Below are 108,739 nucleotides of genomic sequence, written 5' to 3'. Positions count from 1 at the left end.
CGTCGCCGACAGTTGCAGGGCCATGCTGATCATGTCGAAATCGAATTCGGTCTGGCGCACCGCATACTGCGCCGGGTCGACCTGGCGGATCGAGGCGTCGATCCCGACGGCGCGCAAATTCTCGACGAACGGCGAATCGATGCGCACGAAGACGTCGTCGTTGACCAGGATCTCCAGCGCCAGGCTGTCGCCGGCGGCGTTGCGGACGAGCGAGCCCTGGCGCTTCCAGCCGGCATCCGCCAGCAGCCGCGAAGCCTCGCCGAGCAGCTTGCGGTCCCGCCCCGAGGCATTGGAAACCGGCTGCATCGGCGCTTCCCCGAGCGCCGTCCCGGGAATGTCGGCGCGCAGCGGCTCGAGCAGCGCAAGTTCATCAGGTGATGGCATGCCCTCGGCGACGAACTCCGACTGCTGGAAGCAGGACTGAGACCGCTCGTAGAGGCCGTAGAAAAGGCTCCGGTTGGTCCATTCGAAGTCGAAGCAGAGCGCGACCGCGCGCCGAACCCGTTCGTCGCTGAATTGCGGGCGGCGCTGGTTGATGGCCCATCCCTGCAGCTTCGGCCGGCGTTCCTCCGAAAATTCGCGCTTGATCACCTTGCCGTCCTTCAGCGCCGGAAAGTCGTATCCGGTCGCCCAGACGCGCGAGGTGAATTCCTGGCGATAGGTCACGTCGCCCTTCTTGAACGCCTCGAAGCCCGCCTGCCGCTCGCGATACACGTCGATGCGGATGGCGTCGAAATTGTTCTGGCCGCGGTTCACCGGCAGGTCGCGGCCCCAATAGTCTTCGACACGTTCGTAGACGATCGTCTGTCCGGCCGAGACCCGGCCGACCCGGTAGGGACCCGAGCCGAGCGGCGCGACGAGCTGCGAACTGTCGAAGGGATGCTCCGCAAACCAGGCTTTCGAGAGGATCGGATAGGTGATTGCCGTGAGGATCGTGCTGGCCGACTGCTTGCCCGAGAAGACGAGCCGCACCGTGCCCTGGTCGATCGCCTCGGCCGCCGCCAGCTCAAGCAGCGGCAGCGACAGCTGCGGGTGCCCCTTGTCCTTCAGCGTCAGGTAGCTGAAGGCGACGTCCTCGGCGGTGACCGGCGTGCCGTCGTGCCAGCGCGCCTGCGGCCGCAGGCGGAAGGTGAAGCTGTTGCGGTCGGCCGATATCGTCACCGATTCCGCGAGCAGGCCGTAGTTGGCGTCGGGCTCGTCGAGCGCCGGCGCCATCAGCGCGTCGTGGCAGAGTTCGAGCCGGGGCGGCGCGTCCCCGGTCAGCACGAAGCTGTTCAGCGTGTTGAAGGTGGTGACGTTCTGGTTGTAGAGCCAGTTGGGCGGCGAGAAGTTGATCGTGCCGCCCTTCGGCGCGTCCGGGTTGAGATAGCCGAAATGCGTGAAATCCGGCGGGTATTTGAGTTCGCCGAACGCCGAGAGCCCGTGCAGCGGCGTCTCGGTGGGGCTGGCCGCGAAGGACGCGGCCGGCAGCAGCGTTGCGGTCGCCGCCGCTGCCCCGAGGGCCAGGAACTCGCGCCGGTCGATGTCGCCCGCCCGCATCAATCGCGATGTCCGTACTTCGCCGCAAGGGCGGCTTCCTTTTCGGGATCGATCCACCAGGAATCGAGGTCGGGCCCGACGTAGTCCGGCTGCTTTTCGGGAATGCCGAACTTGTTCCAGTAGGCGTAGAAGTCGACGTCGCGAGTCAGCTGCGGAACGGTGTAGTAGTTCCAGAGCAGGACGCGGTCGAGCGCATGGGTCGCCGCCAGCAGGTCCTCGCGGTCGGTGGCGAACACGACGCGCTCGACGAGCTTGTCGACGACCGGGTTCTTGATGCCCGAATAGTTGCGCGAGCCAGGCGTGTCAGCTGCCTTCGACGACCAGAACTCGCGCTGTTCGTTGCCAGGCGATTCCGACTGCGCCAGCGAAGCCAGGATCACGTCGTAGTCGTAGTCGTTGACGCGGTTGGTATATTGCGACGGGTCGACGATCCGCAGCCGCGCCGTGATGCCGATCTTGCGCAGGGTGTCGGCAAAGAACGCAAAAGCCGGCTGGATCGATTCGTTGTTTGTCAGCAGTTCGAAGTCGAAGGGTTCGCCACTGGCGTTGACGAGTTTGCCGCCTTTCGAGGTCCAGCCTGCTTCGGTGAGGAGCCGGATCGCCTCGCGCAGGTGGGTCCGTTCGTCCTGTGGGGTCTTGTAGACCGGCAGCGTGAATTCCCGCGTGAACAGTTCGGGCGGCAGTTCGCTGCGGAACGGCTCGAGGATTTCGAGTTCCTTGCCTTCAGGCAGGCCGGACGACGCCAGGTCGCTTCCGATGAAGTAGCTGTTGACCCTTCTGTTGAGGCCGAAGGACAGCAGGCGGTTCGGCGTCTCGAAGTCATAGGCCAGCGTCAGCGCCTGGCGCACCCTGCGATCGGCGAACTGCGGCCGCCTGGTATTCAGGACGAAACCCTGGAAGTTGGCGCCGCTCGTCGCCTTGAACTCGCGCTGGATGACGTCGCCGGACTTGAGGGCCGGGAAATCGTATTTGGTCTTCCAGTCGCGCGCGCTGGGCTCGCGGTGGAGATCTTCGAGGCCGCCCTTCGTGAACGCCTGCCAGGCCGCATTTGCATCGAGGATGTAGGTGTATTTGCGCTTGTCGAAGTTCTCGCGACCGATCTTGACCGGCAGCTTGGCGCCCCAGTAGTCGGGAACGCGCGTCCAGACGATCTCCTGGCCCGGCTTCACGCTCTCGATCCTGTAGGCGGCCGAGCCGAGCGGCGGCTCCAGCGTCGGCTGGGTGATGTCGCGCTTCTTGCCCTTGGCGTCCGTGCCTTCCCACCAGTGCCTGGGCAGCACGGCCATGTCACCGAGAATCTTCGGCAGTTCGCGGTTGCCCTTCTGGTCGAAGTGGAACTCGACCTCGCGCTCGCCGACCGCCACGGCTTCCGTGACGTTCTCGTAGTAGCGCCGGTACCAGGGGCTGTTCTCCTTCAGCACCTTGAACGACCAGATCACGTCGTCGACGGTGATCGGCTCGCCGTCGTGCCACCGGGCGCGCGCGTCGAGGCGATAGGTCGCCGAGGAATAGTCCTCCGGATATTTGTAGGCTTCCGCGACGAGCGGGTGGCTGACGCTGGGCTCGTCGATCGATTGCTCCATCAGCGTGTCGTAGAGCAGCCCGCCGCCGAACGGCGCCAGCCCTGCCGGCGGCGTCCCGCGCACGATATAGGGGTTCAGGCTGTCGAAGGAGCCTTCGGCAACGGAATTGAGGGTGCCGCCCTTCGGCGCCTCGGGGTTCACGTAGTCGTAGCGCTGAAAATCCTGACCGTATTTCGATTCGCCCATCAGCGAGGAGGTCGTCTGCCATTCCTCGGCGCTGGCGTTCTGTCCCTGCGAGAGGAGCGCTGCGGCGACGATCCCGGCGAGAAGGGCGGTTGATGGTCTCATGCGATCCTCTTGAGCCACGGACGGATTTGCCTGGCGAACCCGGCGGGACGCCTGTTCTCGAACGCACCCCTTGTAACAAAAAAGCCGGGCTGAACCCGGCTTTTTCGTGGTTTCGAGCATTACAATTTCGTCATTGGGCCGGAGCGGCCTCGGCGGGCTGCGCCTCAGTGGGCGCGGCTTCGGCCGGAGCAGGTTCTGCCGGCGCGGCCTCGGGGGCGGGAGCGGCCTCGGCGGGCGCAGCTTCAGCGGGTGCTGCCGGTGCGGTTTCGGCGGCAGGCTCCGCCGCAGGCGTTTCGGCGGCAGGCGCGGCAGCCGGTTCGGCGGCGGCCGCCGGCGCTTCCGGCAGCGGTGCCGGCGTGTCGGCCAGCGTGCGCAGATAGGCGATCAGGTTGGCGCGCTCCGTCGGGTTCTTGATGCCGGCGAAGCCCATCGCGGTTCCCTTCACCAGGCCCTTCGGCGAAGCCAGGAAGTGGTCGAGGTGATCGTAGTCCCAGACGACGCTGCCGCCCTGCGCGAATTCCTTCATCGCGCCGGAATAGGAGAAGCCCTCATGCGAGGCGACCGGGCGGTTGACGATGGACCAGAGGTTGGGGCCGACCTTGTTGGCGCCGCCATTGTCGATCGTGTGGCACGCCGAGCACTTCTTCTCGGCGGTCTGGCCGGCGGCCACGTCGGCGGAAGCAAGCCTGACGGCGATAGGCTCCACAGCGGGCGCTGCTTCGGCGGCACCACCGCTTTCGGCCTCGGCGGCCTCGATGATGAAGCCTTCCTTCTCGGGATGGTGCGCGGCGAAGATCGAATCGGAAATGATGCTGACCGAAAAGACAACAAACACGGCCCCCAGGAAGGCGCCGATCCACTTGTTGAATTCGAAAGAGTCCATTCGCCCCTGGCTCCTTTGTCCCCTGGCCGGCTGCAGTTCGTGCGGCCAGGCGGCATGCTGCTTTGATCGACCGGGCCGGCCAATTTGGGCGGAAACTAGGTCTTTTGCTTGGTCGTTGCAACACCTATAAGAGCGGCGTCCCTGAGACGTTTTGCCACTTTTCCGACAACCTGCCCCGACCTGCCGGATTGAGATGTCGACCATCGTTCTGATCCCCGCCCGCATGGCCTCGACGCGCCTGCCCGACAAGCCGCTCGCCGATATCGCGGGACGGCCGATGATCGTCCATGTCGCCGAGCGGGCGCGGGCGGCCGACCTCGGCCGCGTCGTGGTGGCGACGGACACCGAGGAGGTCGCCGCGGCGGTGCGCGGCCACGGCTTCGAGGCGGCGATGACGCGGGCCGACCACCCGTCGGGCTCGGACCGCATCCACGAGGCGCTACAGGCGCTCGATCCTGATGGCGCGGTCGATGTCGTCGTCAACGTCCAGGGCGACCTGCCGACCATCGAGCCGGCGACGATTCGCGCCGTCTTCGCGCCGCTGGCCGACAGCGCGGTCGACATCGCCACCCTCGGCGTCGAGATCGTGCGCGAGGAGGAGAAGACGAACCCGAACGTCGTGAAGATCGTCGGCTCCCCGCTTTCCGAGACCCGGCTGAAGGCACTCTATTTCACGCGCGCGACGGCGCCTTGGGGGGACGGGCCGCTCTATCATCATATCGGCCTTTACGCCTATCGCCGCGCCGCGCTCGAACGGTTCGTCGCGCTTCCGTCGTCCGCGCTGGAGCGCCGCGAGAGGCTGGAACAGCTGCGCGCGCTCGAAGCCGGCATGCGAATCGACGCCGAGATCGTCCGCTCCGTGCCGCTCGGCGTCGACACGCCCGAAGACCTCGAACGGGCGCGCCGCGTGCTCGAACAACGATAAAGGCCCGTCATGCCATCCGAAAAGACCAACCGCATTTCGTTCCAGGGCGAGCCCGGCGCCAATTCCGACACGGCGTGCCGCAACATGTTCCCCGACATGGAGCCGCTGCCCTGTCCGACCTTCGAGGACGCCTTCAACGCGGTCGAGACCGGCAAGGCCGACCTTGCCATGATCCCGATCGAGAACACCATCGCCGGGCGCGTCGCCGACATTCATCATCTGCTGCCGGAATCGAAGCTGCACATCATCGGCGAATATTTCCTGCCGATCCATTTCCAGCTGATGGTCCTGCCCGGCGTCGACCGCTCGGAGATCAAGAGCGTCCACAGCCATATCCATGCGCTCGGCCAGTGCCGCAAATACATCCGCCGCAACGGCTGGAAGCCGATGGTGGCCGGCGACACCGCCGGCGCCGCCAAGCTGGTCGCCGACCGGCAGGACCGCACGATGGCGGCGCTTGCGCCGAGGCTCGCGGCCAGTCTCTACGGGCTCGACATCCTGGAGGAGAACGTCGAGGACACCGACACCAACGTCACCCGCTTCGTCGTCCTGACCCGCTCCAAGCAGTGGGCGGAGCGCCCGCAGCCCGACGCCGGCATGATGACCACCTTCATCTTCCGCGTGCGCAACGTGCCGGCGGCGCTCTACAAGGCGATGGGCGGCTTCGCCACCAACGGCGTCAACATGACCAAGCTGGAGAGCTACCAGCTCGGCGCCTTCACGGCGACGCTGTTCTACGCCGACATCGAAGGCCACCCCGAGGACGCGAACGTCAAGCTCGCCCTGGACGAGCTGCGCTTCTTCTCGCGCGAGGTGCGCATCCTCGGCGTCTATCCGCGCAGCCCGTCGCGCGAGGAGTGGAAGGTCGCCGACTAGGCTTTGGCCTTAGTCCAGCAGCACGTAGTCGATTTCGAGAAAATCCTCGACCTCGGGTACCCAGCGGTCGCGCACATATGCGACGTGGACGGGATGGTCGTTGTAGCTCTGGTACGCAGTTTGGTCGGCGAACTCCATCGAGTAGCCGAAGTGGAAGGCGTTCTTCGGACTCACCTGGCTGAGTTGCTCGAAACGCTCGACTCCGGGAATGTCGGCCAGCGCCTTGCCCGCCGCGAGGAATGAATTTTCCTCGGCCGAGCCGCGCGGGTGTCTCAGCCTGAAAGCGACGGTATGGCGGATCATTTCGGATGTCCTTTGTACTGGCTATCTTATGGCATCGAGCAGATTGGCCGCCTTGGGGGACCGCTTGAGACTGCGCTTTAGGCGTTCTTCCCATTTCGACCCGCGAGACAACGCGTCTTCATAAGCTTCAAGAAGATCGGTGGGCCTGTCTTCAGCCAATACGGCCAAAAGAAGTTCCGCCTGCACCAGGTCTTTGCGAGCTTTGATGCTGTCTGGTCCGTCAATGCGCCTGTCCGCCACTATGAGCTTGTGGATGGCGAATTTTTCCGGCCTTGGGATGTGGACCAGAATGCCGTCGCGATAGACGCCGGCTGCAGCGATGGGTTCGGCGATAAGATAGTTTAGGAAGTGCAGGGATTGCGCACTCACGCCGAACGCCACCAACTCACGCAGCTCTTCGTCTTCGCTGAACGACGGCGTAAGGAATTCAACGAGGGTTTGACTTTTCGATTGCCTCCAGCGCCAAACTTTTCCTTTGTTCGGGCTCGCGACGGGCGAGAATTCAAAATCACCGAATACTTCTTCCATCGATGGCAACACGGTCTCGCCAAGCGCCAACGACAGCTTTTCGAAACTGGCTATGTCGACGTCGTTTGTCATTGCAGTCTGGTCGAGACCCAGCCGTATGCCAAGCTCACCTTCATACATCCGGAAAGCATTTGTCCCCACGAGAACCCCGCCGAGGCGGAATACGCCGGCCTTGGCGAGCGCTCCGACCAAGCTGCCCGTTGCATTGTCCATGCCTAGAAATCGTTCGCCGCGTAAAAGCCTGACCAGCCTTGCGCGCTCCCGCCGGCGATCATCACGTTCTCCTTTCAAAGCTTCGTATCGATCTATCCTTGTGCGCAGCGCCGGGGTGTCTTCGCCCAGGTATCTTTCTGGACATCGTCGCCGATCCGGTACCGGTCGTACCAGTATCTCCGCTCACCGCGCTTGCGAGCGGTCGGTGTGCCCTTTATCCCCGCCATCATGTCGTCCAGGAGAAGCGAAACGAGATCGGCGTACGCCGCGTGGGCTGTAGTGGAATGGCGTCTGATCTGCAGATTCATATGTGTTGCCACACAACCGTTTTCTTGTGTGGTAATAGCTCGGTCACCTCTGTTCGGCCCATGCGCGGATGAGGTGATGGGCGATCGCCCCGGGCGGCGGGGTGAACAGCGTCTCGTGCGTCCGCTCCAGCATCGCCAGCACCTCGGCGCGCTCGAACCAGCGGCAGTCCTCCAGTTCGGCGAGGTCGGGGTCGATGTCGTCGTTCAGCGCTTCACCGAAGCAGCCGATCATCAGCGAATAGGGGAACGGCCAGGGCTGGCTTGCATGATAGACGACCCGGCCGAGCCGGATGCCCGATTCCTCGAGCGTCTCGCGCCGCACCGCGTTCTCGATCGTCTCGCCAGGCTCGATGAAGCCGGCCAGCGCCGAATACATGCCCGGCGCGAAATGCCGGCCGCGACCGAGAATGCAGCGGTCCCTGGTGACCGCCAGCATGATGGCGACCGGGTCGGTGCGCGGGAAATGTTCTGCGCCGCAGGCCGTGCAGGCGCGCTTGTAGCCGCCCGCCCGCATCTCCGTCGCCTTGCCGCAGCGGCCGCAGAACAGGTGGTTGGCGTGCCAGGCCAGCAGACTGGCGCCCTGTGCGAGTTCGCCGAGGTCGGCCGGGTCGATCAGCCCCTGCATGTAGACGGAGCGGTAGTCCACCGCCTTGATGGCCTCGGGCAGGGCATCGCTCTCGGTCGCCACCGGCGCCGCGACGACAGGGCCGTCCGGGCCGGTGCCGAGCAGCACCGCGCCGGCGATGTCGGCGCCGAGCGCCGATGCGTCGTCCAGGCTGAACTTGCCGCCGGCCGCCCCGTTTCCGTTGAACCGCAGCAGGATGCGCCCGTTGCCGACCAGCAGCAGCCGGGTCGTCGGGTCGGCGAGCGCCTGCGCGGTGGAGTCGTCGCTGCGCTTCTCGGCCTGCCGGTCGATGATGTTCCCGGCAAAGCCGACGAACTGGCTGGCTTCCGCTTGCGGGGCGTCGAAGAGGCGAAAGGTCATGAGGAAGGGTCTCTGGGTGGACGGGGAGACGGTCGGTCGGAAGCAGGCGGCTATAGCGCCGCCTTCAGCTTTTCCGCAAACCCGTGGGCTTCGGCGGGTGCGTAGGGCTGGCGCACGCCGTGGCCCCAGACGGGGCCCGGCCAGCCGGGGTCGTCCTCGTTGCGCGCGATGACGTGGACATGCAGCTGGCGCACGATGTTGCCGAGTGCGCCGGTGTTGATCTTGGTGCAGCCTGTGACCGCCTTCAGCGCCTGCGACACCATGTTGGTTTCGAAGGTCAGCATCGCCTGGTCGAGCGGCGTGAGGTCGTGGATTTCGACGATGTCGGGTCTCTGCGGGATCAGGATCAGCCAGGGCCACCGGCTGTCGTTCATCAGCCGCAGTTCGCAAAGGCCGAGCCACATCACCGGGTCGCTGTCGGACTCCAGCCTTGCATTCAGCGAAAATCCGGCCTTGAGCCCGCGCAGCATGGGCATTTCCCTCATGTCGCATGGAAGGCTAGAGCGGCGGCCGGCGCCCTGCAAGCAAATCATGCGTCTGGATTGCGAAAAGAGCGCCCTTGCAAACGCCGGCCGAATTGCCGATATGGGGGTTGGGAGGTTGGTGGTGGACGAGCCACTCGCCAACCGGGTCAGGTCCGGAAGGAAGCAGCCCTAACGAGCACGGAACGGGTCATTGTTCCAGCCTCCCGCCTTCCCGCCGACCGTCAGCCACGCGCCGCGTCATTGACGCCGCGATGCCGCGCGGGCGAAACTCGGCGGGCGGAATCGGCCTGGCTGCGTCAGGCCCAGGGGAGTATCGAACGGGCGGATGAGCGAAGCCGGCACCGACATTCAGGACAAGGCCGCCGGCGGCTACCGGGTTCTCGCGCGCAAGTACCGGCCGGCCGACTTCTCCGCTTTGATTGGCCAGGAGCCGATGGTGCGCACCCTCACCAACGCCTTCTCAACGGGCCGCATCGCCCAGGCCTGGATGCTGACCGGCGTGCGCGGGGTCGGCAAGACAACCACGGCGCGCATTCTCGCCCGTGCGCTCAACTACAAGACAGCCGAAATCGACCGTCCGTCCGTCGATCTCAGCGTCCCCGGCGAGCACTGCAAGGCGATCATGGAGGGACGCCATGTCGACGTGGTCGAGATGGACGCCGCTTCGCACACCGGCATCGACGATATCAGGGAGATCATCGAGCAGGTCCGCTATGCGCCGGTCTCCGCGCGCTACAAGGTCTACATCATCGACGAAGTGCACATGCTCTCCACGCAGGCCTTCAACGGCCTGCTGAAGACGCTGGAGGAGCCGCCTCCGCATGTGAAGTTCATCTTCGCGACCACCGAGATCCGCAAGGTGCCGATCACCGTCCTGTCGCGCTGCCAGCGCTTCGACCTGAGGCGCGTCGACGCCGGCATGCTGACGGACCATCTGAACGGGATCGCCGCGCTCGAGGGCATCACCGTCGATGGCGAGGCGGTCGCCATGGTCGCGCGCGCCGCCGAGGGTTCGGTGCGCGACGCGCTGTCGATCTTCGACCAGGCCATCGCGCATGGCGCCGGCACGGTGACCGCCGAGCAGGTGCGATCGATGCTCGGGCTGGCCGACCGGGGTCGCGTCGTCGACCTGTTCGAGCACCTGATGAAGGGTGACGCCGGCGCGGCGCTGACCGAGTTCCGTGCGCAGTACGACGTCGGCGCCGACCCGGCCGCCGTCCTCACCGATCTTGCCGAGTTCAACCATCTGGTGACGCGCCTGCGCTTCGTGCCGTCGGCCGCCGACGATGTTTCCCTCTCCGAGGTCGAGCGCCAGCGCGGCGCTGCGTTCGCCCAGCAGCTTTCGGTGCGCGTCCTGTCACGCACCTGGCAGATGCTGATCAAGGGCATTCCTGAGGTGCAGTCGGCCAACCGGCCGGCGAGCGCCGCCGAAATGGTGCTGATCCGCATCGCCCACGCCGCCGACCTGCCGACGCTCGACGAGGCGCTGAAGTCGCTCGCCGACGCGCCGCAGGCGTCGGGCGCCCCGGCGACCCGCCCGGCTGCGCCATCGACATCGCCGGGCAATAGCGGCGCGAGCGCCGTCGGGTCCATGCGCATGCCGGTGTCGACCGGCGGCGGCCAGACCATGCGGCTGGTGGAGACGGCGCCGGCCGAGATGGTTGTGGCGCCGCCGCCTGCGGCGGAAGCGCCGCCCGCGGTGCCCGTCAAGTCGCTGGAGGACATGGCTGCCCTTGCCGACGCCAACCGCGATATGCTGTTCAAGACGCAGCTCAAGGCCTGCGTCCGGCTGGTGAAGATTGATCCGGGCCGGCTGGAGATCAGCCTCACGGAGAACGCGCCGCGGAGCCTCGCCACCGACATCAGCGCCCGCCTCGAGAAATGGACGGGGCGGCGCTGGATGGTGTCGGTGTCGCGCGACGCGGGCGGGCCGACGCTCGCCGAGGCCGAGGCCGCCAGACGCAACGACGCGATCCTCGATGCGAAGAACGACCCCGCCGTGGCGGCGATCCTGTCGCGCTTCCCGGGCGCGAAGATCATCGACGTGCGCATACCGAACGCGCCGGAAGGCGAGGCGGTCGATGCAGACCTGCCGGTCGAGCCGGCGGACGACGACGAAACCGATTTTTGACGGAGGCAAGGATGAAGGACCTTCTCGGCCTGATGGGCAAGGCGAAGGAAATGCAGGCCAGGATGCAGGCCATGCAGGAGGATCTGGCCGGGCTCGAGGCCACCGGGCAATCGGGCGGCGGGCTGGTCAGCGTGACGCTGTCGGGCAAGTTCGAGATGAAGGCGCTGAAGATCGATCCGTCGCTGTTCAAGGAAGACGAGGTCGAGATTCTCGAAGACCTCCTGCTTGCCGCCCACAACGACGCAAAGGCCAAGGTCGAGGCGATCATGCAGGAAAAGACCCGCGAACTGACGGCCGGGCTGCCCATTCCGCCGGGCATGAAGCTGCCGTTCTGACGGCGACGGGGCATGGCGCACAGCGCGCGCTCGCGCCGGCAGGAATTCTTCCCTGCGCCGCCCGCCCTTCGCTATATCTAGCCCATGTCCACCAAGCGAATCGCCGGCCCCGAGATCGAGCGCCTTATCCAGCTTCTGGCCAAGGTGCCGGGGCTCGGGCCGCGTTCGGCGCGCCGCGCCGCGCTGCATCTCATCAAGAAGAAGGACCAGTTGCTGGCGCCGCTCGCCGGCGCCATGGGCGACGCGCTCGACAAGGTGCGCATCTGCTCGGTCTGCGGCAATGTCGACACCACCGACCCCTGCATGATCTGCACGGATGCGCGGCGCGATCCCGCCACCCTCATCGTGGTGGAGGACGTGTCGGACCTCTGGGCGCTGGAGCGCGCCGGCTCGATGAACGCGCGCTTCCACGTACTCGGCGGCACGCTGTCGCCGCTCGACGGCATCGGCCCCGACCAGCTCAACATCCGCACCCTCATCGAGCGGGTTGCCGGCGGCGAGGTCACGGAGATCATCCTCGCGGTGAACGCCACCGTCGAGGGCCAGACCACGGCGCACTACCTTACCGACCAGCTCGCCGGCTTCGGCGTCAAGGTGACCAGGCTGGCGCATGGCGTGCCGGTCGGCGGCGAACTCGACTATCTCGACGAGGGCACGCTTGCCGCGGCGCTGAAGTCGCGGACGGTTTTTTGACATGTTGGAAGGGAGGGTGGCGTGATGAAGATAGCTTCCGCCGTTGCGGCCTTGATCGCCCCCCTCCGGCCTGCCGGCCATCTCCCCCTCAAGGGGGGAGATCGATCCGCATCACGACTTTCGCCAATCTTCAACCTTGGCGATGAGGCAGCAACGTCGAAAGGCCGCTGGAAGTGTGCAGCGCTTGTGATGCTCCTCCTCTCCTTCCTCTCCTCTCCAGCCTCCGCCCAGTCGATCGACGCCCAGTTCCGTGCCTGGCTGGAGCAGGACCTCTGGCCCGAGGCGAAGGCCAACGGCGTGTCGAAGAAGACCTTCGACGCCGCCTTTTCCGGCGTGACGCCCAACCTCAAGCTGCCCGACCTCGTGCTGCCCGGCCAGAAGGCTGAGACGCCGAAGAAGCAGCATCAGGCCGAATTCGGATCGCCCGGCAGCTATTTCGCCGAGAAGACCATCGGCGCGGTTACCTCGGGCGGCCGTGCCCGCGCCGGCAGGTACGGCAAGACGCTCGCGGCCATCGAGAAGCAGTATGGCGTGCCCGGCGGCGTGGTGCTGGCGATCTGGGGGCGCGAGTCCGGCTTCGGCGCGGCGAAGATCCCCTACGACGCCTTCGAGGTGCTCGGCACCAAGGCCTTCCTCGCCACCCGCAAGGAGATGTTCCGCACCGAGGTCATCGGCGCGCTGGTCATGCTTGAAAAGGGGCTCGCGCGCAAAGCTGCGATGAAATCCTCCTGGGCCGGCGCGCTCGGCCAGCCGCAGTTCCTGCCGACCTCGTTCCTGAAGCACGCCGTCGATTTCGACGGCGACGGCGTCGCCGATATCTGGAGCTCGACGCCGGACACGCTGGCCTCGATCGCCAACTACCTTGCCGACTACGGCTGGGTGAAGGGGCGCGACTGGGGGTTCGAGGTAAAGGTTCCGGCAAGCGTGTCCTGCGCGCTGGAGGGGCCGGACCGGGGCAGGGCGATTTCCGAATGGGCGTCGCTTGGCGTCGAGCGCGTCAGCGGCAAGCCTTTTCCCCGGCACGAGCTGAAGGCCGAGGGTTTTCTGCTGATGCCGGCCGGCCGCAACGGCCCGGCCTTCATCGTCACGCCGAACTTCTACGTGCTCAAGGAATACAATGAGAGCGACCTTTATGCGCTGTTCATTGGCCACGGCGCCGACCGCATCGCCGGCGGCGACCGCCAGTTTTCCGGGCGCTGGGGCAAGGTCGGGGGGCTCTACCGGTCCGACGTCGCCGCCATGCAGCGCGGGTTGGAAAAACTCGGCTACGATGTCGGCGGCGCCGACGGCCTGCCGGGCTTCAAGACGCGCCGCTCGATCGGCGACTGGCAGGCCAGGAACGGCGAGGCCCCGACCTGCTTTCCCGATGCCGGCATCGTGAAGGCACTCCGGTAGCGGCATCCGATGAGCGAACAGGCGTTCCGGCTTCGAAAGGATCTCGATCAACCCGTTCTGCCGCCGGAATGGCCGCCGGGCTTTTCCTGTCGCACCCTCCGGGCGGAGGACGCCCGCGCGGTCCATGCGGTGATGAGCGAGGCCTATGGGGAGGGGCGCGGCGTGCCGGGCTTCCATGTCTGGTGGCCGGAATTTTCCGGCGATTCAGAATTCGACGCCTCGCTCTGCTTCCTGGTGTACCGCGGCGAAAAGCTGGTCGCCGTGGCGCTCTGCTGGACGAGCGCCTTCCTGAAGGACCTCGCGGTTCGGCCCGATGCCAGGCGCGTCGGCCTCGGCGGCAACCTGCTGAGACAGGTGTTCCGCACCTTCCAGGCGCGGCATGCCAGGACTGTCGACCTCAAGGTGGAGGCCGGCAACAAGGCGGCCATCGCGCTCTACGAGCGGGCGGGCATGTACCGCGTGCCCTGGGAGGGTTGACCGACGCCAGACGTCGCTTTGCTTCGCCCGGGGATGACGAGCGAGAGGGTGGGCACCTTGTGCGTGGGCGCAGGCCTACGCCGCCACAGACATTTCCCGGTGCGCCTCGGCCAGGATCTCGAACGACCGCAGGCGCGCCGCATGGTCGAAGGCTTGCGTCGTGACCATCAGTTCGTCGGCGCCGGTGCGCCGCAGGAATTCGTCGAGCCCGCTGCGCACCGTCGCGGCCGAGCCGACGATCGAGCAGGAAAGCGCGCCGGCCAGCATGCCCCGGGCGACCGGGTCCAGCGTCGCCTCGAAATTCTCGACCGGCGGCGGCAGCTTGCCCGGGCGGCCGGTGCGCAGGTTCACGAAGGCCTGCTGCAGCGAACTGAACATCAGGCGCGCGTCCGCCTCGCTGTCGGCGGCGAAGACGTTGAGCCCCAGCATCAGGCGCGGCTTTGCGAGCCGTTCGGAGGGGTGGAAGCGTGAGCGGTAGATGTCGATTGCGTGCTCCATCTCGGCCGGCGCGAAATGCGAGGCGAAGGCGTAGGGCAGCCCGAGCAGGGCGGCCAGCTGCGCCCCGTAGGTGGACGAGCCGAGCACCCAGACTTCCACCTCCTCGCCCTCGCCGGGCACGGCGCGCACGCGCTGGCCGGGCTCGGCCGGGGCGAAATAGTTGATCAGCTCCACCACGTCCTGCGGGAAATTGTCGACGCCGGCGTCCATGTTGCGGCGCAGCGCCCTGGCCGTCAGCATGTCGGTGCCGGGTGCGCGCCCGAGGCCGAGATCGATGCGGCCCGGGTGGAGCGCGGCCAGCGTGCCGAACTGCTCGGCAATCACCAGCGGCGCGTGATTGGGCAGCATGATGCCGCCGGCGCCGACGCGGATGGTCGAGGTGCCGGCCGCGACATGGCCGATGACGACTGCGGTGGCGGCGCTCGCGATGCCCTGCATGTTGTGGTGTTCGGCGAGCCAGTAGCGCCTGTACCCCAGCCGTTCCGCATGGCGCGCCAGGTCGAGCGTGTTGTTCAGCGATTGAGCGGCGGTGCCGCCTTCGGGCACTGGCGACAGGTCAAGGACGGAAAGCTCGGCCATGGCGATCTCCGGTGGCGGCGAAACGGGCAAGGCCACGATATAGGAACGCCGCCTTGCGGTCGCAATGAACCGGTCCGCTGCGGCTTACGCAGTAGTTCCTGCCCGGGAGGCCTCCGTCTCGGCGTCGATTTCGGCCTGTTCCTGGCCCTGGTGGGCCGACAGGAAGTTGCCGACATTCGACCAGCTATCGAAATGGTCGCAGAACACCTTGACGATGACCAGCAGCGGCACCGCGATCAGCGCGCCGACGAAGCCCCAGAGCCACGACCAGAAGGCGACCGCGATGAAGATCGCGACTGCGTTGATCTCCAGCCGCCGCCCGACGACCAGCGGCGTCACCAGCTGTCCCTCGATGATGTTGCACATCACGACGAAGGCAGGCGCCAGCAGGGCATAGGACAGGGTGTCGAACGAGATCAGCGACATGGCGGCGACGAGCAGCACCGTTGCGAGCGCCCCGACATAGGGCAGGAAGTTGAGCGCGGCCGCCGCCACGCCCCACACCGCCGGATTGGGCATGCCGAGCGCCCACAGGCCGAGCGCGATGACGACGCCGAGGCCTGCATTGATGATGGCGACCGTCAGCAGGTAGCGCGAAATCTCACGCTCCACGTCGTAGACGATGCGCAGCGCCCGCTTCTTCTCGCTGAGCCGGGTGAAGGACTGCACGATCTTCTCGTAGAACAGCGTGCCCGAGGCGAGCAGGAACAGCGAAAGCACGAAGGTGATCGCCGCCGTCGTCGCGCCGGACAGGAGATTTCCCGCCGCCTGCGAGATGATGCCCGGTTGCGCCAGCACGACCCGCTGGACGCCGGGCTCCTGCGCCGTCTCGGTCACCTTTTCGACCTGGTGCGACGCTTCCACGAACTTTTCGAACGGGTGGCGCAACTCGGACAACCGCGCCGTGATGCGCCGGCCGATGGCGGGGGCGTCGTTCGCCAGTTGGACGACCGGCCCGGACAGGAAATATCCGGCGCTGCCGATGGCGCCGACCGACAGAAGGACCAGCAGGGTCGCCGACAGCGCCTCGGGCATGCCGCGCTTCTTCAGGAAACGCACGATGGGCGTCAGCATGAGCGCCAGCAGGAAGGCGAGAACCACCGGCATCACGAAGTCGCGTGCGAAGTAGAGCGCGTAGATCCCCGTCAGGATGAAGATGCCGGCCAGCAGCATGCGGATCAGCTTGGTCTCGTCGCGCGGCGGCTGCGGTGCGACCGTGCCGGCGTCGCCGTTGGGCGGCGTCGCGGAGCCCTCGGAATCGGTGATCATGCCGTTGCCCCCCAACCGTCCGATCCGTTTGCCGGACCCGCATCAATGCGCCAGCGGCCGACTTGTTCCCTCGTTTGCCCGCGATCCGGCCTGTTCCCAGCATTTTTCATGGCAGCGATGCGGCAAACCGGGTTGAACTCTCGGCCCGGATGCGTATGTAAGCGTCGCTACACGACTGTTAGGGACCAAAATTGGCGATATTTCGAGAAAAGGACATCTTCGAGCGCCGTAATGCGGCGAACGAAGCGAAGAAGGCTTTGCTTGAGCGCTACAAGTCCAGGCCCGGCCCGGACGATCCTTCCGTGCGCGAGCGCATGGCCCAGCGGCAGGCGATCCTCGAGGCGCGCGAGAAGCGCGCCGTCGAAAAGGAAAAGCTGAAGCAGGAGCGGCTGGCCCGCGAGGCTGCCGAACGCGCGGCGCGCGAGGCGGCCGAGGCCGAGGCGCGGCGCGAGGCAGAAGAGCGCGCACGCGTCGAGGCGACCGCCCGCGAGGCCGAGGAGAACGCGCGCATCGCGCGGCTGCTCGCCGAAGAGGCGGAGCGGAAGGCCAAGCGCGACGCCCGCTATGCGGCGCGCAAGGCGCGCGCCGGCAGGCACTAAGACAGCATCCGAAGGGATGAGCGAAGTGACCGGCAGGCTGCCGGTCACTTTTCCCGTTGCCGCGTCGCCATCACGGGCGCGGCCTTGAGCGTCGGCGCGGCGGCCGGCTTCTTCGCATCCTTCTTCGGCTTGCGGACTTCCTTCTTGGCCTTCATCTGACCCTTGGCCATGTGTCGCTCCCTTGTTGGCGTTTGCCGGAGTGAAACAACTCTCTTCGTCTTCGGCAAGAGTGTCGTGCGGGAACCGCACCGGCGGCATTGCACGCCACGCCTTCTGCGCTAGATTGCTGTGGAACACGGGAGGACACCGGCCATGAAGATCGACGGCGGCTGCCACTGCGGCGCGATTGCCTACGAGGCGGACATCGATCCCGAGATGGTGAGCATCTGCCACTGCACGGATTGCCAGACGTTGTCCGGCACGTCATTTCGGGTCGTCGTCTTTGCGCCCGAAGAAAAATTCCGTCTGACGCGCGGCGCGCCGAAGGCCTACGTCAAGACCGCCGAGAGCGGGAACAGGCGCATTCAAGCCTTCTGCGCCGAATGCGGCTCGCCCATCTATGCCACCTCGGCGGACGACGGCCCGCCGAAGGCCTATAGCATCCGTCTCGGCACCGCGCGCCAGCGCGACCAGTTGCCGCCAAGACGGCAGATCTGGCACCGCTCGGCTGTGACGTGGCTCCCCGAAATGGAAGGGCTGGCGACCAGGGAAACGACCTGAACGGTCGGCGGCGTTTCTGCCGGGCTCAACCTTCGTCGACGACGCGCAGCCGCAACTGGCCGCTCTTCGAACCGACCGACGCGCTTTCGTTCGCGGCGGGCAGGGCGCGCTGCCGGTCGGCCTCGTCGGGCCCGTCGCCCAGTTCCAGCGCCTCGATCTTCTGGCCGCGCTTCACCACCTTCGACGACGACACCAGGATGTCGTCGATGTCCCGCGTGGCCTGGCCGAAATGCCCCTGCAGCTTGCGCACGCGCTCGTCCAGCCGCGACACGTCCTCCATCAGCCTGACGACCTCGCCCTGGATCAGGTGCGCCTGTTCGCGCATGCGCGCGTCCTTGAGGATCGCCTGCACCACCTGGATCGACAGCATGAGCAGCGACGGCGACACGATCACCACCCGCGCCCGGTGTGCCTTCTGGATGATCGCCTCGAAATTCTCGTGGATCTCCGCGAAGATCGATTCGGAGGGGACGAACATGAAGGCCGTCTCCTGCGTCTCGCCCGTGATCAGGTATTTCTGGGCGATGTCGCGGATATGGACCTCGACGTCCCGGCGGAAGAGTTGCGCGGCGCGCGTCGTGTCGGCCTCGTTGTCGGCGGCGCGGATGGCGTTCCATGCTTCCAGCGGAAACTTTGCGTCGATGACGATCGACGGCGTGCCGTTCGGCATCCTGACCAGGCAGTCGGGCCGGCTGCCGTTGGAAAGCGTCGCCTGGAACTCGTAGCCGCCATGCGGCAGGCCGTCGGCGACGATCGCCTCCATGCGCGACTGGCCGAAGGCGCCGCGCGTCTGCTTGTTGGACAGGATCGCCTGCAACTGGACCACCTGGCCGGCCAGCGACTGGATGTTGTTCTGCGCGCTGTCGATGACCGCGAGCCGCTCCTGCAGCCTGGCCAGCGATTCATGCGTCGACTTGGTCTGTTCCGTCATGGTTTGGCCGATGCGGCCGGTCATCGCGTCGAGCCGCTGGCCGAGCGACTGCGTCAGTTCCGCCTGCCTGGCGCCGAACACCTCGGCCACTGCGCCGAGGCGCCCCTGCATCTCGGCCTGCGCCTGGGCGATCGCGGCCATGCGGGCCTCGGCTTCGCGGGCCCGCTCTGCGGCGTCGGCCGCCGCTGCGGTGCGCGCCCTCGACGAGCGCCAGAGCGCGACCGCGAGAAGGACGAGGAGGATGGCGAAGCACGCGGCGGCCGCGGCCAGCGCATGGCCGAGCGTGATTGCGGTCGCGCCGAGGCGGGCGACGGGTTCGGCGAGGAGGGAGGCAAGCTGGTCCATTGTGCCAGCATAGCCGATTCGTCGCGCGATCACAGATCAAAACGGGAACAGGTGACGGCAGTTGACGCCTTGCCGGCGAGGTCTTAGGTGAGGCCCATGCCGATCAAGCCGCTTATCATCCTTCCCGATCCCGTACTGCGCCTGGTTTCCAAGCCTGTCGAGCGCGTCGACGCGCCGCTGCTGAAGCTCGCCGACGACATGTTCGCCACCATGTATGACGCGCCGGGCATAGGCCTCGCGGCGATCCAGGTCGGCGAGCCGCTGCGCATGCTGGTCATCGACCTCGCCAAGGAAGGCGAAGACCCGGCGCCGCAGCTCTTCATCAATCCCGAGATTGTCGAATCGAGCGACGAGCGTTCCGTCTACGAAGAGGGCTGCCTGTCGATCCCGGACTATTACGCCGAGGTCGAGCGGCCGGCCCGCGTGCGCGTGCGCCATCTCGACCGTGATGGCAAGGAACGGGAAGTCGAGGCCGACGGCCTGCTCGCCACCTGCCTGCAGCACGAGATCGACCACCTGAACGGCGTGCTGTTCATCGACCACATCTCGAAGCTCAAGCGCGACATGGTGGTCAAGAAGTTCAAGAAGCTCGCCAAGGACCGCCCGCCCGCCAGGATGGTGGGTTGACCGGATCGGCCGCCAGGCTTGACCTTGGCCGTCGTTGGCGGTTGAAACCGAGCCCCGAAAGGCCTGGATAGCGCACCACACATGCCGCTTCGTATCGTCTTCATGGGCACGCCGGAATTTTCCGTGCCGACGCTCCGCGCCATCGCCGAGGCCGGGCACGAGGTCGTCGCCGTCTACACCCAGCCGCCGCGTCCCGCCGGCCGTCGCGGGCTCGAGCTGACCCCCTCTCCGGTCCAGCGCGAGGCCGAGCGGCTCGGCGTCGAGGTCCGCTCCCCGGTCTCGCTGAAGGGCCAGGCCGAACAGGCGGCGTTCGCCGCGCTGAAGGCCGACGCGGCGGTCGTCGTCGCCTACGGACTGCTGCTGCCGCAGGCGATCCTCGAGGGAACCCGGCTCGGCGCCTGGAACGGCCACGCCTCGCTGCTGCCGCGCTGGCGCGGCGCGGCGCCCATCCAGCGCGCGATCATGGCCGGCGATGGCGAGACCGGCATGATGGTCATGAAGATGGACGCGGGGCTGGACACCGGCCCTGTCGCGCTCTCCCGCCGCGTCGGGATAGGGCCCAACGAAACCGCCGGCGAACTGCACGACCGGTTGATGCAGGTCGGCGCGCCGCTCATGGTCGAGGCGCTCGCCGCGCTCGAGGCCGGCACGCTGGCGCTCGAGCCGCAGTCGGACGAGGGGGTGATTTACGCCCGAAAGATCGATAAGGCGGAGACGCGCGTCGACTGGCGCCTGCCGGCCGGCGAACTGCACAACCGCATCCGCGGGCTTTCGCCGTTTCCCGGCGCCTGGTGCGAGATGACGCTCGGCGGCAGGGCCGAACGGCTGAAGATCCTCCGCTCGGCGCTGTCGGAGGGAACGGGCGGGCCCGGCCAGGTGATCGACGGAAACCTGACGGTCGCCTGCGGCAGCGGCGCGGTGCGCATCACGGAATTGCAGCGGGCCGGAGGCCGGCCCGCGACGGCGCAGGAGTTCCTCCGCGGCGCGAAGATGGAAGAAGGAACGATACTCACATGAGCATGATGTCGATCAGGTCGGCCACGGCCAAGGACCGCGAGGCGATCCGCCTCGTCGAGGAGCATGCGTTCGGCCAGAAGGCGGAAGCCGGGCTGGTGGACGCGCTGGTGGAAAGCGGCAACACCGTCCTCGAACTGGTGGCCGAGGAAGACGGCCACGTCGTCGGCCACATTCTCTTCTCGCGCCTCTATGTGGAGGACGCGGGCAGGCAGTTTCCGGCGGTGGCGCTGGCGCCGCTGGCGGTGGAACCCTCGTTCCACGGCACCGGCATCGGCGGCGCGCTCGTCCGCGAGGCGCATCTCAGGCTGAAGCAGGCCGGCGAGACGCTGTCGATCGTGCTCGGCGAACCCGGCTACTACGGCCGTTTCGGCTACACGCATGCGCGCGCCGCCGGCTTCGAAAGCGACTACCAGTGCGATGCGCTGCAGGCGCTCGCCTGGGGCGACGCGCCCGCCGCCGGCAAGCTGGTCTACGCGCCCGCGTTCGGCGCGGAACTCGCGGCCTAGCAAGCGCCGTGCCGCGCTACCGCCTCGACATCGAGTATGACGGAACGCCCTATGCCGGCTGGCAGCGGCAGGCCGGCCAGCACTCGGTGCAGGCGGCGCTGGAGCAGGCGATCCTCGGCTTTTCCAGCGAGACGGTGACGCTGCGCGGGGCGGGCCGCACCGATTCCGGCGTCCACGCCACAGGCCAGGTGGCGCATGTGGACCTCGCCAGGGACTGGCCGGACGACACGGTGCGCGACGCCGTCAACGCGCATCTGAAGCTGGCCTCGGAAACCGTGGCCGTCCTCGCTGCGGCGAAGGTCACCGACGCCTTCGACGCGCGGTTCTCGGCGACCGGACGCCACTATCTCTATCGCATCCTCAACCGGCGCGCGCCGCCGGCGCTGGAAAAGGGTCGCGTCTGGTGGACGCCGGGCAGGCTCGACGCCGGCGCCATGCACGAGGCGGCGCAGCAGTTGCTCGGCCGCCACGATTTCACGACCTTCCGTTCCGCGCAGTGCCAGGCGACGAGCCCGCTCAGGACCCTCGAGCGTCTCGACGTCGCCCGCAGCGGCGACCTGATCGAGGTCAGGACGTCGGCGCGTTCCTTCCTGCACAACCAGGTGCGCTCGATGGTCGGCACGCTGAAGCGCGTCGGCGAGGGCGCCTGGACCGCCGCCGACGTCAAGGCCGCGCTCGACGCCAGGGATCGCGCCGCCTGCGGGCCGATGGCGCCGCCGGACGGGCTCTATCTGGTCAAGGTCGACTACTGAGCGGCGGGCGCCGCGAAGCCGAAGGCCGTCTGCAGCGCCAGCAGAACGGCGACCGCCACGATGAACATGCCGGCGAACACCGCCGACGCCATGGCCGGACCCTTGTCCAGCGCCACGTTCGTCATGCGCCAGGAGAGCACCAGCGTCAGCACGAACAGGGCGAACGACAACAGTACGCTGACCCCGGCCGCCGAGGGCGCGAACAGGTCGAGCAGCGCCGGCGGCAGCATGATCCAGGCGATCAGCGCCGACGACCAGTTGCCCGCCACCACGAGGTGCACGAAGCGGTCGGCAATGCCCGCACGCGAGGCCACCGCGGCGAGCGCCAGCAGCGGCACGATCCAGATGGCGAGGTCGATCGTCGCGACCATGAGGACGGTGGAGAGCCTGCCCCCAAAACCGGCTGACCCGGCAAGTTCGTTGGCGAAGCCAACCCAGCCGACGATCAGCGGCGGCGCCGCCACGACCAGCGCGAAGAACGAGTTCCAGAAGCCGTCGGCGCTGAGGTCGAGCATCTTCAACCCGTCCGCCCTGCCCAGCATCATGCGCCAGGCTCCGGTCAGGTATTGCTGGATTTCCTCGGCGGACGGCATGCGGCCCTGGCCCTACGCGAACCAGTCGTCGAGGAAGCGGCTGTAGATGTCGGTCAACGTCTCCAGGTCGGCCAGCGCGACGCGCTCGTCCACCATGTGCATGGTCTTGCCGACCAGTCCGAACTCGACCACCGGGCAGTGATCCTTGATGAAGCGGGCGTCCGAGGTGCCGCCGGAGGTCGACAGGCCGGGCGTGCGGCCGGTCACTGCCCGGATCGATTCGCTGAGTGCTTCGATCAGCTTGTCGTCGCGCGTCAGGAACACCTCGCTCGGGCGGTCGCGCCAGGTCAGGTCGAAGCCGATCGGTTCCTGCCGGTCGGGCCGGAACTTGCCGCGCTTGCTGGCGCGGTCCAGCCGGTTGTGGATCTCGGCCTGCAGCGTCTCGGGCGTCCAGGTGTCGTTGAAGCGGATGTTGAAGGCGGCCGTTGCCCGGGCCGGGATGACGTTGGTCGCCGGATTGCCGATGTCGATCGAGGTGATCTCGAGATTGCTCGGCTGGAAGTCGCGCGTTCCGGCGTCGAGCGCCGGCGACAGCAGCGCCTCGGCGAGCGTGATCAGCCCGCGCGCCGGATTGTCGGCCAGGTCGGGATAGGCGACATGTCCCTGCCGACCGTGCACGGTGATCACCCCGGAGATCGAGCCGCGCCGGCCGATCTTGATCATGTCGCCGAGCTGTTGCGGGTTTGTCGGCTCGCCGACGATTGCCGCATCCCAGCGCTCGCCCTTGGCCGTGGCCCATTCGAGCAGCTTGCCGGTGCCGTTGATCGAGGGACCTTCCTCGTCGCCGGTGATGAGCAGTGAGACGGATCCCCGGATCGGGCGTCCGTCAGCGACGCGCCGCGCCACGGCCGCCACGAAGCAGGCGATGCCGCCTTTCATGTCGACGGCCCCGCGCCCGTACATCTCGCCCTTGTGGACGGCGGCGGAAAACGGCGGATGGCTCCAGGACCCCTCGTCGCCCACCGGAACCACGTCGGTGTGGCCGGCGAACATCAGATGCGGGCCATTGCCGGAACGGCGCGCATAGAGGTTTTCGACGTCGGGCGTTCCCGCCTCCGAAAACACCGGCCGCTCGACCGCGAAGCCGAGCGGCGCGAGCATCGCTTCGAGTGCCGACAGCGCTCCGCCCTCCGCCGGCGTGACCGAAGGGCAGCGTATCAGCGTGGCGAGGTTTGCGGCGGGATCGATGGGCAGCGTCATGCCAGCGGGATAGAACAAAGCGCGGTTGCTGTCACGATCAAGCGGCGGCAGCCGCATGGACCAGCCGCGTCTATCGCGGATGCGCAGCGCTGCTCTCGATCATGGTGATCTTCTGCCAGATCTTGCGCGACAGGTTGGAGCCGAGCTCCTCGATGTCGTTGACCGCGCCTGCCACCACCTCGTCGTTGACCGACTGGGCGAACAGCGCGGCCAGCTTGCCGGTGATCGACAGCATCTCGGAACAGTAGTCGAGGTAGCGGGCAAGGTCCTGCCGGTTTGTGATTCGGGCCGGCGAATGCGCCGTCGGCGTGAAGGCGTCCGACAGCGCGGCAGGGTCCTTGGTGAGCTGGTGCATGTCGATGACGTGGATCAGCGAGCGCAGCGCATGCAGTTCGGCGAACACCCGCCGCCGCTTGATGCGCTCCTCGCTGCGTGCCAGCGCCAGGAAGCCGAGCCCGGCCAGCAGCAGCGTGTTGATCGATGCCTCGATGCCCTGCACGAAGTCGAACGCGCCGGTCGAGATGCGGTCGAAGGACAGGATGGTGCCGACGAACAGGAAGACCGCGGCGCCGCCGAGTATCGCCAGGCCGATCAGGATGCGAACCCACCAGATCGGCGCCTCCAGCGCCTTGGCCGAGTCCGCCAGGTCGTTCGACAGCGTGACCAGTTCCTGCGCCACGCGGCGCAGTCCGCTATCGGGGAAACGGTCGGCGATGCGCTGTTCGAGCGCGGCTGCGGTCTCGATGATCAGCCGCGGATCGAGCTGGCGGTAGCGTCGCTGCTTGACCTGGCTGCCGGCCATCTCAGCCGCCGGCCGGCGCGTTCGGATGCGGTCCGTACCGGTTCGGCCCGCGTTCTCCGGGGATCAGGCAGAGTGCGATGAAGGCAAGGATCGAGATGATCGGGATGAACAGGGCGATCGCGATGTGGCCGGGCTTGCCGATGTCGTGCAGCCGCTTCACGCTGAGCGCGACATTGGCCCAGATGGCGACCACCATGACGATCCAGAAGGCGGCCGCCAAGGTCTGGCCGGCCGCGCTGTCTTCGGCCACCAGCGTGAAGCGGTAGAGCAGGAACGCCTGCACGATGGCGAGCAGCAGTCCCGCGAGAAAATAGGCCGCGCGGCTCACGCGGCCGGTGAAACGGAAGAAGAGCCAGATGAGCTTGTCTTTTTCAGGCAAGAAAGTCGGATCCGGTTGCGATCAATCTCTGAGCAGTTCGTTGATCGAGGTCTTCGAGCGGGTCTGGGCGTCGACGCGCTTGACGATCACGGCGCAATAGAGGCTCGGACCGGGCTCGCCGTTCGGCAGCGGCTTGCCGGGCATGGTGCCGGCGACGACCACCGAATGGGCCGGCACCTCGCCGTAGAAGACCTCGCCGGTGGCGCGGTCGACGATCTTGGTCGACTTGCCGATGAAGACGCCCATGCCGAGCACCGCGCCCTCGCGCACGATGCAGCCTTCGACGACTTCCGAGCGCGCGCCGATGAAGCAGTTGTCCTCGATGATGGTCGGCCCGGCCTGCAGCGGCTCGAGCACGCCGCCGATGCCGACGCCGCCCGACAGGTGCACGTTCTTGCCGATCTGCGCGCAGGAGCCGACGGTCGCCCAGGTATCGACCATCGTTCCCGAATCGACGTAGGCGCCGAGATTGACGAAGGACGGCATCAGCACCACGCCCGGCGCCACATAGGCCGAGCGGCGCACGACCGCCGAGGGAACCGAGCGGAAGCCGGCCTTCTCGTAGTCCGCGGCGTCCCAGCCGTCGAACTTGGACGGCACCTTGTCCCACCAGACCGCGTTGCCGGGGCCGCCCTTGATGATCTCCATCGGGTTGAGGCGGAACGACAGGAGCACCGCCTTCTTCAGCCACTGGTTGACGGTCCAGCTTCCGTCGGGCTGGCGCTGGGCGACGCGGGCCTCGCCCTTGTCGAGCAGGTGGAGCGCGGTCTCGATCGCCTCGCGCACCTCGCCGCCGGTCGATGTCGAGATGGAGTCGCGGGCATCGAATGCCTTCTCGATGACGCTTTCGAGCTGCGACAGGTCGACAACGGTCATGAATTCCCCCAATACAACGTGGTGTTAAGTCGAAGGCCGGTAAGCTCGGCCGAAATCGCGCGGACCCTATTTCAAGCCTTGGAGAGGGTCAATCGCGCCTGCGCCAAGGGGCAGGGCCGGCAGGTGAAAGAATGAATCCGAACGAGAAGACGGGCTGGACGCCGCTGCCGCATTCCGACGAGGACCTCGAGCGCGTCAGGAGCGTTCCGGACACCGCGCAGACCACGGCGCCGACCTACCGGCTTGCCTGGAACGACGAAGAGTTCATGACGCGCCGCGAACTCAGGCCGGTGCGCCTGCAGCTCGAGCTTCTGAAGCCGGAGATGACGCTTGCCGAGCGCGGCATCCGCTCGACGGTGATCCTGTTCGGCGGCGCGCGCCTGCCCGAGCCCGGCGGCCCGGCCTGGGCGGCCAAGAACGAGACGCAGAAGAAGAACCTCGAGGCCAACAGCCGCTACTACGAGGAGGCGCGCGCCTTCGCCCGCGTCTGCTCGGAGCATTCTGCGGCATCCTACTACCGCGAATTCGTCGTGGTCACCGGCGGCGGGCCGGGCGTGATGGAGGCCGGCAACCGGGGCGCGGCCGACGTCGGCGCGCCGTCGATCGGCCTGAACATCGTGCTGCCGCACGAGCAGGCGCCGAACCCCTACATCACGCCGGAACTCTGCTTCAACTTCCATTACTTCGCCATCCGCAAGATGCACTTCGTCATGCGCGCCAAGGCGGTGGCGGTGTTCCCAGGCGGCTTCGGCACGATGGACGAGTTGTTCGAGACGCTGACGCTGATCCAGACCGGGCGCATGGAGCGCGTGCCGATCATCCTCTTCGGCGGGGAATTCTGGCGCCGCGCCATCGACCTCGACTATCTCGCCGAGCAGGGCACCATTTCTCCCGGCGACCAGGACATCATCGACTTCGTCGATTCGGCCGACGACGCATGGGACATCATCCGGCGTTTCTACAAGCTCTGACGGCGCGTCCGGCATCGTCCGCCTGCGCGTCGTGGAGCGGGTGGGGTCGGTGCACCAGCGTGACGAGCACGAAGGAAATGTTCATCAGCAGGTACCAGGCGCCGAGCTTCTGCAGGGAGACCGGCGTCCAGCCCTCGGCCTGTCCCGGATAGAGCCAGGCGCGTGACCACGTCCCGATGTTTTCGGCGAACCAGATGAACAGCGCCACCAGCAGGAAGCCGACCAGCAGCGGCATGCGGTGGCGGAACCGGAAGACGCGGTAGTGCACGGTGGTGCGCCAGAACAGCAGGCCCGCCGCCGCGAACAGCGCGTAGCGGATGTCGACCACGAAGTGGTGCGCGAAGAAGTTGACGTAGATCGCCGCAGCCAGGACGATCGTCGTCCAGGCTGGCGGATAGCCCGTATAGCGCATGTCGAAGATGCGCGAGATGCGGGCGATGTAGGAGCCGACCGCGGCGTACATGAAGCCCGAGAAAAGCGGCACGCCGCCGATGCGGAAGAAGCTGTCCTCCGGATAGATCCACGATCCGGCCGACGTCTTGAAGATCTCCATCGCCGTGCCGACGATATGGAAGATGAGGATGACCGCCGCCTCGCTCGGGGTCTCGAGCCTGAACGCCAGCATCGAAAGCTGGATCGCCAGCGCGGCGAGGAACAGGAAGTCGTAGCGCGCGATGCCGAGCCCGTCGGGCGGCAGGTATTTCGTGGCGATGATGAGGAAGAGGATCGCGCCGCCGAACAGGCAGGCCCAGCCCTGCTTCAGCCCGAACACCAGGAACTCGACAAGCGCCCCGGAGAGGCCGCGCGCCGGAAGCCGGTCGAGGATGCCGTGCGCGGCGTGGTCGATCCGCGCCTCGAGCGAGGTGAAGCGCTTCAATCGGCGGTCCCGACGATGCGGCTGAGGAAGCTGCCGAGGTCGTCGGTCACGAAATCGACGTCGTCCTCGTAGTCGGCGTCCCTTTCCCAGATTTCGGAGAAGGTCGGCTCGAAATTCCTGGGCACGACGAGCACCGTCGTCATGCCGAGCGATTTCGGCACCGCGAGGTTGCGCGCCAGGTCCTCGAACATCACCGCCTTGGGGCCGGTCACGGCGTGCAGCGCGGCGAAGCGCTCATAGGTCTGGCGCGCCGGCTTCGGCGTCAGGTCGGCGGCGACGATGTCGAAGATGTCGTCGAAATGGTCGAGGATGCCGAGCTGGCGGGCGGCGCGCTCGGCGTGGCTGCGGTTGCCGTTGGTGAAGATGAACTTGCGCCCGGGCAGCTGGCGGATCGCCGTGCCCAGCGACGGGTCCGGCACCAGCCAGCTGTAGTCGATGTCGTGCACCTTCTGCAGGAAGTCGTCGGGGTCGATGCGGTGGCGCTCCATAAGTCCGGCGAGCGTGGTGCCGTATTCGCGGTAGAGCTCCTTCTGCAGCGTGCGGGCGTCCTCGCGCGACAGGCTCAGCAGTTCGCTGACATAGGAGGTCATCCGCACGTCGATCTGCGAGAAGAGATTGGTGTGGTGCGGATAGAGCGTGTTGTCGAGATCGAACACCCAGTCGGTGACATGGGAGAAGCGGTGCGGATCGGGAAGCTCTGTCATGGGTCCCTTCTAGCGCAGTTGGGCGGCGTGCGGATATCTCGGCTGCAACAAATTTGGGGACGATCCCGGCGAAACCACGGCTTGGCTAAAACTTTATCTTTCGCGGAAGGCCCTCCTTCATGCACAGGCTGCCAATGACCTGCACACACAGGGGCTTGTGCATGTATCGACTGTTGTCCAAATCCGCGGCCGTTGCGTTCGCATCGGTGGCCGCGTCCATCCTTCTTGCGTTGATCGTCGTTCCGGCGCTCGGCGGGGTCGTCGACGGCACGGCCTGGGTCATGCTGGTGATGTGCCCGCTGGCGATCGCCTGGCCGGCCAGCGCCTACATGTTCTGGCAGGGCGACAAGCTGAAGCGCGCGCATGACGAGCTGGCGCGCGCCCATGCCGAGCTTGCCGCCGCGCACAGCCGGCTGGAGGAGAAGTCGAAGCGCGACCCGATGACCGGCATGCTGAACCGCGAGACCTTCTTCCAGGCGCTCGACCGCACGCGCCGCAGGTCCGACCGCGGCGCGCTCCTCATCATCGACGCCGATCACTTCAAGAAGATCAACGACAGCTTCGGCCACCTGACCGGCGACGACGCGCTGCTTGAGATCGCCGCAGCGATCAGGCGCGCGGTGCGCGCCGGCGACGTGCTCGGCCGCATCGGCGGCGAGGAGTTCGGGGCGCTGCTCGTCGGCGCCACCGACGACGAGGCCGCGCGGGTGGCGGAGCGCATCCGGCACGAGGTGGAACTGATCCGCTTCCGCCCGGTCGATGAACGCACCGTGCCGCTGACCGTGTCGATCGGCGGCACGGTCTGTGGCCATGACACCACCGTGTCCGACCTGATGCGGGCCGCCGACAGGCGCCTCTACGAAGCCAAGAGCCGCGGCCGCAACCTGGCGATCGTCGAGCCCGTCGCGGCGGCTGCCTGACGCCGGTCAGGCCGCCCGGTCGCGGATCTGGTAGTCCTTGATGGATGCGAAGCGGATCGCGCTCCAGCGCTCGACTTCGTAGTTCAGCCCGAACTCGTGCGGCGCCAGGAACACCGGGTCGCCGTCGAGGTCGCGGGCGATGTCGCCGCGATGCGCGTCGATGAACCGCTCCACCTCGAGCTTGTCGTCGGCGGAAATCCAGCGGCACACCGAAAAGCGCGACATCTCGAAGTCGACCGGCAGCGTGTATTCGACGCTGAGGCGCTCCTTGAGAACGTCGATCTGCAGCGCGCCGACAACGCCGACGATGGCCGGTGAGCCGTCTTCGGGCTGGAACAGCTGCACCACCCCCTCCTCGGCCATCTGCTGCAGCGCCTCCTTCAGCTTCTTCGCCTTCATCGCGTCGCCGAGCCTGACGCGGCGCAGGATTTCCGGCGCGAAGTTGGGCACGCCTCGGAACACGATGTCCTCGCCCTCGGTCAGCGTGTCGCCGATCCTCAGCGTCCCGTGGTTGGGGATGCCGACCACGTCGCCGGCATAGGCCTCGTCGGCGGTGATGCGCGAGCGGGCGAAGAAGAACTGCGGCGCCGAAAGGCTCATCGGCTTGCCGGTGCGCACCAGCTTGGCCTTCATGCCGCGCTCCAGCGTGCCCGAGCACACCCGCACGAAGGCGATGCGGTCGCGGTGGTTTGGGTCCATGTTCGCCTGGATCTTGAAGACGAAGCTGGTCATCTTGGGTTCGGTGGCGTGGACGACGCGGCTGTCGGCCTCCTGGTCGCGCGGCGCGGGCGCATAGTCGCCGAGCCCCTCGATCAGGTCGCGCACGCCGAAATTCCGGAGCGCCGACCCGAAATAGACGGGCGTCAGGTGGCCCTCGCGGAACGCCTTCAGGTCGAATGGCCGGCATGCCTCGCGCGCCAGGTCCAGTTCCTCGATGAAGGCCGGGCGGTCATTGTCGGGCAGCAGGCCCGCGGCGCGGTTGGAATCGGGGCCGTTGACCGGCGTCCGCTCCTTCTCCGCATCGCCGCGGCGCACCGCGTTCTCAGTGAGATGGTAGGTGCCGGCAAAGGTCTTGCCCTGGCCGATCGGCCAGGTGATGGGCGCGGTGTCGAGCGCCAGCTTCTGCTCGATTTCGTCCAAAATTTCGAAGGTGTCGCGCGCGTCGCGGTCCATCTTGTTGACGAAGGTAACGATCGGGATGTCGCGCAGCCGGCACACCTCGAACAGCTTCAGCGTGCGCGGCTCGATGCCCTTGGCCGCGTCGATCACCATCACCGCGCTGTCGACCGCAGACAGCGTGCGATAGGTGTCGTCGGCGAAATCCTCGTGGCCGGGCGTGTCGAGCAGGTTGAAGACGTTGTCGCCATACTCGAAGGTCATCACCGAGGTGACGACCGAGATGCCGCGCTCGCGCTCGATCTTCATCCAGTCCGAGCGGGTCTGGATCCTGTCCTTCTTGGCCTTGACCTCGCCGGCCAGCTGGATCGCGCCCCCGAACAGCAGCAGCTTCTCGGTCAGCGTCGTCTTGCCGGCGTCCGGGTGCGCGATGATCGCGAATGTGCGGCGGCGGGCGACCGCCTCTCTGATGGTTTCGGTCATGTCGAAATGAGGTTCCGTTCGGGTGCCGGCTATATAGCCACGCCGGCCTTTTCTGTCGAACGGAATTGGGCGGGGCTGGGGCTCAGGCCGCGAGCCCCTCCTTTTTCAGCGTGGCGGCGACGGCGGGACGCGCCTCCATTCTGCGGGCATGGGCAAGCAGCGGCTCCGGGAGGGTGAACTCCGAGCCCCGGGCCCAGCGCACCATCACATAGAGAAGCGCGTCGGCTGTGCTGAACCGGTCGCCGAACAGGTAGTCGCCGCCGAGGCTGTCGGCCACCATGCCCAGCCGCTGGCCGATCGCTTCGCGCGCGGCCTGCTTCTCGGCGTCGGCCGGCGAGAACATCGAGCGCATGAACGGCCGATGCACCTCGGTCGTCAGGAAGGCCAGCATCTCCATGTTGCGATGTCGTCCGAGCGGGCCGTCGGGAACGAGGTCCGGGGCCTGCTCGGCCACCCAGTCCATGATCGCCACGTTCTCCGTCAGCACCTCGCCGCTGTCCAGCACCAGCGCCGGCACGTAGCCCTTCGGGTTGATGGCCGCGAAATCGTCGCCATCTTCCGTCCGCCGCGTCGCCAGGTCGACCGTTACAGTGTCCACATCGATGCCGGCTTCCGCCAGGGCGATATGGTCGGCGAGGCTGCAGGCCCCGGGGGTCATGTAGAGCTTCATGTCGCAAGGTGCCTTTCGAGTTGGTCGAGCGTTTCGTTCCATCCTTCCATGTGGCCGTCCCGCGACGACACGGTCGCAAAGAAGGCCTGGTGCAGGGTCAGGAGCGTGCCGCCGCCGTCACTGTCGGCCAGTCTGACCGTAACCGTGGTTTCAGGGCCCGCCTGGCCGGATGCGTCCTGCCAGGCGTGGCTGAACACGATCTTCAGGTCCTGGAGGATCTCGATGTAGGTGCCGCCGAGCCAGTGGTCCTCGCCCAGGGGCGATCGCATGCAGGTGCGGAACCTCCCGCCGGGCCGGATGTCGCCCTCCGAGAAGGGGATCGTGAAACCGGTCGGGCAACACCAGCGACGCAGGTGTTCGCCATCGGTCCATGCCCTGAATACAAGGGCCCGCGGGGCGGCGAAGCGGCGGCGGATGGTCAACTCGGCCGGGGTGTCGCTCTTCGGTTCTGCCTTCATCTGGGATCTCCCTCCTGCATGTCCTTCAGGTAGGCGCCGAGGCGGTCGAGGCTGTCGTCCCAGAAGTGACGATAGGTCTCCAGCCAGCCGGCGAGGTCGCGCAGCCTGTCGGGTCGAAGACGGCGCGGCCGAAACTGGGCCTCGCGCCCCTGCTCGATCAGGCCGGCCTGTTCGAGCACGCGCAGATGCTTGGAGATCGCGGGCATGCTCATCGTGAACGGCTCGGCCAGCTCGGAGACCGTCGCTTCTCCCGAGGCCAGCCGCGCGATGATCGCCCTGCGGGTTGGGTCGGCGAGAGCCGAAAGCGTCATGCTGAGCGGGTCCGTCGGCATTTAATAACCTATCGGTTAATTAACCTGATGGTTCAGTAAACCGGTGCCGAGGGAGTGTCAATACCCGGGGGGATCACAGCAGGTTCCGGTGCGTGCGGCGCGGGTAATGCCGCTAGAGGATCAGCTCGAAACCGCTCTCCGCGACGACGTCGCCGTTGGCCATCAACTCGACGCGGTGGATGCCGGCATTGTGCTTGCGGGTGGTGAAGTCCTTCACGGTCTGGCTGATGGAAAGCTGGCATTCCCCGCCGGGGAGCAGCTCGACCTCCTTCAGCTTGAACACCTTTTTCGAGACGCGGTTCTTCTTCGGATAGTGGATCGCGTAGTCGATGACGAGCCGCTGGGCGGCCGTCGCGGTCGATGTCAGTTTCGCCGTGGTCGCGATGCGTTCGCCGAGCCTTATGCTCGCCGGCTCCACCGCAAAATGCTCCACCCTGATCTCGGCCCTCCCGGTCGTGCCGATCAGGGCCAGCGCCCGTGCGTCGCCCTTCTTGATCAGCGTCCGCAGGGCATGGCGTGCGATCCACGCGGTATGCCGGTCGGAAAGGTCCCAGCCCGAGAGCCGCCCGACCAGCAGGTCCGGATGGTCCTTGCCGATGTCGTTCAGGTGGTTGGCGACGGATTTCCGGACGTAGAGGCTGGGATCGCCCTTCAGCGCCTCGAGGATCGGCGCGGTCGGCGAAGGGTCCGCGATCAGGTTCCTCAACTGGAACGACCACGGCAGGCGCGGCCGCGACCCTTCGCTGGCAAGGCGGCGCACATGCTCGTTCTCGTCGTCGGCCCATGCGCGCATCACGGCGATCGTCCGCGCGAAGTCGGCGACGAGGAAATGGCGGATCGCGAATTCGGAAGAACCGAAACGGGTCAGTACCCGCAGCGCGTCGAGCGACAGGTCGGCGTGCTCCTGGCCGTAGAGGGCCACGAATTCCGACAGCGTGATCGCCGCGAAGCCGTGCCCGATGCGGGGCGCAAGGTCGAGGAGGATCGGCAGCGCCGTGCGGAAATCCTCAGGCAGCGTCTCGCGGAAGCTGACGGCGGTCTGGCGCATGCGCTGCATGATGCCGAGCTCGTCCAGCCCCGTCGTTGCCAGCGCCAGGAAGCGCGTCTGGTCGAAGCCGGGCCAGACGGCTGCGGTCTCCAGCGCGAAATGCCGAAGGCGCTCGCGGTTGAAAATCTCCTTCAGCGCCGGCGCGGCCGCCGACTTGTCCGCCGTCGAATCGGTCATCGATGCCTCGTCCTTTTCGACGAGGCTACACGGCCCCGCTGACAAAATCTGTCAGGAGACGGGGGAAATCCGTAGCTTGCTTGACGCGATCGACGCTTTGGCAGATTCTCAGCAAATGGAGACGCTTGAACGCATCACGATCGACCCGGCGCGCAGATCGGGAAAACCGTGCATCCGAGATACGCGCATTGCCGTTTACGATGTTCTTGACTACCTGGCGTCTGGTATGAGCGAAGAGGAAATCCTGAACGATTTCCCGGAACTCGACGCCGAAGACATCCGCGCAAGCCTTGCTTTTGCCGCCGCTCGCGAACGCCGCCTCTTTGGCGCGGCATAGGTGAGGCTGCTTCTCGATCAGAACATTTCGCGACGCGTCGCCTTGGCCCTTGGCGCACACGGCATTGAGATTCAGCATGTTTCGTCATGCGGGCTGGGGTCAGCTTCCGATGCGCGGATCTGGAACTTCGCAAAGGACAATGGCTATGCCATCCTGTCAAAGGATGCCGATTTTCACCACATGAGCTTCACTTTTGGGGCTCCGCCAAAGACCATATGGCTTAGGCTCGGAAACTGCAGCACAAGGGAAATTGCGGCAAGCATAAGCCGCAACCTCCCCGCTATTGCCATCTTTCTCGATGACGCCGACAGCGCTCTGATGGTTATCACGCGGGACCGGATCGAAACCACTGGCCCAGGGCCTTCTTAGGCGGCTGCCTCCTCCGCGACACCGGCGGAGTGCGCCTTGCGGTTGCTCGTCCGCTCGTAGAGTTCGCGCACGATCCGGCTTGCGGTCGTCTCGAACAGGAAGGGCAGGACGGCATGGACGAGCGCGGCGCCGCCGGCCATGAAAAGGCGCGACGCGAACCAGGCGGCGAACGCCATGTGGCCGAAATAGCTTTCGTCGACCGAGGCCGGATGTTCCGTGAAGAGTTTGGCGATGCTCATGGCGGCGTTCCCCGTTTCTGTTGCGCGGATGTTGCCGCTGCCTCAGCGGGAAAAGGTCCCAATTTGTCATTGATTTTGCAAACTTCTTGGGACATTCATCCCGAATGGGTCAGGAAATCGATACGATTGACCGAAAAATCCTCGCCGAGCTGCAGCGCGACGGGACTCTGTCGGTCGATCAGCTGTCCGAGCGGGTGAGCCTGTCGCGCAACGCGTGCTGGCGGCGGATGCGGCGTCTGGAGGACGACGGCTACATCACGGGACGCGTCGCGCTGGTCGACGCGGAGAAGGTCGGGCTCGGCCTGTCCGTGTTCATCCTCGTGCGCACCTCGCATCACGAGACGGACTGGCTGGCGAAGTTCCGCGCCGCGGTCGTGTCGATCCCTGAAATAACCGGTGTCTATCGCATGTCGGGCGACCTCGACTACGTTCTGCGCGCGCGGGTGTCCGACGTGAAGGCGTATGACCGGCTCTACCAGCGGCTGATCGCGAAGGTGCCGCTGTCCGACGTGTCGGCGTCCTTCGTGATGGAGGAGATCAAGGAAACCACGATCGTCCCCGTCGAGCTGCGCTGAAGAAAGTCGTTGAAAGCTGCAAGCGCTCGATTGACCTTGCCGGCATGACGCCGGATGAGGGGGTTCACCCGCACAGGACGACCGGTCCATGACCTTCACACCCGACGCATCGCCCGTCTTGGGCATTGTTCGCCTGCCGCACGCCGGCGGCCTGCCGCTTCCGGCCTACGAGACCGAGGGCGCCGCCGGCATGGACCTGCGCGCCGCCGTTCCAGAAGACCGGCCGCTGGTGATCGTGCCCGGCCGTCGCGCGCTGGTGCCGACCGGCCTGGTGTTCGAGATACCGCCCGGCTTCGAGGTGCAGGTGCGGCCGCGCTCGGGCCTGGCGCTGAAGCACGGCGTCACCTGCCTCAACACGCCCGGCACGATCGACAGCGACTATCGCGGCGAGGTCAAGGTGTTGCTGGTCAACCTCGGCGACGAAGACTTCGAAGTCGCGCGCGGCATGCGCATCGCGCAGGCCGTGTTCGCCGCCGTCGCGCAGGCGAGCATCGAGGAGCGTAGCCTCGCCGGCGAGACCGGCCGCGGCTCCGGCGGGTTCGGCTCCACCGGCACCGCCTGACCCATACTGCCATTCGGCGATTTACAGTGGCGGCGCGGAGCCGTTAGAGTTGCCGCCGGCCGCATGCGCGGCGCCGAACAGCTCCGTTGGTGTGCCGAAATGGACAAGGGAAAGATCTTCCGCGATCTCCACTATGGCGACGCGCCCCTCATCATGCCGAATCCCTGGGACGTAGGGACGACGAAGCTGCTGGCGTCCTGCGGATTCAAGGCGCTCGCCACGACCAGTGCCGGCTACGCATTCTCCCGCGGCTTGCCGGATGGCGGCGTCAAGTTCGACGTCATGATCCAGCATTGCCGCGAGATCGCCGCCGCGACCGATCTTCCGGTGTCGGCCGACCTCGAGCGGGGCAAGGGCGACAATCCCGAAAGCGCGGCCGAGACGATCTTCGCGGCCGAGGCCGCGGGCCTCGCCGGCTGCTCCATCGAGGACCATACCGGCGATCCGGCCAAGCCGATCTACGAGTTCAAGCTTGCGGTCGAGCGGGTCACCGCGGCGGTTGACGCGGCGCGGGCCCTGAAACGCGACTTCGTCTTCACGGCGCGCGCCGAGAATTTTCTTTGGGGGCGGCCCGACGTCGACGACACGATCAGGCGCCTGCAGGCCTTCGAGGTGGCCGGCGCCGACGTGCTCTACGCCCCCGGCATCACCGACGTCGAGACGGTCAGGACGATCTGTGCTTCGCTTTCGAAGCCGGTCAACGTGCTGGCCGTGCCGACGCTGACGGTCAAGTCGATCGCCGAGGCCGGCGCGCGCCGCATCTCCCTCGGCTCGAAGCTGACGACCTTCGCCTACGGCATGATCGAAAACGCCTCGCGCGAGATGCTGAGGGACGGCACCTTCGGCTTCGCCCGCGCCGGCATGGCGTTCGCGCGGGCGCAGGCGCTGTTCACGAAGAAGGACGACGGCTAGGCGCTTTCCTCTCGGCCGCTTCGATCGCCTTGTGCAGGTGGACCATCATGGCGGCGGCGAAGAGCGGCGTCAGCAGGTTGAGCAGCGGCACCGCGAGGAAGGCCGCGATCACAAGCCCTGCCAGGAACACGGTGCCCGCGTGCCGCGCCCGCATCGCCTTGGCGTCCGCCTCCGGCCGGAAGCGCATCGCCGCGAACTCGAAGAACTCGCGACCGAGCAGGTAGCCGTTGACCAGGAAGAACGCGCCGACATTGATGCCCGGGACGAGCAGCAGCAAAAGCGCCACCAGGTTGCCGGCGACCACGACGGCGAAGAATTTGAGCGCAAGCACGATGGACTGCAGCGGCGGCACCGGCCTGCCCGGCGGGTCGGACGGATAGTCGGCGCGCTCGACCGCTTCGGCAATGTCGTCGAGGAAGAGACCGGCGACGATCGCGGTCACCGGCGCGATCAGCAGGGCGACGCCGATCGCCAGTCCGATGCCGGCGACCAGGGCCGCGATGAAGCTCAACCATCCGGCCCATGCCGGAAAGCCCGGCAGCAGCGCGTCGATCCACGGCAGCGCCAGCCAGTCGAAGAGTTCCTTGAGCCCCAGCCAGAAGGCCGCCAGCGCAAGCAGCGTCAGGCCGAGCGTCTTGAAGAAGACCGATCGGAACTCGGGCGAGAAGAGCTGGCGGGCGGCGTCGCGGGCGGCGTCGAGGATCATCGTTCGGGTTCCGGTTCAGCCCGCAGATAGGCGATGCGGTCGGCTGCGACAAGAATCGCGCCGCCCGGCTTGCAAATCGGGCGTCAGCGGCTAGACCGGCGCGCGGCGCGCATGCGACAACGGCGCGCCGCCCGCGGGCCGCGGGCGACTTCGGGTGTGGAAGCCGGACGGGACGCGACAGCGGCGTGGCACGGAGACCTTGATGAGCCAGTACGACGTTCTTTGCATCGGCAACGCCATTGTCGACATCATCGCGCAGTGCGACGACGCCTTCCTTGCCGAGAACGGCATCATCAAGGGCGCGATGAACCTGATCGACGCCGAGCGCGCCAGCCTGCTCTACAGCCGCATGGGGCCGGCGACCGAGGCGTCGGGCGGCTGCGCCGGCAACACGGCCGCCGGCATCGCCAGCCTGGGCGGGCGCGCCGCCTTCTTCGGCAAGGTCGCCAACGACGAGCTCGGCCGCATCTACGCCCATGACATCCACGCGCAGGGCGTCGCCTTCGACACCAGGCCGCTCGAGGGCCAGCCGCCGACCGCGCGCTCGATGATCTTCGTCACGCCGGACGGCGAGCGCTCGATGAACACCTATCTCGGCGCCTGCGTGGAGCTCGGGCCGGAGGACGTCGAGGCCGACAAGGCCACGGGCGCCAGGGTCACCTATTTCGAGGGCTACCTCTGGGACCCGCCGCGCGCCAAGGAGGCGATCCGCCTGGCCGCCGACCATGCCCACCGGGCCGGCCGCGAAGTGTCGATGACGCTGTCCGACAGCTTTTGCGTGGACCGCTACCGCGACGAGTTCCTCGAGCTGATGCGCTCGGGCACCGTCGACATCGTCTTCGCCAACGACCACGAGATCAAGTCGCTCTACCAGACCTCGTCCTTCGAGGCGGCGCTGGAGGCGACCCGCAGGGACTGCCGGATCGCCGCCGTGACCCGCTCGGAGAAGGGCTCGGTCATTGTACGGGGCGACGAGACGGTGTGGATCGAAGCGATGCCGATCAACGAACTGGTCGACACCACCGGCGCCGGCGACCTCTACGCCGCCGGCTTCCTCTACGGCTACACCGCCGGCCTCGACCTCAAGCGCTGCGGCGACCTCGGCTCGCTGGCCGCCGGCCTGGTGATCCAGCAGATCGGCCCGCGCCCGCGCCAGAACCTGCGCCAGGAAGCCCAGGCGGCCGGCCTCTTGTAGCCGCGCCCGACGCCCGGCGGCCGGCCCGGCCGGTCACTTCTCCCGCGAAGGGAACGGGCGCGGTCGCGCGCGCTCATGTCGCGATCCTCGGCCGGCCGGACGCGGTGGCGACGAGCCGCGCCTCGATGAACATGCGGCGGTCCTCGACGACGCTCGCCCGCACGTCGCGCGACACCTCCGTCTCGGCGTCGGCGGCGCCGGCCTCGAGCGCGCGCGCGGCGACGATGGCGCGGATGCGCGCCTCGGCCTCGGCCAGCGCCTGCTCCTCGCCGGAAAAATCGCGCGGCGCGTCGTCGCCGGCCGACACCCGGAAAATGCCCTCGGCCGGCTGGCTGACGGTCGCCTCGGCCGACACCCGGACCTGGCCGACGACGGCGCCCAGCGCATTCGCCACGTCGGCGTCGGCGGGCACCACGCAATCGTTGCCGACCAGGGCCGGCAGCCCGGCGTAGTGCAGGCCGGCCGACGCGCCGAGCCCGATCACCGGGCGGTCGAGCGCGACGGTGAGCCGGGCGATGCCGTGATGGCCGTCGACGGCGCGCTGGACGAGCGCATGCGCCACCGTGCCGGCGCCGTCGAGCCCGTCCTCGGCAAAGGCGGTCTCCAGGATGACCTCGGCCGACTGCCGCGCTAGCGCCGCGAGCACGCGTTCCGACAGCGCCTCAGGCGAGGCCGCCAGCGGCTGGCCGCGCCCGTCGCGCCGGCGCGCGAACAGCGCCGCGCCGAGCTTTGCGGCGGCGGCGTCCCAGTTGGACTGCCGGCCGAGCACATGCGCCGCGTCCGACGGCGTGAAGCCGGCGACATGGACGAGGCCGCGCGACACCAGCCGGTTCAGCGTGGCGAGCTGCGCCGTGGTGGAGAGCAGCGCGTCGAGCGGCAGCGGCGCATCGCCGACCGCCGCGTAGAGTTTCGCCTCGGGGCCGCTGAGGCCGGCGGCCAGCCGCTCGGGCACGCCGGTGCGCACCGCGAAGCGGCCGTCGAGCCGGCCCGGATTGGGCGCGCGCAGCTGCCGCTCCATCTCGGCCGCGACGACATCGCCATGCGCCATGGCCGCCAGCGACAGCGGCAGCAGCCGGCGCGGCCCGAGCAGGATCTTCGGGTCGAGCGCGCCGGCCTCGGTCGCCACTTCGGAATCGCCGCCGAGGCCGAAGGTGCGCATGGCGACCGCCTCCACCATGGTGCGCCAGCCGCCGACGCTGGCGCCCTCGGGGTCGAGGCGCGGGCGGCCCCGGTCGAGCACGGCGACGTCGGTCGTGGTGCCGCCGATGTCGGAGACCACGGCGTCGTCGAGCCCGGTCAGGTGGCGCGCGCCGACCAGGCTGGCGGCGGGGCCGGAAAGGATCGTCTCGATCGGCCGCTGGCGGGCAAACGCCGCCGACACCAGCGCGCCGTCGCCGCGCACCACCATCAGCGGGCAGGCGATGCCGCGCGCGGCGAAAAAGCCCTCGGTGGCGGCGACCAGGCGGTCGATCATCGAGATCAGCCGCGCGTTGAGCAGCGTGGTGAGCGCGCGGCGCGGGCCGCCGAGTTTTGACGACAGCTCGTGGCTGGCGGTGACGGGCAGGCCGGTCACCTGGCGGATCATGGCGCGCGCCGCGATCTCGTGCTCGGGGTTGCGCGTCGCGAAATAGGCGCAGACCGCGAAGCCGGAGACGGAGGCCGCGAGTTCCGGCAGGGCTGCCTCCAGCGCCGAGAGGTCGAGCTCGTGGGCGCGGCCGTGCACGTCGTGGCCGCCCGGGCAGAACAGCACGGGGTCGGAGCCGAGCGCCGCCTTCAGCCCGTCGCGGGCGAGGTCGGCCTCGGAAAAGCCGATCATCACCAGCGCGGCGCGCCCGCCCTGGCCCTCGACCAGCGCGTTGGTGGCGAGCGTGGTCGACATCGAGGCGAGCTTGATCGCGGATGGATCGACCTTCGCCTCGGCCAGCACCCGGTCCACCGCGCCGGAAATGCCGACGGCGAGGTCGTGGCGGGTGGTCAGCGCCTTGGCCTTGGCGACGACGGCGCCGCCCGTCTGGCCGGGCGCGGCGGCGGAACCCTCGGCCCACAGCACCGCGTCGGTGTAGGTGCCGCCGGTGTCGATACCCAGGAACAGGGGGCCGAGGAAGAGGGGGCCGGGAAAGGGGGCGGAGGCGGGGGGCTGGGTCATCGGGCGCGGTCGGTTGGTCGCTGAGGGCATAGAGGATTGCGGGGGGCGGGGGAAGGGCGGGCGGGGGCGGAGCATGGGGCCACGCCGGCCGGCAGGGCGCGCCAGGGCGCGCGCGGCCGGCGAGCGGCCGCGCTTTCAGGGTCGCCGGCTGCGCTGCGAAAGCGTCTCATGACGTGTCGGGCCGCTCCAGCGCGTCGAAGGCGAGGCCGTGCAGGTCGCTCAGGATGTCGTGGACGGCATGGCCGCGCAGCCGTTTCGGGCGCTGGCCGGGCGGCCGGCCCGGACGCAGCGGCCAGGCCCGGCGGGCCTTTTTGGCCGGCGCGGCGTCTTTTTCCTGCGTGCGAAACGCGCGCCAGCGGGCGAAGCGCCGGGCCTGCGCGGGCAGGTCGTCGAGCGCTGCGGCGACCGCCTGGAGGCGGAGCGCCAGGCGGGTGGCGTCCAGCAGGTCTCCGGGCGCCGGCGGGGTGCGGGGCGCGAGCGGGAACGGCTGGGTGACGCCCGGCAGCGAGATGCGGGGAACGGCGGTGGCGGCCGGGCGAAGCGGGCGGAAGGATCGCTTGAGCGGATCGAGCAGCGGCAGGGTGCCCCCACCCCTTACCCCTCCACACAGGGGGGAGGGGGACGCGGGGGCGCGTGGCGGGATGGCGGTGTGCGCCGGGCCGGGTCTTGTCCCGCGCGGCGGCGCAAGCGTCACGACGAGCCCGCGCGCGAGAACGATGATGAGCCGGCGCACGGCGGATTCGGCGGGCCTGAGCAGCCGCAGGATGGCGCGGTGGAGATGGCGCGGCAGGACGAGCGGCGGGGGAATACACCCCTCACCAGGTTCGGCCGACTGCTCGGCTTCGCCTCGCCGGGCCGAACCATCCTCTCCCGCAAGGGGAGAGGAAAGACCGTCGAGCCCCGCCATGGCGCAGAGCATGGCGGCGACGCGCTTCAGCGCCGTGGTGTTCCGCTCGATCGCCAGGTTCCAGTCCATCGCCGCCTCCTTTCACGCGGCGGGATTCTCGCTCGGGTTTTGGGGGGGTGGATAAGATGGGGGCGATTTTTTTTTGGGGCGCACCCTCTTTCGTCATCCCAGGGCGGAGCAGAGCGCAGCGAAGGCGCAGACCCTGGGATCCATTCCGTGACATCGAACATGTTTGAGACGGTGCAGAAAGAGCCCCTTTTCTGCGCCGCTGGGTGCGGGAGTCCTGTAGGTTGGAAAATCTACCGCTCTACGCAGGTTGCCAACCGAGTTCCGAACAGATAGAACATAACTGGAACAAAAAGATCTATGAGCCAACCATACGACGGACGCGCGATTGCCAACTACGTGCTGGATTTCTGTCATAGCAGAGGTCGGCCTGTAACCAATCTTGCTCTACAGAAGATAGTTTACTTTTGCCATGTTTGGTCACTCATTGAGCTAAGGCGGCCGCTCATTAGGCACAAATTCGAAGCTTGGGAGTACGGTCCCGTGCTTCCGTATTTATACCGAGAATTCAAAAACTACGATCGACTGCCAATTGTGGGTAGAGCTACTCAGATTGATCCTATGGATGGCAATCAACGCATAGTTGCGTATAATTTTGATTCTGAAACCGACTCGCTACTAAGGGAGATCGTTAATTTTTATAGCCGGTTGCGTGCCGGGGACCTTGTCGATTTGAGCCACGCGGAGGGAGGCCCGTGGTATCGAGTCTGGAATCACGGGGGGGCAGTGAACCCAGGCATGAAAATCGATGATGCGAAGATCGTCGAGTTCTACTCAAGAGCACTGCGTCCATTTTCACTCCAATAGTGGTCCGCCCCCCATGACTGAACTGCGAGTGCCTTCCCTTCAGCATCTAGCGCGCAACTGGCGCTACGATCCTGCGGTCATTGCCAAAGTTCTCGTGAAGTTAGCGATAGACCCGCCGAGATTTTCATACAATCCGCTCTACCTAGCTATCCGCGATTTGCTGGTTTTGGGGGTGCCTTACGATCAAGTAGTCGAAGGTATTAAGCGCATAAAACGGGAGAAAGTCCGCAACAATCTCCTGAGCGTTCTTCCGCTGATCCGTGATCATTTCGCAGGTATCACGCCTGACTTTTTTCAGATCGTAGGGAGGCGGTACTATCCTGTAGGTCGCGGACTGATGATCCCGTTTGAAGCACCAATGATTTATGGGGTCGGCGGTCAGCTCTATTTTCCTTGGTTTAGCTTTTGGCGTAGAAATCCGATCGCGAAGGAAAGACTTTCGCTTTTCGTGACGCTTGTCGAAGATGTGTTGCTACAGGACCCTGACTTGGAAAGCGCACGCTTTGAAATTTTGGATTTCAGTTGTTCGTCTAGCAAGGGCGCGCGGACGCTAAAGATCGTTGATGCCCGGGATGTTCCACGCCTTGACGACATTGCCAAGCGGGCCATGCTTGAAATTTTTGCCGAGGGCTATTTCCTAGCGCAGGCGGAACTAGCAAAGCAGCCGAAATCCAGTGGCGAAGATGAGAGGGATAGCTCTGATCCAAGCCAACCGTCATTCTGGTAAATTCAATCTTGGTTGAGTGACGCCACAGCGCGAGCCATATAGACGCGCAACGGACGTTTCGGCCGTCATGGTCCAAAACTGCGATGTGGCTCACTGGCCGAGAGAGCCGTCGATAGCCCTGTATCAGTATTAATTCGATGTTTCTATTTGCTGAGAGGCAATAATGCCTATAGAAATTCTAGACTTTGCTGAGGCGATCGCAAAAGCCAAAAATTACGGCAAGAAGCACCTTCTGCTAGGCAACGGTTTCAGCATCGCCTGTAGGCCAGATATTTTCGCTTACGGCTCTCTTTTTGAAGAGGCGAAAAGGACGATGTCTGTAGAATTGGCGGGAATATTTACCGCCATGGGTACACAAGATTTTGAAGAGGTTATTCGCGCGCTTCAGAAAGCCGCCGCGATCGTTGGAGTGTATCGGCCGAAGCTCCTTGCGACAAAGAATCTACTTCTGGCCGATGCCGAAAAGCTCAAGACGGATCTCATTCAAGCGGTTGCAGGACGTCATCCAGCGCGGCCGAATGAGATTGCGGATGAGCGATATATTTCGTGTCGCATATTTCTTTCCAAATTTGTTGGAGAAAACGAAAATGGAAAAATCTATACGATGAACTACGATCTTCTACTTTATTGGGCGTTGATGCATGAGGAAGAAGACGAGTTGGCACGAATTGCGCTGATTCATGATGACGGTTTCCGTAAGGATCAAGAGGACTATGACGCGCCTTATGTCGAATGGCAGGGTGAAAGAGCCGCGCATGGCCAGAACATCCACTATTTGCACGGTGCACTTCATCTTTTTGATGCCGGTCATCAGCTTCAAAAATACACTTGGGTAAACACAGGGAAAGCTTTAGTAGATCAAGCGAATGAAGCGCTTAAGAAAAACCTGTTCCCCGTTTTCGTGGCAGAGGGTGACAGCAAGAGCAAGCTAACGAAAATCCAGCACAGTGCGTATCTGCACCACAATTTTAAGAGCTTTGCGGGTGTGTGCCAGACAAACTCAAAGGATGGCACCGCGCTCTTTGTCTACGGTCATTCATTCGCGAAGAATGACGCTCATGTCCTTAACCTGATTGGACAGGGGAAGATCGTTCATCTGTTTGTCAGTCTTTATGGCGATCCTGACAGCAACGCGAACCAGTTAATCCGCAACAATGTTGATAAAATCGTCGGGTTGCGACCGAAAGGTCCCGCATTGAAAGTAGATTATTTTGACGCGGCTTCTGCGGAGGTCTGGGGATAGTCGGACACTTTGTGGTGCCAGTGAGGTGGTCCCCGCTGCCTCCGGCAGCTCCCACCCTTTCGAAGCCTTGCGTCATGACGAATTCGCCTGTGTCACGGCATGGATCCTAGGGTCGCGCTGCGCTTGCCCTAGGATGACGAGCCAAGAGGCCAGCCTCAATCCCCCATCTTCAGCGCCTGGATGAACGCTTCCTGCGGGATGTCCACCTTGCCGAACTGGCGCATGCGCTTCTTGCCTTCCTTCTGCTTTTCCAGAAGCTTGCGCTTGCGCGTGACGTCGCCGCCGTAGCATTTCGCCGTGACGTCCTTCCTCAGCGCCGAGATGGTTTCGCGCGCGATGATCTTGCCGCCGATCGCCGCCTGGATCGGGATCTTGAACATATGCTGCGGGATCAGCTCCTTCAGCTTCTCGACCATGACGCGGCCGCGCTTCTCGGCGGCCTGGCGGTGCACCAGCATGGAGAGTGCGTCGACCGGCTCGTCGTTGACCAGGATCGACATCTTCACCAGGTCGCCCTCGCGGTAGCCGGTGATGTGGTAGTCGAAGGAGGCGTAGCCCTTGGAGATCGACTTCAGCCGGTCGTAGAAGTCGAACACGACCTCGTTGAGCGGCAGGTCGTAGACCAGCATGGCGCGCTTGCCCACATAGGAGAGGTCGGCCTGGATGCCGCGCCGGTCCTGGCAGAGCTTCAGGATGCCGCCGAGATAGTCGTCGGGCGTCAGGATGGTGGCGCGGATCCACGGTTCCTCGATCGAGGCGATCTTCATCACCTCGGGCATGTCGGCCGGGTTGTGCAGCTCCTTCTGCGTGCCGTCGATGAGGTTCATGCGGTAGACGACCGAGGGCGCGGTGGCGATGAGGTCGAGGTCGAACTCGCGCTCGAGACGCTCCTGGATGATTTCGAGGTGCAGCAGGCCGAGGAAGCCGCAGCGGTAGCCGAAGCCGAGTGCTGCCGACGTCTCCATCTCGTAGGAGAAGCTGGCGTCGTTGAGGCGCAGCTTGCCGACCGCGGCGCGCAGGTCCTCGAAGTCGGCGGCGTCGACCGGGAAGATGCCGCAGAAGACGACCGGCTGGGCCGGCTTGAAGCCGGGCAGCGCCTGCGCGGTCGGGCGGCGGTCCTCGGTGATGGTGTCGCCGACGCGGGTGTCGGCGACTTCCTTGATGGACGCCGTGATGAAGCCGAACTCGCCGGGGCCGATCTCCTCGGCCTGCACCATCTTGGGCGTGAAGAAGCCGGTGCGCTCGACCGGGTATTTCGCGCCGGTGCCCATCATGCGGATGGTCTGGCCCTTCCGGAGCACGCCGTCGATGACGCGCACCAGGACGATGACGCCGAGATAGGCGTCGTACCACGAATCGACCAGCATCGCCTTCAGCGGCTGGGCCGCGTCGCCCTCGCGCGGCGGCGGCAGCTGCTTGACGATGGCCTCCAGCACGTCGGGCACGCCGAGGCCCGTCTTGGCCGAGATCATCACCGCCTGGCTGGCGTCGATGCCGATCACCTCCTCGACCTGCTCCTTGATGCGCTCGGGCTCGGCCGCCGGCAGGTCGACCTTGTTGAGGACGACGACGATCTCGTGGTTGTTGTCGATCGCCTGGTAGACGTTGGCCAGCGTCTGCGCCTCGACGCCCTGCGAGGCGTCGACGACCAGCAGCGAGCCCTCGCAGGCCGACAGCGAGCGCGACACCTCGTAGGCGAAGTCGACATGGCCGGGCGTGTCGATCAGGTTCAGCACGTAATCCTGGCCGTCGGCGGCGTGGTAGTTCAGGCGCACGGTCTGCGCCTTGATGGTGATGCCGCGCTCGCGCTCGATGTCCATGTTGTCGAGCACCTGCTCCTTGCCCGCCATCTCGCGCGCGTCGAGCCCGCCGGTGAGCTGGATCAGCCGGTCGGCGAGCGTCGACTTGCCATGGTCGATATGGGCGACGATCGAGAAGTTGCGGATGCGGGAAATGGGCGTGGTCATGGGCCGGCGCTTTAGCAGGGCGGCGGGAAAGCGGCAAGACAAGCCGCGCAAGGCCGGGCGGCGGGAGGCGCGAGGGGGCGGCAGGTGGAATAGCAATCAAGGATTGCATCTCCTAAAGATACAATCATAAGTTGACAATCGCCAAGCGCCGTACCACCATCGCGCGACCGCCAGACAAGGACGATGCGGCGGCGCTCGGGGGGATGTCATGCGGAGGATCGCGGGACTGGCCGCGCTGCTTGTCGCGCTGGCGATGCCGGCGGGGGGCTGCGCCTACGTGACGGCGCAGCCGGTCAGGCCCGGCGAGCAGACGGGCGGCATACGTATCTACGACGTCAAGCCGCTCCTGGTGGTGAGCGGGGAGAACGTCACAGTCCAGATGGTGCCGAACTACAACCGCGCCTACGCGCTGCGATTCGGCGCCTTCCTGGCGAAGAACCACTTCCAGGCGGCGATGACCAACGGCGTCCTGACCAGCGTCAACGCCAACATGGATAGCACCGCCTTCATCGACTTGCTCAAGGTGCTGGCCGAGAAGGTTCCCGAGGGCTTCTCCGGGCGCGGCCAGGCGGCGACGCCCGGCGGCATCAAGGACCGCTTCCAAGTCTACGATATCGTCTTCGACGACGCCGGCAACCTGGTCGGCCTGAGGCCGCTACTGATCGAGCCGCATTTGCTGCGGGTCCGCACCGCGAACGCGCAGGGTTTCGGCGACACGACGACCGCGCCGCAGCCGGGCGTGCAGGGCGGCGTGAAGCCGGGGCCGGTGCAGGGCTAGGCCGTGGTCGCGCCGCCTTCCAAGTTGATCAGGCATCCCGACTATGCGACGGTGGAGCGCACCGTGCGCGAGCGCAACGACGAGCTGCGTGAGCGCCACGGGGCGCACCACATCGGTGTTTCAAAGAAGTACCGCCGCGGCAAGCGGCTGCCTGAAACCTGCGTCACCTTCTACGTGAAGCGCAAGGGCAAGGACGTCAAAGCCGAGCCCGTCCCGAAACATCTCGAACTGTCCTACGAGAGCGGCGTGCGCGGACGGCAGGCAGCGACCGACGTCTGCGCGATCGGCTGGCGCGAGCCGGCCGGTTTCGAGATGCGCGGCGGCGACCTCGTCATTGCCGGCGACGGCGAGACGGGGACGGTCGGGCTGGTATTCAGGCAGGGCGCGTCCGACTTCTTCCTGACCAACGCCCATGTCGCGACCGACCCGGGCGCGCCGCCGGGCAGGATCAGGGTGCGCGCGAGGAGCGGCAGGACCGTCCATGGCGTGGTGCAGAGGATGGACGACCTGACAGCGCCGCTTGTCATGAGCGACGCCGCGCTGGTGAGGGTGCCGGCCAACAGCGTGACGCCGAAGCGGTTCCACGGCACCGAACTGGCGCTCGACAGCTGCGGCGAGGTCGCCAACAACGACCCGCGAAAATTCTACTACGTTGCCGAAGACTTCGTGCATGTGCTTCGCTGGCGCGCGTCGATCCCGGCGGCGACGCCGATCCGGATCGACGGGCACCTGCTGCGCTACGCCGGTTTCCATGCATTCGACGTGACGTTCGGCCGTTGCCGCCCCGGCCATTCGGGCGCGGTGGTCTTCTGCGCATCGCAGCGCGGCCTGACGGCGGTCGGCCTGCTGTTCGGCGGCATCCAGGCGACGAACGAGGTCTGGGTATTCCCGGTCCGGCTGGCGCTGGCGCAGATGGGCGTCGACCCCGACAGCCTGGCCGGCCAGGCAGAAACGTAGGCCGCGCCGTGCGGCCGGCCGCCGCGCCGTTCCCCTGTCGCCTCCGCCGGCAAAGTGCGATAAGCGGGGGGATGGGCCGGCGCCGCCCGGCCCGCGTCCTATCGTCAAGCGGAGCGGACTTTCATATGACCACAAAGACCCTGATCGCGCCTTCCGTGCTGTCGGCGGATTTCTCGAGGCTCGGCGACGAGGTCGAGGCGATCGACAGGGCCGGCGCCGACTGGATTCATCTCGACGTGATGGATGGCCATTTCGTGCCCAACATCACCTTCGGCCCGCCGGTCATCAAGGCGATCCGCAACCGCACGAAGAAGCTGTTCGACTGCCACCTGATGATCGCGCCGGTCGATGCCTACCTGGCCGCCTTCGCCGACGCCGGCTGCGACAGCATCACCGTGCATGCCGAGGCCGGCCCGCATCTCGACCGCTCGCTTCAGGCCATCAAGGCGCTCGGCAAGCAGGCCGGCGTCTCGCTCAACCCCTCGACGCCCGAAAACGTCATCGAATACGTGCTCGACCGGCTCGACCTGGTGCTGCTGATGACGGTCAATCCCGGCTTCGGCGGACAGGCGTTCATCCCGGCGATGGTCGACAAGGTGAAGCGCGTGAAGGCGATGATCGGGGAACGGCCGATCCGCATCGAGATCGACGGCGGCGTGTCGCCCGAGACGGCGCCGCTGGTGGCGGCGGCCGGCGCCGACGTGCTGATCGCCGGCGCGGCGATCTTCAGGGGCGGCGGCGAGGACGCCTACCGCGACAACATCGAGGCGATCCGGTCGGCCGCCGACGCCGCGCGCCGAACCTGAACCGCACGGAAGCCGGAGCCTTTTCGCATCTCAGCGTATCCTCGGCACAAGCCCGAGGACGGCGGACAGGCGCTGCAACGAAACCCTGAACGGCTCTAGCGCGCCGCGCCGGCGCGGACGGCGCCGGCATAGCGGCTTGGCGGACCGCCGACCCGGGCGGCGAAGGCGGTGCTGAAGGCGCTGGCGGAGCGGTAGCCGACGGCCTCGGCGATCTCCTCCATCGAGCCGTCGCCGCGAAGCAGGGCGTCCTTGGCGAGCGCCATGCGCCAGTCGAGCAGATATTCGACCGGCGCGACGCCGACGGCCTCGGCAAAGCGCCGCGCGAAGACCGACCGGGACATGCCGGCGCGACCGGCGAGCTCCGCGACCGTCCAACCCCGGCCGACATCGCCATGGATGAGCGCCAGCGCCTTCGCCAGGCGCGGATCGGCGAGACCGGCGAGCACGCCGACATGCGGCGACAGCGAGGCCGCCTCGCGCCGCAGCAGCTCGATCAGAAGGATCTCGATCAGGCGGGACAAAACGGCCTCGCGACCGGCGCGCGCGGCGCCTGTTTCCTCGCCGATCGTGCAGACGAGCCAGCGAAGACGTTCGCCGACATCGTCCTCGCCGCGGACCTGGATGAGGCGCGGAAGCAGCCCAACAAGCAGGTCCGCGTTGGCGGGATCGCAGACGATCAGTCCGCCGACGATCCTGCAGGCCGGCGGCGCGGTCGCGTCGCCGATGCGAAACTCGCCATCGACCCTGTGGCGCTCCTTGAAGGCGTCGTCGGACAGCACGACGGGCACGTCCGGGTCGCTGCGGAACGTGTCCCGTTCCGGCCTTGCCGAGAGCACGCAGTCGCCGCGCCGCAATTCGAACGGCCGGTCGTCGCCGATGCCGCACCAGCAACATCCCTCCATCACGAAATAAAAGGTCGGGCCGGGCTGCGGCGGGACGCGGACGCCCCAGCGGCCCGACGCGGACATGCTGCCGGTGAGGACGGTTTGTGGCCGAAGCAGGCCGATGATGTCGGTCAGGGCATCCATGATCGGGACGAAGCATAAAGAAAGCGGGAGTATTCATTATGGAAAGGGCGAGTGCAAGGGTCTAGGGAACCGCCGGACAACGAATGGAGAAATGCCATGACCAAGACCGTCCTCATCACCGGCTGCTCGACCGGCCTCGGCAGGCTGGCGGCGCGCCATTTCGCGGCGCGCGGCTGGAACGTCGTCGCGACGATGCGCCGGCCCGAGACCACGCTCGCGGACGAATTTCCCGACAGGGTCGCCGTGACGGCGCTCGACGTCGCCGACCCCGACAGCATCCGATCCGCCATCGAGGCGGGCACGGACCGCTTCGGCGGGATCGACACCGTCGTCAACAATGCCGGCGTCACCATGCTGTCGATCTTCGAGGCGACGCCGGAACACGCGGCGAGGCGGATTTTCGAGACCAACCTGTTCGGCGCGATGAACGTGATCCGCGCCGCACTGCCGGCCCTGCGCACACGGGGCGGCGGAACCATCGTCAATGTGAGCTCGGGCGTGGGCTATGCCGCGGTGCCGCTGCTGTCGCTCTACGTCGCCTCCAAGCACGCGCTGGAGGGCCTGTCGGAATCGCTTTCCTACGAACTGGAATCGCAAAACGTGAGGATCAAGCTGGTCGAGCCGGGCGCCATGCGCGACACCGCCTTCACCGCAAGCGGCATGGCCGCCTCGCAGGAGGCCCCCGTGCCGGACGGCTACAGGGCCTATTTCGACCACGCGCTGACGGCGATGCTGGACTATCCCTTCGCGTCGACCGAGGAGAGCGCCGTCGCCGACACGATCTGGCGCGCGGCGAACGACGCCTCGCGGCGCCTGCGCTATCCAGTGGGACCCGACGTGGAGGAATATGCGCGGCTGCGCTGGACGACGTCGGAAGACGACTATCTCGCGGCCATGAGCCGCCTGACCGGACAGGACGCCTGGCGCAACGCGACCGGCGCCCGATAGCTGGTGGCGGGAGCGGCGGGCCGGCTGTAAGGTGCCCCCGCCGGATGGGCCGGCGGGAGAAAGCCGATGGGCACGGTGCCGCCGGTCTGCGATTTCGGATGGAAGGCCGTGGACGCGACGCTGCCCGGCGTCGACGGCGAGGCGCACCGCATCTTCGACCATGCCGGACCCAACGGCCTGGTCGTCGCCTTCATCTGCAACCACTGCCCCTATGTGAAGGCCGTGGTGAAGCGGATCGTGCGGGACGCAGAGGATCTCAAGGCGCACGGCGTCGGCTTCGTGGCGATCAATTCGAACGACGCCGGCAGCCACCCGGAAGATTCCTTTCCGCGCATGCAGGAGTTCGCCGCAGCGCACCGCTTTTCCTTCCCCTATCTCCACGACGAGGACCAGTCGGTGGCGCGCGCCTATGGCGCCGCCTGCACGCCGGACTTCTTCGGCTTCAACGGCAGGCTGGAACTGCAGTATCGCGGGCGGCTGGACGCCTCGCGCAAGGAGGCCGACCAGCCTGGCCTGCGCCGCGACCTCTACGAGGCGATGACGCTGGTGGCGCGCACCGGCGAGGGGCCGCGCGAGCAGGTGGCGTCGATCGGCTGTTCCATCAAGTGGAAGTGAGAAGCCGCGCCGCGCAAGGGCCCGCCGCCGGCGGTGATGACATTGTCATGCATCGGCACTAGGGTGACGCAAGGGCATCCGCTCTTGATCGGATGGGCCGCCTTGCGGTCCTGCCCGGCCGGGCCGGACGTTGTCGCGGCCCGACCTTTTGCTGCACCACGTCCTTGCCGCCCGCGCATGGTGGGCGGCCACCCAGGCAAACCATCAGGGAGACTCGAGATGATCCGGCTTACGGCGTTCCTAGGTTCTATGCTGCTTGTCGCGCAGACGGCTTCGGCCCAGGCGCCGATCCCCGAATCCCTCGTGACGCCCGACAAGGTGGACACACGCGTCGGAACGCTCGAGTTCAAGGACGGGGTTCCCAGCGCCGACAGCGCGGCGAAGCTCTACGACAACCTCGACTTCACCTATGCCTACCGCGCCTTCATGGACAACCTGCGCGGCGTCAGCATCCACTCGCTGAAGAAGGGCATGCAGGACATCGGCATGAAGGAGAACGAGGTGCTCGTCTTCTCCGACCTGATGGACGCCAAGTCGCTGTTCCTGACGGCCAACGCCGACACCATCTATGTCATGGGTTATCTCGACGTCTCCAAGGGGCCGGTGGTGCTGGAGACCCCGCCGAAGTTCCTCGGCGCGGTGCAGGACGCCTGGTTCCGCTGGGTGATCGACGTCGGCGCGCCCGGCCCCGACCGCGGCGAGGGCGGCAAGTACCTGATCGTGGGGCCCGACTATGACGGGCCGCTGCCGGCGGGCGGCTTCTACGTCGCCAGGGCGCGGACCAACACCATCCTGTGGTTCGGCCGGTCGTTCCTGGAGAACGGCAGCGACCCCAAGCCGGTGGTGGAAACGATCAAGGGCGCCACCAAGGTCTATGCCTACGAGCCCGGCGGCGTCGGCACCCCGATCGCCGACTTCCTGGCCGGCAAGGCCAAGCTCGGCCGCATCGAACCGCCGCCGGCCACGGTGTTCCACGAAGGCACGGGCAAGGTGATGAACACCGTCCCGCCCAACGACTGGACGTTCTACGAAGCGCTGAACGAGATCGTGCAGAGCGAGCCGGCGACCGCGCTCGACCCCGAACTGATGGGACCGGTGGCGGCGATCGGCATCGTCAAGGGCAAGCCGTTCGCGCCGGACGATCGAATGAAGGCGATCATGACCGACGCGCTGGCGCTGGCCAACGCCACCTCGCGCGCGCTGTTCACCAGTCCGCGCGATCCGGCCTGGTACTACTACCCGGATTCGTCCTGGTTCAACTTCCTGTTCCAGACCGGCTACGAGTTCGAGACGCCGATCCCGGAGATCACCGCCGAGGGCGTGAAGCCCTATCCGCCGACCGGCTACCGGACGATGGACGCGCGCACCAACTTCTTCTACGGCGTGACCGGCATCACCCCCGGCATGGCGATGCGGCTGACCGGCATCGGCTCGCAATATCTGCTCGCCGTGGCGGACGCCGCCAAGAACCATTTCGACGGCGCCAAGACCTACAAGGTGACGCTGCCGAAGGGCATTCCGGAGGCGAACTTCTGGTCGTTCACCGTCTACGACAACATGACCCGCTCGATGCTGGACACGCCGCAGCGCTACCCGCGCGCCGGCAGCCAGAGCTTCCCGTCGCCGGCGGCGGAGGCGGCGGCCGACGGCTCGACGACGATCTGGTTCGCGCCCGCGCAGCCGGACAGCGTGGCGCGCGGCAACTGGATCCAGACCGACCCGAACAAGGGATGGTTCACGATCCTGCGCCTCTACAGCCCGCTCCAGCCCTTCTTCGACAAGAGCTGGCGGCCAAGCGAGATCGAACTGGTGAACTGAGCGCGGACCTGAGCCTGCGCGGACCGGCCGTGAGGGTCCGTGGAAGGCAGAAATCGGGACGCGGTTTCCCGCGTCCCGACATGGCTGGCGGCATCACCCGCAGGCGGGCAGCCGTGGGTAATGCGCCTACTCCTGCGTGGTGGCCGCGGCGTTTTCGGCCTCGATGATGCCGCGCATCTGATCGATCTTGCCGATGTTCTCCTCGCCGACGCCCAGGACTTCCTTTGCCCACGCCATCACGTCGTCGTTGACGGTCTTGTTGGACATGCTTTCCAGCGCCGCCTGAAGCGAGGCGTCGTCGGTGCCGGCCGCGGCGGTCTCGGCAGCCTGCTGCGCCTCGGTCGCCTCCTGCTGGGCAGCGGTGACCTCGGCTTCCTTCTGCGGAATCGCGGTCGTCAGTTCGGCGATGCGCGCATCGCGCGCGACCTGGTCCTCGGCCGAGAGGGCGTCGATCTCCTCCTGGGTCATGGCGTTCAGGTCGCCGAGTTCCGTGTTCATCGCGTCGAGTTCCTGTTGCGCGGCGACCGCCCTGGCTTCGGCCGCCTGGGCTTCCGCCACCGCGATCTCGTAGTTGGCGGAGGCCACCACGAAGGCCTGCACCGCCGCGAATTTGGGGCTCTTGGCGTTGATGTAGGCGTTGATGTTGCGCTTCAGCGAGTTCAGCGAACCGAGCTGGGCGTTCAGGTTCTTCTCCTTGGCGACCGCCGCGACCTTCTGCTGCTTGGCGGCAGACTTCAGCGCGCCCTGGCTGGACTTGCTCTTCTGCGTGGCGGAGGCCGACTTGCCGTTCGACGCGCTGCTCTTGCCGGAGGCGCTGTTGCCGCTGCTCTTGCCGCCGCCACCATTGCCGCCGCCGTTTCCGTTACCCCCGCCGTTTCCGCCGCCGCCACCGTTGCCGCCGCCGTTTCCATTGCCCCCACCGTTTCCGTTGCCGGCAAACGCCTGATCGGAGCCGATTCCGTCCAGGGTCAAGGTCAACGGCAAGGCTGCGAGGGCGATGCCGCACAGCGCGGCAAGCATGGCGGTTCTCGTTTTATGCATCTGAAGCGTTCCTCATGATCAAGTGCAAAACAAAGCCCCCACGAATCACAACCGAGCCGTGCAATGCGGCCGAATGCGGTCCGGTCGACGAATACAGTCTCAGCAAGCGTTCAATTTTGGCGACGGGCTGACATCATCAGCATGTGGTTGGGTTCAAGACGCGCCGCGCCGGTTCGCCGGACGGCTGCCGACGCGGGCTGGACAAACCATGGCAGACGGAGGTTTAGCGGATGTTCCAGAGGACGTTAAAATTCGAACGATCGCGTCGGGGCGACGTCGGTCCCAGGTGCGCGGCCCTTCCCCCGGGGCAATGGTCTAGCGCGAGCGAAAATGCTTCGGCCGCAGGCGGGACGGAAGCAGCCGGACCAGCCGAAGCCATAGCCGCCGGGCCGGCGTCGCCCAGTCATGCAGCAGGAACGCGGCCTGCGGGTTGCGGTCCGAGAGGTCGAATGCGGCCTGCCAGCCGATGAACGCGACCAGCGACCTGCGCATGGCGACGCGGGGCACCATGTGCTCCAGACCCGGCGCGATGGCGCACCAGCGGTCGGCCAGCGCCTCTCGTATCGCCTTGCCCGTGTCAGGCCGCGTGGCCCCCAGGGGGGCGTTCGAGCCGATGATCCGTCCGTCCGCCCACCCGTTCTTCGGGTGCAGCCGGTAGCTGCCGAGCACCTGTTCGATGCGCACCGAACCGCCCAGCATATGCGCGGCGAAGGCCAGGTATTCGTCGGCGCACATCCGGATGCGATCCGGGTCCGGGACACGGATGATCGAAAGCACGTCGCGTCGGAACATCATGCCCGACGTCGACGACCACAGCCAGCCGGACACCTCCCGGTCGACGAAGACGAGCTTTGCTGCGCCATGCTCGACCTCCTTGTACTTGCCGGTTGCCCGCGCGCTCCTTCGCGGGTCGCCAAGCCGGAAGCTGGGATAGCCGCCGGCAAGCATGACGCCGGAACTGTCCATCAGAAGTTGGTCGGAACTCGACATGGCTGCGGTGCCCACGGTCGAGAGGTGGGTCCTCACGTGGCATTCCAGGAAGCGAGGGTGCCAGACGTCGTCGCCGTCGAGGAAAGCCGCCAGCGGCGCATCGGTCGCGTCGAGGCCGGCCATCATCGTCGCCATCTGCCCGCGGTTCACCGACTGTGTCAGCAAACGGAATCGGCTGTCGCCCATCTCGTCCAGGCATGCCTGGATGCGGCTGCGCGAATCATCCGTTGACATGTCGTCGACGACGACACATTCAAACGCGCCGTAGCTTTGCGCCGCCACCGACCGGATGGCGGCCTCGATGAAGGCCTCCTGGTTGAAGCAGGGAATGGTGACCGAAACCAGGGGCAGATGCAGGTGGGAGCCGGAATTGGCCGGAAGGATGTCCGCGCCGTCCATGGGCGCCCGAGCGTCGCGCAAGGAACCGTTCGCCGGCCTTGGCGCCGGTTCGACAGTGCCGATCACCGTGAGGCCGGACGCATGCTGATCGTCAAGCATGGCTACCGGTCTCCTTCTGGCTGGGAGATCGCCAGGGCGGCGCTACGCCACGCCAAGGCGTTGCGGAAAGGATCATTGTCGCCAAGGTTGCAGCCGGTGGTGCAGGCGAGCGTGATCTGCGGCGACCCGCTCATATCGTATTCCGGCATGTCCGGCACGCCGCTCGGCCTGGCGAGCCACCTGCCTCGTCTTCAGCGCGGTCATCGTGCCTGGTTCCTCGTTTCGCCGACCTGGTCGATCGAAGATCGGGCCCATGCCAAGCACATACGCACCTATGCCATATTCCACCGTTTGCGAAACCCCTCGCATCGCCTCTTGTTCATGGGCAATACGCAGGCCGAGGTCGACCTGCTGCACGAAGCCGGCGAGGCCGCCGTCCTGCACAACAAGACCTCTGCCGTTTCGGAGCAGGTGTTTCGGCCGCTCGAGGGAGCGGCTGTCGCATTCGACGCCATCTACAACGCGCAACTCGCGCCGTGGAAGCGCCACGAACTTTCGCTTGGCGTCGAGCGCTGCGCATTTCTCTTTTATCGCGACAAGGCGACGACGCAGAGCGAAAGGGCGCTGATCGAGCGCCATGCCAGGCTGGCGCCGGGCCATGCCTTTCTCAATGGATTCGGCGACGATGGGCGTCCCGTCCGCATGGACGCGGTCGCGGTGAACCGGCATCTCAACACCGCGGCCGTCGGTCTATGCCTGTCCGAGGTGGAGGGGCCGATGTTCGCCTGCACCGAATACCTGCTGGCCGGCCTTCCCGTTCACGACGCCGAACCGCGGCGGCCGCGACGGCTATCTCGACGACGACTTCTGCCTGACGGTTCCGGCCGATCCCCGCTCGGTTGCCGAGGCGGTCTCGGCGCTGAAGGGGCGGCGCATTCCGCACGCGGCCATCAGGGAGAGAACGCTGGCGCGGCTGACCAGCGACCGCGACCGCTTCACCGGCCTTCTGAACGCAATCCTCGACGAGTGCGGTTCGCCGGCGCGGATTGGAACGCCCTGGCCGTTCAGGCATCCCGTCATGGAGTGGCTGCCGCCGGCGGTGGCGGTCGAGCGCGCGCTTGCCGGCGTTGCCGATGCCTGGCGCGCGCCGGAAGACCCGTTCGGTCCTCCGGCCGGCCGGTAGCGGTCCTAGCTGCCCAGACCCTCGAACAGCACGGTCGAGAGATAGCGCTCGGCGAAGGAGGGGATGACGACGACCATCGTCTTGCCGGCGTTTTCAGGACGCGAGCCGACCACCGTTGCGGCCTGCAGCGCGGCCCCCGACGAGATGCCGACCGGCACGCCTTCCAGCCGCGCCACCAGGCGGGCGTTGGCGACGGCGTCGTCGTTGGAGACGGTAACGACCTCGTCATAGACCGAGGTGTCGAGGATCTTCGGCGCGAAGCCGGCACCGATGCCCTGGATCTTGTGCGGGCCGGGCTGGCCGCCCGACAGCACCGGCGATGCCTCGGGCTCGACCGCGATGACCTGCAGCGACGGCTTGCGCGCCTTGATGACCTGCCCGACGCCGGTGATCGTGCCGCCGGTGCCGATGCCCGACACCAGGATGTCGACCTTGCCGTCGGTGTCGTTCCAGATCTCCTCGGCCGTCGTCTTGCGATGGATTTCGGGATTGGCGGCATTCTCGAATTGCTGCGGGATGACCGCGCCCTCGATGGTGGCGGCCAGTTCGTCGGCCTTGGCGATCGCGCCCTTCATGCCTTTGGGCCCCTCGGTCAGGACCAGTTCGGCGCCGAGCAGCATCAGCATCTTGCGGCGCTCGAGCGACATCGTCTCGGGCATGGTGAGGATCAGCTTGTAGCCTTTCGCCGCGGCCGCGAAGGCGAGCGCGATGCCGGTGTTGCCGGAGGTCGGCTCGATCAGCGTGTTGCGGCCGGGCGCGATCCTGCCCTGGGCCTCGAGCGCCTCGATCATGGCGACGCCGATGCGGTCCTTGACGCTGGCGATCGGGTTGAAGAATTCGAGCTTGGCGAGGAGGTCGGCGACGATGCCCTTCTCCTTCGCGAACTTGTCGAGCCTGACCAGCGGCGTGTCGCCGATCGTCTCGGTGATCGAGTTGTAGATGCGTCCGCGGCCGGGAACGTCTGGCTTGCTCATCGAAGGCTCCTCTTCAGAGCGCCGGCCCGAGGCGCCACGGTGGGCTTGCTGCGGGGTTGCGCTCTCGATCTGACATTGCGCACCGCCGCGAGACATGTCCCCGCCCGCAGATGCTCGCGCGACCATAAAGCGGCGGGGCGGAAAATCCGAGTGGGGCGCATATCGAAAAGCGTCAGGTTAGGGATTCTCGTTCCGGGAAGGCGGCATTTCCAGGAATGATTTGGCGCAGATTCGCTAGTGGCGAGCGGCAATGGCCAGTGCGGCGCCGGCCATGAAGGTCGCGGCGGTGCGGTTCAGCGCCTTGAGCGCGCGCGGCGTCCGCAGCAACCAGCGCGCCTTGGCGGCCAGTGCAAGGTAGGGCACCAGCACGACCAGCAGCACGACGATGGTGATCAGCGCCAGCATGCCGTATTCGGCAATTGTCACCGTTCGGAGATCGACGATGGTGGGGGTGATGGCGAGGTAGAAGATCATCGTCTTCGGGTTGCCGAGCGTGACGGTGAGGCCGGCGAGGAAGCTGGTGACGAACCCGCCTTTCGCCGTCCTGGCCTCGACCGCCTGGGCAGTGATCCCGCTGTTCCAGAAGCTCCAGGCCAGCCAGGCGAGATAGGCGCAGCCAGCCCACTTGATGGCGAGGAAGACCATGCCGAAGGTCTGCGCCACGATAGCGAGCCCGAGCATCACGGCGGTGAGGTAGACGAGGTCGCCGACGATGAGGCCGAGCGACATGTACAGCGCGGATCGGAAGCCCGAGCCGAGCGCGCGCGCGACCAGAGCCGTCAGCCCGGGACCGGGAATGGCGGCAGCCAGCGCAAGCGCGCCGCTGTAGGCGATGAATCCGGCGAGCGTCATGCGTGATCCCAGGACTGAGGTGCGGCTCTTAGCAGGTTGCGCCCGCCTGCTCACACGAATTCCGTCAATCGATGCATCAGGGCCGCTGATGAGATGCCGCGGAAGAAGCGACGAGCGACCGTCGTTAGCTGCAGGTGGGGGCACAAGAGCGAGGCGCACGGATGTCGCGCGGCACGGCCTACGACCCGGTATCGATCGCCTTCCACTGGACGATCGCGGCGCTGTTTCTCGGCCAGATGGCGCTTGGCCTGTCGATGGAGCGCGTGAAGAGCATGGCGCTGCAGTTCGAACTGATCCAGTGGCACAAGTCGTTCGGCTTCCTGATCCTGGTACTGGCATCGCTGAGGCTCGGCTGGCGCATCGCAGCCGGCGCGCCGGCGCCCGACGCCGGGCTCGGCGCGGTCGAGCGGCGGGCCGCGGCCCTGGTGCAGGGCGCGCTGCTTGCGCTGACGCTGATGGTGCCGGCCGCCGGCTGGGCGCTCGCTTCGACCTCGACGCTCGGCATACCGAGCTTCGCCTTCAACCTGGTGATCGTTCCACCCCTGCCGCTGACGCCGTCGGCTCCGGCCGAGGCTTTCTGGCGGCAGGCGCACAAACTGCTCGCCTATGCGGCGCTGGCGCTCGTCGCCGGCCACGCGGCGGCGGCGCTTCGACACCATCTGCTGCTGCGCGACGCGGTGCTCGCCCGCATGCTGCCCGGCCTGTCGCCGCGACCCGCCAAGCCGGGCGATCCGCAGCCGAGCCGAAGGACCAGCCGCGATGCATGATCCCCGCCCTGGAAGAACCCTCGCTGTCGGCCTCGCAACCCTGTTGCTGTCGGGAGCGCTCGCCGCGTTCCAGGCTTCGGGCGCCATGGCGGCCGATGCGCTGTCGCAGGCCGCCGGCAGCTACAGCATCGATGGATCGTCGTCGATCCGCTTCGCCGTCGATCAGGTCGGCGGCGGCGGCATCAGGGGCAGCTTCGCCAGCTACAAGGGCAGCTTCCGCATCGACGGCGGCAATGTCGGCAAGTCGAGCGTGGCGATCACCCTCTATCCAGGAAGCGTGCGGGCGAACGAACGGCGCGTCGAGGACTTCCTGCAGTCGGACGCGGTCTTCGACGTGGCCGACTATCCCGAGATCACCTTCCGCTCGACGGCGGTGACGCGAACCGGGGCCTCGACGGCCCGCATAGACGGCATACTGACGGCGCGCGGGCATGCGCGCCCGGCCATGTTCCTGGCGACCGTCGGCCGCCAGAGCGGCGGCGGCATTTCCTTCCACGTCACGGGCGCGATCTACCGCTCGCCCTATGGCATGGGCGTCGGCACGCCGATCTATTCCAACCTCGTCCAGTTCGACATGACGCTGAACGGCACGCGCAACTAGTGGGCGGCCGCGACGCGGTCGGCTGCGAACTGGCGGACTTTCTCCACCATGAAGGAATGGAACGGATTCCAGCGCTGTCGCGTCATCATGGTCGGCGGGATGGAGAGCGTGCCGTTCTCGCCGTGCAGCGCAAGCGTGCCGAGGCGGATACCGGGATTTTCGGACAGGCGGTCGTTGCCGTAGAGCGGGTCGTCAGGCGCGAAGGGCAGCGCGATGTGCGCGAGCGAATAGATGTTGGCGGGCCAGGCGAGGCCGAGCGGGGTCGTGCTGGCGGCTTCCTCGCCGGCGGCGCGGCTTTCCAGCACGACGTCGAAGGTGGTCGGGTCGCGGTTGGTGACGACGCCGGCCGCATAGGCCCGGGGCGGGCCGGACAGCACGTGCTCGAGGTCGATCTGCCGGGCGAGCAGCCCCTGTGCCTCGTAGATGCGGTTGACGTCGAAGACGACCAGTTCGTGCCGGCCTGCAGGCAGCCGCTCGAACAGCCCGGTGACGACGGCGTTGGCGACGACGGTCGCGTCGACGGCCGACTGGAAGGCGAGGATCGGCGCTACCTCGCCGAGCCGCCCGTCGGCGGCGAGCTGGTCGAGGCGGGTGCGCAGCTTCTGCGTCATCCGCCAGGCCTGTTCGCCGGCGTTGACCGCGAAGGAGTTGTACTTGAACGGGTCGAACTCGGGCAGCACCGAGCTCCATGCCAGCTTGTCGAGGCCGAGCAGGTCGCCCACCCGCGCCTGCCAGTTCGCATAGGCCGCGGCGCGGGTGACGGCGATCTCCGGCGAGATCAGGACGAGGCCGGCCGGCACCGGCAGGCTGGCGTCCTCCACCGCCTCGAGGTCGTAGTTCAGCGCCAGCGCCGCGCCGTTGGAGTAGCCGACGATGAGGACGGGCTTGTCGCCCATCACCGACTTCATGTGCCGCATGGCGAGCCGCACGGCCGCCGTCATGTCCTCGGCGCTGGTGTATTTCAGCGCGCTCGGCGCGGTGCCGTGGCCGGGAATGCGCAGGCCAAGCACATGCGCCCCGGCGCCGCGCAGCAGGGCGCCGAAGCCGCGCAGACTGTAGGGACTGTCTGAATAGCCGTGCAGCAGCAGCACGCCGAAGGCGGCGCCCGGGGTGGCGTATTCGAACGTCCGGTTCCAGTTGGGCTTCCAGATGTCGGGATCGGAGCGGCTGCCGGCGGTGTAGCGGTTGAACTGCGAACGCTCGTCCCTGTCGACCTTGTCGTAGACCTCGCGCCTGAGTTCGGCGAACAGCCGGTCCTCCAGCGCGCGATACTCCGCAAGCGTGGCGACATCGGACGACGCGGTGAACTCCTCGTCCAGGTCGGCGGTGTGCCAGACGCTGAGATCCGGCTTGGAGTTGACGTAGTAGATTGCGGCCCCGGCCAGCGCCACGAGCGCGCCGGAGGCGAACAGCAGGATCGCGTAGGAGGTGAAGAGCAGATAGCGCCAGAGCCGCCGCCGCACGGGAACCGACAGGTCGTCGAGGCGCGCGTCCATGCGCGTTCAGGCGGACGGGAATGCCGGAAGGCGGCGGCGCACGGCGCGACGCCTGTTCATTGCGGCGTTTCCGGAAAGCGCTCGTCCAGCTGCTTTTCCAGGGCGACGAGATCGTCCGGCAGCGGCATGCCCATGGCGCGCAGTTCGTTGAACATTTCGCGCAGGCGCTCGCGCACCTCGTGCTCGTCCTCCGGCTGGTTGACCATTTCCTCCAGGAGAAGGCCGATCTGTGCCTTGATCTGCTCGAGCGCCATGGTGTTCTCCAACGGTTTTCAGGGGGCATCCTACACGGGTTGCATGCCGCTCGCCATCACGCTGGAAGCGGGCGCGCAACCGCTGCCGGGCGGCGATCGCGGCGGCCGGACGTCGCGCATGGCGCCGTGCGGGGTCGACATTCGCGCCCGGCTTGTGTACCGGAGCCTCCCCGCATTGCGGGACAGCTCTTCACGACATGGCCCGGAACCACGCGATGCGACCCGCAATCGGCGGCATAGACTTTGGCACTTCCAACTCGACGGTCGGCGTGATCGAGAACGGGCAGCCGCGCCTGGTGCCGCTCGAGGAAAACCAGGTGACGCTGCCGAGCGCGGTGTTCTTCAACTTCGAGGACGGCCGCGCCCATTTCGGACGCCGCGGCATCGCCGACTACACCGACGGCGTCGAGGGCCGCCTGATGCGGGCGCTGAAGAGCGTGCTCGGCAGTTCGCTGGCGCACGAGAAGACGCGCATCAAGGCGCGGTCGATGGCCTTCACCGACATCATCGGCATGTTCCTGGCGCAGTTGAAGGCGCGCATGGAAGCGCATACGGGGATGCCGGCCGGCCCGGTGGTGTTCGGGCGCCCGGTGCAGTTCGTCGATGACGACGCCGAAGCCGACCGGATGGCGCAGGCGCAGCTCGAAAAGGCGGCGCGGGCGCAGGGTTTCGCCGACATCGCCTTCCAGTTCGAGCCGATCGCGGCGGCGCTCGACTACGAGCGGAGCGTGGCGCGCGAGGAACTGGCGCTGATCGTCGACATGGGCGGCGGCACGTCGGACTTCTCGGTGGTGCGCGTCTCGCCGGAGCGGGCCAATGCCGCCGACCGCAGCGGCGACATCCTGGCCAACCGCGGCGTGCATATCGGCGGAACCGACCTCGACCGGCTGCTCAGCCTCGACCGCGTGATGCCCGAACTCGGCTACCTCTCGCAGACGCGCGACGGCAAGCGCAACCTGCCGGCAGCCTATTTCGCCGACCTCGCGACCTGGCAGCGCATCAACCTCCTTTACACGCCCAAGGCGAGCTCCGATCTCAGCCAGTTGCGCTACGAGGCGGCCAGGCCGGACCTGGTCGACCGGCTGATCGCCATCGTCGAACACCGCTGGGGGCACGCGCTGGCCGGGCATGTGGAACGCGCCAGGATCGCGCTGACGACCGCGCCTTCCGCGCGCGTCGCGGTGTCCGTGCCCGGCGCGGAGTTCGGCGTCGAGCTGTCGCGCGAGGGCTTCGAGGCGACGGTGCACGGCACGGCGGAGCGCGTGGCGGACACGGTGACGGCGACGCTGCGCGACGCGGGGCTTGCGGGCGGCGACATCGCCACGGTGTTCCTGACCGGTGGATCGACCTCGACGCCGCTGGCGCGGCGCACGATCCTCGGCCTCGTGCCGCAGGCGCGGGTGGTCGAGGGCGACGTGTTCGGCAGCGTCGGGCTGGGGCTGGCGCTCGACGCCAGGCGCAAGTTCGGCTGAGGCGCGCGCCGGCGGCAGACTCGCCTATCTACCTTCAGCGCAGCATGCGCGAGACGATCTGCGCGGTATAGTCGACCATCGGCACGATCCGCGCGTAGTTGAGCCGGGTCGGGCCGATGACGCCGAGCGCGCCGATGACGCGGGCGTCCTTGTCGCGGTAGGGCGCGACGACCAGCGACGAGCCCGACAGCGAGAACAGCTTGTTCTCCGAGCCGATGAAGATGCGCACGCCCGAGCCCTGCTCGGCCAGCCCGAGCAGCTGGATGAGGCCGTCCTGGGTCTCGAGGTCCTCGAACAGGCGGCGCAGCAATTCGAGATCGGCCTGCGCTGTGATGTTCTCGAGCAGGTTGGCGCGTCCCCGCACGATGAGCCGCGCCGGCAGGCCGCTCTCGTTGCCTGCCCAGACCGCGAGACCCTTCTCGACGAGCCCCTGAGACAGCGCGTCGAGCGCGGTCCGCGTCTCCTCCTGGATGCGCGACAGCTCGGTGCGCGCCTCGGCCAGCGTCCGCCCGCGGATATGCGCGTTGAGGAAGTTCGAGGCCTCGTGCAATTGCGACGCGGTGGTGCCGGCCGGCAGGTCGACGACGCGGTTTTCGACGTCGCCGTTCTGCGAAACCAGCACGACCAGCGCGCGCGTCGGCTCGAGCGGGATGAACTCGATGTGCTTCAGCGCCACCTCGTTGGTGGCGGTGACGACGAGGCCGGCGCCACGCGACATGCCCGACAGCATCTGGCTGGCCTCGGTCAGCATCTGTTCCAGCGTCGCGCCGCTGCCCGACGCCTTGACCTGGGCCTCGATGACGCGGCGTTCCTCCTCGGAGAGGTCGCCGAGCTCCATGAAGGCGTCGACGAAGAAGCGCAGCCCCTGCTGCGTCGGCAGGCGGCCGGCGGAGACGTGCGGCGCGTAGATGAGGCCGAGCTGCTCGAGGTCGCTCATCACGTTGCGCACGGTGGCCGGCGAGAGCGAGGAAGGCAGCATGCGCGACAGGTTGCGCGAGCCGACCGGCTCGCCGTCCCGGAGATACGATTCGACGATGCGCCGAAAGATGTCGCGCGAGCGCATGTCGAGCGATTGCAGGGCGGGGTCGATCAAGGCCTTCGTCATGGTTCGCCTCCGGGTCCCAGATATAGACAGCCGGAGAAGGAACGCAAAGTCTTGGTAAGCATGCCCCACGGGCATGGTGGAAAGCCCGGGTTTTCCTTTGCGCTGCCGGCGGGCGGCGGGTAAAAGCCGCGCAAGACAGAAATTCAGCCCACGGAAAGAGCCTCAATGCGTCCATCCAAGCGCCAGTTCGACGAAATGCGCGCCATTTCCTTCGAGCGCAACGTCTCCAAGCATGCGGAGGGGTCGTGCCTGGTGAAGTTCGGCGACACGCATGTCCTGTGCACGGCGAGCCTGGAGGAGAAGGTGCCAGGCTGGATGAGGAATTCCGGCAAGGGCTGGGTGACGGCGGAATACGGCATGCTGCCGCGCTCGACCGGCGAGCGCATGCGGCGCGAGGCCTCGGCCGGCAAGCAGGGCGGCCGCACGCTGGAGATCCAGCGGCTGATCGGGCGATCCCTGCGCGCCGTCGTCGATCTCGGCGCGCTCGGCGAGCAGCAGATCACGGTCGACTGCGACGTGATCCAGGCCGACGGCGGCACCCGCACCGCCTCGATCACCGGCGGCTGGGTGGCGCTCCACGACTGCCTGCGCTGGATGGAGGCGCGCCAGATGGTGAGCGTGCAGAAGGTGCTGCGCGACCACGTCGCGGCGATCTCCTGCGGCATCCATGACGGACAGGCAGTGCTCGACCTCGACTATGTCGAGGATTCGGCGGCCGGAACGGATGCCAATTTCGTCATGACCGGCAAGGGCGGCATCGTCGAGATCCAGGGCACAGCCGAAGGGGTGCCGTTCTCGGAAGAAGAATTCGCCACGCTGATGGGGCTCGCCAAGAAGGGCATTTCACGGCTGGTCAGCCTGCAGCAGATGGCGGTCGCCTAGAAAGCCATCATGGCTGCGCGCTGCCACACACCCCTCCGGCCTGCCGGCCATCTGCCCCTCAAGGGGGAAGATCAGCCTTCAGTTCGGTCGCGAGGTTTCCGGCCATGAAACCCTCCGCAATCCTCGAATCGGCGCTCTACGTGACCGACCTCGATGCGGCGGAGGCGTTCTATCGCGACGTGATCGGGCTGGAGCGGATCGCCGGGGTCGACGGCCGGCACGTCTTCTTCCGCTGCGGGCAGGGCGTGCTCCTGCTGTTCAACGCCGACGCGACCAGGCACCAGCCGCCGCCTGACGCAAGACTGCCGGTGCCCAAGCACGGCACCGCCGGCGAGGGGCATCTGTGCTTCGCCGCAAGCGCCGGCGAGATCGAGCAATGGAAGCGCGCGCTGACGCAGCGCGGCGTCGCGGTCGAGGCCGACTTCGAATGGCCGAGCGGCGGTCGCTCGATCTATTTCCGCGATCCGTCCGGCAATTCGATCGAGTTCGCCGAACCGAAAATCTGGGGTTATTAGATGCGGCCACTGGAAGGCAGGAAGATCGTCGTCGCCAGCCACAATGCCGGCAAGCTCCGTGAGTTCGCCGACCTGATGGGGCCGTTCGGCCTGGAGGCGAAATCGGCCAAGGAATACGGCCTGCCCGAGCCAGAAGAGACCGGCACCACCTTCGAGCAGAACGCCTACATCAAGGCCTTCGCGGCCGCCGGCGCGACCGGGCTGCCGGCATTGTCGGACGATTCCGGGCTGGTGATCGACGCGCTCGGCGGACAGCCCGGCGTCTACACCGCCAACTGGGCGGAAAAGCCGGACGGCACCCGCGACTTCGGCATCGCCATGGCGCGGGCCGAAAAGGAGATGCAGGCGGCTGGCGCCAAGACGCCGGCCGAGCGCACCGGCCGCTTCGTCGCGGTCATCTGCCTTGCCTGGCCGGACGGCGAAGCCGAATATTTCCGTGGCGAGGCGGAGGGAACGCTTGTCTGGCCGCCGCGCGGCGATGCCGGTTTCGGCTACGATCCCGTTTTCCTGCCGCAGGGCCACGAGCGGACCTTCGGCGAGATGAGCGCCGAGGAGAAGCACGGCTGGAAGCCGGGACAAGCCGAGGCGCTGTCGCACCGTGCGCGGGCCTTCCAGAAGTTCGCGCGGGCGAAACTGGGATCGGCGTAGGCGACCGATGCCGGCGTTTGGAGCAAGGGCTACCCCCACCCCTGACACCTCCCCACAAGGGGGAGGGGGACCGCTTCCGGGCTGCGGGTTGGGCGCAGAGGGTTGTGCCGTGGCGTTGCGCGCGACGACGTTCCCCAGGGGTTCCAAGGGATGATCCTCGACCGCTCGCCCGGCTTCGGCGTCTATGTGCATTGGCCGTTCTGCGCGGCCAAGTGCCCCTATTGCGACTTCAACAGCCATGTCCGCCACCAGCCGGTCGACCAGGAGCGGTTCGCGCGCGCCTTCGAGACGGAACTGGCGACGATGCGCGAGCGGACCGGCCCGCGCGAGGTGACCAGCATCTTCCTCGGCGGCGGCACGCCGTCGCTGATGAAACCGGAGACGGTGGGCGCCGTGCTCGACGCGGTTGCCCGGAACTGGACGACGCCTGCCGGCATCGAGGTGACGCTGGAGGCGAACCCGTCGTCTGTGGAAGCGGAACGCTTTCTCGGCTACCGCGCGGCCGGCGTGAACCGGGTGTCGCTCGGCGTGCAGGCGCTGAACGACGCCGACCTGCGGTTCCTCGGCCGTCTGCACACTGTCGAGGAGGCGCTCAACGCGATCGAACTGGCGCGCGCGACCTTCCCGCGCCTGTCCTTCGACCTGATCTATGCGCGCCCCGGCCAGACGCCGGAGGCCTGGGCGGCGGAACTGGAGCAGGCGATCGGCCATGCCGCCGACCATCTGTCGCTCTACCAGCTGACGATCGAGGAAGGCACGCGCTTCCACGCGCTGCACGCGGCCGGAAAATTCCAGATCCCGGACGGCGAGGCGGCGGCCGACCTCTATGCGGTGACGCAGGAGGTGACGGCGGCGCGCGGGCTGCCTGCCTACGAGATCTCCAACCATGCGCGGCCCGGCGCCGAAAGCCGGCACAACCTGACCTACTGGCGCTACGGCGAATATGTCGGGGTCGGGCCGGGCGCGCACGGCCGCTTCGTCGAGAACGGCCGGCGCGTGGTGACGGTCGCCGAAAAGATGCCGGAAACCTGGGCGAACCTGGTCGAGGCGCGCGGCCACGGCGTCACCGGCGGCGAGCTGTTGACCCGCTCGGAGGAGGCCGACGAATTCCTGCTGATGGGGCTGAGGCTGGCGGAAGGCATCGACCTGGCGCGCTACGAGCAACTGTCGGGCAAGAGCTTTTCGCCCGCCAGGCTGTCGCTGCTGCAGGACGAGGGGCTGGTCGTTCCGGTCGGCAACTCCAGGCTGCGGGCAACGCCCGCGGGCATGATCATCCTCGACGCCGTGGTGGCCGACCTCGCGCGCTAGGCGCGACGCCTTGCGCCCGGCCGCCTTCCGGCGGCAGACTGGACCTCCCTTCGAAGGAGACATCCATGGTTCCGGCGCTTGATTCGTGGCAGTTCTGGGCAGTGCTGTCGGCGGTGTTCGCGGCGCTGACGGCGATCTTTGCGAAAGTCGGCCTCGAGAACGTCAATTCCGATTTCGCCACGCTGATCCGGACCGTGGTGATCCTGCTGGTGCTTGGCGCCATCGTGGCGGCGACCGGCCAGGCGCAGGCGCTCGGCTCGATCTCCGGCAGGACCTATGCGTTCCTCGTCCTGTCGGGGCTGGCGACCGGCGCCTCGTGGCTCTGCTACTTCCGCGCGCTGAAGCTGGGTAACGCCGCGCAGGTCGCGCCGGTGGACAAGCTAAGCGTCGTGCTGGTCGCGGTGTTCGGCGCGGTCTTCCTGGGCGAGCGGCTTGGCCCGGCCAACTGGCTTGGCGTCGCGCTGATCGCCGTCGGCGCGGTGCTGGTGGCGCAGCGCATGTGAGGGAGCGGCCTTCGCGGCCGTTCCTATCCGGGCCATGCACACGTCGAAACGATTCGGCAAAGCCCGCGCTCCGGCGTCAGTGGGCGACGATGCGGCGGTCGCGCCGCACGGTGGCGACGTGGCGCGGCGCTTCCTCCGGCAGGACGATCTCGTCCTGGTCGGAACGCTTCTGCCGGCTGGCGGACGACGGGCGCGGCTTCGACGCGGCCTCGCCGCCCTTCTCGCGACCCGCGTAGTAGGGCTCGAACGTGTCCTGGATGATCAGACTGGCCATTGCGTCCTCCCGAGACGTGATGCCCGTTAACCCGCAGGCGCAGGTTTCGTTCCGGACTGTGGCGAAGCGATGGCGGCACGGGGAGGAAATCCGGCCGGGCGCAAGGGGGCGCCCGGGCCGGGTCGTCGGTCTACCTGGCGGCGAGCAGGTCCTTGACGTTGAGCACGACGAATTCGTTGTCGTCGGTCTTGTCGAGGGCGCGGCCGGCCGAGAAGGGCAGGTTGTTGTCGTTGCCGACGACGATGCGTTCGCCGTCGATCAGGTCGACGTTCTCGATGGTGACGAAGGGCATGTCGTAGAAGCCCTCGCCGCCGCCCTGGCGCTTCCTGTTGTCGGGGTCCTTGATGTTCAGCAGGTCGACATAGCCGATCTTGCGGACGGCCTTGCCGGCGTTCTCGTCGGTCATCTCGATCTTGTAGATGCGCTTGACCGTGGACGGGACGGCGAAGCAGTCGGCCGCCGGGTTCGCCTTGTCGGCGCAGGCCTTGGCGGCGACGCCGGCGCCGTTGTCGCGCTCGATGACCAGCGCGGTGGTCTCGTCGATCATGTTGAAGTCGCCGATCGCCTCGCCGCCCTCGGCGAGCGGGTAGAGCCAGTTGCGGCCGGTCCAGGCCCTGGAGGCGACGTCGAACTCGATGACGCGCAGCACGGTGCGGCCGTCGTCGGCCTTCTCGACGCTGCCTTCCGCCGTGTAGAGCGGGCCTTCGAGCATGCCGTAGAGCTTGCTGCCGTCCTTCGACATGGCAAGGCCCTCGTAGCCGCCGGAACGCTTCAGGTTGAAGGCCGGCATCTTGGCGGCCGGGTTGCCAGGCAGCGCCAGCGTCGGGTTGTCGGGCGACAGCACCGGCTTGCCGTCAACCGCCGTGGCGATGACCTCGACGAGCTTGCCGGCCTGGTCGAACTTCAGGAGATAGGGGCCGAACTCCTCGCCCACCCAGAAGCCGTCGGCGACGGGCTGGATCGATTCGACGTCGAAGTCGGCGCCGGTCAGGTAGCGCGCGTCGCTGCCTTCCATGACGATCGGGAACGGGGCCTTGCGGTCGGGGTCGCTGAGGAACAGCGTCTCGAGGCGCTCGACCTTGCCGTTGTCCCAGTCGAACTTGACGTGGTGCAGCATCAGCATGGCGTCCGACGAGTTCATCTTGCTGCCGAAGCCGTTGTCCGACATCGACCAGAAGGTGCCGTCGGCCATCGTCTTGATGCCCGAGAAGCCCTGTACGGGCTGGCCGTCGAAGGGCAGCGAAAGACCGGTTTCGCGCACGCCGTCCTTGCCGGGGACGGAGCCGAGGCCGGTCGCGCGCAGGCGGTCGGGCGTCGTGAACTTGCCCGAGGTCTTCAGGTGCGCGGGCGCGTCGGCGGGCGCCGCGATGATGGTGTTGGCGGGCAGGATCGCGTGGCTTTCGAGCGTCGCGGGGAATTCCTTCTCCTCGGCCTGGGCCATGCCGGCGAAGAGGGCGCCGGCGGCAGTCGCGGACAGCAGGATCTTTCTCATGGTGGTGTCGTCTCCTTCGGGTTTGGACGGCCCCCGATAGGCGCGCCACATGACGCTGGCTTGAAGCGGCGGTGACGGTTTGGTGAAGGTTCACCGCCGCGTGCAAAGAGACTTGCCGGGGCGATGGTCCGGCTGATTAATGCGGGCATGGACAGTTCGAGCAAAACCTATGTCGTGGGACAGGCCGAGATCGCGGCGCGGCCGCTGGAGGCGGCGCTCTATCTCGTGGCGACGCCGATCGGAAACCTCGGCGACATCACGCTGCGCGCGCTGGAGACGCTGGCCGGCGCGGACGTGCTCGCCTGCGAGGACACCAGGGTGACGCGCGTGCTGCTCGACCGCTACGGCATCCGCCAGCGGCCGATCGCCTACCACGAGCACAACGCGGCGGAAGCCGGGCCGCGGCTGGTCGCGGCGCTGGAGGAAGGCAAGAGCGTGGCGCTGGTGTCGGACGCCGGCACGCCGCTGGTGTCCGATCCGGGCTTCAGGCTGGTCGAGCAGGCGCAGGCAGCCGGCGTCAGGGTGGTGCCGGTGCCGGGTCCGTCGGCGGTGCTGGCGGCGCTGACGGCGTCCGGCCTGCCATCGGACGCCTTCCTGTTCGCCGGCTTCCTGCCGGTCAAGGACGGCCAGAAGCGGTCGCGGCTGGAAGAGCTGAAGGCCGCGCCCGCGACGCTCGTCTTCTTCGAATCGCCGCGGCGGCTGGCCGAGACGCTCGTCGCCATGGCCGAGGTCTATGGCGACAGGCGCGCGGCGATCGGGCGCGAGCTGACCAAGACCTTCGAGGAGATGCGCACCGGCACGCTGGCCAACCTTGCCGCGCACTATGCCGAGGCCGCCACGCCGAAGGGCGAGATCGTCGTCTGCGTCGGCCCGCCGGAAGGCAAGGCGGACAGCGTCGAGGACGTCGACCGGCTGCTGACGTCGCTCGCCGCCGAGATGCCGGCGTCGAAGGCGGCGGCGGAGGCCGCCAGGATGACCGGCCAGCCCAAGCAGGCGCTCTACCGCCGGCTGCTGGACCTGCGCGATGGCTGACAAGCGCGAAGGGCGCGGGCCGGATGCCGACACGGCGCTGAAGCTGCGCCGCAAGGCCTACCGGCGCGGACATTCGAGCGAATGGCTGGCGGCGGCGGCGCTGATGCTCAAGGGATTTCGCATCGTCGCCAGGCGATACAGGACAAAACTCGGCGAGATCGACCTGATCGCAAGGCGCGGCGACCTCGTGCTGATCGTCGAGGTGAAGGCGCGCAGGACGCTGAGGGAGGCGATGGACGCCATCGCGCACCAGTCCGAACGGCGCATCGAGGGCGCCGCGGACCTCTGGCTGATGCGGCAGAAGGATCATGCCAAGCTGTCGGTGCGCTTCGACATGGTGGCCGTGCTGCCCTGGCGCTGGCCGGTGCATGTCGAGAACATCTTTCACGGCCGAGGTTGAGACGTCGGATGACGCCGGCTCGGCCGGCTGACGCCGGAAAAGCTTGAAACCTTGCCCGCAGCCGGCTATCGGCAGCCCGCCGCACGCGATGTGGCCAAGGAGACCACGATGACGACCCTTCCCGACCGGCTGAGCAACGACCCCAGAAGCCCCTTCTACAACGAGGAACTCCTGGAGCGCGGCGTCGGCATCCGCTTCAACGGCAAGGAGCGCACGGACGTCAGCGAATATTGCGTGAGCGAAGGCTGGATCCGCGCGCAGGCCGGCAATTCCAAGGACCGCTTCGGCCAGCCGATGACGATCAAGCTCAAGGGCGTGGTGGAAGCGTTCGTGCCGGAGTGACGGAGCGGCCATCGCATCCGGCCTTGATCTGGATGCGGCGGGTGAGCCTCACCGCGCGCTCACCCGCATCGGCAGCCCGCCCTGCGGCTGCGTCGTCAGCTTCTGCACCGGCCATGGATCCGTCTGCGGCGTGGTGTCGAAGCGGAAGCGGCTCATCAGGACGGCAAGCGCGATGACGGCCTCCTGCATGGCGAAGCTCGCGCCGATGCAGACGCGCGGTCCCGCGCCGAACGGCAGGTACTGGTAGCGGTCGATCTTCTCGCGGTTTCCCGGGTGGAACCGCGACGGCATGAAGGCGTCGGGGTTCTCCCAGAGTTTCCTGTGGCGGTGCACGGTCCACGGCATCACCAGGACGGACGCTTTCGGTGGGATCCAGAGGTCGCGCCATTGCTCGGGGACGATGGGCTCGCGGTTGATCGACGGCGCCGGCGGATAGAGCCTGAGCGCTTCCTCGAAGGCGGCGCGCGCCAGCGGCATGGCGTCGACCCATTTCGTCGGGTCGGGCTCGCGCGCCAGGACGGCGTCGATCTCCCGCTCGATGGGCCCGCGCTCCCACGGCGATTCGGCGAGGCAGTAGAGCGTCCAGCCGAGCGCGCGCGCCGTCGTCTCGTGGCCGGCGCCGATGAAGGTGATGATATTGTCCTCGACCTCGCCGCGCGTCAGGCCGCCCGGTCCCTCGGCGCGCAGCAGAAGGGTCAGGAAATCCTCGGGCGCGCCGTCGGGATCGCTGGCCATGCGGGCACGGCGCATCTCCATCGTGTCGGCGACGATCTTGCGGAAATAGGCCATCGTCTTGCGGCCGCGGATGCGGGTGAGGCGCGGAAGCCATTCGGGCGCGCGCAGCAGGTCGAGCGGGTCGACGCGGCCCATCGTCTCGAACAGCCGGTCGATCTGGTGGGCGAAGCTGCCGGGCTCGCCCGCGATCTCGCCCGAGAACAGCGTCTCGGCGAGGATGTCGTAGGTGAGGTTGGTCATGTCGACGGCGATGTCGTGCACGCCGCCGCCCTCGTAGCGGTCGGCGAAGGCTTTCGTGCGCTCGAGCATCGGCCCGGCGAAGCCGAAGATGTGGCGTGGCGTGAAGACGGGCGCCATCGCCTTGCGCGAGCGCTTCCACACGTCGCCCTCGGCCGTCAGCAGCCCGTCGCGCAGGATCGGGCGCAGGATCAGCTGGCGCACCGTTGCCATCCTGTAGTTCTTCGCGTTGTCGACGAGCACGTGGCGGATCAGCGCGGGATCGTTGGCGACGACCAGCGGCCCGCCGACGCCGCTGACCGAAACCCAGGGTTCGTTGTAGGAGGGCTCGCCCCACAGTTCGAGCGGGTTCTTGTAGACGATGCGCATCATCTGCAGCATCGAGGGCGGCTCGGTGCGCGGCGAAGGCGCCGGCGGAACGAAGGGGGTGGGCGTCCTGTCCATGATCTTTTCCGCGTGTCTCGCCAGATGTAGTACGCGCCGCCGCCGACGGCCATACGCGGGCGCCGGCCGGCCGCGCGGGCGGCCGAATCCCGGAGCGTTCGGCCATACCGGGTTTTCCCAAGGCGAAACGCCTGTAAACCTTGGAAAAACCACCTTTCGGACCTATATCTGGAGCATGTCCAGCCGCCCGATTCGGGGCCGGTGATCGCCGCATTTTCCGCAGCAGTCCGACGAAAGCATTTCATGACCGACCAGACCGAGAACGTTTCCGGCGCGGGCACCGACTACGGCGCCGATTCCATCAAGGTTTTGAAGGGGTTGGATGCCGTCCGCAAACGCCCCGGCATGTATATCGGCGACACCGACGACGGCTCGGGCCTGCACCACATGGTGTACGAGGTCGTCGACAATGCGATCGACGAGGCGCTGGCCGGCCATGCCGACCTCGTGACGGTGACGCTGAACCCCGACGGCTCCTGCACGGTGACCGACAACGGGCGCGGGATTCCGACCGATATCCACCCCTCGGAGGGGATTTCCGCTGCGGAAGTCATCATGACGCAGCTGCATGCCGGCGGCAAATTCGACCAGAACTCCTACAAGGTGTCGGGCGGCCTGCACGGCGTCGGCGTCTCGGTCGTCAACGCGCTGTCGTCCTGGTTGCGGCTGAAGATCCGCCGCAACGGCACCATCCACGAGATGAGCTTCACGCACGGCAATCCCGACGGGCCGCTGGCGGCGACCGGCGCCTACCAGGAGGACAAGCAGCCCGGCCTCAACGAGGGGCGCTCCGGCAGCGAGGTCACCTTCATGCCGTCGAGCGAGACCTTCACCATGGTCGAGTTCGACTATTCGACGCTCGAGCACCGGCTGCGCGAGCTGGCGCTCTTGAATTCCGGCGTGCGCATCGTGCTGACCGACGCGCGCCATGCCGACGTGAAGTCGCTGGAACTGCTCTACGACGGCGGCCTGATCGAGTTCGTCAAATATCTCGACCGCGCCAAGAAGCCGCTGATCGCCCAGCCGATCGCCATCAGGGCCGAACGGGACGGCATTTCCGTCGAGGTCGCGATGTGGTGGAACGACAGCTATCACGAGAACGTGCTGGCCTTCACCAACAACATCCCGCAGCGCGACGGCGGCACGCACCTTGCCGGCTTCCGCGGGGCGCTGACCCGGCAGATCACCGGCTACGGCGAGACGTCTGGGCTGACCAAGAAGGAAAAGGTCTCGCTGACGGGCGACGACTGCCGCGAGGGGCTGACGGCCGTGCTGTCGGTCAAGGTCCCGGATCCGAAGTTCTCGTCGCAGACCAAGGACAAGCTGGTGTCGTCGGAAGTGCGGCCGGTGGTCGAGAGCCTGGTCAACGAGGCGCTGGGCACCTGGCTCGAGGAGCATCCGTCGGAGGGCAAGGTCGTCGTCGAGAAGGTGATCCAGGCGGCCGCGGCCCGCGAGGCGGCGCGCAAGGCGCGCGACATCACCCGCAAGACGACGCTCGGCGTGACGTCGCTGCCCGGCAAGCTCGCCGACTGCCAGGAGCGCGACCCCGCGAAGTCCGAACTGTTCATCGTCGAGGGCGACTCGGCGGGCGGCTCGGCCAAGGGCGGGCGTTCGCGCCAGAACCAGGCGATCCTGCCGCTGCGCGGCAAGATCCTGAACGTCGAGCGCGTGCGCTTCGACCGCATGCTCAGCTCCGACATGATCGGCACGATGATCACCGCGCTCGGCACCGGCATCGGCAGCGACGAGTTCAACCCGGACAAGCTGCGCTACCACAAGATCATCATCATGACCGACGCCGACGTGGACGGCGCGCATATCAGGACGCTGCTGCTCACCTTCTTCTTCCGGCAGATGCCGGCGCTGATCGAGCGCGGCCACCTCTACATAGCGCAGCCGCCGCTCTACAAGGTGAGCCGTGGCAAGAGCTCGCAGTATCTCAAGGACGAGCAGGCCTTCGAGGAATACCTGATCGGGATCGGCCTGGAAGAGGCGACGCTGGTGCTCGGTAACGGCGAGGCGCGCGCCGGCCAGGATCTTCGCGCCGTCGTGGACGATGCGCTCGCCGTTCGCTCGCTGATCAACGGGCTGCACACGCGCTACAACCGCTCGGTGGTCGAGCAGGCGGCGATCGCCGGGGCGCTGAACGCCTCGGTCCTCACCGACCTCGGTGCCGCGGCCAAGATGGCCGAGACCGTCGCGGCAAGGCTGGACGCGATCGCCGAGGACACCGAGCGCGGCTGGACCGGACGGCTCTCGCCGTCGAACGAAGGCAGCGGCGGTTATGTGTTCGAGCGCACCGTGCGCGGCGTCAAGGAATTCGCGCAGCTCGACGTGGCGCTGATCAACTCGGCCGACGCGCGCGCTCTCGACCGCTACGCGGCGCGCCTGGGCGAGGTCTATGCGCAGTCACCGCTCCTCAAGCGCAAGGAGATGTCGGAACGGGTTTCCGGGCCGCTCGCCCTGCTCGACGCCGTCTTCGCGACCGGCCGCAAGGGCCTGACGATGCAGCGCTACAAGGGCCTCGGCGAGATGAACGCCGAGCAGCTGTGGGAAACCACGCTCGATCCGAACGTGCGCTCCCTGCTGCAGGTCAAGGTGAACGACGGCACCGACGCCGACTCGCTGTTCTCGCGCCTGATGGGCGACGAGGTCGAGCCGCGCCGCGAGTTCATCCAGGAAAACGCGCTGAGCGTGGCCAACCTGGACGTCTGAGGTCGGCCGCCAGGCACGGCGCGGCCCGCCGGGTTCGCGCCGCCGCTTCCTTCGCATGGACGACGCCGGCGGATGTCGCTTGATCCGTCCCGCGTCCGATGCCGCCCACAGAATGAAACAGGATTCCGTTCGATGAACGCTACCGAGCAGAGGATCGCCGCCGTCATCGCCGGCGAGATCGGCGCCAGCGTCAGCCAGGTGGCGGCGGCCACCGCGCTGCTCGACGAAGGCGCGACCGTGCCCTTCGTCGCCCGCTACCGCAAGGAGGCGACCGGCGGGCTCGACGACACGCAACTGCGCATGCTGGCCGAGCGGCTGGCCTATCTGCGCGACTTCGAGGCGCGCCGCGCGTCGATCGTCCAGGAGATCACCAGCCAGGGCAAGATGACCGACGACCTGGCCGGAAAGCTGGCCGCGGCCGCCACCAAGGCGGAGATCGAGGATCTCTACGCGCCCTACAAGCCGAAGCGCCGCACGCGCGCCGAGATCGCGCGCGAGCGCGGCCTGCAGCCTCTCGCCGACCTGATCTTCGACGACCGCAGCACCGATCCGCAGAAGGCCGCCGAGCGTTTCGTCGCCGGCGAGGTGGCGGACGCCAAGGCGGCGCTCGACGGCGCGCGCGACATCCTGGCCGAACGCTTCGCCGAGGAGGCGGAGCTTGTCGGCCGGCTGCGCGGCTACATGAAGGACAATGCGGTCGTCGTGGCCAAGGTGCTCGACGGCAAGGCGGAGGCCGGCGCCAAGTTTTCCGACTATTTCGACTATTCCGAGAAATGGTCGACGGTGCCGAGCCACCGCGCGCTGGCCATCTTCCGTGGCCGCAACGACGACGTGCTGTCGGTCGAGATCGTCGTCGATGCCGGCGACACGTCGCCGGTCAGGCCGGTGGAGCGGATGATCGCCCACGCCTTCTCGATCGGCGGCGCGTCGGCGGCCGACGCCTGGCTGATGCAGGTCGTCGGCTGGACATGGCGGGTGAAGCTGTCGCTGCAGATGACGCTCGACCTGACGCGCGACCTGCGCGAGCGCGCCGAGGAAGAGGCGATCCGCGTCTTCGCGCGCAACCTGAAGGACCTGATGCTGGCAGCACCCGCCGGCACGCGGCCGACGCTCGGGCTCGATCCCGGCATCCGCACCGGCGTGAAGGTGGCGGCGCTGGACGCAACCGGCAAGGTGCTGGAGACAACCACGATCTATCCGTTCCAGCCGAAGAACGACGTGCGCGGCGCGCAGGCGGAACTCGCCCGCCTGATCGTGAAGCACGGGATCGAATTGATCGCCATCGGCAACGGCACGGCGAGCCGCGAGACCGAGAAGCTGGTGGGCGACCTCCTGGCCGACATGCCGGCGCCGAAGCCGACCAAGGTGATCGTGTCGGAGGCCGGCGCCTCGGTCTATTCGGCCTCCGAACTGGCGGCCGCCGAATTTCCCGGCCTCGACGTCTCGCTGCGCGGCGCGATCTCGATCGGCCGCCGCCTGCAGGATCCGCTTGCCGAACTGGTGAAGGTGGAGCCGAAGGCGATCGGCGTCGGCCAGTACCAGCACGACGTCGACCAGTATCGCCTGGCGAAGGCGCTCGACGCGGTGGTCGAGGACGCGGTGAACGGCGTCGGTGTCGACCTCAACACGGCGTCGGCCCCGCTGCTTGCCCGCGTGTCGGGCCTCGGCCAGTCGGTCGCCGAGGCGATCGTCCTGCACCGCGACACGCAGGGACCGTTCCGGAGCCGCGGCGAACTGCTGTCGGTGCCCCGGCTCGGCGCGCGCACCTTCGAGCAATGCGCCGGCTTCCTGCGCATCCGCGACGGCCAGGAGGCGCTCGACGCCTCGTCGGTGCACCCGGAGGCCTATCCGGTGGCGCGAAAGATCGTGGCGGCCTGCGGGCGCGACATCCGCGCGCTGATGGGCGACGGGGCTGCGCTGCGCAAGCTCGAACCCCAGGTTTTCGTCGACGAGCGCTTCGGCCTGCCGACGGTGAAGGACATTCTTGCCGAGCTGGAGAAGCCCGGCCGCGACCCGCGCCCGAGCTTCAAGACGGCGACCTTCGCCGACGGGATCGACGACATCAAGGACCTGAAGCCCGGCATGCTGCTGGAGGGGACGGTGACCAACGTCGCCGCCTTCGGCGCCTTCGTGGACGTCGGCGTGCACCAGGACGGGCTGGTGCATGTCTCACAGATCGCCGACCGCTTCGTGAAGGACCCGAACGAGGTGGTGAAGGTCGGCCAGGTGGTCAAGGTGAAGGTCGTCGAGGTCGACGTCGCCCGCAAGCGGATCGGCCTGTCGATGCGCAAGGACGCCGGCGCGGGCGGGCGCGACGGCCAGGGCGCCGGACCGAACCGGGGGGCGCGCAATGACGGGCGCGCAAACAACGCGGCCAAGGGCGGCGGCAACCGCAAGCCCGCGCAGGAACAGAAGTCGCTGGGCGGGCTTGGCGAGGCGCTTTTGAGGGCTCAGAAGCGCTGACTGCGGATCGCCCCGGGCAAGCCCGGGGCGATGTCAGTAGCTGGTCAGGCAAGGCCCTCGGCGCGCAGGGCCTGCTGTACGGCCGGGCGGGCGCCCACCGTCCCGAGAAAGCGCTGGATATTGGCGAAGGACGACAGGTCGATGCCGACCAGCCGTGCCCAGCCGAGGATGGTCCAGAGATAGGCGTCGGCGGCGGTGAAATCATCGCCCGTCAGGTAGGGACGGCCTTCCAGCTTGCCGTCGACATAGGCAAGGCGCCTGCCGAGCAGTTCGCGGTTGATTTCCTTGGTGGCCTCGGGCGTGTTGGGTTTGAAGAAGGAGCCGAAGACCTTGTGCAGTTCGGTGGCGACGAAGGCGAGCCACTGCTGCACGCGGTAGCGTTCCATGACCCCGGCAGCCGGCATCAGGCCGGTCTCCGGCTTCTGGTCGGCGAGGTACTGCACCAGCACCGAGGCTTCGGTCATCAGCTCGCCGTCCGGCAGGACCAGCGCCGGCACGTAGCCGTTCGGGTTGGTGTCGAGGAAGTTGGTGTCGGCTTCCGTGGATTTCGTCTTGCCGTCCACCTTGACGAGTTCGAGCTCGAGGCCGGCCTCGCGGGCGACGATATGCGGCGCGAGTGAACAGGCGCCGGGCATGTAGAAGAGTTTCATTTTTTGGAAGGGCTCCGGATGATGGATGCGGGCGCCTTCGCATGCGCGCGGCGGCGTGCATAGGGCAGTTTCGGTGAACGCTATGTCTCGGCGGCTGTTGCGACAAACGGCGCCGCCACGATGCGGCGACCTGGGCGCCTCAGGAAGCTGGCGCGACCGCGACGTTGTCGATCAGCCTGACCTCGCCGAGCCAGACGGCGGCGAGCAGCCGCGCGGGCTCCGACGCGCGCTCGAGCGTCGCGAGCGTCGCCTGCGACCTTAGCTCGATGTAGTCGACAGCGCCGAACCCGGCGCGGCCGAGCGCGTTGCGGGCGTCGGCGAGCAGCGGGGCGGCGGCGGCGCCGGCGGCAAGCTTTTCCGCCGCGTCGAACAGCACCGCGGCAAGGCGCGGCGCGAGCGCGCGCTCCTCCGGCGAAAGCCGCACGTTGCGCGACGACATGGCGAGCCCGTCCGCCTCGCGGACGGTCGGGCAGGCGATCACCTCGATCGCGATGTCGAGGTCGTGCGCCATGCGGCGCACCACGTGCAGCTGCTGGAAATCCTTCTCGCCGAAGAAGGCGCAGTCGGCGCCCGACTGCAGGAAGAGCTTGGCGACCACCGTGGCAACGCCGTCGAAATGGCCGGGACGGAAAGCGCCTTCCATGCCCTCGCTCGCTCCGTCGACCGAAACGGTCGTCGAAAAACCCTGCGGATAGATCGCCTCGGCGTCAGGCGCATAGAGCAGATGCGCGCCCGCGACGGCGAGCTTGGCGGCGTCGCTCTCCTCGGTGCGCGGGTAGGCCGCGAGGTCGGCCGGACTGTTGAACTGTTTCGGGTTGACGAACAGGGTGACGATGACGCGGTCGGTTCTCGCCAGCCCGGCGCGGACAAGGCTGATATGCCCGTCATGCAGGGCGCCCATGGTCGGAACGAGGCCGACGGACAGGCCTTCGGCGCGCCAGCCGGAAACGGCCGCGCGCAGCGCCTGAACAGTCCTGGCGATCGAGACGGCCATCAGGCTGTCGTCCCTGGTGCGACGTCGGAAAAGACGTGTTCGGGGGCAGGGAACCGGCGCGCGCGCACATCGTCGCAATAGGCCGCGACCGCCTCGGCGGCGGCCTGCCCGAGTTCGCCGTAGCGCCTGACGAATTTCGGCCGGAAGTCGGTGAACAGGCCGAGCATGTCGTCGACGACGAGGATCTGGCCGTCGCAGGCCGCCGATGCGCCGATGCCGATCGTCGGGATGTCGATGTCGGCGGTGATGGCGCGGGCGAGCGTTTCGGGCACCTTCTCCAGGACGACGGCGAAGGCGCCGGCATCGGCGACCGCGCTCGCGTCGGCGGCGATCCTGGCGGCGTCCGCGCCGCGCCCCTGCACCGCATAGCCACCGAACGTGTTGACGGCTTGCGGCGTCAGGCCGACATGCGCCATGACCGGGATGCCGCGCGCGACGAGGAAGCGGATCGTCTCGGCCATGTCGACGCCGCCCTCGAGCTTGACGGCGGCGCAGCCCGTCTCGGCCATGACGCGGGCTGCGTTGCGGAACGCCTGCGCGGGACTTTCCTCATAGGTGCCGAACGGCATGTCGATGACGAGCAGCGCGTTCTCCACGCCGCGCCTGACCGCCTGGCCGTGCAGGATCATCATGTCGAGCGTGACGGCGAGCGTGGACGGCAGGCCGTGCAGCACCATGCCGACGCTGTCGCCGACCAGGACGATGTCGCAGTGGCGGTCGACGATACGAGCGACCGGCGTGGTGTAGGCCGTCAGGCAGGCGAGGGGCGCGCCGCCCTTCCTCGCGCGGATGGATTTCGGGCTGGCCCCGCTCGCCTGGGCGGCGGCGCTCACGGCGTCTTCCGGGGCAGAGAAAATGAGGTGGCGGTCGACATCGGCGGCTCCGTCCCGAGGGGTCTGGCCTGAACCGGCTTCCTGGGGACGCGGTTCCGGCTTCGCGCTCAAGCGTGTCGCGCATGAGCGTGGCCGCGTTTGCCACAATTTTGTGCAAGTACGAAGAAGGAAAGATGCCGCAGCGTGAACCCGGCAGCCGGCGCTACACGGCGGTCGTCGCCAGCCGGCTGGCGACGAGGGCGGCGAGGCGGTCCGCCACTTCGTCCTTGGAGAGTTCGGGCCATTCCTCGACGCCGGCCCTGGAGACGACCTTCACGCGGTTTCGGTCGCCGCCCATGACGCCGCCCGAACTGGTGCCGGCAGTGCCGACGTCGTTGGCGACGATGAGGTCCGCGCCCTTCTTCTTCAGCTTGGCTTCGGCGTTCTTCAGCACGTTCTGTGTCTCGGCGGCGAAGCCGATGACCAGCCAGGGCCGCTTCCTGTGGTGGCCGACGGTGGCAAGGATGTCGGGGTTCTCGACCATCTTAAGCGCCGGCGGTCCCTTGCCGGCGACCTTCTTGATCTTCTGTCCGGCCGAATCGGCGGTTCGCCAGTCGGCGACCGCCGCGACGAAGATCGCGGCGTCCGCCGGCAGCAACTGCTCGACCGCGTCGCGCATTTCCTCGGCGCGCTCGACATGCACGGTCTTGACGCCGAGGGGGTCCGGGATGGTGACCGGGCCGGAAACCAGGCGGACGTCGGCGCCGAGCCGGGCGAGCGCGGCGGCAATCGCATGGCCCTGCTTGCCCGACGAGCGGTTGGCGATGTAGCGCACCGGGTCGATCGGCTCGTGCGTCGGGCCGGAGGTGACGATGATCTTCTTGCCGGCGAGCGGCTTGGGGCGGCTGTCGAAAACAGTCTCGATCGCCGCGACGATCTCCAGCGGTTCGGCCATGCGGCCGGCGCCGGCCTCGCCGCTCTCGGCCATTTCGCCGCTGTTGGGCCCGACGAAGGCGATGCCGTCCTTTTCGAGCGTCCCGCGGTTGCGCCGGGTGGCGGCGTGCGTCCACATCCTCGGGTTCATGGCGGGCGCCATCAGCACCTTCTTGTCGGTCGCCAGCAGGACGGTTGAGGCGAGGTCGTTGGCTAGGCCGCCGGCGAGCTTCGCCATCAGGTCTGCGGTGGCCGGCGCGACGACGATCAGGTCGGCTTCGCGCGACAGGCGGATATGGCCGACATCGTGCTCGTCCTGGCGGTCGAACAGGTCGGTGAAGACATGATCGGCGGTGAGCGCGCCGACCGAGAGCGGGGTGACGAACTCCTGCGCGGCCGCCGTCATCACGCAGCGCACCGCCGCGCCGCGCTCGCGCAGCCGGCGGATCAGGTCGAGCGACTTGTAGGCGGCGATGCCGCCGCCGATGACGAGCAGGATGCGCTTTCCGGAAAGGGTCATGGCCACCGTCATGCCGGCTTCAGCGCCGGCTTGATGTCGGTATGGACGAAATCGTCGCCCTTGAACAGAAGGGGGAGATTGCGGGACTTTGCCAAGGCGTAGGCGAAGCAGTCGCCCATGTTCAGTACTGCTGCCCTGCCACTGCCTCTGCCATATCGAGCATAGGCATCACGGGCGATCGCGAGTTGCCCGGCGTCAAAGGGAACGATTTCCGGTTCGACCAAATCCAGTAACTCATCCACCTGACGCGCTTTCATCGGAAAGTTGTCACGAACGGACACACAGTACGTCTCGTGAACCGTCGCTGCACTAACCATTGGTGAAGCCGTCCGGTCCAGATAGACCCTGAACATATCGGCGTCCGGCTCGCGCAGCAGCACAGAGATGATGGCCGAGGTATCGATGACGAAGCCGCTCACCGAAGGCCTTCATCCCACATTTCGTCGCTGACCTGCTTCAGGTCGAAAGGCTCGGTAGGCTTTGCGCCCAACTTGCGCAACTCGTCGAGGATCGGTTTCCGCCGGCGACCAACAGGCGTAGCGACGCCGCGGGCGAGCGCGTCGCGCGCCTCCTGTTCCATCGAGACGCCGCGATCGGCTGCTCGCCTGCGCAATTCACGCTTCAGGTCGTCGGGGACATTGCGGATCATCATAGTGGCCATTATGAAGTCTCCAATGCTAGCAATGTAAGCATTGCTAGCATTGCAGTCAAATCAGCTGATCTGCCAGCCGATCCAGACCAGCGCCAGCGCGATGACCCAGAGCGCCACGCGGCCCCAGCGGGCGGCGCGCGCCTCGGCCTTGCCGATGGCGCGGGCCGTCTCCTCGTCGAAGCGCAGGCCGTTCTCGGCCATGGCGTCAAACTCGCGCGACAGGCGCTCGGCGCGGTGGGCGAGGTCGGGCGCCTGGCGGGCCAGCGAGACCAGCGCGCCGACGCCTTCGCGGGCGTCGTCGAGCATGCCCCTGGGGCCGAGGTTCTCGCGGATCCAGGCGCCGACGACGGGCTCGGACGTCTTCCACATGTTGAAATGCGGATCGAGTGTGCGCGCCACGCCCTCGACGACCACCATCGTCTTCTGCAGCAGAACGAGTTCGGGCCGGGTCTCCATGTCGAACAGGTCGGTCACCTCGAACAGCAGCGTCAGCAGGCGCGCCATCGAGATCGTCTCGGCCGGCTGGCCATGGATCGGCTCGCCGATGGCGCGTATGGCCTGAGCGAAGGCGTCGACATTGTGGGTGCGCGGCACGTAGCCGGCCTCGAAATGCACCTCCGCGACACGGTGGTAGTCGCGCGTGATGAATCCGTAGAGGATCTCGGCGAGGAAGCGCCGCTCCTTCTTGCCGAGCCGCCCGGTGATGCCGAAATCGACGCCGACGATGGTGCCGTCCGGCTCGACGAACAGGTTGCCGGGATGCATGTCGGCATGGAAGAAGCCGTCGCGCAGCGTGTGGCGCAGGAACGACTGGACGAGCGTGGCGGCCAGCCCCTCGAGGTCGTGGCCGGCGGCGGCGAGCCCGGCGACATCCGACAGCTTCGTGCCCTCGATCCATTCGAGCGTCAGCACGTCGCGGCCGGTGCGCGCCCAGTCGACGGCCGGCACGCGGAAGCCCGGATCATCCCTGGTGTTCTCGCCGATCTCGGACAGCGCCGCGGCCTCGAGCCTCAGATCCATCTCGATCTTGGTGGTCTGGGCGAGCGTACGGGTCACCTCGACTGGACGCAGCCGGCGGGTTGCCGGGATGTAGCGCTCCTGCATGCGCGCGGCGAGGAAATAGGAGTCGAGGTCTCGCTGGAACGCGCGGCGCACGCCCGGCCGGATGACCTTGACCGCCAGCTTGACGGGCTTGCCGTCGCGCTCGACCTCGGCCGGGTGGACCTGGGCTATCGACGCGGCGGCGACCGGTTCGCCGAGCGTGATGAAGAGGTCCCCGACGGGCCGGCCGAGCGAGCCTTCGATCGCCGATACCGAATCGGCCATCGGGAAGGTTTCCATGCGGTCCTGCAGCAAGGCGAGGTCGATGGCGATGTCGTTGCCGACGACGTCGGGGCGCGTGGCGAGGAACTGGCCGAGCTTGACGTAGGACGGGCCGAGGCGCGCGATCGCCGCCGCCAGCCGGTCGCTGCGCCCGCGGCGCAGGGCGCGCCGCTTGGTGAACAGTCGCGCGACGCGCCAGCCGAACTTCGGCAGGCCTGACAACTGGTCGCCAGGCATCGCCGCGACGACGCCTTCGCGCACCATGATCCAGCCGGCCCGTGCCAGCCTGAGCGCCGCTGCGACGTCACTCATGGCGCGATGTCCGCCGAAATCCGCGTCAAAGCTTCCAGCCCGAATGCAGGGCGGCGATGCCGCCAGTGTAGTTGCGGAACGTGACGCGGTCGAAGCCGGCCTGGCGGATCATCGCCGCGAAGCTCTCCTGGTTGGGGAACTTGCGGATCGATTCGACCAGGTAGGAATACGGCTCGCTTTCGCCCGTCACGACCTGGCCGATGCGCGGGATGGCATTGAACGACCAGGCCTCGTAGGCGCGGTCGAGCAGCGGCATGTCGACTTCGGAGAATTCCAGGCAGAGGAAGCGGCCGCCGGGCTTCAGCACGCGGAAGGCCTCGGCGAGCGCCACGTCGATGCGCGGCACGTTGCGGATGCCGAAGGCGATCGTGTAGGCGTCGAAGGTCTCGTCGGCGAAGGGCAGTTCCTCGGCATTGGCCTCGACGAAGTCGACGGCGTCGGCGTAGCCCTTCTTTTCGGCGCGGTCGCGGCCGACCGCCAGCATCGAGCCGTTGATGTCGAGGACCGTCGCGCGGGCATGGCCGTGCGAGGCATCGACGATGCGAAAGGCGATGTCGCCGGTACCGCCGGCGACGTCGAGCACGCGCCAGCCGTCGCGCTTCGGCGGATTGAGGAAGGCGACCATGGCGTCCTTCCACAAGCGGTGCAGCCCGCCCGACATAAGGTCGTTCATCAGGTCGTAGCGGCCGGCGACCTTGTGGAAGACCTCGTTGACGAGCGGCTGCTTGGCGCCTTCGTCGACGCTTTTGAAGCCGTAGGAGGTCGCCATATCCTGGGCGGCGGTGGAACGTTGTTCTGACATTATCGTGTACCAATACAAGGCGGCCGGACCATAGCCGATCACTTCCGGCGACGCTATGGTTGCCGGCGCGGTGTTCGGCCGCGCCGGGCGGGCGTCAACCCAAGCTCATATATGGAACCAGCATGCCTTTGAAAGCGGAACTGCACTGCCACATCGAGGGGGCGGCGTCGCCGGAACTCGTCATCCGCCAGGCGACGAAATACGGCAGGGACGCGTCGCCCTTCATCCGGGACGGCGCTTTCGTCTGGCATGACTTCACCTCCTTCCTCGCCGCCTATGACTTTTCCGCCGATCTCTTCCGCACGGAGGACGACTATGCGCGGTTGTCCGAGCACTACCTGACGAGCCTGGCGCGCGACGGCGCGGTCTATTCGGAGTTCTTCATCTCGCCCGACCATGCGCTGAAGGCGGGACTGTCGCCGGCCGCCTATGCCGACGCCCTCGGCGAGGGGATCGTCAGGGCGAGAGCCAAGACCGGCATCGAGGCGCGCATGATCGTCACCGGCGTGCGCCATGTCGGCATCGAGGCGGTTGAGCAGGCCGCGCGTTTCGCCGTGAAATGCGGCAATCCGCTGGTGACCGGCCTCGGCCTCGCCGGCGACGAGCGGATCGGCGGCTTCGACGATTTCGTGCGCGCCTTCGAGATCGCGCGCGAGGCCGGACTGGGCATCACCGTGCATGCCGGCGAACTCACCGGGTGGCAGACCGTGGCAGCCGCGCTCGACCACATCCGGCCCTCGCGCATCGGCCACGGCGTCCGGGCGATCGAGAACCCGGACCTCGTCAAACGCATCGCCGACGAGGGCGTGGTGCTGGAATGCTGCCCGGGCTCGAACGTCGCGCTGGCGGTCTTCCCCAGTTTCGCCGAACACCCGTTTCCGGCGCTGATGGCGGCCGGATGCAAGGTGACGCTGAATTCGGACGACCCGCCCTATTTCCATACGTCCCTGAAGCGCGAATACGACATCGCGTCCGTGCACTTCGGCATGAGCGACAAGGCGCTGCTGGGCGTCACCAGGACGGCCATCGAGGCGGCTTTCGTCGACCGCAAGACCAAGCAGGCGCTGCTGGCGAAGCTCGGCCGGGCCGGCCAACGCCGCTGAAAATTGTGGTCGGCTGCGGCTAGGCCGTTTCTTGCGCGGAGCAATCCCGCTAGGGTCGGCCAAAAGCCACGGTTCCAGGAGAGTTCCCATGAAAAGCGTCACGGTGGTCGACCATCCGCTCGTGCAGCACAAGCTGACGATCATGCGCGACAAGGAAACCTCCACCGCGGGATTCCGGCGGCTGCTGCGCGAGATTTCGCTGCTGCTGGGCTACGAGGTGACGCGCAACCTCGAACTGACCACCAAGACGATCGAGACGCCGCTGCAAACCATGGAGGCGCCGACGCTGGAGGGCAAGAAGCTGGTCTTCGCCTCGGTGCTCCGGGCTGGAAACGGGCTGCTCGAGGGCCTTCTCGACCTGGTGCCGGCGGCGCGCGTCGCGCATGTCGGCCTCTACCGCGACCACGACACGCTGCAAGCGGTCGAGTACTTCTTCAAGGCGCCGAGCGACCTTGGCGACCGCCTGGTGATCGTCGTCGACCCGATGCTCGCGACGGCCAATTCGGCGATCGCGGCGATCGACATGCTGAAGGGGCGCGGCGCCACCAATTTGCGGTTCCTGTGCCTGCTCGCGGCGCCGGAGGGCATCGAGCGCTTCACCGCCGCGCATCCCGACGTGCCGGTCTTCACCGCCTCGATCGACGAGCGGCTGAACGAGAAGGGCTATATCGTGCCCGGCCTCGGCGACGCGGGCGACCGCATGTACGGCACGAAGTAGCGGCGTTTACCCACCGTTAACACAACCGCCGGAAACCGCGAGGTTCCGGCGGCCATCGCGGCCGCCGTTAAGGCCGCGATGGCCGCCGACGGCTATGATCGGGCCGACTAACCGGTCCCGGACATGCTGCGCAAGCTGATCATCCTCGTCGTCTGTGCCGTCGCCTCGGCGTCGGTGCCGCTTCTGTACGAGCGCAACCCCGATCTCTTCCGCCGCCTGCTGGGCCAGGCCGGGGAAACCCAGGCCGCGCCGCAGACGATCGCCAAGGCCGAGATACGCACGGCGAATGCGCCCGCGCCGACCACCGAGGTGCTGCTCGGACGAAAGGTGCGCATCGCCGCCGACGGTCAGGGCCACTTCAGCGCGGATTTCCGGCTGAACGGGCGCAGCGTCGACGCGCTGGTCGACACCGGCGCGACGCTGGTGGCGATGAATGCGTCGACGGCGCGCCGGGTCGGCATCAAGGTCATGCCGGCCGATTTCAAATACAAGGTGAGGACTGCGAACGGCGAGACCCGGGCGGCCGGCGTCACCATCGACAAGCTGCAGATCGGCCGCATCCTGGTCGAGGATGTCGAGGCCGTGGTGCTCGACGACAAGGCGCTCGATGGCACGCTGATCGGCGTCAGCTTCCTCAAGCGCCTGGCGAAATACCAGGTCGAGAACGGCGCCCTGCTGCTGGTCCAGTGACCCGGGGCAATCCCGGCCGGATTTCGCCCGTCCGGACTTGCCCTAGACGCCCGGCGCGATGCGCCTGACCACGGCCTTCTGCACCGATGGGCGCGTCCTGCCGATCGTGTAGGCGGCGCGGATCTCCCGCGCGGCCGTCTCGGCGGCGGACCGCGTTCGCGCATGGACGATGGCGAGCGGCTCGCCCTTCACCGCTTCGGCGCCGACTGGCAGCAGGCCGGTGATCCCGACCGCATGGTCGATCACGTCGTCGGGCTTGGTGCGGCCGCCACCCAGCGCGACCACGGCAAGGCCGATGTCGCGCGTCTCGATGCCGGTGACATGCCCGTTCTCCCCGGCCGCGACAGCGTGCTCGAAAGGCGCCTTGGGCAGATAGGCGAGGGGCCGATCCATGAAGTCGGCGGGGCCGCCGAGGGTGGCCACCATCGTCGCGAAAGCCTCGGCGGCGCGGCCGCTGTCCAGCGCGTCCGTCGCGCGCGCCATGCCTTCGCGGTTCGAGCCGGCGATGCCGGCGGCGATGAGCATCTCGGCGGCAAGCGCCATGGTGACTTCGAAAAGCCGCCTGTCGCGCCGGCGTCCGGCCAGGAAGTCGATGGCGTTGAGCACCTCGACGGCGTTGCCCGCGGCCGAGGCCAGAGGCTCGTTCATGCCGGTAATCAGCGCCGACGTGCGCGTGCCCGCGCCGTTGGCGACCTCGACCAGGCTTTTAGCGAGTTCGGTCGCGTCGCGGCTTTTCGCCATGAAGGCACCGTTGCCGACCTTGACGTCGAGCACCAGAGACTGCAGCCCTGCGGCGAGCTTCTTCGACAGGATGGAGGCGGTGATCAGCGGCACGGATTCGACCGTCGCCGTGACGTCGCGGATGGCGTAGAAACGCTTGTCGGCGGGAGCGAGCGCCGCGGTCTGGCCGATGATCGCGCAGCCGGCCGCCAGCACCGTCTTGCGGAACAGCGCATTGTCGGGCTGGCTGACATAGCCGGGAATGGCGTCCATCTTATCGAGCGTGCCGCCGGTGTGGCCGAGCCCGCGGCCGGAAATCATCGGCACGTAGGCGCCGCAGGCGGCGACGATCGGCGCCAGCATCAGCGAGACATTGTCGCCGACGCCGCCGGTGGAATGCTTGTCGGTGACCGGGCCGGGCAGGTCCGACCAGTCGAGCGTGTCGCCGGAATCGCGCATCGCGAGCGTCAGCGCGACGGCCTCGTCGCGGCTCATGCCGTTGAAGAAGACCGCCATGGCGAAGGCCGCGACCTGCCCTTCCGAAACCTTGCCGGACGAGATGCCCGCGACGAAGGCGGCGATCTCTTCCGTCGACAGCGGCTTGCCGTCGCGCTTCCTGCGGATGATCTCATGGGGCAGCACGGTCACAGCCCTTCCGCGATCGCGTGCCTGAGGATCGCCGACAGCCGCGCGCCGCCGATCGGCGCCATGTCCTTGGTCTCCTGGTGCGAGAGTTCGTCCCCCGTCATGCCGGCGGCGAGGTTGGTCACCACCGAACAGGCGGCGACGCGCAGGCCGAGGAAACGCGCGAGGATGACCTCCGGAACGGTCGACATGCCGACCGCGTCGGCGCCGAAGCCGCGCGCCATGCGGATCTCGGCGGGCGTCTCGAAGGAGGGGCCCGAGAACCACATGTAGACGCCCTGGTGGAGCGGCGTGCCGGTGGCGGTGGCGGCGTCCAGCAAGGCCTTGCGCATGCCGCCGTCATAGGCCTCGGTCAGGCCGACGAAGCGGCGGTCGGTGGGTTCGCCAAACAGCGGGTTGGAACCGGAGAAGTTGATGTGATCGGTGATCAGCATGACCGACCCGGGCGGCATGTCGGCCTGCAGCGAGCCGGCGGCGTTGGTGAGGACGAGCCTGGTGATGCCGATCGCCGCGAGCGTCTCGAGCGCCGGGCGCATGACAGCGGCGTCGCCGTGCTCGTAGTAGTGCGCGCGGCCGGCGAGCAGGAGCACCGGCCGGCCGCCGAAATGGCCCGCGACGACCTCGCCGGCGTGGCCACTGACGCCGCTTTTCGGGAAGCCCGGCAGGTCGCCATAGGGGATGCGCACGGCGTTCTCCACCTCGCCGGCGAGCGGGCCGAGGCCGGAACCGAGCACTATGGCCAGGTCGGGTTTCAGGGCGCCGAGCCGTTCGGCGAGGATGGCGGCGGCGGTCATTTCAGGATGTCCCCGGCGAAGCCGTAGGGCAGCATCTCGCCCATGGTGACGGTCTCGACGACGCCGCTTTCGTCGCAGAGGTGGAGTTTGGTTTCGGGGCGCGTGAACTCCGCCAGGCGCTGGCGGCAGCCGCCGCAGGGGGTGACCCTCGGCATGCGCTCGGCGATGACGGCGATCTCGGTGATCCTGCCGCCGCCGCCCATGATGTAGTGGCCGAGCGCGGTTGTCTCGGCGCACCAACCTTCCGGGTAGGAGGCGACCTCGACGTTGGCGCCGGAAAAGACGCGGCCGTCGTCGCAGCGCAGCGCCGCGCCGACCGAAAACTTCGAATAGGGGGCATAGGCTTTCGCCATGGCCGACTTGGCCGCAAGGAAGAGATCGTGGGACATGCTTTTTCTTCTTTCGTCCGTGTTGCGTCAGGCCGGCGAGGCTACCGTTCCTTCACATAAGGCACGCCGCCGGCGCGCGGCGGGATGGCCTTGCCAATGAAGCCGGCGAGCAGGATGACGGTGAGGATGTACGGCAGCGCCTGCATCAACTGGACGGGGACCTTGCCGATGAGCGGCAGCGGCGTTCCCTGAAGGCGGATCGAGAGCGCGTCTAGGAAGCCGAACAGCAGGCAGGCGAACATCGCCGGCACCGGTTTCCATTTGGCGAAGATCAGCGCTGCGAGCGCGATGTAGCCACGCCCGGCGGTCATGTCCTTGACGAAGCCGGCGTTCTGCGACAGCGCCATGTAGCAGCCGGCGAGCCCGGTCAGAACGCCCGTGCAGATGACGGCGCGGTAGCGCAGCCAGGTCACGGAGATACCCGCCGTGTCGACCGCCGCCGGGTTTTCGCCGACGGCGCGCAGCCTCAGGCCGAAGCGCGTCCTGAACAGCACCCACCAGGTGAACGGCACGGCGAGGAAGGCGATGTAGGCAAGCAGGGTGTGGCCGGAGAGCAGGCCGGAATAGAGCTGGCCGATGACCGGCACGTCGCGCAGCGCGTCGGCAAACGGCAGCGTGATCGCGCCGAAGCGGTCCTCGGCCGGTAGCGACGGCGTGCGGCCGCCCTGCTGGAACCAGGCCTGCCCGAGGATGATGGTCGATCCGGCGGCGATGAAGTTGATGGCGACGCCGGAGACGATCTGGTTGCCGCGATGGGTGATCGACGCGAAGCCGTGCACCAGCGCCAGGCCGACCGAGACCAGCACCGCCATGACGAGGCCGATCCACGCCGAGCCGTAGACGGCGGCGGCCGCCGCGCCGGCAAACGCTCCGGCCAGCATCTTGCCTTCGAGCCCGATGTCGAAGACGCCGGCGCGCTCGGAATAGAGGCCGGCCAGGCAGGCGAGCAGCAGCGGCACCGACACGCGGATGGTGGAGTTCAGGATGTTGATGAGGGTGTCGACGAACTCCATGTCAGGCGCTCTCCCCCCGGGTCTGCGGCATCCCGACGGAGCGGGGGCTGAAGCTGGCGAACAGGGCCTGCACCCAGGGCCTGAACATGTGCTCGAGCGCCCCGGCGAACAGGATGACGAGGCCCTGGATGATGACGATCATGTCGCGGCTGATGTTGGGCATCTCGAAGGCGAGTTCCGCGCCGCCCTGATAGAGCATGCCGAACAGGATCGCCGCCGGCACGATGCCGGCCGGATGCGAGCGCCCCATCAGCGCAACCGCGATGCCGACGAAGCCGGCGCCCGACACGAAGTCGAGCGAGACGTTGTGCTGGTCGCCCATGATCGGGTTGAGCGCCATCATGCCGGCGAGCGCGCCCGAGATCAGCATGGTGACGATGATGATGCGCGTCTCCGAGATGCCGGCGTAGCGCGCCGCCTTCGGGCTGAAGCCCATGGTGCGGATCTCGTAGCCGAGCTTGGTGCGCCAGATCAAAACCCAGACCACGAAGGCCATGACCAGCGCCAGCAGGAAGGACAGGTTGAGCGGCGCCGAGGGGCGGACGGTCAGGCCGAACTCCTGCAGCAGCCAGCCGAGCTTTGGCAGTTGCGCGCCTTCGGCGAGCTGGCGCGTCTGCGGCGCCATCGAGCCGCGCGGCTTGAGCACGTCGACCAGCAGGTAGACCATCGCCGACGCCGCGATGAAGTTGAACATGATGGTGGTGATGACGATGTGCGAGCCGCGCTTGGCCTGCAGGTAGGCGGGGATCAGCGCCCATAGCGCGCCGACGGCCGCCGCGCCGAGGATGGCAAGCGGAAAGGTCAGCCACCACGGCAGCACATGGTCGAAGGCGAGGCAGACGACGCCGACGCCGAGGCCCGCGATGTAGGCCTGGCCCTCGCCGCCGATGTTGAACAGGCCGCAATGGAAGGCGACCGCAACGGCGAGCCCGGTGAAGATGAAGTTGGTGGCGTAGTAGAGCGTGTAGGCGATGCCCTGGCCGCTGCCGAAGGCGCCGTCGACCAGGATGACGGCGGCGCGGACCGGGTTCTCGCCAACCAGCAGCACCACCAGCCCGGCGACGACGAAGGCGACGAACAGGTTGATGAGCGGGATAAGCCCGTAGTCGGCCCAGCCGGGGAGCTTCGCGTAGGGGGTGCTCACTCGGCGGCCTCCTGCTTCTCGACGCCGGCCATCAGGAGGCCGAGCTCGCCTTCGGTGGCGTCGGGCCCACGCTCGCCGACGACGCGGCCGTCGAACATCACGAGGATGCGGTCGGAAAGCGAGCGGATCTCGTCGAGCTCGACCGAGACGAGCAGCACCGCCTTGCCCTGGTCGCGCATGGCGATCAGCTGCTTGTGGATGAACTCGATGGCGCCGACGTCGACGCCGCGCGTCGGCTGGCCGACGATCAGCACGCCCGGGTCCTGCTCCATTTCCCGCGCGAGCACGATCTTCTGCTGGTTGCCGCCGGAGAAGTTCGCCGTCTTCAGCCGGTCGTTGGCGGGACGGATGTCGTATTTGGCGATCTTTTCCTGGGCGTCGGCGTGGATCGCCTTGAGGTCGAGGAACGGGCCTTTCAGATATTGTGGCTTGTCGTGATATCCGAGAATGGAATTCTCGCTCTCCTCGAAGGCGAGAACCAGGCCGACATGGTGGCGGTCTTCCGGCACGTGCGCCAGGCCGCGGTCGCGCAGTTCGCCGGGGTCGGCGTCGCCGGTGACCGCGATCGGCTTGCCGTCGAGCAGCACGGTCCCGGCTACGGCGCGGCGGATGCCGGAGACCGCCTCGAGCAGTTCCGACTGGCCGTTGCCGGCGACGCCGGCGATGCCGACGATCTCGCCGCCGCGCACGTCGAAGGAGACGTCCTTGACCATGGTGACGCCGCGCGAATCCTTCACGGTCAGTCCGTTGACGGAGAGCTTCACCTCCGCCGGGCGGGATTCGCCCTTTTCGACGCGCAGCAGCACGCGGCGCCCGACCATCAGTTCGGCCAGTTCCTCGACCGTCGTGTCGGCGGTCGCGCGCGTCGCCACCACGGTGCCCTGGCGCATGACCGAGACGGTGTCGGTGATGGCCATGATCTCGCGCAGCTTGTGCGTGATCAGGACGATCGTCTTGCCCTGCTCCTTGAGCTGCTTGAGGATGCGGAACAGGTGGTCGGCCTCGGCCGGCGTCAGCACGCCGGTCGGCTCGTCGAGGATGAGGATCTCGGCGCCGCGGTAGAGCGCCTTCAGAATCTCGACGCGCTGCTGCAGGCCGACCGGCAGTTCCTCGATGATCGCGTCGGGGTCGACCTCGAGGCCGTACTCGTGCTCGAGGCGCTCGAGTTCGGAGCGCGCATTGGCGATGCTGCTCTTGAGCAGCGCCTCGTGCTCGGCGCCGAGGATGACGTTTTCGATGACGGAGAAATTCTCGACCAGCATGAAGTGCTGGTGGACCATGCCGATGCCGAGCGCGATGGCGTCGTTGGGGGTCTTGATCGCGACGGGCTTGCCGTCGACCCTGATCTCGCCGCTGTCGGCCTGGTAGAAGCCGTAGAGGATCGACATCAGCGTCGACTTCCCGGCCCCGTTCTCGCCGACGATGCCGAGGATCGAGCCGCGCTCGATCGCGAGGTTGATGTCGCGATTCGCCCTGACTGCGCCGAAACTCTTGTTGATGCCGACGAGTTCGATTGCGGCTTCAGCCATGCGGCCGGTTCCCACCTTATTTTTCTTGTCGCAAGAGCTAGCATGCCGCATATCGGCTGCCAATCGCGGCTCCCCGCCGCACATCTCGTCAAATCCGCGCCGGCTTGTCAATTTCCGGGCAATTGCCGCAGCGTGATCCGGCGAAGGCCGAAGGAGAGGGGTGCGCCATGACAGCGCCAGACGACCGAACCGGCGAGCGCCTGACCACGCTCGAGATCCGCGCCGCCGAGCAGGAAAAGACCATCGAGGAACTGTCGGCGCAGCTTGCCGAACAGTGGCGCACGATCGAGGGCCTGCGCCGGAAACTCGACCTCCTGGCCGACCGCTTCCTGGCGCTGGAGGAGCGCACCGCGCCGGAGGTTCCGGTGACGAAGCCGCCGCACTGGTAGGAACGGTGCGCGGCGTGGGATCGGGCATGGCCGGGCCGGCGCTTTGAGGCGAAACGATCGGCGGATTTGCTGCTATGCTGCGGCGTTACCTGGGGGGTGGCGGCCATGGAAGGCGATGGCGACCGGATGGAAAGGGCCCAGCGCTACGTGCTCGGCCTGATGGACGACGAAGAGCGCGAGCGCGCCGAGCGCGACCTCGAGACCGACCACGCGCTTCGCGAGGCGATGGTGGAGATGGCGGGGCGCATGCGCGTGTTCGAGCGACGACCGGCCGCCGAGGCGGCCGTGGACGGCGTGCATCCCGACGACTGGCGGCTGCTCAAGGAACGGCTGGAGGCGATGCCGCAGATGCGCCCGGCGGCTGCGCCCGGGCCAGTGCAACCGGCAGAGGAAAAGGATCAGCAGGTCGCGGAGAAGCCGGTCACCTTCGGGCGGCGTCGCTCCGACCGGATGCCGCCCCCTCCGCCGCCGGCGGCCGCCGCGGGGACGCACGGAACCGGCCTGCATTCGGTTCCCGGCAGGCGGGCGCTGCTTCTTGCACTCTGCCTGATCGCCGCCTTTGTGCTCGGCTTCATCGCGGGAAGGCTGTGAACGCCGCTGCGTGACGGCCCGGGCACGGTGCCGGGCGAGGGGCGGCATGAAAAAAAGGCCGCCGGGATCGCTCCCGGCGGCCGCATGCGCAAAGGGACTGCCTGTCAGTAGGGGCAGGCGTCGTCAGACATGTAGTCGTGGACGGTGATGGTGCCGGCGATGATGTCGGCCTTGGCCTTTTCGGCCGCCGCCTTCATCTCCGGCGTGATCAGGTCCTTGTTGTTGTCGTCGAGCGCGTAGTCGACACCGCCTTCCTTGAGGCCGAGGTTGTTGATGCCGCCGGCGAGCTTGCCGTCCTTGGCGTCCATGAAGGCGCCGTAGACCGCGGTGTCGACGCGCTTCAGCATCGAGGTCAGCACCTTGCCGGGCTGCAGGCCGTTCTGGTTCGAATCGACGCCGACGCCGAGCTTGCCCGCATCGGCCGCCGCCTGCAGAACGCCGACGCCGGTGCCGCCGGCCGCAGCGTAGATCACGTCGGCGCCCTGGTCGATCTGCGTCTTGGCGATCTCGCCGCCCTTGGTCGGGTCGTTCCAGGCGGCCGGCGTGTCGCCGGTCATGTTCTGGATGACCTCGGTCGCGCCGGCGGCCTTGGCGCCGCCGACATAGCCGCAGCCGAAGCGGCGGATGAGCGGGATGTCCATGCCGCCGATGAAGCCGACCTTCTTGGTGGTCGACGCCATACCGGCGAGCAGGCCGACGATGTAGGAGCCTTCCTGTTCCTTGAAGACGAGCGAGCGCACGTTCGGCTTGTCGACGACCATGTCGATGATGGCGAACTGCTGGTCAGGGAAGTCGGTGGCGACCTTGTCGAGCGATTCGGCCCAGGAGAAGCCGGCCATGACGATCGGATTGCGGCCGTCCTCGGCGAAGCGGCGCAGCGCCTGCTCGCGCTGCGAGGCGTTGGAAACCTCGAACTCGACATATTCGATGCCGGTCTCGGACTTGAACTTTTCGGCGCCGTTGTAGGCGGCCTCGTTGAACGACTTGTCGAACTTGCCGCCGAGGTCATAAAGCAGCGCCGGCTTGATGTCCTGCGCGTGGGCCGAGAAGGACAACGCGGTCGCGGCCAGGAGGCCGAACAAAATACGTTTCATGTGATCCACACCCTGTCGGTTTGTCTTTTTTACGGAACGCCCGGCGTCGGCCGGGTCGCCGGCCTCTGCGGGCACATGGCAGGGGAACGCACCCTCCGCTCATGCGGCAATCTTGCACGGCCAAAAACAAAATTCACGCGGAATCTTGACCAACTGGAAAAGGGACGGGTGCGGCGGGCGCCAAAAAAATGTCCGGCCGCTTGGGGCAGCCGGACAGGCAGGACGGGCTATGGCGCCCGCAGGCTCAGGCCGCCGGCACGGCCGGCAGCGCGCAGGCGACGCCGGTCCCCTTCAGATTGCAATAGCCGTAGGGGTTCTTGGCCAGGTACTGCTGGTGCTCGGCCTCGGCGAAGTAGAAGGCCGGCGCCGGCGCGATCTCGGTGGTGATCCGGCCGCGGCCGGCCGCCTTGAGCGCCGCTTCGTAGGCGTCCTTCGACGCCTGCGCGGCAGCCAGCTGCTCGGCTCCGAAGGCGTAGATCGCCGAGCGGTAGGTGGTGCCGACGTCGTTGCCCTGGCGCATGCCCTGGGTCGGGTCGTGCGCCTCCCAGAAGATCTTCAGCAGGTCGGCGTAGGAGACGATTCGCGGGTCGAACACCACCAGCACCACCTCGGCGTGGCCAGTCATGCCCGTGCAGGTCTCCTGGTAGGTCGGGTTGGGCGTGGCGCCGCCGGCATAGCCGACCGCCGTGACCCAGACGCCGTCGGTCTCCCAGAACATGCGTTCCGCGCCCCAGAAGCAGCCGAGGCCGAACATCGCGGTTTCGAGGCCTTCCGGGTAGGGGCCTTTGAGCGGCCGGCCCGAGACGAAATGGTCGCTCGCCGTCGGGATCGGGCGGTCGCGGCCCGGCAACGCCTCGCCGGGCTTGGGCATCTGGATCTTCTTGTTCAGCATGTCACTGAGGAAAAACACTGGAATCTCCTTGTTGGGCGGCGCCAGGGCGCCTGCCTGGCCTCAGCGTTCGGCGACGAAGCGCCCGATGCGCCGTTCCGGCCGGCGGCCGATGGCGTAGAGCAGGAAAGCGAGCACGCCGAACACGGCAAAACCCGGCTGGTCGAGCAGGGACGTCATGATCGGGTTCCAGACCAGCGGGTGGGTGTTCTCCACGATGAAGACGCGAACCTGCTCGAGCGTGCCCGGCGACACGCTCGCCCAGCTGTCCCTGAGCGGGGTGAGCACGAGGCGCGACGCGGCGATGGTGCGGGTGACGTCGAGCACCGCCATGATGACGGCGACGGCCAGCGCGAAGGTCGCCATCAGCCGGAACAGGAAGCGGAACATGGCAATCCTTCTGCTGGCGCCGCGCCGGGGCGTCGATCCTGCGCCCGCCGGTCCGGCCGATCTGTGTGGAGCATGGCTGACAGATATTGCGTCGGGCGCGTTTCCGCAACGTCCGACCGCATTTTCGGCCGCGCCGGCCGCGTCGGCCGGCCGGGCGAACGAATAATGCACACCGGCCTTGGCATTCGGCGCGGGATCGACTAGATCAGCCCCGCGCCGGCAAAGCTTCCAGGCCCGGCGCGCGCGGAGAGGTGGCCGAGTGGTCGAAGGCGCACGCCTGGAAAGTGTGTAGGCGGGGAACCGTCTCGCGGGTTCGAATCCCGCTCTCTCCGCCATGAACATAATAGAATCAGTAAGATATTTGATATTTATAATACCCGCCAACCGTCCCGCCGATGCGGGGTGCGCTTATCGGCGACAATCTGAGACCTACCCCGCAAGCAAATGCCCACCCATCGGCGCGACGGCAGCGTTGACCGAATGAGTCCTATTCGAACTATCCAAATGTCCGACCTGGCATCCCGCCCCTCCCATGATCGCGCGCTCGGTATCGCCCGAACGACCGGGGAGGTGCGTATTGTGAGATGTCAAATTTCAAAAAAGCCCGGCCGTCCAGTTCTCAGTGGCCGCATCAACCCGATGACGGGGAAACGCGAGTCATACGAGATGGCTCCAGAAGAAGCCGAAGCAGCGTCAATCGGTTCATTGAAAGCCTTCCTCCATCAAAGCCGACAACGCCAGAGGACATAAGGAAGGCGGCCAGGCGCGGCGCTGACAGCGCCCGCTTGGGCTACAGACCACCAGCGCCGGAAGCCAACTCATGGCCGGCTTCGCATCCCGGACCAGTTTCGCCGGCCACGCCGACGATGGCACCGCAACAGGCTTCCACCAACATCAAGACCGGACCACCCATTGGGGGTCGGCCAATGTCCGGCAGCGAGGGGGTGGCCGACACCCAGGTGGCGATCGGACGCTATGTCGATCGCAACGACCTGCCCGAGGCGTTTGTTGGCGGCAACGACCAGATGGCGATCGCCGCGCTAAACTGGGCTCTCGACCGCAACCTTGGCGTACCGCAGGACCTTCGGATCACCGGCTTCAACGGCTTCGATTTCGCCAGCTATGTCCGCCCCTCGCTGACCACCGTGACCTCGCCGGCCTATGAGATGGGCAAGCAGGGCGGGGTGCAATTGCTGCGCCGCTTGGAAGCCGGCAGTTTCGAGGCGCCCGACCTGCTGTTCCCGGTCAGCCTGCAGGTGGGCGACTCGGACTAGCCGTCGTTTTCCAAGCAGTTTGTTCAGTCTTTGGAAGGGGCTAGCGCCGCCGAGGGCGGATGAGGCCTCGGCGGCGATTGCGGATGCTAGGCCCGGAGGTGCTGCAACTCCGGCGCAACCTCGGCGATCGCCGCGCGGACGGCGTCGAGCGTGCGGTCTACCACCTTCTCGTCATGCTCTGTCGACAGGAACCAGGCGCCGCGTTCCAGCGCCCGCACCCCGTGCCCGAGAAGCGCGGTGGTGAACTTGCGATAGGCCGCCTTGTCGACTTTGGCCAGGCCGCGGTAGTTGGACGGCTTCCCGGTCACGCCGAGATTGACGGTGAAGATCTGCGGGTAGCCCCCGACATAGACCGGCATCCCGGCCTCGGCGAAGGCCGCCTCGATCCCCCGCATCAGCTTCGTACCCTGACGTTCCATCCCGTCATGCGCGCCGGGTTTCGACAGGCGATCCATCGTGGCGATCGCGGCCGCCATGGCGGCCGGCTGGGCGTTGTAGGTTCCGCCGTGCATGATCGCCCCGTCGACCAGGCGGTCCATTACCTCGGCGCGCCCGGCAACCGCCGCCACGGTGAAGCCGTTGGCGATCGCCTTGGCGAAGGTCGCCAGGTCCGGGGTCACGCCCAGCCGCTGCTGCGCGCCGCCGGGGCCGATGCGGAAACCGGTAATGACCTCGTCGAAAATGAGGATGGTGCCGTGCCGGGTGCAGGCCTCGCGAACCGCCTCGAGATAGCCGGGCGCGGCGAAGATGCCGCCGCTGTTGCACATCGTCGCTTCCATGATGACGGCGGCGACGTCGCCCTTCGCCAGCCGAGCGAGCAGCGGTTCGGCGCGGTTCCAGGACATGAGCTCCAGGTTCTGTCCCGCCGGCAGATCCTGGCCGGCGCTGGCCGCATGCTTGACCGGTGCATCCTCGGGGCCGAGCTGGTCCTGCGGCGTACTGGTGCTCCAGAGCACGCTGTCGACCCAGCCATGGTAGTGGCCTTCGAACTTGATCACCGTGCTGCGCCCGGTGACCGCCCTGGCGAGGCGCAGCGCAAGCTGCACCGCCTCGGTGCCGCTGCCGGCGAAGCGGACGCGCTCGGCGCAGGGCACCATCTCGACCACCTTGGCGGCCGCCAGGTATTCGAGCTCACTCTGCCCGCCATACAGCAGGCCGATGTCCAGCTGCCGCTTGGCCGCCTCGACGACGTCGCGCGGGCTGTGGCCGAGGACCATCGGGCCGAGCGCCAGGTAGTAGTCGATCAGCCGGTTGCCATCGATGTCGAGCAGGTAGGCGCCTTCGCCGCGCTCGAAGACGAGCGGGGTCGGCGCGACCCCCATGCGGAAGTTGCTGTTGACCCCGCCGGAGACCGTGGCGCCTGCGGCGCGTACCCTCTCGGCCGAACGGGTGAAGGTGCATTTTCCCATCGGAAAGCCTTTCTGTCGATGCATGCGGTGGTATGTGGGTCGGTCCGGGCTCAGGCCCGGGCCGCTGCGGCGCGCGCGCCGGCTTTCGCCAGGTCGAGGAAGTCGCGGTTGGCGCAGTCGCGGGAATCGCCCGTCAGCAGGTAATTCAACGCGGTGGCTGCGGACTTCGAGCGCAGGTCGATCAGCGACGAGGGGCTGTAGAACGCCGCGTGCGGGGTGACGATCAGCCGGTCGCGGATCGGCGAGCCGTCGGCACGCCATGCCGCCATGAGGGCGCTGGCCGCCGCCGGCGGTTCGGCCTCGAGGACGTCGAGGCCGGCGGCTGCGACATGGCCGGACATCAGCGCATCCGTCAGCGCCGCGAGATCGACGCAGCCGCCGCGCCCGGTGTTGATCAGCACCGAACCCGGCTTCATCTGCGCCAGCGTCTCGGCATTCATCATGTGCTTCGTTTCGGGCGACAGCGGCGTGTGCAGCGATACGACGTCCGAGATCGCGAGCAGCGCCTCGAGAGACGGCATCCGCTCAAGGCCGAGCGACAGCTCGGTGCCGGTGGTGCGATTGGGATCGAAGAACACCACGCGCATGCCGAGCGCCTTGGCGCGAAGCGCGGCCGCCGTGCCGATCCTGCCCAGGCCGACGACGCCGAACACCTGCGTCGACAGGCGGCGGACATGCGGCGCGTCCTCGAAGCGCCATCCCTTCTGCGGGTCGGCCATGATCGCGCGGTTGTAGGCGGTGATGCCGCGCAGCAGGCCCAAGGTCAGCGCAATGGCGTGATCGGCCACGTCGGTGGTGCCGTAGTCGGGCGTGTTGCAGACGGCGATGCCGCGCTCGCCTGCCGCCTTGAGGTCGATGTTGTCGAAGCCGACGCCCGCCCGGACCACCACGCGGCAGTTCGGCATGCCGTCGAGCAGTTCGGCGTTGACGGTAACTTCGTGGTAGCAGACCAGCCCGGAGGCGCCCGCCCACAGGCTGGCTGGAATGCTGGCGAAATCTGAAGGCCTGAAGGCCTTCGCCTCGTAGTGCCCGGCATAGACCTTGGCCTCGATGTCGGCCGGCAGCGGGGATTGCAGATCGGGGTGCAGGATGAAGGGGGGCATTTCGGAACCTTGCTGGAGGACTAGGGGATCAGTCCGGCGGCGCGCGGCAGCCAGAGCGAGATGAACGGCACGTAGGTGATGATGGCCAGCGCGAGGAGCTTGACGACGTAGAGCGGCAGCAGCGCGCGCACGATCCCGCCGATCGGCCGCCCCGTGACCGAGGAGATCACGAAGAGGTTGGTTCCGACCGGAGGCGTGTTGAGGCCGACCATCAGGTTGACGATCACGATGATCGCGAAGTGGATCGGATCGATGCCGTAGGCGACGGCGGCCGGCTGCAGGATCGGCACGAAGATGAGGATCGCCGGCACCGTATCGACGAAGCTGCCGACAACGAGCAGGAAGATGTTCACGATCACCAGGAACAGGATCGGGTTGTCCGTCATCGACGTGAACAGCGCGCGCGCCGCGCTCGGCACGTTCTCGATGGCGAGGAACCATGCGAACAGGCTCGACGTGCCGACCACGATCATCACCGTGGCCGTGGTGATCGCGCTTTCGCGCAGCACCTTGTAGAGGGTCTTGCAGTCGGTCGAGCGGTAGAGCACGACGTTCAGGAACAGTGCATAGGCGACCAGCACGGCGGCCGCCTCGGTGGCCGTGACGACGCCGCCGCGGACGCCGCCGACGATGATGACCGGCGCAAGCAGGACCGGAATCGCATCCAGCGTCGCCCTGGCGAACGACAGCCGGCGGTCAGTGGCGACCACCGGCGGGGATATGCGCTTGGCGGCCAGCGCCACGTAGACGGCGAGCAGGAGGACGATCAGCAGCCCCGGCAGAATTCCCGCGAAGAACAGGGCGCCGATCGAGAGCTTGGTCGGGATCGCATAGATCACCATGATGATCGACGGCGGCAGGATCGGGGCGACGATCGCGCCGGAGATGGTCAGCGCTGCGGCGAAGTCCGGCGAGTAGCCGCGCTGCTTCATCATCGGCGTCATGACCGATCCGAGCGCCGCGGTGTCGGCCGTGGCTGACCCCGACAGGCCGGCCATCATCAGGTTGGCCAGCAGGTTGACGTAGGCCAGCCCGGCTCGCACGCGCCCGACCAGCAGGTCGACGAAATCAACCAGCCTCTGGATGATGCCGCCGGCGACGAGCAGGTTCCCCGCCAGGATGAACAGCGGCAGCGCCAGCAGCCCGTAGCTGTTCATCCCCGCGAACACGCGCTGTGCGGAGACGGCCTCGTTGCCGATGCCTGTGATCATCAGTCCGGCAAAGGCGATAATGCCCACCGCGAAGGCGATCGGCGTTTCGACGGCGAGCAGGACGGCGAAAAGAATGACGACGAAAAGGACGGTCATCGTGCGGCACCGTCGCTTTCGGGGGCGCCCTGTTCAGTGCCGGAGAGCACGCGCCACAGCGCCGAGCCGACCGCCAGCAGAGAGAGCGCGCAGGAGACCGGAATGACAAGGTAGGGGATCGCCATCGGCAAGCGAAGGGCGGTGGAGGGCTGGTGCCACGCGGACTGGGTCAGCTTCCAGCCTCCCCACCCGATGTAGGCCAGGAAGACCATGACGCAGAGCAGGCCGGCGGCGCGCAGGTAGCGCTGCAGGCGCCAGTCGCGCGGCAGCCACTTCAGCGAGATGTGGTCGCTGTTCTCGAAAGCCCGGTACATGCCGAAGAAGGAAATCGCCACGAGAAGGAACTGCGACAGTTCCTCCGGCCAGGGCAGCGGCGCATGGGCGAAGTAACGCAGGGCAACCTGCCCCACCAGCGAGGCGGCGATCACCGCGATCGCGAGGACGAGCGCCGCATCGATGACGCGGTCGACGGAACGAAGGAAAGACATGGGCGTCCCCTGTTCGGCCCGGCCAGAGGCCGGGCCGTCGGTTCGAACTGAGGACGGACTATTCGACCGCGGCGCGGGCAGCCGCCCGGCCGGCGTCGATCTCGGCGTAGACGGCCTCGACGAAGGCCGGATCGAGTTCGCTCTTGAGGTAGGCCTGCATCGGCTCGCGTACGGAGTCGCGGAACGTCGCCGCTTCCTCGGGAGTCGGCGCATAGACGTCCATGCCGAGTTCGCGCAGCTTGGCGACCGCCGTCACGCGCGCCTGGTAGTTGCGCTCGCCGAACTCGGTCGCCGCGCCCATCTTTGCGCCGGTCACCACGATCTCGCGCAGTTCCGGGCTGAGGCTCTGGAAGAAAGCCTCGTTGATCATCATCGTGTTGAGGCCGAGCTGGTGGTTGTCCAGCGTCATGTGCTTCTGGACCTGGTAGAACGAGTAGTCGAGCGCCACGCCGATCGGGTTCTCCTGTCCGTCGACCACGCCGGACTGCATGGCCCCGTAGAGCTCTTCCCACGGCACGGGGGTCGGCGAGCCGCCCATCGCCTTGACCATCTCGAGCGACATCGGGCTCGGCGGAACGCGCATGCGGATGCCGCTCATGTCGGCGGCGGACTTGATCGGACGCACGTTGTTCGTGAAGTTGCGGAACCCGTAGGAGGCGGCCGACAGCAGCCGCAGCCCCGACTCGCTCGCCATCTTCTCGCGCACTTCCGTGAAATAGGAGCCGTAGACGAAGTCCATTCCTTCCTGGTCGCTGTTGAAGAGATAGGGCGTCGCCAGGATCATCATCGGCTTGTAGAAGGTGCTCATCACCTGCTCGTCGCCATGCGCCATCTGGATGGCGCCGATCTTTGCCTGCTCGAGCGCATCGGTCATCGAGCCGAGCTGCCCGGCGGGTGCGATCTCGACGTCGATGGCGCCGCCGCTGGCGCTCTCGACATAGGCCTCGAACACCTGCCAGCCCTTGTGCAGCGGACTCTCCGTGGACTCGCCGTGGCTCGCGCGGATCGTGAAATCTGCCGCGGAGGCCGTCACGGCGCCCATCGCCAGGAGCGCTCCCGCTACAGCGAAGATCTTCAGTTGCATCGTCATTCTCGTTCCACCTTTTCTGAACTTGATCCGAATTCCGTCCGGCTGGCCCGGCTTCTCAAATGTTGGTTGAAGGACACGCCGGGGCGCTCAGAGCACCCCGTACTTGGCATAGACCTCGGCGAGCAAAGCGCCGTTCAAGAGCTCTGCCCTTGTCATGCTCTCGCTCTCCAGCTTGGTCACGGCGGCCTCGATGACGCGGTCGGCGACGTCCGCCGGGATGACGACGACGCCATCGACGTCGCCAAAGACAAGGTCGCCGCTGCGCACCGGCGCGCCGCCGCAGGTCACCGGCACGTCCATGGCCATCATCTTGCCGCGGCCCTTCGAATCGAGCGGTCCGATGCCACCCGCAAAGACCGGGAACTGCAGGTCGCGGATGAGCCGGACGTCACGCACCAGGCCGTCCGTCACGCATCCGACTGCGCCGCGCATCCTGGACGCGGTGGTCAGCAGCTCGCCCCATGGCGCGATTCTCGCGGTCGGCCCGTCACAGGCCAGCACGGCGATGTCGCCGGGCTTGAGGTCGTCGACCAGCGCGATCTCGACCTCGTAGGGGTTGCCGTGCTCCTCGACCGAATAGGTATTCATGTAGAGGCCGGTGCGCGCGCGACCGAAGACCGCGAGGCCGTCGTCGAGCGGGCGCACATACGGCAGCATGGCCTGGTTCGTCAGCCCGATCTCGTCGAGGACGTCCGATAGGACGGCCGAGTTGAGGCGGTTCGCGAGGGCCGCGAAATCGTAGCTTTTCATTCGAATCTCTGTGTTAAATGCAGTGGTTAAACGTTTAATTCGTACGTTATGGTGGTTTCTTTCGACGGTCAACACCAATAATGCTTGTCCGTGAATATGGAAGGAACGATGCGGGAAAGACCCACCTTGCGCAGCGTCGCCTTGAAGGCGAACGTCTCCATCGCGACAGTCTCAAAGGTTGTGAACGGCATCGCCGCGGGCGTTTCCGAGGCGACCAGGAAAGAAGTCGAGGCGGCGATAGAGGAGCTCGGCTATCGCCCCAACCGGGTCGGACGCAGCCTGCGCTCGCAGCGGCACCAGGCGGTTGGACTGGCCATCGTCGACCCGTCGCCGCGGTTCCTTGCCGATCCCTTCACCACCAATCTGGTCGCCGGCCTCTGCAACCAGCTCAACACGAACGGCTTCGGGCTGCTTCTTTATGGCGTGATGCCGGGCAAGCTGTCCGAATCGTCGCTCATCCGCCAGTCGGAAGTGGACGCGATCTGCCTCAATCCGTCGGGCACGCGCGACGAGCGCGAGGCGGCGATGGAACTCGTCTCCGGGCTCGGCCAGCCGCTGGTAGTCTTCCAGGACCGGCCCGTGCAGAACCTGCAGGATGTCTGCTTCGTTCGGCAGGACGACGCGGGCGGCGCCGAGTTGCTGGCGAACGAAGTGATGAAGCGCCCGCGGCGGCGGGCCGTCATGGTCATCGCCGACATTCCGTGGCCGGCCGTCGAGAACCGCGTGGCCGGCTTCAGGAAGGTTTTCGAGGCGCGCGGCGTCCAGCTGGACCTCGTCACCTGCGACGAGACCGACAGCCAGGCGATCTCGAGCGGCATTGCCGGCTACCTGGACGATCATGGCGTCCCGGACGTGATCGTCGGCCAGAACGACCAGATCGCCATCGCCTGCATAGATATCCTGACGGCTCGCGGGCTGGAGGTGCCGCGCGATGTCGCGGTGACCGGCTACAACGCCTTCCCCTTTACCGGCTTGTCGCGCCCGGCCCTGGCGACGGTCCGCTCGCGCGCCTATGACGTCGGCGTCACGGCCGCGAGCGCCATCCTCGAGCGGCTCGAGAATGGGCGTTTCCGGCAGCGCGAATACGTCCTGCCGTTGGAACTGGTGCCCGGCAATTCGGCGCCATAGCGCCCTAGGCTAGCGGGCGCCGCGCACGAAGCTCTCGCCGAGCGCCTGGGGCAGGGCGGCCTTGCGGCCGGCGACGAGCAATACCAGCATGACCATCGCGAAGGGCAGCATCTGGATGACGTCGGTCGGCACGTCGACGCCGGCGACCTGCAGCGCCGTGGTCAGCGACAGCGAGCCGCCGAACAGCAGCGCGCCGCCGAGCACCCAGAGCGGCCGCCCGCGCGCCAGCATGGCCAGCACGATGGCGATGAAGCCGTTGCCATGGCTCATGAACGGCACGAAGACGCCGGCGACCGCGATCGACATGTAGGCGCCGCCGAGACCGGCAAGCGCACCGGTGACCAGCACCGCCATCGACCGGGTCCTGATGACGTCGACGCCGGCGGCGTCGAGCGCCGCCGGCTTGTCGCCCGCTGCCTGGAGCGCGGCGCCGAGATGCGTCATGCGGTAGATCCAGGCGAACACCGCAACGAGCGCTACCGCGAGGTAGAAGACGGCGTTGTTGTTGAAGAGCACGGGTCCGATGAAGGGGATTTCCGACAGCGGCCAGATCGGCAGCGCCTCCACCCCGTCGAGGCGGGGATAGGTGCGCGAGAACTGGACGAAATGCAGCAGCGCCGTCAGTCCCTGCGCGGCCAGCGTCAGCGCGATGCCGGTGACGATCTGGTTGAGGCCGAGCCGCACGCACAGCAGCGCCATCAGCGCCGCGACGACCGCGCCGCCGCCGGCGCCGGCGGCGAAGCCAAGCGCGGTGCTGCCGCTCGCCCAGGCGACGAGAAAACCGGTGTAGGCGCCGAACAGCATCATGCCTTCGAGGCCGATGTTCAGCACGCCGGCCTTTTCAGACAGTTGTTCACCCAGCCCCGCAAGCAAAAGCGGGATGCCGGCGGCGATCGCGCCGAGGAGCAGTGTGATGATGAAACCTTGGGTGAACAGGGCCATGCGCCATTCGCGGCCGGCGCTCAGCGCCGGGCGCGCTCCTGATGTCGTTTGTCGAGATATTCGGCCAGGCCCAGCATGATCAGCAGGATGGCCACGATGACGAGCGAGAAGAAGCTCGGCACGCCGATGCGCCGCGCCGCGCTCTCGCCGCCGATGGTCAGGGCGGAGAAGAGGAAGACGTAGGCGATCGAGCCGAAGCCGTTCAGCCGCGCGAGGAAGACGAGCGGCACCACCGTCAGGCTGTAGGCCGGGTTCCAGTCGGCCCTGACGTTGCCGTGCGTGCCGAGGATGTCGACCGCGCCCGACAGGCCCGCAAGGGCCGCGGATATCGCGAAGACGGCGATCGTCAGCGCCGGCACGGACAGGCCGGCATGGACGGCCGCGCGCGGGTTTGCGCCGACCAGCCTCAGCCGCATGCCGAAGGCGGTGCGCGTCATCACCAGGTGGACCACGATGACGGCGGCCAGGCCGATCAGCAGGCCCGACGAGACGGAGCTGTCGAACAGCCTGGGCAGGCGCGCCTCCACCGGCAGGGTGCGGGTCTGCGGCGTGGTGGTGCCGGGGTCGAGGAAGGCCAGCTTGACGAGCACGTTGGCGAGCGACACGCCGAGGAAGCTCATCATCAGCGTGGTGATGATCTCGTTGATTCCCTGCCAGGCTTTCAGCAACGCCGGAAGCAGGCTCCAGAGGGCGCCGACGGCGGCGCCGATCAGCAGGCCGAGCAGCAGGTTGGCCCACACGGGAAGCACGCCGAGCGTCAGCGGCACGGTCGCCGCCACGAAGACCGCGGCGAGCAGGTACTGGCCGTCGCCGCCGAGGTTCCAGAGGCCGGCGCGGAAGGCGACGATCAGGCTGGCGGCGATCAGCAGCAGGGGACCCATGCGGGTCAGCGTCGCCTCGAAGCCGGACGGCGAGAAGAGCGCGCGCTGGATGACGTAGCCGTAGTAGCTGAACGGGTTGAAGCCCATCGCCAGCAGCAGCAGTCCGCCCAGAACCAGGGCGGCGACCAGCGGGCCGACGCTGACGGCCAGGACCCTGAGCGAGGCCTGCAGCCCGGCATTGGCGGCAGCGCGGCCGCCGGCGCCGGCGGCCGGTATGGTCTGTTCGTCGGTCATTGCTCGTCTCCGGCGCTCATCAGCCGTCCGATCGCGTCGCGCGCGCCCTCGCCGTTGACGACGGTGCCGCGGATGCGGCCTCGGTCGATCACGGCGATACGGTCCGAGAGCTCGAGCAGTTCGTCGAGGTCGGTCGAGATCAGCACGACGGCCTTGCCAGCGTCGGCGGCCTCGACGATCCGCTTGCGCGTGGCCCGGATGTTGTTGACGTCGAGACCGTAGGTGGGCTTGGCGAAGATCACGACCTCAGCGGAACCGGTCATCTCGCGCGCCAGCAGCACCTTCTGGATGTTGCCGCCCGACAGCTTGCCGACTGGCGTCTGAGTGCCCGGAGTGCGGATGTCGAAATCGCGCACATGCGTCTCGGCCTGGCGGCGGATCTCCTCGGGGCGCTCGATCCCGCGCCGCCAGTAGGGCGCGGCGCCGATGTCCTTGAGCAGGAAGTTGGTGGCGACCGGGAACGTGCCAACGGTGCCTTCGCCGAGGCGGTCGTCGGTGACGTAGCGCAGGCCGCCGGCGCGCCGCTGCCCGACGGTGGCGTCGCCGAGTTCCTGGCCCATCAGCCGGATGGACCCGCTGCTGCGCGGCATCTGGCCAGCCAGCACTTCGGCCAGTTCCTTCTGGCCGTTGCCGTCGATGCCGGCGACGCCGAGAATCTCGCCGGAGCGGACTGTGAGGTCGATGTCGCGCACCGGAACCCGGCCGGCGTCGGAACACAGGCCGGCGACCTCCAGCACGACGTCGCCGTGACTGCGCGCCGCGCGCGCGCC

At 67.4% G+C, this 108,739-nt stretch carries 116 protein-coding genes, 1 tRNA gene and 1 other RNA gene (2 of these 118 running past the window's edge); 52 read left to right on the top strand and 66 right to left on the bottom strand.

The genetic code is table 11. The annotated features are described in order from the left end of the window. The 3 genes from ABUE31_RS14800 to ABUE31_RS14790 form a co-directional block, all read right to left on the bottom strand. Window positions 1–1,539 carry the 5' portion of an extracellular solute-binding protein gene (locus ABUE31_RS14800; protein WP_367724424.1) on the bottom strand. It extends 336 nt beyond the left edge of the window, so the window shows 1,539 of its 1,875 coding nt (coding positions 1–1,539); the start codon lies at window positions 1,537–1,539; its stop codon lies beyond the left edge, outside the window. Continuing rightward, complete coding sequence (locus tag ABUE31_RS14795) at window positions 1,539–3,410, bottom strand: extracellular solute-binding protein (RefSeq protein ID WP_367724423.1); 1,872 nt, start codon at window positions 3,408–3,410, stop codon at window positions 1,539–1,541. The genes ABUE31_RS14800 and ABUE31_RS14795 overlap by 1 nt, the downstream gene beginning before the upstream one ends. A 130-nt stretch (window positions 3,411–3,540) precedes the next feature. Then, a complete protein-coding gene (locus tag ABUE31_RS14790) occupies window positions 3,541–4,293 on the bottom strand; it encodes a c-type cytochrome (protein WP_367724422.1) in 753 nt (250 codons plus the stop codon). Between the two features lie 193 nt (window positions 4,294–4,486). Between ABUE31_RS14790 and ABUE31_RS14785 the strand changes: the two genes are divergently transcribed. Beyond that, on the top strand, window positions 4,487–5,218 hold the full coding sequence (locus tag ABUE31_RS14785) for a 3-deoxy-manno-octulosonate cytidylyltransferase (protein WP_367724421.1): 732 nt from the start codon (window positions 4,487–4,489) through the stop codon (window positions 5,216–5,218). Window positions 5,219–5,227: 9 nt separating this feature from the next. Then, entirely contained in the window at window positions 5,228–6,094 is an 867-nt protein-coding gene (locus ABUE31_RS14780; RefSeq protein ID WP_367724420.1) for a prephenate dehydratase, read from the top strand. A gap of 9 nt (window positions 6,095–6,103) precedes the next feature. Here ABUE31_RS14780 and ABUE31_RS14775 read toward each other — a convergent pair whose 3' ends face one another. The 4 genes from ABUE31_RS14775 to ABUE31_RS14760 form a co-directional block, all read right to left on the bottom strand. Continuing rightward, on the bottom strand, window positions 6,104–6,397 hold the full coding sequence (locus tag ABUE31_RS14775; protein ID WP_367724419.1) for a Dabb family protein: 294 nt from the start codon (window positions 6,395–6,397) through the stop codon (window positions 6,104–6,106). Window positions 6,398–6,418: 21 nt separating this feature from the next. Next, window positions 6,419–7,138 carry a nucleotidyltransferase family protein gene (locus tag ABUE31_RS14770; protein ID WP_367724418.1) on the bottom strand — a complete coding sequence of 240 codons (720 nt, stop codon included), beginning with the start codon at window positions 7,136–7,138 and terminating at the stop codon, window positions 6,419–6,421. A 351-nt stretch (window positions 7,139–7,489) separates the two neighbouring features. Next, window positions 7,490–8,431: an NAD(+) diphosphatase gene (gene nudC / locus ABUE31_RS14765; RefSeq protein ID WP_367724417.1), complete on the bottom strand. Its 942-nt coding sequence runs from the start codon at window positions 8,429–8,431 to the stop codon at window positions 7,490–7,492. Between the two features lie 50 nt (window positions 8,432–8,481). Beyond that, on the bottom strand, window positions 8,482–8,901 hold the full coding sequence (locus ABUE31_RS14760; RefSeq protein WP_367724415.1) for an HIT domain-containing protein: 420 nt from the start codon (window positions 8,899–8,901) through the stop codon (window positions 8,482–8,484). A gap of 125 nt (window positions 8,902–9,026) precedes the next feature. Here ABUE31_RS14760 and ffs point away from each other — a divergent pair. From ffs to ABUE31_RS14730, 6 genes are all read left to right on the top strand, one after another. Beyond that, window positions 9,027–9,123, top strand: an RNA gene (gene ffs / locus ABUE31_RS14755) — signal recognition particle sRNA small type. A 118-nt stretch (window positions 9,124–9,241) separates the two neighbouring features. Then, window positions 9,242–11,047, top strand: coding sequence for a DNA polymerase III subunit gamma/tau (locus ABUE31_RS14750; protein ID WP_367724414.1), 1,806 nt, complete (start codon window positions 9,242–9,244; stop codon window positions 11,045–11,047). 11 nt (window positions 11,048–11,058) lie between these two features. Further along, the gene (locus tag ABUE31_RS14745; protein ID WP_367724413.1) at window positions 11,059–11,382 is read left to right on the top strand and encodes a YbaB/EbfC family nucleoid-associated protein; all 324 of its coding nucleotides are present in this window, start codon (window positions 11,059–11,061) and stop codon (window positions 11,380–11,382) included. Between the two features lie 84 nt (window positions 11,383–11,466). Then, window positions 11,467–12,075, top strand: a complete 609-nt coding sequence (gene recR, locus ABUE31_RS14740) for a recombination mediator RecR (RefSeq protein WP_367724412.1) — start codon at window positions 11,467–11,469, stop codon at window positions 12,073–12,075. Window positions 12,076–12,099: 24 nt separating this feature from the next. Next, the gene (locus ABUE31_RS14735) at window positions 12,100–13,470 is read left to right on the top strand and encodes a lytic murein transglycosylase (RefSeq protein WP_437344130.1); all 1,371 of its coding nucleotides are present in this window, start codon (window positions 12,100–12,102) and stop codon (window positions 13,468–13,470) included. A gap of 9 nt (window positions 13,471–13,479) precedes the next feature. Next, window positions 13,480–13,947: a GNAT family N-acetyltransferase gene (locus tag ABUE31_RS14730; protein WP_367724409.1), complete on the top strand. Its 468-nt coding sequence runs from the start codon at window positions 13,480–13,482 to the stop codon at window positions 13,945–13,947. A gap of 75 nt (window positions 13,948–14,022) precedes the next feature. On the opposite strand, the gene ABUE31_RS14725 is transcribed toward ABUE31_RS14730, so the two are convergent. Both ABUE31_RS14725 and ABUE31_RS14720 read right to left on the bottom strand, forming a co-directional pair. Continuing rightward, window positions 14,023–15,024, bottom strand: coding sequence for an LLM class flavin-dependent oxidoreductase (locus tag ABUE31_RS14725; RefSeq protein ID WP_367724408.1), 1,002 nt, complete (start codon window positions 15,022–15,024; stop codon window positions 14,023–14,025). An 84-nt stretch (window positions 15,025–15,108) separates the two neighbouring features. Further along, window positions 15,109–16,293, bottom strand: a complete 1,185-nt coding sequence (locus tag ABUE31_RS14720; protein WP_437344129.1) for an AI-2E family transporter — start codon at window positions 16,291–16,293, stop codon at window positions 15,109–15,111. Between the two features lie 191 nt (window positions 16,294–16,484). Between ABUE31_RS14720 and ABUE31_RS14715 the strand changes: the two genes are divergently transcribed. Next, window positions 16,485–16,892 carry a DUF6481 family protein gene (locus ABUE31_RS14715; protein ID WP_367724407.1) on the top strand — a complete coding sequence of 136 codons (408 nt, stop codon included), beginning with the start codon at window positions 16,485–16,487 and terminating at the stop codon, window positions 16,890–16,892. Window positions 16,893–16,936: 44 nt separating this feature from the next. On the opposite strand, the gene ABUE31_RS14710 is transcribed toward ABUE31_RS14715, so the two are convergent. After that, on the bottom strand, window positions 16,937–17,062 hold the full coding sequence (locus ABUE31_RS14710) for a hypothetical protein (RefSeq protein ID WP_367724406.1): 126 nt from the start codon (window positions 17,060–17,062) through the stop codon (window positions 16,937–16,939). A 142-nt stretch (window positions 17,063–17,204) separates the two neighbouring features. On the opposite strand from ABUE31_RS14710, the gene ABUE31_RS14705 reads away from it, so the two are divergent. Next, window positions 17,205–17,612: a GFA family protein gene (locus tag ABUE31_RS14705; protein WP_367724405.1), complete on the top strand. Its 408-nt coding sequence runs from the start codon at window positions 17,205–17,207 to the stop codon at window positions 17,610–17,612. Window positions 17,613–17,637: 25 nt separating this feature from the next. Here the strand turns inward: ABUE31_RS14705 and ABUE31_RS14700 are convergent, their stop codons facing one another. After that, window positions 17,638–18,888, bottom strand: a complete 1,251-nt coding sequence (locus ABUE31_RS14700; protein WP_367724404.1) for a DNA recombination protein RmuC — start codon at window positions 18,886–18,888, stop codon at window positions 17,638–17,640. Between the two features lie 96 nt (window positions 18,889–18,984). Here ABUE31_RS14700 and def point away from each other — a divergent pair, with 96 nt between their 5' ends. The 4 genes from def to truA all read left to right on the top strand — a co-directional run bounded on the left by def (window position 18,985) and on the right by truA (window position 21,790). Next, window positions 18,985–19,515 carry a peptide deformylase gene (gene def / locus ABUE31_RS14695; RefSeq protein WP_367724403.1) on the top strand — a complete coding sequence of 177 codons (531 nt, stop codon included), beginning with the start codon at window positions 18,985–18,987 and terminating at the stop codon, window positions 19,513–19,515. 81 nt (window positions 19,516–19,596) lie between these two features. After that, window positions 19,597–20,532: a methionyl-tRNA formyltransferase gene (gene fmt / locus ABUE31_RS14690; protein ID WP_367724402.1), complete on the top strand. Its 936-nt coding sequence runs from the start codon at window positions 19,597–19,599 to the stop codon at window positions 20,530–20,532. After that, the gene (locus tag ABUE31_RS14685) at window positions 20,529–21,038 is read left to right on the top strand and encodes a GNAT family N-acetyltransferase (RefSeq protein WP_367724401.1); all 510 of its coding nucleotides are present in this window, start codon (window positions 20,529–20,531) and stop codon (window positions 21,036–21,038) included. The genes fmt and ABUE31_RS14685 overlap by 4 nt, the downstream gene beginning before the upstream one ends. An 8-nt stretch (window positions 21,039–21,046) precedes the next feature. Continuing rightward, window positions 21,047–21,790 carry a tRNA pseudouridine(38-40) synthase TruA gene (gene truA / locus ABUE31_RS14680; protein ID WP_367724400.1) on the top strand — a complete coding sequence of 248 codons (744 nt, stop codon included), beginning with the start codon at window positions 21,047–21,049 and terminating at the stop codon, window positions 21,788–21,790. On the opposite strand, the gene ABUE31_RS14675 is transcribed toward truA, so the two are convergent. The 5 genes from ABUE31_RS14675 to dapD form a co-directional block, all read right to left on the bottom strand. After that, window positions 21,784–22,383: a transporter gene (locus ABUE31_RS14675; protein ID WP_367724399.1), complete on the bottom strand. Its 600-nt coding sequence runs from the start codon at window positions 22,381–22,383 to the stop codon at window positions 21,784–21,786. The two genes, truA and ABUE31_RS14675, sit on opposite strands and share 7 nt — an antisense overlap. 12 nt (window positions 22,384–22,395) lie before the next feature. Continuing rightward, entirely contained in the window at window positions 22,396–23,583 is a 1,188-nt protein-coding gene (dapE, locus tag ABUE31_RS14670) for a succinyl-diaminopimelate desuccinylase (protein ID WP_367724630.1), read from the bottom strand. A 70-nt stretch (window positions 23,584–23,653) separates the two neighbouring features. After that, on the bottom strand, window positions 23,654–24,385 hold the full coding sequence (locus ABUE31_RS14665) for a hypothetical protein (protein WP_367724397.1): 732 nt from the start codon (window positions 24,383–24,385) through the stop codon (window positions 23,654–23,656). A 1-nt stretch (window position 24,386) separates the two neighbouring features. Continuing rightward, window positions 24,387–24,764: a DUF805 domain-containing protein gene (locus ABUE31_RS14660; protein WP_367724396.1), complete on the bottom strand. Its 378-nt coding sequence runs from the start codon at window positions 24,762–24,764 to the stop codon at window positions 24,387–24,389. A gap of 21 nt (window positions 24,765–24,785) precedes the next feature. Then, window positions 24,786–25,640: a 2,3,4,5-tetrahydropyridine-2,6-dicarboxylate N-succinyltransferase gene (gene dapD, locus ABUE31_RS14655; RefSeq protein ID WP_367724395.1), complete on the bottom strand. Its 855-nt coding sequence runs from the start codon at window positions 25,638–25,640 to the stop codon at window positions 24,786–24,788. Window positions 25,641–25,771: 131 nt separating this feature from the next. On the opposite strand from dapD, the gene ABUE31_RS14650 reads away from it, so the two are divergent. Further along, on the top strand, window positions 25,772–26,611 hold the full coding sequence (locus tag ABUE31_RS14650; protein ID WP_367724394.1) for an LOG family protein: 840 nt from the start codon (window positions 25,772–25,774) through the stop codon (window positions 26,609–26,611). Here the strand turns inward: ABUE31_RS14650 and ABUE31_RS14645 are convergent. Both ABUE31_RS14645 and ABUE31_RS14640 read right to left on the bottom strand, forming a co-directional pair. Then, a complete protein-coding gene (locus tag ABUE31_RS14645; protein ID WP_367724393.1) occupies window positions 26,586–27,488 on the bottom strand; it encodes a DUF817 domain-containing protein in 903 nt (300 codons plus the stop codon). The two genes, ABUE31_RS14650 and ABUE31_RS14645, sit on opposite strands and share 26 nt — an antisense overlap. Next, window positions 27,485–28,192: a pyrimidine 5'-nucleotidase gene (locus tag ABUE31_RS14640; RefSeq protein ID WP_367724391.1), complete on the bottom strand. Its 708-nt coding sequence runs from the start codon at window positions 28,190–28,192 to the stop codon at window positions 27,485–27,487. The genes ABUE31_RS14645 and ABUE31_RS14640 overlap by 4 nt, the downstream gene beginning before the upstream one ends. Window positions 28,193–28,353: 161 nt before the next feature. Here ABUE31_RS14640 and ABUE31_RS14635 point away from each other — a divergent pair, with 161 nt between their 5' ends. Then, a complete protein-coding gene (locus tag ABUE31_RS14635; RefSeq protein ID WP_367724389.1) occupies window positions 28,354–29,112 on the top strand; it encodes a GGDEF domain-containing protein in 759 nt (252 codons plus the stop codon). 6 nt (window positions 29,113–29,118) lie between these two features. On the opposite strand, the gene ABUE31_RS14630 is transcribed toward ABUE31_RS14635, so the two are convergent. From ABUE31_RS14630 to ABUE31_RS14610, 5 genes are all read right to left on the bottom strand, one after another. Beyond that, a complete protein-coding gene (locus ABUE31_RS14630; RefSeq protein WP_367724388.1) occupies window positions 29,119–30,711 on the bottom strand; it encodes a peptide chain release factor 3 in 1,593 nt (530 codons plus the stop codon). Between the two features lie 82 nt (window positions 30,712–30,793). Further along, window positions 30,794–31,381, bottom strand: a complete 588-nt coding sequence (locus ABUE31_RS14625; RefSeq protein ID WP_367724387.1) for a glutathione S-transferase N-terminal domain-containing protein — start codon at window positions 31,379–31,381, stop codon at window positions 30,794–30,796. After that, window positions 31,378–31,839, bottom strand: coding sequence for an SRPBCC family protein (locus ABUE31_RS14620; RefSeq protein WP_367724385.1), 462 nt, complete (start codon window positions 31,837–31,839; stop codon window positions 31,378–31,380). Before ABUE31_RS14620 ends, ABUE31_RS14625 begins: the two co-directional genes overlap by 4 nt. Continuing rightward, complete coding sequence (locus ABUE31_RS14615) at window positions 31,836–32,171, bottom strand: ArsR/SmtB family transcription factor (RefSeq protein ID WP_367724383.1); 336 nt, start codon at window positions 32,169–32,171, stop codon at window positions 31,836–31,838. Before ABUE31_RS14615 ends, ABUE31_RS14620 begins: the two co-directional genes overlap by 4 nt. A 112-nt stretch (window positions 32,172–32,283) precedes the next feature. Beyond that, entirely contained in the window at window positions 32,284–33,396 is a 1,113-nt protein-coding gene (locus tag ABUE31_RS14610; RefSeq protein WP_367724382.1) for a DNA alkylation repair protein, read from the bottom strand. A 76-nt stretch (window positions 33,397–33,472) separates the two neighbouring features. On the opposite strand from ABUE31_RS14610, the gene ABUE31_RS14605 reads away from it, so the two are divergent. Beyond that, window positions 33,473–33,733: a DUF433 domain-containing protein gene (locus tag ABUE31_RS14605; protein WP_437344128.1), complete on the top strand. Its 261-nt coding sequence runs from the start codon at window positions 33,473–33,475 to the stop codon at window positions 33,731–33,733. Continuing rightward, a complete protein-coding gene (locus ABUE31_RS14600; protein ID WP_367724381.1) occupies window positions 33,734–34,102 on the top strand; it encodes a DUF5615 family PIN-like protein in 369 nt (122 codons plus the stop codon). Here ABUE31_RS14600 and ABUE31_RS14595 read toward each other — a convergent pair. After that, window positions 34,099–34,341 (bottom strand): DUF6356 family protein, encoded by a 243-nt coding sequence (locus tag ABUE31_RS14595; protein WP_367724380.1) that lies wholly within the window; start codon window positions 34,339–34,341, stop codon window positions 34,099–34,101. The genes ABUE31_RS14600 and ABUE31_RS14595 overlap by 4 nt on opposite strands. 104 nt (window positions 34,342–34,445) lie before the next feature. On the opposite strand from ABUE31_RS14595, the gene ABUE31_RS14590 reads away from it, so the two are divergent. From ABUE31_RS14590 to ABUE31_RS14580, 3 genes are all read left to right on the top strand, one after another. Next, entirely contained in the window at window positions 34,446–34,916 is a 471-nt protein-coding gene (locus ABUE31_RS14590; RefSeq protein ID WP_367724379.1) for an Lrp/AsnC family transcriptional regulator, read from the top strand. Between the two features lie 88 nt (window positions 34,917–35,004). Further along, window positions 35,005–35,478, top strand: a complete 474-nt coding sequence (gene dut, locus ABUE31_RS14585) for a dUTP diphosphatase (protein WP_367724378.1) — start codon at window positions 35,005–35,007, stop codon at window positions 35,476–35,478. A gap of 99 nt (window positions 35,479–35,577) precedes the next feature. After that, entirely contained in the window at window positions 35,578–36,390 is an 813-nt protein-coding gene (locus ABUE31_RS14580) for an isocitrate lyase/PEP mutase family protein (protein WP_367724377.1), read from the top strand. Here the strand turns inward: ABUE31_RS14580 and ABUE31_RS14575 are convergent. Further along, window positions 36,368–37,096, bottom strand: coding sequence for a sulfate transporter family protein (locus ABUE31_RS14575; protein ID WP_367724376.1), 729 nt, complete (start codon window positions 37,094–37,096; stop codon window positions 36,368–36,370). The genes ABUE31_RS14580 and ABUE31_RS14575 overlap by 23 nt on opposite strands. Window positions 37,097–37,298: 202 nt before the next feature. Here ABUE31_RS14575 and ABUE31_RS14570 point away from each other — a divergent pair, with 202 nt between their 5' ends. After that, the gene (locus ABUE31_RS14570) at window positions 37,299–38,291 is read left to right on the top strand and encodes an adenosine kinase (protein ID WP_367724375.1); all 993 of its coding nucleotides are present in this window, start codon (window positions 37,299–37,301) and stop codon (window positions 38,289–38,291) included. 73 nt (window positions 38,292–38,364) lie between these two features. Here the strand turns inward: ABUE31_RS14570 and ABUE31_RS14565 are convergent, their stop codons facing one another. Beyond that, on the bottom strand, window positions 38,365–40,437 hold the full coding sequence (locus ABUE31_RS14565; protein ID WP_367724374.1) for a hydantoinase/oxoprolinase N-terminal domain-containing protein: 2,073 nt from the start codon (window positions 40,435–40,437) through the stop codon (window positions 38,365–38,367). 166 nt (window positions 40,438–40,603) lie between these two features. Next, on the bottom strand, window positions 40,604–41,413 hold the full coding sequence (locus ABUE31_RS14560) for a hypothetical protein (protein WP_367724373.1): 810 nt from the start codon (window positions 41,411–41,413) through the stop codon (window positions 40,604–40,606). A gap of 297 nt (window positions 41,414–41,710) precedes the next feature. Between ABUE31_RS14560 and ABUE31_RS14555 the strand changes: the two genes are divergently transcribed. The 3 genes from ABUE31_RS14555 (at window position 41,711) to ABUE31_RS14545 (ending at window position 44,187) form a co-directional block, all read left to right on the top strand. After that, the gene (locus ABUE31_RS14555; protein WP_367724372.1) at window positions 41,711–42,217 is read left to right on the top strand and encodes a Panacea domain-containing protein; all 507 of its coding nucleotides are present in this window, start codon (window positions 41,711–41,713) and stop codon (window positions 42,215–42,217) included. A gap of 13 nt (window positions 42,218–42,230) precedes the next feature. After that, entirely contained in the window at window positions 42,231–42,944 is a 714-nt protein-coding gene (locus tag ABUE31_RS14550) for a hypothetical protein (protein ID WP_367724371.1), read from the top strand. Window positions 42,945–43,107: 163 nt separating this feature from the next. Then, window positions 43,108–44,187, top strand: coding sequence for a DUF4917 family protein (locus tag ABUE31_RS14545; RefSeq protein WP_367724370.1), 1,080 nt, complete (start codon window positions 43,108–43,110; stop codon window positions 44,185–44,187). Between the two features lie 155 nt (window positions 44,188–44,342). Here ABUE31_RS14545 and lepA read toward each other — a convergent pair whose 3' ends face one another. After that, a complete protein-coding gene (gene lepA, locus ABUE31_RS14540; RefSeq protein WP_367724369.1) occupies window positions 44,343–46,154 on the bottom strand; it encodes a translation elongation factor 4 in 1,812 nt (603 codons plus the stop codon). A gap of 208 nt (window positions 46,155–46,362) precedes the next feature. Between lepA and ABUE31_RS14535 the strand changes: the two genes are divergently transcribed. From ABUE31_RS14535 to rpe, 3 genes are all read left to right on the top strand, one after another. After that, window positions 46,363–46,932 (top strand): hypothetical protein, encoded by a 570-nt coding sequence (locus ABUE31_RS14535; RefSeq protein ID WP_367724368.1) that lies wholly within the window; start codon window positions 46,363–46,365, stop codon window positions 46,930–46,932. 3 nt (window positions 46,933–46,935) lie between these two features. Beyond that, on the top strand, window positions 46,936–47,889 hold the full coding sequence (locus tag ABUE31_RS14530; RefSeq protein WP_367724367.1) for a hypothetical protein: 954 nt from the start codon (window positions 46,936–46,938) through the stop codon (window positions 47,887–47,889). A gap of 125 nt (window positions 47,890–48,014) precedes the next feature. Beyond that, complete coding sequence (gene rpe, locus ABUE31_RS14525; RefSeq protein WP_367724365.1) at window positions 48,015–48,695, top strand: ribulose-phosphate 3-epimerase; 681 nt, start codon at window positions 48,015–48,017, stop codon at window positions 48,693–48,695. 95 nt (window positions 48,696–48,790) lie between these two features. On the opposite strand, the gene ABUE31_RS14520 is transcribed toward rpe, so the two are convergent. Next, entirely contained in the window at window positions 48,791–49,723 is a 933-nt protein-coding gene (locus tag ABUE31_RS14520; protein WP_367724364.1) for an AraC family transcriptional regulator, read from the bottom strand. A 96-nt stretch (window positions 49,724–49,819) separates the two neighbouring features. On the opposite strand from ABUE31_RS14520, the gene ABUE31_RS14515 reads away from it, so the two are divergent. The 3 genes from ABUE31_RS14515 to ABUE31_RS14505 all read left to right on the top strand — a co-directional run bounded on the left by ABUE31_RS14515 (window position 49,820) and on the right by ABUE31_RS14505 (window position 53,104). After that, window positions 49,820–50,671, top strand: coding sequence for an SDR family oxidoreductase (locus tag ABUE31_RS14515; protein ID WP_367724363.1), 852 nt, complete (start codon window positions 49,820–49,822; stop codon window positions 50,669–50,671). Between the two features lie 66 nt (window positions 50,672–50,737). Beyond that, complete coding sequence (locus ABUE31_RS14510) at window positions 50,738–51,286, top strand: thioredoxin family protein (RefSeq protein ID WP_367724362.1); 549 nt, start codon at window positions 50,738–50,740, stop codon at window positions 51,284–51,286. Window positions 51,287–51,505: 219 nt separating this feature from the next. After that, window positions 51,506–53,104: a DUF1254 domain-containing protein gene (locus ABUE31_RS14505; RefSeq protein ID WP_367724361.1), complete on the top strand. Its 1,599-nt coding sequence runs from the start codon at window positions 51,506–51,508 to the stop codon at window positions 53,102–53,104. A 126-nt stretch (window positions 53,105–53,230) separates the two neighbouring features. Here ABUE31_RS14505 and ABUE31_RS14500 read toward each other — a convergent pair whose 3' ends face one another. The 5 genes from ABUE31_RS14500 to ABUE31_RS14480 form a co-directional block, all read right to left on the bottom strand. Continuing rightward, the gene (locus tag ABUE31_RS14500) at window positions 53,231–54,145 is read right to left on the bottom strand and encodes a hypothetical protein (protein WP_367724360.1); all 915 of its coding nucleotides are present in this window, start codon (window positions 54,143–54,145) and stop codon (window positions 53,231–53,233) included. 315 nt (window positions 54,146–54,460) lie between these two features. Then, window positions 54,461–55,633, bottom strand: coding sequence for a glycosyltransferase family 2 protein (locus ABUE31_RS14495; protein ID WP_367724359.1), 1,173 nt, complete (start codon window positions 55,631–55,633; stop codon window positions 54,461–54,463). Between the two features lie 72 nt (window positions 55,634–55,705). Next, window positions 55,706–56,302 carry a hypothetical protein gene (locus tag ABUE31_RS14490; RefSeq protein WP_367724358.1) on the bottom strand — a complete coding sequence of 199 codons (597 nt, stop codon included), beginning with the start codon at window positions 56,300–56,302 and terminating at the stop codon, window positions 55,706–55,708. A 459-nt stretch (window positions 56,303–56,761) separates the two neighbouring features. Next, window positions 56,762–57,730 carry a cysteine synthase A gene (gene cysK, locus ABUE31_RS14485; RefSeq protein ID WP_367724357.1) on the bottom strand — a complete coding sequence of 323 codons (969 nt, stop codon included), beginning with the start codon at window positions 57,728–57,730 and terminating at the stop codon, window positions 56,762–56,764. A 234-nt stretch (window positions 57,731–57,964) separates the two neighbouring features. Continuing rightward, entirely contained in the window at window positions 57,965–58,582 is a 618-nt protein-coding gene (locus tag ABUE31_RS14480) for a LysE family translocator (RefSeq protein ID WP_367724356.1), read from the bottom strand. 161 nt (window positions 58,583–58,743) lie between these two features. Here ABUE31_RS14480 and ABUE31_RS14475 point away from each other — a divergent pair, with 161 nt between their 5' ends. Then, window positions 58,744–59,349 (top strand): cytochrome b, encoded by a 606-nt coding sequence (locus tag ABUE31_RS14475; protein ID WP_367724355.1) that lies wholly within the window; start codon window positions 58,744–58,746, stop codon window positions 59,347–59,349. Beyond that, complete coding sequence (locus ABUE31_RS14470) at window positions 59,342–59,950, top strand: YceI family protein (RefSeq protein ID WP_367724354.1); 609 nt, start codon at window positions 59,342–59,344, stop codon at window positions 59,948–59,950. The genes ABUE31_RS14475 and ABUE31_RS14470 overlap by 8 nt, the downstream gene beginning before the upstream one ends. On the opposite strand, the gene ABUE31_RS14465 is transcribed toward ABUE31_RS14470, so the two are convergent. Both ABUE31_RS14465 and ABUE31_RS14460 read right to left on the bottom strand, forming a co-directional pair. Then, window positions 59,947–61,446 carry an alpha/beta hydrolase gene (locus ABUE31_RS14465; protein ID WP_367724353.1) on the bottom strand — a complete coding sequence of 500 codons (1,500 nt, stop codon included), beginning with the start codon at window positions 61,444–61,446 and terminating at the stop codon, window positions 59,947–59,949. The two genes, ABUE31_RS14470 and ABUE31_RS14465, sit on opposite strands and share 4 nt — an antisense overlap. A gap of 56 nt (window positions 61,447–61,502) precedes the next feature. Next, window positions 61,503–61,700: a hypothetical protein gene (locus ABUE31_RS14460; RefSeq protein ID WP_367724352.1), complete on the bottom strand. Its 198-nt coding sequence runs from the start codon at window positions 61,698–61,700 to the stop codon at window positions 61,503–61,505. A gap of 215 nt (window positions 61,701–61,915) precedes the next feature. Here ABUE31_RS14460 and ABUE31_RS14455 point away from each other — a divergent pair, with 215 nt between their 5' ends. Then, window positions 61,916–63,172, top strand: coding sequence for an Hsp70 family protein (locus ABUE31_RS14455; protein WP_367724351.1), 1,257 nt, complete (start codon window positions 61,916–61,918; stop codon window positions 63,170–63,172). Window positions 63,173–63,206: 34 nt separating this feature from the next. On the opposite strand, the gene hrcA is transcribed toward ABUE31_RS14455, so the two are convergent. Beyond that, entirely contained in the window at window positions 63,207–64,277 is a 1,071-nt protein-coding gene (gene hrcA / locus ABUE31_RS14450; protein WP_367724350.1) for a heat-inducible transcriptional repressor HrcA, read from the bottom strand. Between the two features lie 165 nt (window positions 64,278–64,442). Between hrcA and rph the strand changes: the two genes are divergently transcribed. From rph to ABUE31_RS14425, 5 genes are all read left to right on the top strand, one after another. After that, a complete protein-coding gene (rph, locus tag ABUE31_RS14445) occupies window positions 64,443–65,159 on the top strand; it encodes a ribonuclease PH (RefSeq protein WP_367724349.1) in 717 nt (238 codons plus the stop codon). 104 nt (window positions 65,160–65,263) lie between these two features. After that, complete coding sequence (locus ABUE31_RS14440) at window positions 65,264–65,674, top strand: VOC family protein (protein WP_367724348.1); 411 nt, start codon at window positions 65,264–65,266, stop codon at window positions 65,672–65,674. Beyond that, window positions 65,675–66,322, top strand: coding sequence for an RdgB/HAM1 family non-canonical purine NTP pyrophosphatase (gene rdgB / locus ABUE31_RS14435; RefSeq protein WP_367724347.1), 648 nt, complete (start codon window positions 65,675–65,677; stop codon window positions 66,320–66,322). 150 nt (window positions 66,323–66,472) lie between these two features. Further along, entirely contained in the window at window positions 66,473–67,630 is a 1,158-nt protein-coding gene (hemW, locus tag ABUE31_RS14430) for a radical SAM family heme chaperone HemW (RefSeq protein WP_367724346.1), read from the top strand. Window positions 67,631–67,695: 65 nt separating this feature from the next. Next, on the top strand, window positions 67,696–68,133 hold the full coding sequence (locus ABUE31_RS14425) for an EamA family transporter (protein WP_367724345.1): 438 nt from the start codon (window positions 67,696–67,698) through the stop codon (window positions 68,131–68,133). 76 nt (window positions 68,134–68,209) lie between these two features. On the opposite strand, the gene ABUE31_RS14420 is transcribed toward ABUE31_RS14425, so the two are convergent. Next, entirely contained in the window at window positions 68,210–68,407 is a 198-nt protein-coding gene (locus ABUE31_RS14420) for a hypothetical protein (protein WP_367724344.1), read from the bottom strand. 130 nt (window positions 68,408–68,537) lie between these two features. Further along, window positions 68,538–69,899 carry an esterase-like activity of phytase family protein gene (locus tag ABUE31_RS14415; protein ID WP_367724343.1) on the bottom strand — a complete coding sequence of 454 codons (1,362 nt, stop codon included), beginning with the start codon at window positions 69,897–69,899 and terminating at the stop codon, window positions 68,538–68,540. Window positions 69,900–70,046: 147 nt separating this feature from the next. Between ABUE31_RS14415 and rsmI the strand changes: the two genes are divergently transcribed. The 3 genes from rsmI (at window position 70,047) to ABUE31_RS14400 (ending at window position 71,673) form a co-directional block, all read left to right on the top strand. Continuing rightward, on the top strand, window positions 70,047–70,931 hold the full coding sequence (gene rsmI / locus ABUE31_RS14410) for a 16S rRNA (cytidine(1402)-2'-O)-methyltransferase (protein WP_367724342.1): 885 nt from the start codon (window positions 70,047–70,049) through the stop codon (window positions 70,929–70,931). Further along, window positions 70,924–71,331 carry a YraN family protein gene (locus ABUE31_RS14405; protein ID WP_367724341.1) on the top strand — a complete coding sequence of 136 codons (408 nt, stop codon included), beginning with the start codon at window positions 70,924–70,926 and terminating at the stop codon, window positions 71,329–71,331. The genes rsmI and ABUE31_RS14405 overlap by 8 nt, the downstream gene beginning before the upstream one ends. Window positions 71,332–71,439: 108 nt before the next feature. Beyond that, the gene (locus tag ABUE31_RS14400; RefSeq protein ID WP_367724340.1) at window positions 71,440–71,673 is read left to right on the top strand and encodes a DUF3297 family protein; all 234 of its coding nucleotides are present in this window, start codon (window positions 71,440–71,442) and stop codon (window positions 71,671–71,673) included. A 48-nt stretch (window positions 71,674–71,721) separates the two neighbouring features. On the opposite strand, the gene ABUE31_RS14395 is transcribed toward ABUE31_RS14400, so the two are convergent. Continuing rightward, window positions 71,722–73,089: a cytochrome P450 gene (locus ABUE31_RS14395; RefSeq protein ID WP_367724339.1), complete on the bottom strand. Its 1,368-nt coding sequence runs from the start codon at window positions 73,087–73,089 to the stop codon at window positions 71,722–71,724. Window positions 73,090–73,332: 243 nt separating this feature from the next. On the opposite strand from ABUE31_RS14395, the gene gyrB reads away from it, so the two are divergent. Both gyrB and ABUE31_RS14385 read left to right on the top strand, forming a co-directional pair. Further along, window positions 73,333–75,804: a DNA topoisomerase (ATP-hydrolyzing) subunit B gene (gene gyrB, locus ABUE31_RS14390; RefSeq protein WP_367724338.1), complete on the top strand. Its 2,472-nt coding sequence runs from the start codon at window positions 73,333–73,335 to the stop codon at window positions 75,802–75,804. 132 nt (window positions 75,805–75,936) lie between these two features. Next, window positions 75,937–78,267, top strand: coding sequence for a Tex family protein (locus ABUE31_RS14385; protein WP_367724337.1), 2,331 nt, complete (start codon window positions 75,937–75,939; stop codon window positions 78,265–78,267). A 44-nt stretch (window positions 78,268–78,311) separates the two neighbouring features. Here ABUE31_RS14385 and gstA read toward each other — a convergent pair whose 3' ends face one another. The 8 genes from gstA to ubiE form a co-directional block, all read right to left on the bottom strand. Beyond that, window positions 78,312–78,917 carry a glutathione transferase GstA gene (gene gstA / locus ABUE31_RS14380; RefSeq protein WP_367724336.1) on the bottom strand — a complete coding sequence of 202 codons (606 nt, stop codon included), beginning with the start codon at window positions 78,915–78,917 and terminating at the stop codon, window positions 78,312–78,314. Between the two features lie 139 nt (window positions 78,918–79,056). Beyond that, window positions 79,057–79,911 carry a pantoate--beta-alanine ligase gene (gene panC, locus ABUE31_RS14375; RefSeq protein WP_367724335.1) on the bottom strand — a complete coding sequence of 285 codons (855 nt, stop codon included), beginning with the start codon at window positions 79,909–79,911 and terminating at the stop codon, window positions 79,057–79,059. Beyond that, window positions 79,911–80,744: a 3-methyl-2-oxobutanoate hydroxymethyltransferase gene (gene panB / locus ABUE31_RS14370; RefSeq protein WP_367724334.1), complete on the bottom strand. Its 834-nt coding sequence runs from the start codon at window positions 80,742–80,744 to the stop codon at window positions 79,911–79,913. Before panB ends, panC begins: the two co-directional genes overlap by 1 nt. Window positions 80,745–80,946: 202 nt before the next feature. Then, window positions 80,947–82,176: a bifunctional phosphopantothenoylcysteine decarboxylase/phosphopantothenate--cysteine ligase CoaBC gene (gene coaBC, locus ABUE31_RS14365; protein WP_367724333.1), complete on the bottom strand. Its 1,230-nt coding sequence runs from the start codon at window positions 82,174–82,176 to the stop codon at window positions 80,947–80,949. Window positions 82,177–82,184: 8 nt separating this feature from the next. After that, window positions 82,185–82,595: a type II toxin-antitoxin system VapC family toxin gene (locus ABUE31_RS14360; protein ID WP_367724332.1), complete on the bottom strand. Its 411-nt coding sequence runs from the start codon at window positions 82,593–82,595 to the stop codon at window positions 82,185–82,187. After that, on the bottom strand, window positions 82,592–82,837 hold the full coding sequence (locus ABUE31_RS14355; RefSeq protein ID WP_367724331.1) for a FitA-like ribbon-helix-helix domain-containing protein: 246 nt from the start codon (window positions 82,835–82,837) through the stop codon (window positions 82,592–82,594). Before ABUE31_RS14355 ends, ABUE31_RS14360 begins: the two co-directional genes overlap by 4 nt. 51 nt (window positions 82,838–82,888) lie before the next feature. Beyond that, a complete protein-coding gene (gene ubiB / locus ABUE31_RS14350) occupies window positions 82,889–84,463 on the bottom strand; it encodes a 2-polyprenylphenol 6-hydroxylase (RefSeq protein WP_367724330.1) in 1,575 nt (524 codons plus the stop codon). Between the two features lie 25 nt (window positions 84,464–84,488). Next, entirely contained in the window at window positions 84,489–85,265 is a 777-nt protein-coding gene (gene ubiE, locus ABUE31_RS14345) for a bifunctional demethylmenaquinone methyltransferase/2-methoxy-6-polyprenyl-1,4-benzoquinol methylase UbiE (RefSeq protein ID WP_367724329.1), read from the bottom strand. A 122-nt stretch (window positions 85,266–85,387) separates the two neighbouring features. Here ubiE and ABUE31_RS14340 point away from each other — a divergent pair, with 122 nt between their 5' ends. The 3 genes from ABUE31_RS14340 (at window position 85,388) to ABUE31_RS14330 (ending at window position 87,776) form a co-directional block, all read left to right on the top strand. Continuing rightward, window positions 85,388–86,368, top strand: coding sequence for an adenosine deaminase (locus tag ABUE31_RS14340; protein ID WP_367724328.1), 981 nt, complete (start codon window positions 85,388–85,390; stop codon window positions 86,366–86,368). A gap of 88 nt (window positions 86,369–86,456) precedes the next feature. After that, window positions 86,457–87,086: a uracil phosphoribosyltransferase gene (upp, locus tag ABUE31_RS14335; RefSeq protein ID WP_367724327.1), complete on the top strand. Its 630-nt coding sequence runs from the start codon at window positions 86,457–86,459 to the stop codon at window positions 87,084–87,086. 123 nt (window positions 87,087–87,209) lie between these two features. Next, window positions 87,210–87,776: a TIGR02281 family clan AA aspartic protease gene (locus ABUE31_RS14330; protein ID WP_367724326.1), complete on the top strand. Its 567-nt coding sequence runs from the start codon at window positions 87,210–87,212 to the stop codon at window positions 87,774–87,776. A 42-nt stretch (window positions 87,777–87,818) separates the two neighbouring features. On the opposite strand, the gene deoA is transcribed toward ABUE31_RS14330, so the two are convergent. The 6 genes from deoA to ABUE31_RS14300 are packed head-to-tail and all read right to left on the bottom strand — an operon-like array spanning window position 87,819 to window position 94,010. Further along, on the bottom strand, window positions 87,819–89,138 hold the full coding sequence (deoA, locus tag ABUE31_RS14325) for a thymidine phosphorylase (protein ID WP_367724628.1): 1,320 nt from the start codon (window positions 89,136–89,138) through the stop codon (window positions 87,819–87,821). Between the two features lie 2 nt (window positions 89,139–89,140). Further along, the gene (locus ABUE31_RS14320) at window positions 89,141–89,935 is read right to left on the bottom strand and encodes a purine-nucleoside phosphorylase (RefSeq protein WP_367724325.1); all 795 of its coding nucleotides are present in this window, start codon (window positions 89,933–89,935) and stop codon (window positions 89,141–89,143) included. Further along, the gene (gene cdd, locus ABUE31_RS14315; RefSeq protein ID WP_367724324.1) at window positions 89,932–90,324 is read right to left on the bottom strand and encodes a cytidine deaminase; all 393 of its coding nucleotides are present in this window, start codon (window positions 90,322–90,324) and stop codon (window positions 89,932–89,934) included. The genes ABUE31_RS14320 and cdd overlap by 4 nt, the downstream gene beginning before the upstream one ends. Before the next feature lie 41 nt (window positions 90,325–90,365). Continuing rightward, window positions 90,366–91,337 carry an ABC transporter permease gene (locus tag ABUE31_RS14310; protein ID WP_367724323.1) on the bottom strand — a complete coding sequence of 324 codons (972 nt, stop codon included), beginning with the start codon at window positions 91,335–91,337 and terminating at the stop codon, window positions 90,366–90,368. Window position 91,338: 1 nt separating this feature from the next. Next, window positions 91,339–92,481 carry an ABC transporter permease gene (locus tag ABUE31_RS14305; protein WP_367724322.1) on the bottom strand — a complete coding sequence of 381 codons (1,143 nt, stop codon included), beginning with the start codon at window positions 92,479–92,481 and terminating at the stop codon, window positions 91,339–91,341. Next, a complete protein-coding gene (locus ABUE31_RS14300; RefSeq protein WP_367724321.1) occupies window positions 92,478–94,010 on the bottom strand; it encodes an ABC transporter ATP-binding protein in 1,533 nt (510 codons plus the stop codon). Before ABUE31_RS14300 ends, ABUE31_RS14305 begins: the two co-directional genes overlap by 4 nt. 167 nt (window positions 94,011–94,177) lie before the next feature. Here ABUE31_RS14300 and ABUE31_RS14295 point away from each other — a divergent pair, with 167 nt between their 5' ends. Further along, window positions 94,178–94,399, top strand: coding sequence for a SlyX family protein (locus ABUE31_RS14295; RefSeq protein ID WP_367724320.1), 222 nt, complete (start codon window positions 94,178–94,180; stop codon window positions 94,397–94,399). A gap of 105 nt (window positions 94,400–94,504) precedes the next feature. Further along, window positions 94,505–94,990: a hypothetical protein gene (locus tag ABUE31_RS14290; protein ID WP_367724319.1), complete on the top strand. Its 486-nt coding sequence runs from the start codon at window positions 94,505–94,507 to the stop codon at window positions 94,988–94,990. Window positions 94,991–95,094: 104 nt separating this feature from the next. Here the strand turns inward: ABUE31_RS14290 and ABUE31_RS14285 are convergent, their stop codons facing one another. The 3 genes from ABUE31_RS14285 to ABUE31_RS14275 form a co-directional block, all read right to left on the bottom strand. Further along, window positions 95,095–96,084, bottom strand: coding sequence for a BMP family lipoprotein (locus ABUE31_RS14285; protein ID WP_367724318.1), 990 nt, complete (start codon window positions 96,082–96,084; stop codon window positions 95,095–95,097). A 244-nt stretch (window positions 96,085–96,328) separates the two neighbouring features. Further along, window positions 96,329–96,994: a peptide-methionine (S)-S-oxide reductase MsrA gene (msrA, locus tag ABUE31_RS14280; RefSeq protein ID WP_367724317.1), complete on the bottom strand. Its 666-nt coding sequence runs from the start codon at window positions 96,992–96,994 to the stop codon at window positions 96,329–96,331. Between the two features lie 42 nt (window positions 96,995–97,036). Beyond that, window positions 97,037–97,363, bottom strand: coding sequence for a hypothetical protein (locus tag ABUE31_RS14275; RefSeq protein ID WP_367724316.1), 327 nt, complete (start codon window positions 97,361–97,363; stop codon window positions 97,037–97,039). 245 nt (window positions 97,364–97,608) lie between these two features. Between ABUE31_RS14275 and ABUE31_RS14270 the strand changes: the two genes are divergently transcribed. Then, window positions 97,609–97,698, top strand: a tRNA-Ser gene (locus tag ABUE31_RS14270). A gap of 591 nt (window positions 97,699–98,289) precedes the next feature. Then, window positions 98,290–98,637 carry a substrate-binding domain-containing protein gene (locus ABUE31_RS14265; protein WP_367724627.1) on the top strand — a complete coding sequence of 116 codons (348 nt, stop codon included), beginning with the start codon at window positions 98,290–98,292 and terminating at the stop codon, window positions 98,635–98,637. A gap of 86 nt (window positions 98,638–98,723) precedes the next feature. Here ABUE31_RS14265 and ABUE31_RS14260 read toward each other — a convergent pair whose 3' ends face one another. The 6 genes from ABUE31_RS14260 to ABUE31_RS14235 all read right to left on the bottom strand — a co-directional run bounded on the left by ABUE31_RS14260 (window position 98,724) and on the right by ABUE31_RS14235 (window position 104,784). Beyond that, complete coding sequence (locus tag ABUE31_RS14260) at window positions 98,724–100,046, bottom strand: aspartate aminotransferase family protein (RefSeq protein ID WP_367724315.1); 1,323 nt, start codon at window positions 100,044–100,046, stop codon at window positions 98,724–98,726. Window positions 100,047–100,096: 50 nt separating this feature from the next. Next, the gene (locus ABUE31_RS14255; protein WP_367724314.1) at window positions 100,097–101,149 is read right to left on the bottom strand and encodes a C-terminal binding protein; all 1,053 of its coding nucleotides are present in this window, start codon (window positions 101,147–101,149) and stop codon (window positions 100,097–100,099) included. 20 nt (window positions 101,150–101,169) lie between these two features. Continuing rightward, window positions 101,170–102,456 carry a TRAP transporter large permease gene (locus ABUE31_RS14250; RefSeq protein WP_367724313.1) on the bottom strand — a complete coding sequence of 429 codons (1,287 nt, stop codon included), beginning with the start codon at window positions 102,454–102,456 and terminating at the stop codon, window positions 101,170–101,172. After that, window positions 102,453–102,944 carry a TRAP transporter small permease gene (locus ABUE31_RS14245; RefSeq protein WP_367724312.1) on the bottom strand — a complete coding sequence of 164 codons (492 nt, stop codon included), beginning with the start codon at window positions 102,942–102,944 and terminating at the stop codon, window positions 102,453–102,455. The genes ABUE31_RS14250 and ABUE31_RS14245 overlap by 4 nt, the downstream gene beginning before the upstream one ends. Window positions 102,945–103,002: 58 nt before the next feature. Then, window positions 103,003–104,034, bottom strand: a complete 1,032-nt coding sequence (locus ABUE31_RS14240) for a TRAP transporter substrate-binding protein (RefSeq protein ID WP_367724311.1) — start codon at window positions 104,032–104,034, stop codon at window positions 103,003–103,005. 87 nt (window positions 104,035–104,121) lie between these two features. Further along, entirely contained in the window at window positions 104,122–104,784 is a 663-nt protein-coding gene (locus ABUE31_RS14235; RefSeq protein WP_367724310.1) for an RraA family protein, read from the bottom strand. A gap of 108 nt (window positions 104,785–104,892) precedes the next feature. Here ABUE31_RS14235 and ABUE31_RS14230 point away from each other — a divergent pair, with 108 nt between their 5' ends. Then, window positions 104,893–105,912: a LacI family DNA-binding transcriptional regulator gene (locus tag ABUE31_RS14230; RefSeq protein ID WP_367724309.1), complete on the top strand. Its 1,020-nt coding sequence runs from the start codon at window positions 104,893–104,895 to the stop codon at window positions 105,910–105,912. A 9-nt stretch (window positions 105,913–105,921) separates the two neighbouring features. Here ABUE31_RS14230 and ABUE31_RS14225 read toward each other — a convergent pair whose 3' ends face one another. The 3 genes in view from ABUE31_RS14225 to ABUE31_RS14215 are tightly spaced (at most 20 nt apart) and all read right to left on the bottom strand, a layout consistent with a single transcriptional unit that may run on beyond the window. Beyond that, on the bottom strand, window positions 105,922–106,854 hold the full coding sequence (locus ABUE31_RS14225; RefSeq protein WP_367724307.1) for a putative B6 ABC transporter permease subunit 1: 933 nt from the start codon (window positions 106,852–106,854) through the stop codon (window positions 105,922–105,924). Window positions 106,855–106,874: 20 nt separating this feature from the next. Continuing rightward, window positions 106,875–107,969 (bottom strand): putative B6 ABC transporter permease subunit 2, encoded by a 1,095-nt coding sequence (locus ABUE31_RS14220; RefSeq protein ID WP_367724306.1) that lies wholly within the window; start codon window positions 107,967–107,969, stop codon window positions 106,875–106,877. Next, window positions 107,966–108,739 carry the 3' end of a putative B6 ABC transporter ATP-binding protein gene (locus tag ABUE31_RS14215; protein WP_367724305.1) on the bottom strand. The gene runs 804 nt beyond the window's last position, so the window shows 774 of its 1,578 coding nt (coding positions 805–1,578); the start codon falls outside the window, past its right edge; the stop codon is at window positions 107,966–107,968. Before ABUE31_RS14215 ends, ABUE31_RS14220 begins: the two co-directional genes overlap by 4 nt.

This window comes from Mesorhizobium marinum (assembly GCF_040813675.1).
GTDB classification, from domain to species: Bacteria; Pseudomonadota; Alphaproteobacteria; order Rhizobiales; family Rhizobiaceae; genus Mesorhizobium_K; species Mesorhizobium_K marinum.
Note: the sequence above shows the minus strand (reverse complement) of the source record. Positions and strands in the feature narration are given on the sequence as shown.

Bases quoted from the DNA above. Each gene is read 5' to 3' on its own strand.
- ABUE31_RS14535 (WP_367724368.1), top strand. From the start codon at position 46,363: ATGCGGAGGATCGCGGGACTGGCCGCGCTGCTTGTCGCGCTGGCGATG.
- fmt (WP_367724402.1), top strand. From the start codon at position 19,597: ATGCCGCTTCGTATCGTCTTCATGGGCACGCCGGAATTTTCCGTGCCG.
- rsmI (WP_367724342.1), top strand. From the start codon at position 70,047: ATGGACAGTTCGAGCAAAACCTATGTCGTGGGACAGGCCGAGATCGCG.
- nudC (WP_367724417.1), bottom strand. From the start codon at position 8,431: ATGACCTTTCGCCTCTTCGACGCCCCGCAAGCGGAAGCCAGCCAGTTC.
- ABUE31_RS14710 (WP_367724406.1), bottom strand. From the start codon at position 17,062: ATGGCCAAGGGTCAGATGAAGGCCAAGAAGGAAGTCCGCAAGCCGAAG.
- gstA (WP_367724336.1), bottom strand. From the start codon at position 78,917: ATGAAACTCTTCTACATGCCCGGCGCCTGTTCACTCGCGCCGCATATC.
- ABUE31_RS14355 (WP_367724331.1), bottom strand. From the start codon at position 82,837: ATGGCCACTATGATGATCCGCAATGTCCCCGACGACCTGAAGCGTGAA.
- ABUE31_RS14470 (WP_367724354.1), top strand. From the start codon at position 59,342: ATGCATGATCCCCGCCCTGGAAGAACCCTCGCTGTCGGCCTCGCAACC.
- cdd (WP_367724324.1), bottom strand. From the start codon at position 90,324: ATGTCCCACGATCTCTTCCTTGCGGCCAAGTCGGCCATGGCGAAAGCC.
- dapE (WP_367724630.1), bottom strand. From the start codon at position 23,583: ATGACGCTGCCCATCGATCCCGCCGCAAACCTCGCCACGCTGATACGC.
- ABUE31_RS14290 (WP_367724319.1), top strand. From the start codon at position 94,505: ATGGAAGGCGATGGCGACCGGATGGAAAGGGCCCAGCGCTACGTGCTC.
- ABUE31_RS14770 (WP_367724418.1), bottom strand. From the start codon at position 7,138: ATGGACAATGCAACGGGCAGCTTGGTCGGAGCGCTCGCCAAGGCCGGC.
- gyrB (WP_367724338.1), top strand. From the start codon at position 73,333: ATGACCGACCAGACCGAGAACGTTTCCGGCGCGGGCACCGACTACGGC.
- hrcA (WP_367724350.1), bottom strand. From the start codon at position 64,277: ATGACGAAGGCCTTGATCGACCCCGCCCTGCAATCGCTCGACATGCGC.
- ABUE31_RS14480 (WP_367724356.1), bottom strand. From the start codon at position 58,582: ATGACGCTCGCCGGATTCATCGCCTACAGCGGCGCGCTTGCGCTGGCT.
- ABUE31_RS14705 (WP_367724405.1), top strand. From the start codon at position 17,205: ATGAAGATCGACGGCGGCTGCCACTGCGGCGCGATTGCCTACGAGGCG.
- ABUE31_RS14395 (WP_367724339.1), bottom strand. From the start codon at position 73,089: ATGGACAGGACGCCCACCCCCTTCGTTCCGCCGGCGCCTTCGCCGCGC.
- ABUE31_RS14550 (WP_367724371.1), top strand. From the start codon at position 42,231: ATGACTGAACTGCGAGTGCCTTCCCTTCAGCATCTAGCGCGCAACTGG.
- ABUE31_RS14505 (WP_367724361.1), top strand. From the start codon at position 51,506: ATGATCCGGCTTACGGCGTTCCTAGGTTCTATGCTGCTTGTCGCGCAG.
- ubiE (WP_367724329.1), bottom strand. From the start codon at position 85,265: ATGTCAGAACAACGTTCCACCGCCGCCCAGGATATGGCGACCTCCTAC.
- ABUE31_RS14720 (WP_437344129.1), bottom strand. From the start codon at position 16,293: ATGATCACCGATTCCGAGGGCTCCGCGACGCCGCCCAACGGCGACGCC.
- ABUE31_RS14285 (WP_367724318.1), bottom strand. From the start codon at position 96,084: ATGAAACGTATTTTGTTCGGCCTCCTGGCCGCGACCGCGTTGTCCTTC.
- ABUE31_RS14455 (WP_367724351.1), top strand. From the start codon at position 61,916: ATGCGACCCGCAATCGGCGGCATAGACTTTGGCACTTCCAACTCGACG.
- ABUE31_RS14595 (WP_367724380.1), bottom strand. From the start codon at position 34,341: ATGAGCATCGCCAAACTCTTCACGGAACATCCGGCCTCGGTCGACGAA.
- coaBC (WP_367724333.1), bottom strand. From the start codon at position 82,176: ATGACCCTTTCCGGAAAGCGCATCCTGCTCGTCATCGGCGGCGGCATC.
- ABUE31_RS14785 (WP_367724421.1), top strand. From the start codon at position 4,487: ATGTCGACCATCGTTCTGATCCCCGCCCGCATGGCCTCGACGCGCCTG.
- ABUE31_RS14575 (WP_367724376.1), bottom strand. From the start codon at position 37,096: ATGATCCTCGACGCCGCCCGCGACGCCGCCCGCCAGCTCTTCTCGCCC.
- rph (WP_367724349.1), top strand. From the start codon at position 64,443: ATGCGTCCATCCAAGCGCCAGTTCGACGAAATGCGCGCCATTTCCTTC.
- ABUE31_RS14465 (WP_367724353.1), bottom strand. From the start codon at position 61,446: ATGGACGCGCGCCTCGACGACCTGTCGGTTCCCGTGCGGCGGCGGCTC.
- ABUE31_RS14240 (WP_367724311.1), bottom strand. From the start codon at position 104,034: ATGACGATGCAACTGAAGATCTTCGCTGTAGCGGGAGCGCTCCTGGCG.
- ABUE31_RS14340 (WP_367724328.1), top strand. From the start codon at position 85,388: ATGCCTTTGAAAGCGGAACTGCACTGCCACATCGAGGGGGCGGCGTCG.
- lepA (WP_367724369.1), bottom strand. From the start codon at position 46,154: ATGACCACGCCCATTTCCCGCATCCGCAACTTCTCGATCGTCGCCCAT.
- ABUE31_RS14630 (WP_367724388.1), bottom strand. From the start codon at position 30,711: ATGACCGAAACCATCAGAGAGGCGGTCGCCCGCCGCCGCACATTCGCG.
- ABUE31_RS14425 (WP_367724345.1), top strand. From the start codon at position 67,696: ATGGTTCCGGCGCTTGATTCGTGGCAGTTCTGGGCAGTGCTGTCGGCG.
- ABUE31_RS14400 (WP_367724340.1), top strand. From the start codon at position 71,440: ATGACGACCCTTCCCGACCGGCTGAGCAACGACCCCAGAAGCCCCTTC.
- rpe (WP_367724365.1), top strand. From the start codon at position 48,015: ATGACCACAAAGACCCTGATCGCGCCTTCCGTGCTGTCGGCGGATTTC.
- ABUE31_RS14515 (WP_367724363.1), top strand. From the start codon at position 49,820: ATGACCAAGACCGTCCTCATCACCGGCTGCTCGACCGGCCTCGGCAGG.
- ABUE31_RS14560 (WP_367724373.1), bottom strand. From the start codon at position 41,413: ATGGACTGGAACCTGGCGATCGAGCGGAACACCACGGCGCTGAAGCGC.
- ABUE31_RS14685 (WP_367724401.1), top strand. From the start codon at position 20,529: ATGAGCATGATGTCGATCAGGTCGGCCACGGCCAAGGACCGCGAGGCG.
- ABUE31_RS14415 (WP_367724343.1), bottom strand. From the start codon at position 69,899: ATGAGAAAGATCCTGCTGTCCGCGACTGCCGCCGGCGCCCTCTTCGCC.
- ABUE31_RS14440 (WP_367724348.1), top strand. From the start codon at position 65,264: ATGAAACCCTCCGCAATCCTCGAATCGGCGCTCTACGTGACCGACCTC.
- ABUE31_RS14405 (WP_367724341.1), top strand. From the start codon at position 70,924: ATGGCTGACAAGCGCGAAGGGCGCGGGCCGGATGCCGACACGGCGCTG.
- ABUE31_RS14700 (WP_367724404.1), bottom strand. From the start codon at position 18,888: ATGGACCAGCTTGCCTCCCTCCTCGCCGAACCCGTCGCCCGCCTCGGC.
- cysK (WP_367724357.1), bottom strand. From the start codon at position 57,730: ATGAGCAAGCCAGACGTTCCCGGCCGCGGACGCATCTACAACTCGATC.
- ABUE31_RS14520 (WP_367724364.1), bottom strand. From the start codon at position 49,723: ATGGATGCCCTGACCGACATCATCGGCCTGCTTCGGCCACAAACCGTC.
- ABUE31_RS14650 (WP_367724394.1), top strand. From the start codon at position 25,772: ATGAATCCGAACGAGAAGACGGGCTGGACGCCGCTGCCGCATTCCGAC.
- ABUE31_RS14545 (WP_367724370.1), top strand. From the start codon at position 43,108: ATGCCTATAGAAATTCTAGACTTTGCTGAGGCGATCGCAAAAGCCAAA.
- ABUE31_RS14265 (WP_367724627.1), top strand. From the start codon at position 98,290: ATGTCCGGCAGCGAGGGGGTGGCCGACACCCAGGTGGCGATCGGACGC.
- ABUE31_RS14675 (WP_367724399.1), bottom strand. From the start codon at position 22,383: ATGCCGTCCGCCGAGGAAATCCAGCAATACCTGACCGGAGCCTGGCGC.
- ABUE31_RS14635 (WP_367724389.1), top strand. From the start codon at position 28,354: ATGTATCGACTGTTGTCCAAATCCGCGGCCGTTGCGTTCGCATCGGTG.
- ABUE31_RS14460 (WP_367724352.1), bottom strand. From the start codon at position 61,700: ATGGCGCTCGAGCAGATCAAGGCACAGATCGGCCTTCTCCTGGAGGAA.
- ABUE31_RS14580 (WP_367724377.1), top strand. From the start codon at position 35,578: ATGGACAAGGGAAAGATCTTCCGCGATCTCCACTATGGCGACGCGCCC.
- rdgB (WP_367724347.1), top strand. From the start codon at position 65,675: ATGCGGCCACTGGAAGGCAGGAAGATCGTCGTCGCCAGCCACAATGCC.
- ABUE31_RS14510 (WP_367724362.1), top strand. From the start codon at position 50,738: ATGGGCACGGTGCCGCCGGTCTGCGATTTCGGATGGAAGGCCGTGGAC.
- ABUE31_RS14385 (WP_367724337.1), top strand. From the start codon at position 75,937: ATGAACGCTACCGAGCAGAGGATCGCCGCCGTCATCGCCGGCGAGATC.
- recR (WP_367724412.1), top strand. From the start codon at position 11,467: ATGTCCACCAAGCGAATCGCCGGCCCCGAGATCGAGCGCCTTATCCAG.
- ABUE31_RS14230 (WP_367724309.1), top strand. From the start codon at position 104,893: ATGCGGGAAAGACCCACCTTGCGCAGCGTCGCCTTGAAGGCGAACGTC.
- ABUE31_RS14620 (WP_367724385.1), bottom strand. From the start codon at position 31,839: ATGAAGGCAGAACCGAAGAGCGACACCCCGGCCGAGTTGACCATCCGC.
- def (WP_367724403.1), top strand. From the start codon at position 18,985: ATGCCGATCAAGCCGCTTATCATCCTTCCCGATCCCGTACTGCGCCTG.
- ABUE31_RS14590 (WP_367724379.1), top strand. From the start codon at position 34,446: ATGGGTCAGGAAATCGATACGATTGACCGAAAAATCCTCGCCGAGCTG.
- ABUE31_RS14625 (WP_367724387.1), bottom strand. From the start codon at position 31,381: ATGAAGCTCTACATGACCCCCGGGGCCTGCAGCCTCGCCGACCATATC.
- dut (WP_367724378.1), top strand. From the start codon at position 35,005: ATGACCTTCACACCCGACGCATCGCCCGTCTTGGGCATTGTTCGCCTG.
- ABUE31_RS14735 (WP_437344130.1), top strand. From the start codon at position 12,100: ATGAAGATAGCTTCCGCCGTTGCGGCCTTGATCGCCCCCCTCCGGCCT.
- ABUE31_RS14565 (WP_367724374.1), bottom strand. From the start codon at position 40,437: ATGACCCAGCCCCCCGCCTCCGCCCCCTTTCCCGGCCCCCTCTTCCTC.
- ABUE31_RS14640 (WP_367724391.1), bottom strand. From the start codon at position 28,192: ATGACAGAGCTTCCCGATCCGCACCGCTTCTCCCATGTCACCGACTGG.
- ABUE31_RS14295 (WP_367724320.1), top strand. From the start codon at position 94,178: ATGACAGCGCCAGACGACCGAACCGGCGAGCGCCTGACCACGCTCGAG.
- ABUE31_RS14570 (WP_367724375.1), top strand. From the start codon at position 37,299: ATGAGCCAGTACGACGTTCTTTGCATCGGCAACGCCATTGTCGACATC.
- hemW (WP_367724346.1), top strand. From the start codon at position 66,473: ATGATCCTCGACCGCTCGCCCGGCTTCGGCGTCTATGTGCATTGGCCG.
- ABUE31_RS14790 (WP_367724422.1), bottom strand. From the start codon at position 4,293: ATGGACTCTTTCGAATTCAACAAGTGGATCGGCGCCTTCCTGGGGGCC.
- ABUE31_RS14730 (WP_367724409.1), top strand. From the start codon at position 13,480: ATGAGCGAACAGGCGTTCCGGCTTCGAAAGGATCTCGATCAACCCGTT.
- ABUE31_RS14235 (WP_367724310.1), bottom strand. From the start codon at position 104,784: ATGAAAAGCTACGATTTCGCGGCCCTCGCGAACCGCCTCAACTCGGCC.
- ABUE31_RS14330 (WP_367724326.1), top strand. From the start codon at position 87,210: ATGCTGCGCAAGCTGATCATCCTCGTCGTCTGTGCCGTCGCCTCGGCG.
- ABUE31_RS14300 (WP_367724321.1), bottom strand. From the start codon at position 94,010: ATGGCTGAAGCCGCAATCGAACTCGTCGGCATCAACAAGAGTTTCGGC.
- ABUE31_RS14275 (WP_367724316.1), bottom strand. From the start codon at position 97,363: ATGTTCCGCTTCCTGTTCCGGCTGATGGCGACCTTCGCGCTGGCCGTC.
- ABUE31_RS14310 (WP_367724323.1), bottom strand. From the start codon at position 91,337: ATGGAGTTCGTCGACACCCTCATCAACATCCTGAACTCCACCATCCGC.
- ABUE31_RS14610 (WP_367724382.1), bottom strand. From the start codon at position 33,396: ATGACCGATTCGACGGCGGACAAGTCGGCGGCCGCGCCGGCGCTGAAG.
- ABUE31_RS14775 (WP_367724419.1), bottom strand. From the start codon at position 6,397: ATGATCCGCCATACCGTCGCTTTCAGGCTGAGACACCCGCGCGGCTCG.
- ABUE31_RS14795 (WP_367724423.1), bottom strand. From the start codon at position 3,410: ATGAGACCATCAACCGCCCTTCTCGCCGGGATCGTCGCCGCAGCGCTC.
- ubiB (WP_367724330.1), bottom strand. From the start codon at position 84,463: ATGAGTGACGTCGCAGCGGCGCTCAGGCTGGCACGGGCCGGCTGGATC.
- ABUE31_RS14420 (WP_367724344.1), bottom strand. From the start codon at position 68,407: ATGGCCAGTCTGATCATCCAGGACACGTTCGAGCCCTACTACGCGGGT.
- ABUE31_RS14760 (WP_367724415.1), bottom strand. From the start codon at position 8,901: ATGCTGCGCGGGCTCAAGGCCGGATTTTCGCTGAATGCAAGGCTGGAG.
- ABUE31_RS14490 (WP_367724358.1), bottom strand. From the start codon at position 56,302: ATGCCGGTTCACCGCGACCGCGTCCATGCGGACGGGACGCCCATCGTC.
- panC (WP_367724335.1), bottom strand. From the start codon at position 79,911: ATGGCCGTCTCGATCGCCAGGACTGTTCAGGCGCTGCGCGCGGCCGTT.
- ABUE31_RS14780 (WP_367724420.1), top strand. From the start codon at position 5,228: ATGCCATCCGAAAAGACCAACCGCATTTCGTTCCAGGGCGAGCCCGGC.
- ABUE31_RS14745 (WP_367724413.1), top strand. From the start codon at position 11,059: ATGAAGGACCTTCTCGGCCTGATGGGCAAGGCGAAGGAAATGCAGGCC.
- ABUE31_RS14220 (WP_367724306.1), bottom strand. From the start codon at position 107,969: ATGACCGACGAACAGACCATACCGGCCGCCGGCGCCGGCGGCCGCGCT.
- dapD (WP_367724395.1), bottom strand. From the start codon at position 25,640: ATGACCGTTGTCGACCTGTCGCAGCTCGAAAGCGTCATCGAGAAGGCA.
- ABUE31_RS14260 (WP_367724315.1), bottom strand. From the start codon at position 100,046: ATGGGAAAATGCACCTTCACCCGTTCGGCCGAGAGGGTACGCGCCGCA.
- ABUE31_RS14555 (WP_367724372.1), top strand. From the start codon at position 41,711: ATGAGCCAACCATACGACGGACGCGCGATTGCCAACTACGTGCTGGAT.
- ABUE31_RS14320 (WP_367724325.1), bottom strand. From the start codon at position 89,935: ATGACCGCCGCCGCCATCCTCGCCGAACGGCTCGGCGCCCTGAAACCC.
- ABUE31_RS14255 (WP_367724314.1), bottom strand. From the start codon at position 101,149: ATGCCCCCCTTCATCCTGCACCCCGATCTGCAATCCCCGCTGCCGGCC.
- ABUE31_RS14750 (WP_367724414.1), top strand. From the start codon at position 9,242: ATGAGCGAAGCCGGCACCGACATTCAGGACAAGGCCGCCGGCGGCTAC.
- ABUE31_RS14250 (WP_367724313.1), bottom strand. From the start codon at position 102,456: ATGACCGTCCTTTTCGTCGTCATTCTTTTCGCCGTCCTGCTCGCCGTC.
- ABUE31_RS14245 (WP_367724312.1), bottom strand. From the start codon at position 102,944: ATGTCTTTCCTTCGTTCCGTCGACCGCGTCATCGATGCGGCGCTCGTC.
- ABUE31_RS14475 (WP_367724355.1), top strand. From the start codon at position 58,744: ATGTCGCGCGGCACGGCCTACGACCCGGTATCGATCGCCTTCCACTGG.
- ABUE31_RS14615 (WP_367724383.1), bottom strand. From the start codon at position 32,171: ATGCCGACGGACCCGCTCAGCATGACGCTTTCGGCTCTCGCCGACCCA.
- upp (WP_367724327.1), top strand. From the start codon at position 86,457: ATGAAAAGCGTCACGGTGGTCGACCATCCGCTCGTGCAGCACAAGCTG.
- ABUE31_RS14225 (WP_367724307.1), bottom strand. From the start codon at position 106,854: ATGGCCCTGTTCACCCAAGGTTTCATCATCACACTGCTCCTCGGCGCG.
- ABUE31_RS14665 (WP_367724397.1), bottom strand. From the start codon at position 24,385: ATGGCCGGCAGCCAGGTCAAGCAGCGACGCTACCGCCAGCTCGATCCG.
- ABUE31_RS14725 (WP_367724408.1), bottom strand. From the start codon at position 15,024: ATGGCCGAGCTTTCCGTCCTTGACCTGTCGCCAGTGCCCGAAGGCGGC.
- ABUE31_RS14500 (WP_367724360.1), bottom strand. From the start codon at position 54,145: ATGCATAAAACGAGAACCGCCATGCTTGCCGCGCTGTGCGGCATCGCC.
- ABUE31_RS14495 (WP_367724359.1), bottom strand. From the start codon at position 55,633: ATGCTTGACGATCAGCATGCGTCCGGCCTCACGGTGATCGGCACTGTC.